We start from the raw sequence: 114026 nt of genomic DNA on the forward strand, positions 1-114026 counted from the left end.
CGGCGCGGCTGCGGCTGCCGGTGGTGACGCTCGTGGACACGCCCGGCGCGGACCCGGGGGTGAGCGCCGAACAGCAGGGCCAGGCGGCGGCGATCGCGGAGAACATCCTCGCGCTCACCGTGCTGCCCACGCCGGTGGTGGCGGTGGTCACCGGGGAGGGTGGCAGCGGCGGCGCGCTCGCGCTGGCGGTCGCCGACCGGGTGCTCATGCTGGAACACGCCGTCTATTCGGTGATCAGCCCGGAGGGCTGCGCGGCGATCCTCTGGCCGGACAGCTCGGCCGCCCCGCAGGCAGCCCGCGCGTTGCGGCTCACCGGTGCCGACCTGTGCCGCCTCGGCGTCGTCGACGAGCTGGTGCCGGAGCCGCGTCCGGCCGCCCACGCCGACCCGGGCGGCGCGGCCGAACTGCTGCGCCGCGCGGTGGCGGCGAACCTCGCCCCGCTGCTCACCGTCCCGCCGGCCGCGCTGGTCCGCCGCCGCCGGCAGCGCTTCCGCCGCTTCGGCGCGGCCCGCGCGGCCGGACCGTCCCCGGCTGCCTCACCGGCCGGTGGCCGGGCGGAGGTGGCGTGATGGCCGACGCCGAGGCCGAGCAGGTGCTCGACGGGCTGCGCCGGCAGGCCCGCAAGCTCGTCGCCGACCTGGCCGGGCCGGTACGCCGGGTGCGGCTGCGCAGCGGCGAGTCGGTGCTGGAGGTCGAGTGGCACGACCCGGCGGCACCCGCGCAACGTGCCGCCGAGCCGGCCGAGGCGCTTCCCGCGCGGGCCGCCGAGCCCGCCGCGCGGGCGGCGCCGGTGGCCGACCTGCCGACGGTGCGCTCACCGGTGGTCGGCACGTTCTACCGGGCCCCCGAACCCGGCGCGATGCCGTTCGTCGCGGTCGGCGACCTGGTCCGCCCGGGCCAGGTGGTCGGCATCGTCGAGGCCATGAAGCTGATGAACGAGGTGACCGCCGGCCAGGCCGGACGGGTGGTCGAGGTGCTGGTCGACGACGGCAAGCCCGTCGAGTACGACCAGCCGCTGATCGCCCTGGAACCGGTCACCGGACGGGACTCCTGATGTTCGACAAGGTGCTGATCGCCAACCGGGGCGAGATCGCGCTGCGGGTGCTGCGCGCCTGCCGGGAACTCGGCGTGCGCACGGTGGTGGTGCACTCCAGCGCCGACGCCGACTCGCTGCCGGTACGGCTGGCCGACGAGGCGGTACGGATCGGCCCCGCGGCCAGCCGCCGCAGCTACCTCAACGCCGCCGCGATCGTGGAGGCCGCCCGGCAGACCGGCGCGCAGGCGGTGCACCCCGGCTACGGCTTCCTGTCCGAGGACGCCGACTTCGCCGAGATCTGCGCCGAGAACGGGCTGGTCTTCGTCGGCCCGCCGCCGCAGGTGATGGCCGCACTGGCGGACAAGTCGACCGCCCGCGCGCTGATGAGCAGGGCCGGGCTGCCGCTGCCGCCGGGCAGCGTACGGACCCTGCCCACCGTCGCCGAAGCACAGGAGGTGGCCGCCGAGGTGGGCTACCCGGTGATCGTGAAGGCCGCGGCGGGCGGTGGCGGGCGCGGCATGACCGTGGTGCGTTCGGCCGCCGAGCTGCCCCGCGCGTACGCCCGCACCCGCGCCGCCGCGCAGGTCGCGTTCGGCGACGACCGGGTGTACGTCGAGCGGTACCTCGCCGACGCGCGCCACGTCGAGGTGCAGGTGCTCTGCGACAGCCACGGCAACGGCGTGCACCTGGGCACCCGGGACTGCTCGGTGCAGCGCCGGCACCAGAAGCTGATCGAGGAGGCGCCCGCGCCCGCGCTGCGGCAGGCCACCCTGGACACCGTCGCCGAGGTGGCGCTGCGCGGCGCGCTGTCGGTCGGCTTCACCGGCGCCGGAACCGTGGAGTTCCTGGTCGACGAGGCCGAGCGCTGTCACTTCCTGGAGATCAACTGCCGGATCCAGGTGGAACACCCGGTCACCGAGATGATCTCCGGCATCGACCTCGTGCAGGAACAGCTGCACGTGGCGTTCGGCACCCCGCTGCGGCTACGCCAGTCCGACGTACGCCTGGACGGCGTGGCGATCGAGTGCCGGGTCAACGTGGAGGACCCGGACCGCGACTTCGCGCCCGCACCGGGCCGGCTGGACCGGTTCCGGCCGCCGGGCGGCCCGTTCACCCGGGTCGACACCCACGGCCACGTCGGCTACCTGGTCAGCCCGCACTACGACTCGCTGCTGGCGAAGGTGGCCGTGTGGGCGCCGGACCGGGACGCCGCGCTGGACCGGCTCGACCGGGCGCTGGCCGAGTTCGACGTGGCCGGCCCCGGTGTGCGTACCACCATCCCGTTCGCCCGCCGGGTGCTGCGCGATCCCGCCTTCCGCGCCGCCCGGCACACCACCGCCCTGGTGGAACGCCTGCTCGCCCCGCCCGCCGACGACACCCCGCCGACCAGTGACACCCTGCCGACCGGCGACGCCCCACCGGCCGAGGCGGCGCGGGCCGTCGTGCCCGATCCGCGCGCCGCTGCCGAGCCGGACAGCCGTACCCCCGTCAGCGCCGTGCCCGCCGCCGGCCCGACCACCTGGAGGAACCGATGACCGTCGCCCCCGACCGCCCGCTCGCCCGCGAGATCACCGACATCCTGGTCACGCACTGCGGCCTGGACCCGGACGCCGCCGCCGGCGCACCCGCCGCGAGCCTGGAGGAACTGGGCATGGACTCGCTGGCGCTGCTCGAGCTGTCCGCGGTGGTGGCCGACAGGTGGCGGGTGAAGATCCCCGAACAGGCCGGGCAGCTCAGCATCGCCGGCGTCGCCGACCTGGTGGCCCGCAAGGCGGACCCGCCCGGGCACACCGAGAACGCCGTGGAGATCGCCGCGCCGCTGCCGCTGGTCTGGGAGATCACCAACGACGTGGCCCGGTGGCCGGAGCTGTTCACCGAGTACGCGGTGGCGGAGATCCTGCACCGCGACGGCGACACGGTGCGTTTCCGGCTCACCATGCATCCCGACGAGAACGGCGTGTCGTGGAGCTGGGTCAGCGAACGCACCGCCGACCCGGCCACCCGGGAGGTGCACGCCCGGCGCGTCGAGACCGGCCCGTTCGAGTACATGCGCATCCACTGGCGCTACGACGAGACGCCCGGCGGCACCCGGATGACGTGGACGCAGGACTTCGCGATGAAACCCGACGCGCCGGTCGACAACGCCGGCATGACCAACCGGATCAACACCAACAGCACGATCCAGCTCGCCGTGATCAAGGAGAAGATCGAGCGGGCACACGCGGGAGGCGCGCGATGACCGACACCACCACCGCCCGGGTCTCCGTCCACGACGTACCCGCAGACCGCCGCCGCGGCGGGGAACTGCGGGTGCTGCTCGGCCCGAAGACTGTGGGCAGCACCTCCGGATTCATGGGCGTCGCCACGCTCGCGCCGGGGGAGCGGATCGCCGAGCACTACCACCCGTACAGCGAGGAGTTCCTCTACGTCGCCCGCGGCGCGATCACCGTCGACCTGGACGACGTGCCGGTCCCGGTCGCCGCCGGGGAGGCGCTCTACGTACCCAAGGACGTGCGGCACCGGCTGCGCAACACCGGCGACGAGCCCGCCGAGGTGGTGTTCCACCTCGGACCGCTCGCCCCGCGCCCGGAACTCGGCCACGTCGACACCGAGAGCGCCGCACCGCCGCCACGGGAGCCGTCGTGACCGGCCGGCGCACCGTGGTCACCGGGATCGGCGTCGTCGCACCCGGCGGCGCCACCCGGGACCGCTTCTGGAAGACGATCACCGAGGGACGCACCGCGACCCGGCGGATCAGCTTCTTCGACCCGTCGCCGTTCCGCTCGCAGATCGCCGCCGAGTGCGACTTCGACCCGGACGCCGCCGGGATCACGCTCGCCGAACGGCAGCGCGCCGACCGGTACGTGCAGTTCGCGCTCGCCTGCTCCGCCGAGGCGCTCGCGGACAGCGGCCTCACCCTCACCGACGCGCAACGGGAACGCGCCGGGGTGGTGCTCGGCACCGCCGTCGGCGGAACCATGGCGCTGGAGCAGGAGTACGTGCGGGTCAGCGACTCCGGCCGGCAGTGGCTGGTCGACCACGCGCTCGGCGGGCCGTACCTCTACCAGGCGCTGGTGCCCAGCAGCCTGGCCGCCGACGTGGCCTGCCGGCACGGCCTGCACGGCCCGGCGCAGGTGATCTCCACCGGTTGCACCTCCGGCATCGACGCCATCGGGTACGCCCACCAGCTCGTCGCCGACGGCGAGGCCGACGTGGTGTTCGCGGGTGCCGCCGACTCACCGATCTCCCCGGTCACCGTCGCCTCGTTCGACGCGATCGGCGCGACCAGCCCGGACAACGACGACCCGGAGCACGCCTCCCGGCCGTTCGACGCCGACCGGCACGGGTTCGTCCTCGCCGAGGGGGCGGCGGTCCTGGTGCTGGAGGAGGCCGAGCACGCCCGCCGCCGGGGCGCGCACGTCTACTGCGAGGTCGCCGGGTACGCCAGCCGCAGCAACGGTTTCCACATGACCGGGCTGCGCCCGGACGGCGCGGAGATGGCGGTGGCGATCAGCGACGCCCTGCGGCAGGCCCGGCTCGCCCCGACGGCCGTGTCGTACGTCAGCGCGCACGGCTCCGGCACCCGGCAGAACGACAGGCACGAGACGGCAGCGTTCAAGCGGGCGCTGGGGGAGACGGCGTACCGGGTGCCGATCAGCTCGATCAAGTCGATGGTCGGCCACTCGCTGGGCGCCATCGGCTCGATCGAGATGGCCGCCTGCGCCCTGGCCATCGAGTACGGCGTGGTCCCGCCGACGGCGAACTGGACCACGCGCGACCCGGAGTGCGATCTGGACTACGTACCGAACGAGGCCCGGGAGGTGCCGGTGGACGTGGCGTTGTCGGTGGGCAGCGGTTTCGGCGGATTCCAGTCGGCGATGGTGTTCCGCCGGCTGGCGGCGGTGCCGACATGACCGCGCGTGCGGTGGTGACCGGCATCGGCGTGGTCGCGCCCAGCGGCATCGGCGCCGAGGCGCACTGGGCCACGGTGCTCGCCGGAACCCGGCGCACCGGGCCGATCACGCTGTTCGACCCGGCGCGCTACCCGACCCGGGTGGCCGGCGAGGTGACCGATTTCGACCCGGCCGGGTTCAGCGACACCCGGCAGCGGGTGCAGACCGACAGGTGGACGCACCTCGGCTTCGCCGCCACCAGACTGGCGCTCGCCGACGCCGGGCTGCCCGAGGTGTCGCCCGACCCGTACCGGTGGGCGGTCACGCTCGCCAGCTCGTCGGGCGGCAACCTGTTCGGGCAGCGGGAACTGCAACGGCTCTGGGGCGGGCCGAGCCGCACCGTCGGGGCGTACCAGTCGATCGCCTGGTTCTACGCGGCGAGCGTCGGGCAGTTGTCGATCCGCCACCAGTTCAAGGGACCGTCCGGGGTGACCGTGTCCGAGTCGGCCGGCGGGCTGGACAGCCTGGCGCACGCGGTGCGCACCATCCGCCGGGGCACGCCCGTGGTGATCGCCGGGGCGACCGAGTGCCCGCTGAGCCCGTACGCGCTCGCCTGCCAGCTCCGCTCCGGGCTGCTCAGCGACGTGTCCGACCCGGAGAAGGCGTACCGGCCGTTCGACGTCGCGGCCGCCGGATACGTGCCGGCCGAGGGCGGCGCGGTCTTCGTGGTGGAGGAACTGGGCCACGCGCTGTCCCGGGGCGCCCGCGTCTACGGGGAGATCACCGGCTGGGCGGCCACCCACGACGCCGCGCCCACCGACCCGGCCGGCGGCCCGGACCCGGCCCACTACGCCCGCGCGCTGCGACTGGCGCTGGAACGCGCCGGGGTACGCCCGCACGACGTGGACGTGATCTGGCCGGACGCGCTCGGCGTGCCCGCGTACGACCGGGCCGAGGCGGCGGCGCTGCGTGCCGTGTTCGGCGACCGGACCCCGCCGGTGACCACGCAGAAGCCGCTGACCGGGCGGGCGCACCAGGGCGGATCCGCGCTGGACGCGGCGACCGCGCTGCTGGCGTTCCGCCGCGGGATGCTGCCCGCCTCGGCCGGCCCGGACGAGCCCGCGCCCGGCTGCGAGCTGACGTTCCTGCGGCAGCCCCGCCCGCCGCGCAGCCGGATCGCGCTGGTCGGCGCGCGCGGCTTCGACGGGTTCAACAGCGCGCTGGTGCTGCGCGGCGCCGCGCCCCCGCCGGGCGAGCGCTGACCGTCACGACGGCCGGGCCAGGTACGCGGTCTTCGCGTCGCCGGAGAACCCGCAGGCCAGGTAGAAGGCGTGGGTCGCGGGCGAGCGCGATCCGGTCATCAGCATCGCCTTGTAGCAGCCCGCGTCCCAGGCGGCCCGGAGCGTGCCGGCCATGATCCGCCTGCCCAGGCCGGTGCCGCGCCGCGACTCGTCCACCACCACGTTCTCGACGACCGCGTAGGGCGACGCCGACCGGCTCAGGTTGGGGATCACGTTGAGGTACGTGGTGGCGACGACCGCGCCGTCCACCTCGAGCACGAACAGGTGCAACCCCTCGGTGGCCAGGATCCGCGCGAAGGCCCGCTCGTCGGAGCCGTCGCTCAGGTGCGGGTCGTCCGGGTTCAGCTGCCGGTAGAGGCGCATCACCTGCGCGAAGTCGTCGGGCCGGGCCGCACGGAACATATCGGGAGCGTAGCCGCACCCGCCGTCCGCGCGAGGGCGCACGCGCACAGCATCCGGCGGCCGGCGGACTACCTTGCCGGCGTGGCCCCGATCCTGCCCGTCCGATCGAGCCTGAGCAATCCACCCAGCCGCCGTTTTGGATCTAGCCATTTGCATCTGGCGATGCGGAAGGGCCCGTCGTAGGGTTCCGCCATACCCCGAACGACGTACCCGCTGGGCGGATCCGCCCAGTTCCTCAGTGGAACGGTGGCTGGTCGTGACTGCACATCCCGTGGCGGAAGATCCTGCCTCGACAACGGTGGACTGGGTGGACGACATCCTGTTCACCGGCCGCGACACCGACGTCTGCCTGCGCCTGCCGGAACCGGTGGACAAGGGCACGCTGCGTCGGCTCGTCGGCGAGGCGCAGGACCGGCTCGCCGAGGCCGGACTCCGTGCCGGAGGCGCGGCCGCGCTGCGCCTGCCGCCCTCGCCGGCGTACGTGGCGCACCTGCTCGCCACCTGGCGTACCGGCGCCCAGGCGGTGCTGCTCGACCACCGGCTCACCGACCACGAGGTCGACCAGGCGCTGCGCCGGCTCAGCCCGCAGGTCGTGGTCGCCCCGACCCGGACCGGTGGCGGCGCGCTGCGGATCTTCGTCGACGTCACCGCCGGGGTCAGCGCGTACTCCGACCGCCCGGCGGGCAGCCCGCACGCGGTGATCCAGCTCAGCTCCGGCTCCACCGGTCCGTCCAAGGTGATCGGCCGCACCGCCGCCGACCTGGTCGCCGAGGTGCACCGCTACACCCGCATCGACGGTGTCGCGCTGCCCGGCGAACGGATCATTCTGCTGCCCAGCATGGTGCACGTGCTCGGCCTGGTCGGCGGCCTGCTCTACGGGCTGCACGCCGGCGTCGAGCTGTGCCCGCCGGAGCGGCTCAGCGGCGACGCGATCCTCGCCGCCGTCGCCGCCCAGGACACCCCGGCCACGGTGCTCGGCGTGCCGTTCCACATCGGCCTGCTCGCCTCCACCACACCGTCCGGGCCGCTGCCCCAGCTCAAGCGCATGACCACCGGCGGCGAGCTGGTGCCCGCCGCCGTGGCGAACGCGTTCACCGACCGCTACGGCGTGCCGCTGGGCAACATGTACGGGATGACCGAGGTCGGCGTCATCGGCACCGACCTGTACGGGCGGCACCGCCCCGCCATCGCGCCCGCCCCCGGCATCGAGGTACGCGAGCGCGACGGCGAGCTGTGGGTCAGCTGCCCGGCCAACCCGTACGTCGGACCGGCCGACCCGACCCGGTGGGCCGACGGCTGGCTGCACACCCGCGACGCCGGCGTGGTCGACCCGGACACCGGCCTGGTCACCATCAAGGGCCGGCTGGACTCGCAGGTGTCGGTGGGCGGCCTGAAGGTCGACCTGACCGAGGTGGAGGCCACAGTCGCCGGGCTGCCCGGCGTCATCGCGGCGGTGGTGGTCTGGGACGACGGCATCACCGCGTACGTCCAGTCCGACGGCTCGCTGACCGAGGAGACGCTCGACAAGCTGATCGCCGAACGGCTGGCCGGCTTCAAGCGGCCCCGCACGCTGCGCCTGCTCGACCAGATGCCCCGCACCACCACCGGAAAGCTGGTCCGGTCCGTCGCGGCACTGCGGGACGCGGCGTCGTGACCGGCCCCCTGTACGAGCAGCACGCCCGCCGGACGCCCGCCGGACGTCCGGTCCATCCCGAATCCCGACCCCGACCGGCGGAGCAGCGCGCCACCCGCGCGCCCGACCCGGCCGGTTCACACGCACGCGGCGTCCCGACCGGGCACCGTCAGCCGGTACACGGAGAAGAGGTCTGAACCCATGCGAGACCAGGTCCGCACTTTCGTCGTCGAACAGCTCGCCGACATGAACTACGACGTGGACGAGCTCGACGACGACACCACCCTCGGCCCCTCCGGCGTCGACCTGGAGTCGCTGGCCCTGGCCGACCTCGCGGTCCGCGTCGAGGACCGCTACGGCGTGAAGTTCGCCGACGACGAGTCGGAGAAGCTGGCGTTGATGACGGTCGGCGAGTTCACCACGATGGTCGCCGACCGGGTGGCCGCGAACAGCGACAAGTCCTGATGTCCGGTCAGCCCGACCTGGGGCGAGCTGACCTGGTGAGCATGCTCGCCGAACTGACCGCGAAGCCCGCCGACCAGGTGCCGGACCGGCTCGGCTCGATGGAGCTGGCCTGGCTGGTGCACATGGTCGAGCAGCGCTACGACCGCCGGCTGGACCTGAGCGACGACGAACTCGCCGGCATCCGCACCGTCGACGACGCGCTCGCGGTGTTCCGCGGGTCGCTGACCGCTCCCGCAGATGGCTGAGCGGGAGACCGTACGGATCACCGGCACGCACGCGCTCAGCGCCCTCGGCAGGGGCGCCGACGCGCTGCTGGCCGGGGTGCTCACCGGCACCCCGGCGTTCGGGCCGGTGCGCCGTTTCGACACCACCGGCCGCCGCGTGACGGTGGCGGCCACACTGCCGGACGTCGGCACGCTCGCCGCCGAACTGGCCGACGCGATCGACACCGCCGCCCGGGCCGCCGGGCTGGACCGGGCCGGCCGTGCCGACTCGGCGCTGTTCCTGGCCACCCACGGCGGGCCGCACTCGCTGCCCGTACCGGAGGGGCCGGACGAGCCGACGGTGCCGGCGCTGGCCGGTCACCTGGCCGCGCGGTGCGGCCTGGGCGGGTGCACCCGGATCTACACCACCGCCTGCGTGTCGGCGAGCAGCGCGGTCGCCGACGCGGCGGCGCTGATCCGCCGGGGGGACCTGGAGCGGGTCGTGGTGGCGGCCGGGTACCTGGTCGAACCGGACCAGTACGCGCTGTTCGACGCCGGGCGGGCGCTCGCCGCCGACGGCGCGGTACGCCCGTTCAGCGCCGGCCGCAAGGGCCTGCTGCTGGGCGACGGGGTGGCCGCCGTGGTGCTGGAGTCGGCGGGCGCCGCCGCCCGGCGGGGCGCCGAGTCGCTGGCGAGCGTGACCGGGTGGGGCCGGGCGGGGGACGCGTACCACCCGTGTCAGCCGCACCCGGACGGGCTCGGGCTGGCCCGGGCGGTCGAGGCGGCGCTGCGCCGCGGCGGGCTGCCTCCGGACGCGGTCGGCTACGTCAACGCCAACGCCACCGGCACCCCGTTCAGCGACGCCTCCGAGGCGGCGGCGCTGACCCGGGTGTTCGGCGAGGACGCCAGGCGGCTGCCGGTCAGCTCCACCAAGTCGGTGCACGGGCACGCGCTGGAGGCGTCCGGGTTGCTGGAACTGCTGGTCACCGTGCTGGCGTTGCGGCACGGCAAGCTGCCGGTCACCGCCGGCTGGCTCGGTCCCGACCCGCAGTGCCCGCTGGACGTCATCCGCGACGCCCCGCGCCCCGCGCGTACCGGGCACGCCCTGACCCTCAACGCCGCCTTCGGCGGCGCCAACACGGCCCTCCTGGTGAGCACCGCATGACCGCCTCCGTGCCCAGCCCCCCGCGATCTTGCACTTCCGGCCCCGGCGAAACGGGCACAACGCCCGCCGAGGGGGCACCAACCGCAAGATCGCGCAACGACGGGGTGGTGGTGCTCGCGGAGGCGCGGTGGCCCGAGGCGGGGGATGAGGGCACTGCGCCGGCGGGGGTGCCGGGGTTCGTGCACTCGCCGTTCCATCCGCTGGTGGCGGCGGTGGCGCAGCGGTGCCTCGCGCGGCGGTACGGCGACGGACCGCTGCCGCCCGGCAACCGGACGGCTGTGGTGCTGGTCAGCGCGGGCGGGGACACCGCCGGTGCGGCGCACGTCCGCGCCACGGTGGCCGCGGGCGGGCGGATCGGGCCGCTGTTCTTCTTCCAGTCGGTGCCGAACAGCGTGGCCGGGCACGTCGCGGCGCGCTGGGGACTGGACGGGCCGGTGGTGTGCCTGAGCCCGACCGGCGACGCGCGGGCCGACGGGGAGGCCGAGGCGGACCTGCTGCTGTACGACGGCGACGCCGCACAGGCGTTGCTGATCCTGATCGAACTGGCACCGGACGGTACGCCGGGCGAGGCGACCGCGGTGCTGCTGGGGGAGGGAACACGTCAATGAGGACGAAGGGACTGCGCGGCGCGCTCGCGGCCGACGCGGAACTGGGCGCGGGCAACGTGCTCGCCCGGGTGCTGGCGCACGGCGCCGACCCGGACGGGCCGGGGCTCACGTTCGACACCGAGATCGACGGCCACCCGGCCGAGACTCCGCTGACCCTGGGCCGGCTCGACCGGATGGTCACCGCCCGGGCGGCCTGGCTGCACGAACGCGGGGTGAAACCCCGCGACCCGGTCGCCGTCTGGGCCGGTACGGCCGCCGACATGGTGCTGTCGTTCCTGGCGCTGACCCGCCTGGGTGCCGTCCCGGCGCTGATGAACGGCAGGCTGCGCCCCGAGATCGCCGCCGAGTACATCCGCCGGCTGCGTGCCGCCGGGGTGCTCGCCGACGCCGCACACGCGCAGGCGCTGGCCGGGCACGACCTGGGCGCCCCGATGATCGGCGAACCCGCGCAGGCGGGCACCGGCGATCCGGACGCCGCGCCCGCCCACTACCGGCACCACCCGGAGGACCCGATCGTCATCACCCACACCTCCGGCACCACAGGCGTGCCGAAGGCGGTGCTGCACTCGCACGCCAGCCTGTTCGCCGCCACCCGCCACCTGCTGTCCATGCCGCAGGCGCAGGGGACCACGCGCATCCTCAACGCGCTGCCCGCCCCGCACACCGCCACGGTGCTCATGGTCAACCAGGCGCTCGGCAACCGGGCCGAGATGTTCCTGCTCTCCGAGCAGGGCGGCGAGCGGGTACTCGACGCGATCCAGCGGTGGCGCCCGGACGGCGTGTTCGGCTTCTCGGTCACCTGGGCCGAGCTGGCCCGCTTCGACCTGTCCGGTTACGACCTGGACTCGGTGCGGCTGTGGTTCAACACCGGCGACTGCTCGCACGAGCCGCACGTACGGCGGCTGGTCGCGGTCGGCTCCCGGGACGTGGTGACCCGTCAGGGCGTCACCCGGGTACCCGGGTCGGTGTTCATCGACGGGCTCGGCTCCAGCGAGATGGGCCACTCGATGTTCCACATCACCCACACCACCGACACCGACAGGTACGGCCGCTGCGTCGGCCGCCCGTACCGGTTCACCAAGGTGGCGGTGCTCGACGCCGACGGCAACGAGCTGCCGGCCGGGCAGGTGGGCTGGCTCGGCATCGACTCGCCGTCGCTGTTCCGCGGCTACTGGAACGACTCGGTCACCACGTACCGGTTCCGGCTGCGCGGCTGGTACCTCACCGGCGACCTGGTGTACGCCGACGAGGACGGCCGCTACTACCACCTGGACCGGGCGGTCGACTCGGTCGAGGCCGGCGACGGGAAGCGGTTCTTCACCGCGCTGTCCGAGGAACGCATCCTCGCCGCCAGCCCCGACGTCACCGACTGCACAGTGGTGATCGTCAAGGCGGACGACGGCACCGTCACCACCGACGTGCTGCTGGAACTGGCCGCCGGCGCCGACCCGCACGCGGACCGCACCGAGCGCATCCGTACCGCGCTCGGCCCGGACGTGGCCGCCACGCTGCGCCGGATCGTGCCGGTACGCGCCGACGACATCCCGGTCACCGTCACCGGCAAGGTCCGCAAGGTGGCGCTGCGCGAGCGCTACCTGACCGAGGCGCCGTCGTGACCGCCGTCATCACCGGCATGGGCCTGTTCACCCCGGCCGGGCGCGGCGCGGCGGACACGTTCGACGCGCTCGTCTCCGGCCGCTCCGGGCTGCGCCGCCCGCCCGCGGGACACCCGGCGGCGGACAGCCTGGAGGTGGCCGGGCTGCTGCCGGACATCGACCCGCGCAGCGTCGCCTCCGGACCGGAGACGAAGGTGCTCGACCGGGTGGTGCTGCTCGCCCTGATCACCGCCGCCGAGGCGCTCGCCGACGCCGGCATCGAGGTGGGGCGCGACGTCGACCCGGAGCGGATCGCGGTGATCGTCGGCGGTGTCGGCGGAATGTCCACGCTGGAGGGCCAGGTGCTCGCCCGGGCCGCCCGGGGCCGGGCGGCGGTCAGCCCGTACCTGCTCACCGGCATCCTGCCGAACATGCCGTCGGCGCGGATCGCCATCGCGCACGGCATCCGCGGCTACAGCTCGTCGGTCGGCACCGCCTGCGCCTCCGGCGCCCAGGCCGTCGCCGACGGGGTACGCCTCATCCGCTCCGGCGAGGCCGACGTGGTGGTGTGCGGGGCGAGCGAGGCGCCGCTGTTCGGCACGTTCGCCGACACGTTCGGCAACGCCCGGGCGCTGGCCCGGGGCTGGGACGAACCGACCGAGGCGAGCCGTCCGTTCGACAAGCGGCGCAACGGCTTCGTGCTGTCCGAGGGCGCGGCGCTGCTGGTGCTGGAGCGCGCCGGCCACGCCGACGGACGGGGTGTGCGCGGCTACGCCGAGGTCGCCGGTTTCGGGGCGAACACCGACGCGTACCACCCGACCGCGCCACGGCCGGACGGCGCGGGCGCGGCGGCGTGCATGCGCCGGGCGCTCGCGGCAGGCGGGGTCGAGCCCGCCGACGTCGGGTACGTCAACGCGCACGGCACCGGCACCAAGCTCGGTGACGTCGCCGAGACGGTGGCGCTCGCCGAGGTGTTCGGCACCGGTGGCGTGCCGGTCAGCTCCACCAAGGCGCTCACCGGGCACCTGCTCGGCGCATCGGGGGTGCTGGAGGCCGCCGCCACCGCGCTGGCGCTCGACAGTGGCCTGCTGCCACCCACCTACCACCTGGACGACCCGGACCCGGAGTGCGAGGCGGACCACGTCCGCGCCGTGCCCCGGCCCACCCGGGCCGGCCACGCGCTGACGAACTCGTTCGGGTTCGGCGGCCAGAACGTCAGCCTGCTCCTGCGCCGGCTCTCCGGGCCGGCCCGCCGGGCCGCCACCCCGGCCGCGGGCTGACCGGACTCCAGTCCCGGGCGTCCGTCCGGGTCGCGATCACGGGGGGAACAGGGGAAGCCCATGACCATCAACGGGATAGATCATCTCGAACTGTACGTGGGGGACGCCCGGCAGGCGGCCTTCTACTTCGACAACGCCGTCGGTTTCCGGCTGTGTGGGCAGGGCGGTCCGGAGACCGGGCTGGACGGTCAGCGGTCGCTGCTGCTGGCCCAGGCCGGCATCCGGCTGCTGCTGACCACCGGACTGTCCGCCGAGCACCCGGCCGCCACGTACGTGCACCGGCACGGCGACGGCATCGCCGTGGTGGCGCTCGCCGTCGACGACGCCGCCGGGGCGTACGCGGAACTGGTCGACCGGGGCGCGACGGCGCTGAGCCCGCCGCGCACCTTCACCGGCGCGGACGCCGAGGTGGTGGTCGCCGAGGTCGGCGGCTTCGGCGACGTGGTGCACCGCCTGGTCGAGCGGCGCGGCGACCCGGGTGTGTTCCTGCCCGGGGCGATCGAGCCGGTGACCGCGCCGGACGGGGAGGACACGCTGCTGGCCGAGGTCGACCACCTGGCGATCTGCGTGCCGCCGGGGCAGCTCGACGAGATCGTCGCGCACTACGAGAAGGTGTTCGGCTTCGCCGACATCTTCACCGAGCACATCGAGGTCGCCGGCCAGGCGATGAACTCCAAGGTGGTGCAGAGCCCGTCCGGGACTGTCACGTTCGTGCTGCTGGAGCCGGACACCAGCGCCCGGCCGGGGCAGATCGAGGACTTCCTGCGCTGGCACGCCGGTGCCGGGGTGCAGCACCTGGGCCTGCGTACCGACGACATCGTCACCGCCGTCGGCGCGCTCGCCGGGCGGGGGGTGCGCTTCGCCAGCACCCCGGGCGCCTACTACGACGGGCTGGAGCAGCGGGTCGGCCGCCTCGACGCGCCGGTGGACCGGCTGCGCGACCTGAGCATCCTGGTCGACTCCGACCACGACGGCCAGCTGCTGCAGATCTTCACCGAGTCGATGCACGTGCGTCGCACCCTCTTCCTCGAACTCATCGAGCGGCGCGGGGCGCGCACCTTCGGCAGCGGCAACATCAAGGCGCTCTACGAGGCCAAGGAACGCGAGCTGGCCGCGGCGGAAGGGGTGACGGCATGAGGGAACGCACCGAGCGAAGCGAGGGCCGTGAGGCCATGCCCGGCCGGCACGGCATGACCACCATCGATCCCGGGCTGACCGCCGAGGAGGAGGCGCTGCTCCCCTCCGACGAGGACGTCCGGCACTACGCCGAGCACGGCTGGTACCTGTCGAAGAAGCTGCTCACCGACGACGAGGTGGACGAGCTGGTCGCCGCCACCGACAGCTACTACGCCGGGGAACGCGACCGGCGCCTGCCGGTACGGCCGCCGAAGCTGGCCTACTGGGAACCGTCGAAGGGTGACGTGCAGCGGCACAACGACTACGTCCACCACGAGCACGACGGCATCGCCCGCATCCTGCGCAAGCCGCTGATCGGCGCGGTCGCCGCCCGGCTGGCCCGGGCCGCCGAGATCCGCATCTTCCAGTCCACGCTGATCTGGAAGCCGCCGATCGCCGGTGAGCCGTCGAACATCGTGCCCTGGCACTTCGACAAGCACTACTGGGCGTCCTCGTCGTCGGAGAACATGCTCACCGCGTTCATCCCGTTCCACGACTGCGGCGAGGAGATGGGCACCATCACCATGGTCGACGGTTCCCACCGCTGGCGGGAGATCGGCGCCGACGACACGGTGGTGCGGCACTTCGCCGACCGGGACCGCGACCAGCTCGAGGCGATGCTCGCCGAGAACGCGGCGTACAACGGGGCGACGATCCGCAAGATCCCCATGGTGATCCCCAAGGGACACATGAGTTTCCACCACTGCCGCACCTACCACGGCAGCGGTGCGAACGTCAGCGGGCGGCCCCGCCGGGCCGTCTCGCTGCACCTGCAGGACGGCGACAACGCCTGGCGGGAGTACCCGCTCTCCGACGGCACGCTCGCCGCGTACAACCACGACGTGCTGGTCCGCCGCACCCACGAGGGCCGGCCGGACTACGCGGACCCCGATTACTGCCCGGTCATCTGGCGCGACCGCGCCCAGCAGGGAGGCTGACAATGTCACGGTACGACTGGGGTAAGACGCACCCGGGCATCGAGCGGCTGGAGCGGGCGGTGACCGAGCGCCGCGACGTGGTGGTCAAGCACCCCCTCTACGCCAACCTCGACACCCACGACGCGCTCGTCACGTTCATGGAGCACCACGTCTTCGCCGTCTGGGACTTCATGTCCCTGCTGAAGTCGCTGCAGCGGCAGCTCACCTGCGTCACGGTGCCGTGGATCCCGACCGGGCCGACCGGCAGCCGCCGCCTGATCAACGACATCGTCATGGTCGAGGAGAGCGACGAGCTGGGCGACGGCTACATCAGCCACTTCGAGCTGTACGTGCAGGGCATGACCGAGGCCGGCGCCGACACCACTGCCGTGAACAAGCTCGTCGACCTGCTGCGCGACGGCACCCCGGTCACCGAGGCGCTCGGCGCCGCCGGCGTTCCCGCCGCGTCCGCCGCGTTCGCCGGCACCACCTGGCGGATCATCGAGACCACCCCGGTGCACTGCCAGGCCGCGGCGTTCGCGTTCGGCCGCGAGGACCTCATCCCGGAGATGTTCACCCAGGTCGTCGCCGTCAACGAACGCAGCAACCGGCTCAACAAGTTCGTCGACTACCTGGAGCGGCACATCGAGGTCGACGGCGAGCAGCACACCCCGATGGCCATGCAGATGCTGGCCGACCTGTGCGGCGACGACGACACCAAGTGGCAGGAGTGCGCCGACACGGTGAACGCCGCGCTGACCGCCCGCGCCCGCCTCTGGGACGACATCCTCGCCGCCGTCAAGGAGGGCCGTCCGGCGTGACCGGCCCCGACCCGCTCCGGCTCTACCGGACGGTCCGGCTGATCCGCCGTTTCGAGGAACGCGCGATCGAGCTGGTCCGCGCCGGGGAGATCGTCGGCGGCATCCACCCGTACCTCGGTCAGGAGGGGATCGCCGCCGGTGTCTGCGCGGCGCTGGGCGCCGCGGACCTGGTCACCGGCACCCACCGCGGGCACGGGCACGTGCTCGCGAAGGGCGCCGACCCGGCCCGGATGCTGGCCGAGCTGTGCGGCCGGGTCACCGGGCTCAACCGGGGCCGGGGCGGGTCGATGCACGCCGCCGACTTCGGCGTCGGCGTCCTCGGCGCCAACGCCATCGTCGGAGCCGCCGGCGCGATCCTCACCGGAGCGGTGTGGGAGCGCCGGCGGCGCGGCGCCGACATCGTCGGCGCCACCTTCTTCGGCGACGGCGCGGTGAACGAGGGCATGCTCCTGGAGGCGTTCAACCTGGCCGCGCTCTGGCGGGTACCGGTGCTGTTCGTCTGCGAGAACAACGGCTACGCCACCACCATGCCCGTCGAGGGCGCGGTCGCCGGCACCATCGCCGGGCGGGCCGCCGCCTTCGGCATGCCGGCCGTCGTCGTCGACGGGCAGGACCCCGAGGCGGTACGCGAGGTCACCGCCGCCGCCGTCGCGCGGATGCGCGCCGGCGGCGGACCCGAGCTGGTCGAGGCCCGCACCTACCGCTTCGACGCCCACCACACCTTCGAACATCAGGTACGCCTCGACTACCGGCCGCCGGAGGAGGTGGCCGAGGGCCGGTCCCGCGATCCCGTCGACATCGCCGGCGCGCGGCTCGACCCGGCGGTACGGGCCGAGGTGGACGCCGCCGTCGAGGCGGAACTGGACGCCGCCGTCGCCTACGCGCTCGCCGGGCCGCACCCCGACCCGGCGACCGCCCTCGACCACCTGTACGCCAGCGGGCTCACCGCCCGGACCGGAGGTGGCTGAATGCCCCGGCTCTCCTACCGCAGGGCGCTCACCCGTGCCCTCGCCGACGAGATGGCCCGCGACGAGTCGGTCGTGGTGCTCGGCGAGGACATCCGGGTGGCCGCCGCGAACGTCACCACCGGACTGCTGAAGAAGTTCGGCCCGGAACGGGTCCGCGACACGCCCCTGTCCGAGCAGGCGTTCACCAGCTTCGCCACCGGCGCGGCGTTGGCCGGGGCCCGCCCGGTGGTGGAGTTCCAGATCCCGTCGCTGCTGTTCCTGGTCTTCGAGCAGATCGTCAACCACGCGCACAAGTTCCCGCTGATGACCGGCGGCCAGTGCGCGGTGCCGGTCACGTACGTGGTGCCCGGTTCCGGCTCCCGTACCGGCTGGGCCGGGCAGCACTCCGACCACCCGTACGCGTTGTTCGCCCACGTCGGGGTGACAACTGTCGTACCGGCCACCCCGGCCGACGCGTACGGGCTGCTGGTCTCCGCGATCCGCTGCGACGACCCGGTGGTGGTCTTCGCCCCGGCCGGCGCCCTCGACCTGCGCGCCGACGTCACCGACCCGGCGCCGGTGCCGCTGGGCCGCGGGATCGTCCGCCGCGGCGGCACCGACGTGACGGTGGTGGCGGTCGGGCACCTGGTGCACGACGCGCTCGCCGTCGCCGAGGAACTCGCCGGCCAGGCGTCGGTGGAGGTGTTCGACCCCCGCACGCTCTACCCGTTCGACTGGGACGGGCTCGTCGAGTCGGTGAGCCGCACCGGGCGGCTGGTCGTCGTCGACGACGGCAACCGCTCCTGCGGCATCGCCGGGGAGATCATCGCCACGGTGGTCGAGCGGGTCCGGCTGGCCGCCCCACCCCGGCGCGTGACCCGGCCCGACGGCGCGGTGCTGCCCTTCGCGCCCGCCCTGGACCGCGCCGTGCAACCCGGCCGCGACCAGCTCACCGCCGCCATCCAACTGACCCTCAAGGACGGATGAACGATGGACCCGAACTACACGTGGCCGCCGCTCGGCCAGGCGTGGACCGACCTGCCCGAGTCCACCCGTACCGCGATGGTGACCACCGGCGCCGCGGCGTGGGAGAAGATCTTCCACGGCCGGGCCACGTACAACAAGCAGTGGCGGCTGGCCCGCCCGCCCGTGTTCACCGCCGACGCGTTCCGCGAGCTGAACGAGGTCTGCGACCGTATCGCCCAGCTCATCCTCGAGGCGTGCCGGCGTCGCGCCCGTACCGCCGGTGAGCTGCGCCTGCTGCTCGACGTGCCGGACGGCGAGACCCGGCTGCTCGACCCGGACGAGGAACTGCACGAAGGGTTGCTCGCCGCGTACCGGCCGGACGTGCTGTTCTCCGGCGGCGTGCCGTGCATCGTGGAGTACAACATCGACAGCAGCCTCGGCGGCGGCTTCGACGCCGACACCGTCATCCAGCGGTACGCCGAGCTGTACGGCGCGCACGGCCTGCTCGACGGCGCGAGGCCCGCGCCGTCCCTGCTGGAGCAGCGGTTCGTAGCCATCCGGGACACGCTCGGCCTGCCCGACGGCGCCCGGGTGGCGCTGCTGATGGACTTCGAGGCCGACTATCCGGGGCTGGACGACCCGGAGACGTTCATCCGGATCCTGTCCCCGCTGATCGACCAGGCCCGCCCGTTCGGCATCGACCTGGTCATCGCCCCGGTCGCCACCGCCGCCCTCGACGAGCAGAACCGGCTGGTCGTCGGCGGGGCCCCGGTGGACGCCCTGTTCCGGCTGTTCGTGCCCAACCGCGTCACGCCCAGCCCCGGCCTGGACGCGGTGGCCGGCGCGCTCGCCGCCGGCACGCTCCCGATGTTCGTCAGCAGCGCCGCCTGGCTGCTCAGCAACAAGCTGAACTACGCCTGGCTCTGGGCCGACCTGGACCTGCTGGCGGAGGACGACAGGACGCTGATCCGCCGGTACGTGCCGCACACCGTCGCGCTCACCGCCGACCAGCTCGACCGGGCGCTCGCCGAACAGGCCGACCTGGTCGCCAAGCCGGCCGGCGGCTCGGCCGGGCACGGGGTGCTGATCGGCCGGGAGATGACAGCTGTGGCGTGGGCGGACGGGGTACGCGCGGCCATCGCCGAGGGCGGCAACATCCTGCAGCGCTACCACGAGGCGGATCGGGTGGCGATGGACTTCGTGCAGATCGAGACCGGTGAGACGGTCACCGCCGACGTCCCGTACAGCCTCGCCCCGTACCTGTTCGACCGCACCGAATCGGGCGCGTTGGCGCGGGTCGGCTACCCGGGTTGCGACGAGGTCCTCAACCTGGCGAGAGGCGTCCTCCTGACCGGCATCCTCCTAACCGACTGACCCCGGTCCCTCCCCGTCCCCCCGTCTCCCCGTTCCCGTTCCCCCCTCCTCCCTCCCAGCGTTGATCAAGGAGTTTGTGTCCTCGCGGGGGCGTGTGACCGACCCAAACTCCTTGGTCAACAACGTGGATCCGGCCCGGCGATTGGCCTCGGCCCCTGACTCCGTTGATCATGAAGTTGGCGGGGACAAAATGGACGCAGAGCGCCGTCAACTTCATGATCAACGGGGGCGGGGGCGGGGGCGCCGGGCGCGGTCAGGGGTGGGGGAGGTGGGTGGAGAGGACCTTCAGGGTTTCGGCGGTGGCTATCGCGTCGCTGCGGGCGCTCCCGTGCCGGCCGTCGCTGCTGTACAGCGACGGGTCGGCCACCAGCGGATGGTCGGTCAGGTGGACGTGCAGCGTGCCCAGCCGTTCGGCCACGCCCCGGGTGTGCCGGGACAGCCGGCGCATCCGCTCGCCGAGCGCCGCGCGCAACGTCTCCGGCACCGCCGGGCTGTGCGACACGTCGAACATGCCCACGGTGATCACGTCCGCCCCGGCCTCCCGCAGCGCGGTGATCATGGCGGTCAGCTCGGCGTCGACCGCTTCGGCGTCGTAGGCGGACCGGAACGCGTCGTTGCCGCCGCACACCACGAGGGCCAGGTCCGGTTCGAAGGCCAGCGCGTCGGCGAGCTGGGTGGCCCGGACCTCGTGCGCGCGCAGTCCGCGCCGGCCCAGGTTCCGGTAGGCCAGTTCCGGGCGTATCGCGCGCAGCTCGGCGGCGATCCGGTCGGCCCACTGGAGATCGGGGTAGCCGTCGGCCGGCTCGCACAGCCCTTCCGCGACGCTGTCACCCAGCACCACGAACCGGCGCCACGGGTGCCCGCGCAGCAGGTCGGCGGCCTCTCCCGGCCGCAGGCACCACGGGTCGGTCGCCTCGGTCAACGTCGATGGCATGACCGGCAGGCTAGCCGAGCGCCCGGCGCGGCAAAAGAGGGCTCAGGGCAGCAGGGCCAACAGTTCCGCGGGCCGGGTCAGGCTGAGGTCGGCCGGCTCGTCGGGGTCGTACTGGTGACCCCACGCGGCTGCCACCGCGACCGCGCCACTGCGCCGCGCGGCGCGTACGTCCAGTGGCGAGTCACCCACGTACGCGGCACGGCCGGGCGGCACGCCGAGCCGCCGGCAGGCCGCGTCCACACCGTCGGGCGCCGGCTTGGGGCGCTCGACCTGGTCTCCACCGAGGACGACCTCGAAGTGACCGAGCAGTCCCGCCCGGTTGAGCAGGATCTCGGCGGCCCGGTGGCTCGCGCCGGTGAACACGCCCACCGGCACCCGGGCAGCGATCCGGGCGAGCGCGTCCGCGACGCCGGGGTAGACGCGTACCCGCCCGGCGAGCGCATGCAGCTCGGTGTGGTAGCGGTCCAGGTCAGCGCCGGAGGCGGGCCGGCGCAGCAGGTGGGTCAGCAGGTCGATCGGGGAGCCGATCGAGTAGCCGGCGATCACCTCGGCGTCGGTGTACGACGGCCCGCCGCCGGCGCGAACCGCCGCCCGGTACGCCGCCGGCACCACCGCGTGCGACTCGACGAGCGTGCCGTCCATGTCGAACACGATCGCGTCCACCGGGCCGGTCACGCGCCCTCAGCCCGGTGTGCGGCGGCGAGCCGCTTCGGGGCGCGGGCGTGCCACGCCTCGGTGACCAGCTCGGTCAGCTCGTCCACGTCGATCCGGTCGAGCCGGACCAGCACGGCCGGGTATCCGTCGAGGTGCGGCGTGGTGAAGTAGACCGCCGGGTCGTCGGCGAGCAGCGCCTCCTTGGCGCCCAGGTCGGGCACCCGGACGCCGAGGATCGGGCCGTCGGGTGCGGCGTCGCCGAGCGCATCGAGGTCGCTGCGGCGCAGCGGCCGTTCCCAGACGAACATCTTGTCGCGCACCCGCCAGGCGGGCAGGTCGTCGTACGAGCCGCGCTCGGTGGTCTCCGGCAGCGCAAGCGCGATGCGCCGCACGTCGTCCCAGGTCGCCATGGCCCGACCCTACCGCCGACCCCCGACACGGTGGCCCGGACCGGGTGGGCTCAGACCGGCGTGGGCGTGGCCGGTTCCGCCGCCGCCCGCCGGGACGCGCGGGTCAGCAGCAGCGGCCCCACGGTCAGCACCAGGCAGACCACCGACATCACCAGCAGTGCCGGGGTCAGGTCGAGCAGTGCCACCGACCACCCGCCGAGCAGCGCGCCGACGGGCAGGCCGAGGAACGCCACCGAGCCGGAGATGCCCAGCACCCGGGTCTGCAGCTCGCCCGGCACCCGCTGGTAGAGCGTGGCGCCGAGCAGCGGGTTCACCGCCGCGATGCCGATGCCGGACAGGAACGTCACCACGAGCACCACGACCAGGTCGTCGCTGAGCGCCAGCGCGAGCAGCCGGGGCGCGCCGCTGAGCGTCAGCCCCAGCGCGAACGTCGTGCCGGCGGGCAGCCGGGTGCCGAACATCGTGAACAGCACGTTGCCCAGCAGCGCGCCGCCCGAGAACACGCCGAGCAGCAGACCGAACCCGGCCGGGTCGCCGAGCACCTGGTTGACCCACAGCGGGATCCAGACCGCGACGCTGGCGTTGGCGAACATGTTCGACACCGACACCACGATCAGCATGATCATCAGCGTCCGGTCGGTGCGCAGGTACGCGAACCCGCCGCGCAGCGCCCGCAGATAGGGCTCCCGGGGCGCGGGCTGCGCCGGCGCCGGCGGCCGGACCAGCACGCCGATCAGCAGCGCGCAGACCGCGAACGTGGCCGCGTCGATCCAGATGGCCCGGGTCAGCCCCACCCAGTCGATGAGCAGCCCGCCGAGCACCGCGCCGAACAGCGTCATGCCCCGGGCCAGGCCGTCGTAGGCGCTGGTGAGCCGGATCAGCGGCACCCCGGCCCGCTCGGCCGCCGGTTTGAACAGCACGTGCTTGACCCGGTCGCCGATGCCGCGCAACCCGCCGGCGATCGCCACCAGCACCAGCAGCGTGCCGAAGCCGAGCCAGGGCGCCAGCGCCACCACGGCCATCGCGGCCGCGCTCGCCGCGTCCACGAACACCGAGGTACGGCGTACCCCGAACCGGTCCGCCCAGGGGGTCGCGAGCGCGCTGGAGAGCATGTACGGAAGCGTCTCCGCCGCCGCGACCAGGCCCATCTTGGTGGGGCTGCCGGTGGTCTCCAGCACCAGCCAGGGGATGGCGACCACCGAGATCCGGGTGCCGAGGTTGGACAGCAGGTCGGCGCCGACCAGGGTGTACAACTCCCGGCGCGGGTTCACGCCGGACTGCCGATCGGGTCGGCGCCGGCCGGGTGGGCGGCGGCGTACCGGGCGCGCAACGCGCGCTTGTCCACCTTCGCGGACCGGTTCAGCGGCAGCGCGTCGACGAACTCGACAGCGCCGGGCGCCCACGTCTCGCTCAGTTCCCGGACCACGAGCGCGATCAGCTCCTCGCCGGTCACGGACGCGTCCGGCGCGGGCACCACGTACGCGTGCGGCAGCTCCCCGGCCACCGGGTCCGGTACGCCGATGACGGCGGCGGCGCGTACCTCGGGGTGGCCGGCGAGCACGTCCTCGATCGGGCGGGAGTAGATCGGCCAGCTGCGCTGCCGGGTGAGGATGCGGTCCTGTAACCGGTCGACCAGGTAGAGGTAGCCGTCGGCGTCCAGGTGCCCGATGTCGCGGGTGCGGACCCACCCGTCGACGAGCGTGTCGGCGGTCAGCTCCGGCTGGCCGTGGTAGCCGGCGAAGCTCAGCTTGGTGCGCACCCACACCTCGCCGTCGGCACCGGCGGGCAGCACCCGGCCGTCGGCGTCGCGGATCTCGACAGTCACGTCGCCGTACGGGCGGCCGCAGGAGCGCAGTCGCTCCGGGTGCTCCGGATCCTCGGTGAGTCCGGGCAGCGCGCAGATGACGACCGCCTCGCTGAGCCCGTACACGATGCGCAGGCACGGGCCGAAGCGGGCGATGGCCTGGCGCAGCCGGGCCGGCGCGGCGGGCCCGGCGCCCACGTTGAACATGAACATCGCGGAGAAGTCGGCGCCCGGCAGGTCGGGGTGGTCGAGCACCTCGTAGAGCATCGGCGGGGTGACGAACGTGGAGGTGAGCCGCTCGGCGTCCACGGTGGCGATGAACACGGCCGGGTCCCACTGCTCGCGCAGGAACAGCACGCCGCCGGTGAACAGGTTGAACAACGTGGTGATTTGGCCGCTCGCGAGCCACATCGGGGAGTGCGACAGGTGCCGCAGCAGCGGGAAACCGGCGCCCCGGAAGTCGGCGGCCAGGGCCAGCACCTGCCGGTAGAAGCTCTCCCGGTGGTGCACCAGCTTCGGCGTGCCGGTGGTGCCGCTGGTCTGCAGGAACGACTCCGGCGCGGGCACCGCGGCGGGCAGCTGGACCGCCGGCCCGGCGGCCTCGGCGGTCAGGTCCGGCCCGGCGCCGCCGGGGCCGAGGCAGAGCACCGGTACGCCGGACAGGCCCGCCGCCACCTCCACCGCCTGGGCGTCGCGCGGGTCGTGGACGAACGCCTCCGGCGCGGACAGCGCGACGAACTCGTCGACCTCCCGCCGCGAGGTGACCGGCGCGACCCACATGCTCCGGCAGCCGAGCAGGTGCAGGGCCAGTTGCAGCAGCGGACCCTCGACCGTGTTGCCGAGCATCACCAGCACCGCCGCGCCGGGGCGTACCCCGTGGTGGTGCAACGCGGCGGCGAGGCCGCGCACCTGCGCGGCGACCTGGGGGTAGGTGAGGCGGCGCCCGCCGCCGACGAGCGCCTCCCGGTCGCCGAACCCGGCGAACAGCTCCAGCGCCTCGTGCACGTAGTTCGGCCGGTCGGTCATCGGGCAGCCCCCATCATGGTCCGCGAGCGGCGTCCGGCCAGGTCAGGGCCGGGACGAGACGGCAGGTGCCAGGGTCGGCGACCGCACCGCCGCCAGTCCCGAGCCTAGGCAGCCGCGGTCCACGGCGGACAGAGCCGATCGTCGCTGCGTCACGCCCCCCGGGCATTTGATCATGTCGATCAGGTTGATTGACGCTCGTCACAGCCGGAAGCTAGTTTCCGGTCCATCGCCCGGGCCGGTGCCGCCGACCGCGTCACGCCCGGGGCTGCCGACCATGGAGGATCGATGCCGACCCCGAAGAGATGGCACGTCATAGCTTCCGCCGTAACGCTGCTGATCGCCGCAACCCCCGCGGTCACCGCCAGCGCCGGCCCGACCGACACCGACCGCGCCGGGCACGCGCGCGCCGAGTGGGCCGGAACCTGGGCCGCGGCGGTGACCCGCGGGAACACCGTGGGCCTGACCGAGACCGGCCTGAACAACCAGAGCATCCGGATGACCGTGCAGACCACTGTCGGCGGGCCGCGCCTGCGGGTGCGGCTGACCAACCTCTACGGCCAGCAGGCCATCCAGGTCGGCCGCGCCACCATCGCCCGGCCGAACACCGCCACCCCCGACGACCTGTCGGACATCGTCCCGGCCAGCGTCCGCCAGCTGACGTTCTCCGGCGCCGGCTCGGCCACCATCAACAAGGGCGCCGAGCTGCTCAGCGACCCGGTGGCCTTCCCGGTGACCGAGCAGGAGGACCTGGTGGTCACCCTGTACTTCCCGGTGCTCACCGGTCCGGTCACGTTCCACGGCCAGTCCCGGGTCACCAACTTCATCGGCGCCACCGACCTCACCTCGGCGGCCGACGGCGCCGGCTTCACCATCCGGCCCAACTGCTGCTGGATGTTCCTGTCCGGCATCGACGTGGAGCGCAAGGTCACGCCCGGCTCCGTGGTGGTGCTGGGTGACTCCATCAGCGACGGCAACGGCAGCACCGTCAACGCCGACCGCCGCTGGCCGGACTACCTGGCCAAGCGGCTGATCGACGCCCGGCCGGACCCGCGTACGCCGGGTGTGCTCAACCTCAGCCTGGCCGGCAACCGGCTCAACCACGAGGGCACCGAGCCCGGCGCGGGCGACTTCCCCGGCTACTACGAGCTCGGCCCGAACGCGCTCGCCCGGCTCAACGAGGACGTGTTCCCGCAGACCGGGGTGCGTACCGTCATCACCCACCTGGGCATCAACGACATCTGGATGAACGGGGACAGCCCCGAGGCGATCATCGCCACGCTGCGCCAGCTCAACCGGCAGGTCCAGGCGCGTGGCCTGACCAGCATCGCGGGCACGCTCATGCCGTACGAGGGCAACGGCGGGCCGGGCGTGTGGACGCCGGAGAAGGACGCCACCCGCCAGGCCGTCAACACCTGGTTGCGCGGGCCGGGCCGGGCCGAGTTCGACGGCATCGTCGACTTCGACGCGGTGATGCGGGATCCCGCCCAGCCGAGCCGGCTGCTGCCGGCGTACGACTCGGGTGACCACATCCACCCGAACGACACGGGCGCTGCGGTGATGGCGAACGCCGTACCACTGAAGCTGCTCGGACTGTGACACCGGGCGGGGGCGGCGGTCGACACGACGCCGCCCCCGCCGCCGTTTTCCTGGGGAGGAAAAGACAGTGGACGTCAGCGAGATCCTGACCGGCCTCTACAGCGAACAGGGCCGGCAGAACCCCTATCCCTTCTACGCGGCCCTGCACGAGCACGGGCCGATAAACGCCGTTCCGGCCCGGGCCGAGCACAGCACCGTCAGCGCGGTGGCCGGCGGGTACGACGTGGTGGACCAGATCCTGCGCGATCCCAGCTGGTACAAGGGTTTCCCGCCCGGCTGGGAGGAGCAGGAGATCCTGCGTACGTTCCTGACCTCGATGATGTTCGTGAACCCGCCGGACCACACCCGGATGCGCGCGGTGTTCGCCAAGACGTTCACGCCGCGCCGGCTGGGCGCGTTGGAACCGGTCATCGAGCGGATCGTCGCCGAACGCCTGGACCACCTGGCCGAGGCGGGCGCGGACGGCCACGAGGTGGACTTCGTGGCCGACTTCGCCTACCCGGTCCCGGCGCTGGTGATGGCCGAGTTCATCGGCTTGCCGGCGGCCGACCTGTCCTGGTACCGGCAGCGGGTCGACTGGATCGACGAGTACATGGACGTGTCCGGCAAGACGCCGGAGCGGTTGGCCCGGGCCAACCAGGCCGCCGAGGAACTGCGCGTCTACTACCGGGACCTGATCGCCCACCGGCGCCGCGCGCCCGGCCACGACCTGATCAGCGGCCTGGTCGAGGTGCTCGACGCGGGCGGCGTCGACCTCACCGAGGAGGAGTTGATCAGCAACCTGATCGTGCTGTTCAACGCCAGCTTCGTCACCACCGTCTACATGTTCAGCAACGGCCTGCCGCTGCTGCTGGACCACCCGGACGTGACCGCCGCGCTGCCGGGCGACGACGAACTGGCCCGCGGCTGCGTGGAGGAGGTGCTGCGGATGGAGAGCCCGGTGCACTTCCTGGCCCGCTCCGCGCCCGCCGGCGTCGACCTCGGCGGCGTACCGATCGGCCGCGACGACAACGTGCTGCTGCTGATCGCCGCCGCCAACCGCGACCCGGCCCGGTTCCCCGACCCGGACCGCTTCGACCCGCACCGCGACGGCCCGCCGTCGCTCGCCTTCGGTGTCGGGCTGCACTTCTGCCTCGGCTCGGCGGTGTCCCGGCTGGAGGGCCGGCTGGCGCTGCCGCGCCTGTTCGCGCGCTTCCCCCGGCTCGCCATAACCCAGCCCTACACGTACAGCGGGAGCCTGTTCCTGCGCGGAATCGACAAACTCTTCGTCACCACAGGGGAGGCCGGATGACACTCGATCCGCAGGTGGTCGCGTGGCGGGCCGCACGGGCCGCCGCCGGCACCGCGCCGCTCTACACTCAGACCCTCGCGCAGGCCCGCGCCGCCGACCTCGCCGCGATCCGCGCCGGCTCCGGCGCGGTCGAGCCGGTCGCCGAGGTACGCGACACGACGGTGCCCGGCCCGGCCGGGCCGCTGCCGGTGCGGATCCACCGGCCGGACGGCGACGGCCCGCTGCCCACGCTCGTCTACTTCTTCGGGGGCGGCTGGACGCTCGGCAGTGTCGACACCGCCGACGGGATCTGCCGGCGGCTGGTCAACCTCACCGGCGCGCAGACCGTGACGGTCGGCTACCGGCTCGCCCCGGAGCACCCGTTCCCGGCCGCGGTGGAGGACTGCCACGCCGCGCTGCGGCACCTCGCCGCGCACGCCGCCGAGTTCCGCGTCGACCCGGACCGGCTCGCGGTGGGCGGCGACAGCGCGGGCGGGAACCTGGCCGCCGCGGTGACGCTGCTGGCGCGCGCCGACGGCGGTCCCCGGCTCGCCGCCCAGTTGCTGGTCTACCCGAACACCGACCAGCGGCCCGGGCACCGCCCGGCCGACGACGAGGATCCGCTGCTGTTCAACAGGCACTCGGTCGGCTGGTACCGGAGCCACTACCTCGCCGACCCGGGCGACGCGGCGCACCCGCTGGCGTCACCGCTGCTCGCCGAGGACCTGAGCGGCCTGCCCCCGGCGCTGGTGATCACCGCCGGGCACGATCCGCTGCGCGACGAGGGACTGCGGTACGCCGAGCGGCTGCGCGAGGCCGGTGTGCCCACCGAGACGGACGACCACCCGGGGATGGTGCACGGGTTCTTCGCCATGCCCGGCGTGTTCGACGCCGGACGGGAGGCCCAGGAGCGCGCCGCCGCCTTCCTGCGCCGCGCGTTCGGGCTCGACCCGGCGCACGCGCGGGCGGCGACGGGTGCCGACCATGGCTGACCCGGCCGACGGGTTCGTGCCGCCGGCCAGCCTGGCCGACTTCGCCGCGCCGGCCCGGGCCGTGCTTCCCGCCGACGTTTGGGACTTCGTCGACGGCGGGAGCGGGACCGAGACCGCCCTGGCCGCGAACCGGGCCGCGCTGGACCGGGTGGCGGTGCTGCCCCGGATGCTGGCCGGTGTGGACGACCCGTCCACCGAGGCGACGCTGCCCGGCGGCCGGGCCGCGATGCCGGTGGCTGTCGCGCCGATGGCGTACCAGCGGCTGCTGCACCCCGGCGGCGAGCCGGCGCTCGCGGCGGCGGCCCGTGCGGCGGGCGTGCCGTACGTGGCCAGCACGCTGGCGAGCACCCCGATCGAGGAGATCGCGGCGACCGGCGCGACGGTGTGGTTCCAGCTCTACTGGCTGCGCGACCGGGCGCTGGTGGCCGACCTGCTCGACCGGGCGTCGGCGGCCGGCTGCGCTGCGGTGATGGTGACCGTGGACGTGCCGGTGCTCGGGCGGCGCCTGCGCGACGCGCGCAACGGGTTCGCGCTGCCGCCGCACGTCACCGCCGCGAACCTGCCCGGCGGCCGGGACGACCTGGCGCATCAGGGCACCCCCGGCGTCTCGGCGGTGGCGGTGCACACGGGCGCGGTCTTCGCCCCGGCGCTGAGCTGGGCGGACCTGGACTGGCTGCGCGCGCGTACCCCGGTGCCGTTGCTGGTCAAGGGCATCCTGGACCCGCGCGACGCGGTCCGCGCGGCGGACGCCGGCGTCGACGCCGTGGTGGTCTCCAACCACGGCGGACGGCAACTCGACGCCGCCCCGGCCAGCGCGGCCGTGCTGCCGGAGGTGGTCGAGGCGGTCGACCAGCGGTGCGCGGTGCTGCTGGACAGCGGCATCCGCAGCGGTGTCGACGTGCTGCGCGCGCTGGCGCTCGGCGCGGACGGCGTGCTGCTGGGCCGGCCGCTGCTCTGGGCCCTGGCCGCCGGTGGCCGGGCCGGCGCCGAGGCGGCACTGGCGCTGCTCGCGGCGGAACTGCGCGACGCGCTCATCCTCAGCGGCTGCTCCGACCCGGCCTCGGCCCGGCGGCTGCGTACCCGGATCGGAGGCTGACGTGGAACCGGTCGACCTGGCCGTCACGGCGCTGCACGGCAGCGTCGGCGACCCGGCGCTGAACTCGATGAACTTCCTCAACGAGGTGGCGCAGCACTACCCGGACGCGGTGTCGCTGGCGGCCGGACGGCCGTACGAGGAGTTCTTCGACTCGGCGGTGCTGCACACGCACCTGGACCGCTTCCGCCGCTACCTCGCCGAGGACATCGGGCTGGACCGGGCCGGCGTGGACCGGACGCTGCTGCAGTACGGCCGCACCAAGGGCGTCGTGCACCACCTGATCGCCCGGCACCTCGCCGTGGACGAGGGGCTCACCGTCGACCCGGAGTCGGTGGTGGTGACCGTCGGCTGCCAGGAGGCCATGTTCCTGGTGCTGCGCGCGTTGCGGGCCGGCCCGGCCGACGTGCTGTTCGCGGTCGCGCCCACGTACGTCGGCCTCACCGGCGCGGCCCGCCTGGTCGACCTGCCGGTGCGCCCGGTGGCCGGTGGTCCCGGCGGCGTCGACCTGGCCGACCTGCGCGCCGGGGTGCGCCGGGCCCGCGCGGAGGGGCTGCGCCCCCGGGGCTGCTACGTGATGCCGGACTTCGCCAACCCGTCGGGCGTCAGCATGGACACCGCGCAGCGGCGGCGGCTGCTGGACCTGGCCGCCGAGGAGGACCTGCTGCTGATCGAGGACAACCCGTACGGCCTGTTCCCGGCCGACGGCACCGACCGGCGGCCCACCCTGAAGGCGCTGGACACCGCGCGCCGGGTGGTCTACCTCGGCTCGTTCGCCAAGACCGTGCTACCCGGCGCCCGGGTCGGCTACGTGGTGGCCGACCAGCGGGTGGGGGAGGCGGACGGCGCCGTGGTCCCGCTCGCCGACCACCTCGCGAAGATCAAGAGCATGGTCACCGTGAACACGTCGCCGATCAGCCAGGCGGTGATCGGCGGCGCGTTGCTGGCACACGACTGCTCGCTGGTGGCCGCGAACGTGCGGGAGCGGGCCGCGTACGCCCGTAACCTGCGCCACCTGGTCGACGGCCTGGCCCGGCGCTTCCCGGCCGGCGGGCCGGTCTCCTGGACCGTCCCGGCGGGCGGGTTCTTCGTGGTGGTGAGCGTGCCGTTCGCGGTGGACGACGCGCTGCTGCACCGTTCGGCGCGCGAGTACGGCGTGCTCTGGACCCCGATGGCGCACTTCTACGACGCGGGCACACCGGTGAACGCGCTGCGGCTGTCGGTGAGCGCCGTCACACCCGAGTCGATCGATGTCGGCCTGGACCGGCTGGCCGCGCTGGTCACGGACACCATGACGGCCGAGGTGACGCCACAGTGTCAGGGTTCCGCCACAGTGCGTGTTTCCTGACTCCGTTCGTCTGTTGATAATGGACGAATGGTTGCCTGGGAGTACGCGTTGCTCGTTCGTCGGTATCAGGGTCAGGGTCGCAATTTCCACGTCTCGTTCGTGTGGTACGGCCCGGACGGGTCACGCACCGACGTGACCGCGTACGGCGACACCGCGATCGCGCACCTCAACCGGGTCGGCCGGGAGGGCTGGGAACTGGTGTCCGCCGCCGAGGACGTGAACAACGTGCAGGGCAGCACCGAGGTCCACCGCTACCACCTGAAGCGCCCGCTGAACTGACCCCGTGAACCGCCGGCGCCCCGGGAGACCGTTCTCCCGGGGCGCCGCTTCGTGTTCCGTCGGGCGCTCAGCCCAGGTCGACCGCCGGGTAGAGCGGGAACGGCGTGAGCAGGTCGGCGGCCTGCTTGCCGACGGACTCGGCGACCGCCGGGTCCAGCACGTACTTCGCCTTCGACGGCGCGCCGTCCGGGCCGGTGCCGGGCGTGGTCTGGCTGAGCACGGTGTGGATCAGCTCGGCGGTGGCGTCCATCTCGGCGGCGCCGAGGCCCCGGGTGGTCAGCGCCGGGGTGCCGATGCGGATGCCGGAGGTGTACCAGGCGCCGTTCGGGTCCTGCGGCACCGAGTTGCGGTTGGTGACGATGCCCGAGTCCAGCAGCGCCTGCTCGGCCTGCCGGCCGGTCAGGCCGTACCCGGACACGTCGATGAGCACCAGGTGGTTGTCGGTGCCGCCGGTGACCAGCGTCGCGCCCCGGCGCAGCAGCCCGTCGGCCAGCGCCTGCGCGTTGTCGACGATTCGCTGGGCGTAGTCGGCGAAGTCGGGGCGGCGCGCCTCGGCCAGCGCGACCGCCTTGGCGGCCATCACGTGCGGCAGCGGCCCGCCGAGGACCATCGGGCAGCCCCGGTCGACCTGGTCGGCCAGCTCCGGCCCGCAGAGCACCATGCCGCCGCGCGGGCCGCGCAGCGACTTGTGCGTGGTGGTGGTGACGATGTGGGCGTGCGGCACCGGGTCGAAGTCGCCGGTGAAGACCTTGCCGGCGACCAGCCCGGCGAAGTGGGCCATGTCGACCATGAAGGTGGCGCCGACCGAGTCGGCGATCTCCCGCATGATCCGGAAGTTGACCTTCCGGGGGTACGCGGAGTAGCCGGCGACCAGGATCAGCGGCTTGAACTCGCGGGCCGCCTCGGCCACCCGGTCGTAGTCGATCAGGCCGGTGGCCGGGTCGGTGCCGTAGCTGCGCTGGTCGAACATCTTGCCGGAGATGTTCGGCCGGAAGCCGTGGGTGAGGTGGCCGCCCGCGTCCAGCGACATGCCGAGCATCCGCTGGTTGCCCAGCTCGCGGCGCAGCGCGAACCAGTCGGCCTCGGTGAGGTCGTTGACCTGCCGGGCCTGCGCCTTCTTCAGCGCGGGCGACTCGACCCGGTCGGCCAGGATCGCCCAGAACGCGACCAGGTTGGCGTCGATGCCCGAGTGCGGCTGCACGTACGCGTGGGACGCGCCGAACAGTTCCCGGGCGTGCTCGGCGGCGAGCGCCTCGACGGTGTCGACGTTCTGGCAGCCGGCGTAGAACCGGCGTCCGACGGTGCCCTCGGCGTACTTGTCGCTGAACCAGTTGCCCATCGCCAGCAGCGTCGCCGGGGAGGCGTAGTTCTCGCTGGCGATGAGCTTGAGCGACTCGCGCTGGTCGGCCAGTTCCGCGGCGATGGCGTCGGCGACCCGCGGCTCGACGCCGCGGACGACCTCCAGCGCGCTGCGGAAGGCGGTGGACTCGGCGTTGCGCGACATGCGACCTCCAGGTGACGTGCGGAAGGCCCAGGCGCTCGGCATGCGTCCTCATGACGAGGCCGCTCCCCGATGGTGCTCCATCTCCACGCGCCAGTCACGGCCTGTGCCGATCCTACCGGCCCGGCCCGGACCTGCGGGGTTGGGCCGCCCGTCCCGGGGCACACCGTGGGGAGGGCCGGCCCCGACCCGGCCCGGGGGAGAGGAGGCACGACCATGACCACACCGAGCACCGGACGGCCGCTCGCCGTGGTGACCGGCGCGTCCAGCGGCATCGGGTACGAGCTGGCGGTCCAGTTCGTCGAGCACGGGTACGACGTGGTGGTCGCCGCCGAGGACGCGGCGATCGAGCGGGCGGCCGGCGACCTGCGGCGCGACGGCGGCCCGGAGGTGTACCCGGTCCGGGTGGACCTGGCCACGCCCGAGGGCGTACGGCGGCTGGCCGGGGAGGTGACCGGCCTGGGGCGCCCGGTCGACGCGCTGGCGCTCAACGCCGGGCGCGGCGCGGGCGGGGACTTCGTCGGTGGCACCGACCTGGACGACGAGCTGACCGTGATCGACCTGAACGTCCGCTCGACCGTGCACCTGGCCAAGCTGCTGCTGCCGGACATGATCCGCCGGGGCGCCGGGCGGGTGCTGTTCACCTCGTCGATCGCCGCCACCATGCCCGGGGCGTACCAGGCGGTCTACAACGCCTCGAAGTCGTTCGTGCAGTCCTTCGCCGAGGGGGTGCGCAACGAGCTGAAGGACAGCGGTGTCACCGTCACCTCGCTGATGCCGGGCCCGACCGACACCGAGTTCTTCGACCGGGCCGACATGGAGGACACCCGAGTCGGCAAGGGGCCCAAGGACGACCCCCGCACGGTGGCCGAGGACGCGTTCGAGGCGCTGATGAAGGGGGAGCACAAGGTCGCCGCCGGCTCGCTGGTCAACAAGATCCAGGTGGCCGCCGGGAAGATCATCCCGGATCGGCTGAAGGCCGAGCAGCACCGCAAGATGGCCGAGCCCGGCTCGGGCGACTGAACCCCGAACGCGAGCGGGACCGCCCCGAGGGAAGGGGTGGTCCCGCTCGCGTTCCGGGGCCGGTGTCAGGCCACCACGGCGTCCATCGACTTCTTCAGCGCCTTCGGGGCGGTCGGCGTCTTCGGCGCCTTCGGCCGCAGGTCGAGCATCCGCTGGCCGATCTCCTGGAGCTGGTTACGGCCGAGCGCCTCGCGGACCTTCGGGAACCACTCCTGCTCCTCCTCCTCGATGTGGTGCGACACGTTCTCGATCAGCACCGTCGTCTTGGCGTTGAAGCGTTCGTCGTCGGCGTCCATGGTGAACAGCTCGAAGCAGAGCACGTCCGCGACGTGGTGCTCCTCGTACGACTCCAGGACGTCGTCCTCGACGTCGGGCACCAGCTTGCGGACCTCCGGGTACATCACCTCGTTCTCCAGGTAGGTGTGCACCGTGAGAGCTTCGAGGATCTGCCCGACGATCTTCCCGCGCTTGCTCGCCGGTCCCTCCTCGGCCTCCTGGAAGGCCTTGAACAGGCGGCGGATCTCTTTGTGGTCCTCCTTGAGCAGGACGATCGCGTCGGTGGACACCGTTACCTCCTAAGTCGGCTGACGAATGGCCCCCTACCCGGCGCCCGACCAGGACAAACAGACCGGGCCCGGCAATCGCTGCCGGGCCCGGTCCACGCGGGTCGGGTTACTTGACCGCGTTGTACGCGTCCACGATGCCGGCGCCGTAGAACCCGTTGCGCTTCCCGCCGGAGCAGGTCGCGTCGTACGCGTTCGGGCCCGCCGGGATCAGCGGCACCGGGTTGTAGACGCCCGACGGGCAGGACTTCGCCACCGCGGTGCGCTCGAGGAACGAGGAGAGCTGACCCGGCGTCATGCCCGGGTGCGCGGACAGCGCCAGCGCCGCGACGCCGGTGGCGTGCGGGCCGGACATCGAGGTGCCCTGCTTGTAGCCCCACCCGTTGGTGCGGGTGGCGGTGTTGAAGGTGGTGGACAGGATGCCGTCGGTCGACGTCGAGCGGGCGCCCTGGGTACGGAACCGGGTGTCGCCACCCGGCGCGGTCACGTCGATGACGCCCTGGCCGTACGAGGAGTAGTAGCTCTTGTCACCGGTCGGGCCGACGGCGGCGACGGTCACCACGCCCGGCGCCTCGGCCGGCAGGTCGAGGCAGGCGTTGGTGAGGTTCTCCCGCTCCTCCGGCGTGCCGTTGTTCGGGCTGCCGGTGTCGGTGATCTTGTGGGCCAGGTCGTAGTTCGAGTTGCCGGCCGACGCGACGTGCAGCACGCCCTGGGACTGCGAGTAGCGCAGGGCCCGCTGCACGGCCTGCCACACCGGGCGCTGACGCGCGTCGTTGCGGCAGTTCAGCTCCCACGGGTCGATGTAGTAGCTGTTGTTGGTGAGCTGCATGCCGTGCTCGGCGGCCCACATGAACCCGCAGACGGCGGCCTCCGGGAAGATGTAGCCGTCGTCGTTGACGACCTTGACGGCGGCGACCTTCACGCCCGGCGCCACACCGGTGACGCCGACGCCGTTCACCGCGGCGGCGATGGTGCCTGCCACGTGGGTGCCGTGGTCGCTGGTGGTCGGGTTCCAGGAGGCCTCGGTGGTGTCCGGCGCGCCGCCCACACAGGAGGCGCTCTTGTCCTTGGCGATCTGGGTCGCCAGGTCCGGGTGGCTGCTGGAGATGCCGCTGTCCAGCACACCCACCACTACCGACGGGCTGCCGCCGGTCACCGCGTGCGCCTGCGGGACGCGGATCATGTCCATGTCCCACTGCTGGCCGTAGAGCGGCTCGGCGGTCGGGTCGCCGGCGGCCGCGGCGACGGCGGCGGCCGGGACCTCGACCGTCTCGCCCTCGTCCAGGGCGGTGCCCAGGCCGCCGGTGGAGGCGACCGACTCGACACCGGCGCCCGCCACCCGGGTGGCGAAGTCCGGGGCGGTCGAGCGCACGACCAGTACGCCGATCTTGTCGTACGCGGCCACCACGGTGCCGTCGGCGGCGGCCACCCGGGCGGCGGCCTTGGCGGTGCTGTTGCCCTGCGGGGCGAGCACGATGTAAGAGGTTTCCGGTCCGACGGCCGCGGCCGGCGCCGTGCCGCCGACGAGGGCGAGCCCGGCGCCGAGCGTCACTGCCGACGCCGCGGCGAGTGTCTTGCGACGGAGGTTGTTCACACAGACTCCCAGGGGTTCGTGCGGGTGGACCGCACCCCTGGTGCGGGCTGCGGTCCGGGCGGAGGCACGGCGAAGTACCGGCCTCGCCCGGACCAGCGCCACCGCCCTGCTGGGTGTTACACGTGCCGCCGGGCGGGAGAGTGGACCGTCAGACAGTGGCGATCGTGTAGGGGATCTCGTCGAGCAGTTCCCGGGCGAGGAAACCGATCCGCCCGTACCGGGGGACCAGCCGCTGCCCGCTCACCGCGTGCGCGAACGCCGCCCAGCAGGCCGCCTGCGCCGGGTCGGCGCCCCGGGAGAGCAGGCCCGCGAGCAGCCCGGCCCGTACGTCGCCGCTGCCCGAGGTGCCCAGCCCGGCGTCCCCGCTCTCCTCGCGCCAGGCCCGGCCGTCCGGTGTCGCGATGTGCCCGTACAGCGACACGACGGCGTCGTACCGGCCGGCCAGTTCGACCGCCTCGGCGTCCAGGTCGTCGCCCGGGTCGCGGCCCAGCAGGTGCCGGGCCTCGGTCAGGTTGGGGGTGAGCACCACCTTGCGGCCGGACCCGGCCAGCAGGTCCGGGGCGTGGCTGAGCGCGCCGAGCGCGTACGCGTCGAGCACCAGCGCGGTCTGGCGGCCGGCCGCGTCCAGGACCAGGCGCAGCAGCTCCCCGGTGGCCTCGATGTCGGTCAGGCCGGGCCCGACCGCCACCACGTCCGCGTCGGCGACCAGGCCGCGGAGCAGGTCTCCCGGGTCGCCGCGGACCGCGCCGTCGGCGGTCTCCGGCAGCCCGACCACGAGTGCCTCGGGCACCTGGATGCTCAGCGACGGCGCTGTCGACTCGGCGGCGGCGAGCTGGAGCACGCCGGCCCCGGCCCGCAGCGCGGCCACCCCGGCGAGCAGCACCGCGCCGGGGGTGAACCGGGAACCGCCGACCACCAGCACCGTGCCGCGCGCCTCCTTGCCGCCGGTGGGCACCGGCAGCGCCCAGTCCCGCAGCAGCGCGGGGGTGATCACGTCAGACCGGCTCGGCATTGACCTCGTCCTCCCTGGTGGGTGTCGCCCCCTGCCGGTGCAGGTGGGTGACGTCGTTGAACACCTCCGGCGTGAGCCGTCCCGCGTCGTCGGCGTGCCAGCCGGTGACCGAGCAGTTGGCGATCACGTGTTCGCGGGTCAGCGCCATCAGCTCCGCCTCGGTGAGCCCCTCCACCAGGTAGCGCAGCAGGAAGACCAGCGCGTCGTGGCCGAACAGCAGCACCCGGCCCCCGTCGTGGTCGCGGCGCAGGTCGCCGAGCAGCGCCCGCAGCCGCAGCGCCACGTCGGTCCAGGACTCGCCGCCGGGCGGGCGGTAGTAGAACTTGCCGAGCCGGGTACGCCGGTCGGCCTCGTCCGGGTAGCGCCGCCGTACGCCGTGGCCGGTGAGCCCGTCGAGGATGCCCAGTTCCCGGTCGCGCAGCCGCTCGTCGACGCTCATCGGGATCCCGGTTCCGTCCAGCGCCAGCTCGGCCGTCCGGACCGCCCGCAGGTACGGAGACACCACAGCCACCTCCGGGCGGCGCGAGCCGGGCAGCTCGGCCAGCCAGCGGCCGGTCGCCCGCGCCTGCTCCTCGCCGGTCGGCGACAGCGGCACGTCGGCGTCCCGGTGGGTGAGGTCGATCAGCTCGGCGCCGGACGTCTCGGCCGCCGTGGCCGCGACGTTCGCCGTGCTCTCGCCGTGCCGGACGATCCAGAGCGATGCCAACTCCGCCATGCGGCTCCCGGTACCCGGGCTCGACCGGGGATAACCGTGCGACCTGCGGATGTGGGCTGCTGATCACCTGAGCGGTTCCGCCTGTCGGTGCCGCCGGTTATGGTCCCCGCACACTGCGGGCGATCAAGGAGACGGTGTGCGCAGATTCGAGTTCGTGGGCGGCGGTTCGGCCAAGTTCTGGGAGGTCGGGCAGAGCGACACGACGGTGACGGTCCGCTATGGATCGATCGGCTCGCAGGGCCGCACCCAGGTCAAGGAACTGGGTTCGCTGGCCGAGGCCGCCGCGCACGCCGACCGGCTGGTCGCGGAGAAACTGCGCAAGGGGTACGCCGAGACGACAGTCGCGCCCTCGGCCGGGCACACCGGAGCGCCCGCCGTCGAGCCGACTGCACCGGGTCACGACCCGGAAGCGGCCGGTGCCGATCCGGCCGGCACCGGTTCGGCCGGTAGCGACCCGGCCGGGGCGCTGTCGCCTGCCGGCGAGCTGCCGGACGAGGACGCCTTCGAGGTCCCGGGCGGCTGGCGACGGATGCTGATCCCGCGCCGGGACGGCACACCCGGCCCGGCCTTGCCGTCCGCCGCGAAAAGCCGCGCCGCCGGGCGGAAACTGCTGGACTCGCTGGCCGACCATCTCGCCTCCACCGCACGGCTCTCCGTCGATCCGGAGCTGGGCCCGGCGCTGCGTGGCTACCTCGACGGCCGGCCTGGTCCGCTGGGCGGGGCGGCGCTGGTGGCGGCGGTGGGCACGGCGCTGGACTACCGGGTGCGCGACCAGCAGGGGCATGCCCTCGCCGACCTGCTGGTCGCCGACCTCGGCCCGGCCGGTGCGGCGGTCGCCGCGACCGAGCAGATCACCGTGGCGGCCGCCGGACACTCGTCCTCGTTTCCGTTGCGCCGCACCGAGGCGACGAACGCACACGGCTACAGTCACTGGCGACTGCGCCGGTCGGTGATGCGCCGGGTCCGCGCGCACCTTGCGGCAGCCGGTGACGGCGACTACGCCGCGGCCCACGCCGCCCTGGCCCCGTACCGGTCCGGGCCGCTTCCGGTGCGGGCGGCCACCTCGTTCCTGCTGCCGACCGAGCGGGAGTGGGTGGCCCGGGACGTGGCCGACGTGGCGCGCGAGGGGGGTCCGCTGCTCGCGGAGCTGCTGCTCTGCGCGGTCGACGACGTGGACGCCGTCCACGCCCTTGAGGGGCAGCAGACGGTCTACCGGCTGATGTACGACCTGGCGCCGATCGTCACCGCCACCGCGGCGGTCGGGTCACCGATCGCGCCGGTGCTGATCGGCTGGTTCGACCACGAGCACGCCGGCGCGGACGCCCGGCAGCGGCTGGTGTCACTGCTGGCGGCCCTGCCCGGTGACGAGCCGATGGCGGCGCTGCTCGACCGGCTGGACCGCAGGTACGTCCCGCCCGCGGTGACGGAGATGCTGCGCCGTTTCCCGGTGCGCGGCGTGCGCCTGCTGTCCGCCCCCGCCGAGGGGCGCAGCCCGGCCGCGCGGGAGGCCGCCACCCTGCTGCGCGCGCACGTGCTGGCCAACCCGGCCGCTGTCGAGGCCGCGCTGCCGGCGCTGGACCCGCCGCAGCGGGAACGGATCGAGCGGATCCACGCCGACACCTCCGCGCTGCCGGTCGCCGGGCCGGACCAGCTGCCGCCGGTGCTGGTGAGCCCGCCGTGGTCGGTCCGGCGCCCGCGAATCGATCCGCCGGTGGTCGGCGAGATGGAGCGGCCCGCCGGGTCCGCCATGGACTGGCTGCCGGGCGAGCGGGAACGGTGGGCGGCGGTCGTGCCCCGCTGGTCCGGCTACTGGAACGGGAACGACCTGAGCATGCTGGCCGCGAAGATCGCCGCCGGGCGGGCCGACTCGCGTGAACAGATCTACTTCTTCGTCCGGGCGACCGGGGAACTGGCCCGGCCGCTGCTGCCGGCCTGGCGGCCCGACGAGTCCTGGGGCGCCGACGAGTGGATGTCCCGCCTCGTCGGCCGGTACGAGTTGGACGCGCTGCCCACCGCGCTGCACCTGGCTCGCACCGCGCCGAAGAGCGTCGGCGAGGTGCTGCTGCCGTACGCCGACGGGGAGGTCGCCGACCTGATGGCCGACTGGCTCGACCGGCTCAAGACGGCCCGCCCGGTCGCCCGGGCCTGGCTGCGGCGGCACCCGGAGTACGCCGTGCGGGCGCTGCTGCCCGCCGCCCTGGGCGCGCCCGGCCCGCGCCGCCGGGCCGCCGAGCGGGCGCTGCGCCTGGTCGCCGCGGAGCACCGCGAGGTGCTCCTCGGCGTGGCCCGGGAGCACGGCGAGGAGGCGCTCGCCGCGGCCACCGCCATGCTCGACGCCGACCCGCTGGCCCAGCTTCCGGCCCGGATGCCGAGCCTGCCGGTGTGGCTGGACCCGGCGGTGCTGCCGCACGTGCTGCTGCGGGACCGTTCGGCCGCGCTGCCCGCCGACGCGATCCGTCACGTCTGCACCATGCTCGCCATCTCCCCGCCCGGCGAGCCGTACCCAGGGGTGGAGATCGTCCGCGCGGCGTGCGACACCGACTCGCTGGCGGAGTTCGCCTGGGCGCTGTTCGAGAGCTGGCAGAGTGCCGGTGCGCCGTCGAAGGACGGCTGGGCGTTCACCGGGCTGGGCCTGCTCGGCGACGACTCGACCGCGCGGCGGCTCGCGCCGCTGGTGCGGGCCTGGCCGGGCGAGAGCCAGCACGCGCGGGCGGTGACCGGCCTGGAGGTGCTGGCGCAGATCGGCACCGACGTGGCGCTGATGCACCTCTACGGCATCTCGCAGAAGGTGAAGTTCCGGGGTCTGCGGGAGCAGGCTGCGCGCAAGGTGGGCGAGGTCGCCGACGTGCTGGGCCTGACGCCCGAGCAGCTCGGTGACCGGCTGGTCCCCGACCTCGGGCTGGACGCCGACGGCAGTCTGGTCCTCGACTACGGGCCGCGCCGGTTCACCGTCGGCTTCGACGAGCAGCTCAAGCCGTACGTGGTGGACGGCGCCGGTGCACGCCGCAAGGACCTGCCCAAGCCCGGTGCCCGCGACGACGCCACGCTGGCGCCCGCCGCGCACAAGCGTTTCGCCGGCCTGAAGAAGGACGTGCGTACGCTCGCCGCCGACCAGATCCGCCGCTTCGAGACGGCCATGGTGACCGGGCGGCGCTGGCCGGCCGCCGACTTCCGCCACTACTTCCTGTCCCACCCGCTGCTGTGGCACGTCGTCCGACGGCTGGTCTGGGCCACAGTGGACGGCTCCGGCCAGGTGGGCACCGCGTTCCGGGTGGCCGAGGACCGCACGCTCGCCGACGTCGACGACGAGACGTACGCGCTGCCGGACGACGCCACCGTCACCATCGCGCACCCGCTGCACCTCGGCGCGGCGGTGCCGGCCTGGGCGGAGGTCTTCGCCGACTACGAGATCCTCCAGCCGTTCCCGCAGCTCGGCCGCGAGGTGCACCGGCTGGACGAGGCCGAGCGCACGGAGAAACTGCTGCACCGGCACATGGGCGTCACGGTCCCGGCCGGGCGGCTGCTCAGCCTGGAACGGCGGGGCTGGCGGCGTGGCACACCGCAGGACGCCGGCATCCAGAGCTGGCTGGAGCGCGAGGTCCCCGGCGGCCGGGCCGTGGTGATCGACCTCGACCCCGGCATCGCGGTCGGAATCGTCGACATGTTCCCCGACCAGAAGATCGAGGCGGTCTGGGTCAACGACGTGCCGTACGGCGACTGGTTCCAGCGCGGCGGCAAGGTCCGCCTGCGCGACCTGGACGACGTCACCGTCTCCGAGGTGCTGCGCGACCTGGCGGAGGTGACCCGGTGACCGCGCTCGACCCGGCCGTCGAGCGGGCCCAGCGTCCCCCGGCCGAGGTGCGGTACGCCGACGAGCTGGCCGCGCTGGCCGCGAACGACAACGATCCGCGCCCGCCGGGCTGGCGGCTGAGCCTGCGCGCCGCGCGCCGGTTCATCCTCGGTGACCCGGCGGCCGGGATCCGGCGCAAGTTCGTCGGCGACCCGTCGCTGATCGACCGGGCACTGGTGGCGCTGGCGACCAGCCGCGGCCTGATGCTCGTGGGCGAGCCCGGCACCGCCAAGTCGTTGCTGTCCGAACTGCTCGCCGCCGCGGTCAGCGGCGACTCCACGCTCACCATCCAGGGCGGCGCGGCCACCACCGAGGACCAGATCCGCTACTCGTGGAACTACGCGCTGCTGGTCGCCGACGGCCCGTCGCCGCGCGCGCTGGTGCCGGCGCCGCTGCTGCGCGGCATGGCCGAGGGGCGGGTGGTCCGCTTCGAGGAGATCACCCGCTGCCCGCTGGAGGTGCAGGACTGCCTGCTGTCCCCGCTGTCGGACCGGGTCCTCGCCATTCCGGAGCTGCCGGGCGCCGACGCCACGGTGTTCGCCCGCGAGGGCTTCAACGTGATCGCCACCGCGAACACCCGGGACCGGGGCGTCAACGAGATGAGCGCCGCGCTGAAGCGGCGGTTCAACTTCGAGACCGTCTTCCCGATTCCCGACCTCGGCACCGAGCTGGAGCTGGTCGAGGCCGAGGCGGGCGAGCTGCTGCGGCGCTCCGGCGTGACCGCGCCACCCCGGCGGGACCTGCTGGAGGTGCTGGTCACCACGTTCCGGGAGCTGCGGACCGGGATCACCGAACGCGGCGACGCGATGGAGCGGCTGTCGGCGGTGATGAGCACCGCCGAGGCGGTCTCGGTGGCGCACGCGGTCGGGCTGCGCGGCTGGTTCCTGCGCGGTGAGCCCGGCGACGCCGCCGACCTGGTCGCCTGCCTGGCCGGCACCGCCGCGAAGGACGACGCGGAGGACCTGGCCCGGCTGCGTCGCTACCTGGAGCAGCAGGTGTCGCGACGCTCCGGCGCGCAGTGGCGGGCGGTGCACGACGCCCGGCACCTGCTGCCCGGGTGAGCGCCGTCGAGGCGCCCGGTGGCGTCACGTTCCTCGGCGTCCGGCACCACAGTCCGGCCTGCGCCCGGCTGGTCGCCGCCACGGTGGCCCGGCTGCGCCCGGCGTACGTGCTGGTGGAGGGGCCGGCCGACCTCAACGGGCGGATGGACGAGCTGCTGCTCGACCACCAGCTGCCGATCGCCGTGTTCACCGCGCACCGCGACGCCAGCCGGCGGCACGCCTCCTGGAGTCCGTTCTGCGCGTACTCACCGGAGTGGGTGGCGCTGACCGCCGGGCGGGAGGTGGGCGCGCAGCTGCGCTTCATCGACCTGCCCGCGTGGCATCCCGCGCTGTCCGACCGCGCCAACCGGTACGCCGACGCCGACGAGCGGTACGCCGAGGCGGTCCGCCGGCTGTGCGCCACCCTCGCCGTGGACAACGTGGACGCGCTCTGGGACCACCTGTTCGAGATCGGTCCGGACGACGGGCTGGCCGAGCGCCTCGACACGTACTTCGACCTGCTGCGCGGCGAGTCGGCGGCGGGGGATGACGACACCGCCCGGGAGGCGTACATGGCCCGCTGGGTACGCGCCGCCCGGCGCCGGGCCGCCGGCCGGCCGGTGCTGGTGGTGACCGGCGGTTTCCACCGTCCCGCCCTGGTCCGGCTCACCGCCGGCGACGACGCAGCGGACGACGACTGGCCGGAGGTCCCCGCCCCCGCACCGGACGCGGTGGCGGGCAGCTACCTCGTGCCGTACTCGTTCCGGCGCCTCGACGCCTTCGTCGGCTACCAGTCCGGCATGCCCTCCCCGGCGTACTACCAGCGGGTCTGGGAGGACGGCCCGCGCCGGGCCGCGGAGGCGCTCACCGAGGCGGTGGCGGCCCGGCTGCGCGCCCGGCGGCAGCCGGTCTCCACCGCCGACCTGATCGCCGCCCGGAGCATGGCCGGCGGCTTGGCCCGGCTGCGCGGCCACGCCCACCCGGGCCGGGTCGACGTGCTCGACGCTCTGGTGTCCGCGCTGGTCACCGACGCGCTCGACCAGCCGCTGCCGTGGGCGACCCGGGGCACCCTGGCACCCGGCGCCCACCCGGTGGTGGTGGAGATGGTCGCAGCGCTCAGCGGTGACCGGGTCGGTCGGCTGCACCCGGACACGCCGCTGCCGCCGCTCGTGCACGACGTCGACGCCGAGCTGGCACGGCACCGGATCGATCCGCACGAGACGGTCGAGCTGGACCTGACCGACGCCGCCGACCTGGCCCGCAGCCGCCTGCTGCACCGGCTGCGGCTGCTCGACGTGCCCGGCCACACCCGCGACAGCGGCCCGCGCGTGGGCGCGGACGCGCTGCTCACCGAACGCTGGTCGCCCGCGCCGTCGGCGGACCGGCTCGCCCGGGTGATCGAGGCCGGTGGGTACGGGCCGACCGTCACCGACGCCGTCACCGCCCGGATCGAGGAACGGGTGACGCTGCTCGGCGCGGACGTCGACGCGCTCGCCACGACGCTGTTCGACACCGCGCTGGCCGGGCTGCCCGAGCACTCCACCCGCACGCTCACCGCGATCGCCCGCGCCACCGGCGGGGTCACCGACCTGCGGGCGCTGGGCCGGGCGCTCGCAGTGGCGCTGGCGCTGTGGCGGCACGACCGGCTGCTCGGCAGCGCCGGGACGGCCCCGCTGGGCGCGCTGATCACCGCCGCCGTACGCCGGGCGCTCTGGCTCGTCGAGGGCGTGCGCGCCGCTGCCGCCCCGGCCGACCCGGGACGGCTCACCGTGCTCGTCGCGGTCCGGGACGCGGTCCGCCACGCCGGCCCGGCGCTCGGGCTCGACCGGGACGGCGTGCTGGCAGTGGCCGGGCGGGTGGCGGCCGACGCGGCGGCCCCGCCGGACCTGCGCGGCGCGGCGCTGGGCCTGACCTGGTCGCTGGGGGACGTGCCGGACGTCGCCCGCGCGGTCCGGGCGGTGGCCGCGCCGGACATGCTCGGCGACTGGCTGGGCGGGCTGTTCGCACTGGCCCGGGAGGAGGTGGTGGCGGGCGACGCGGCACTGCTGACCGTGGTGGACGAGCTGCTCGCCTCGATGGGCGCGCACGACTTCCTGGTGGCGCTGCCGGCGTTGCGGCAGGCGTTCGGCTGGTTCCCGCCCCGGGAACGGGCCGAGGTGGCCCGGCACGTGCAGACGCTGCGCGGCGGCGACGCGCCCCCCGGTGACCTGCTGCGGCTGGACGCCGACCCGCTGCTGGTGGCCGCCGCCCGCGCGGTGGAGGAGCGGGTCGACGCGGTGCTGACCCGGGAAGGGCTGTGGGAGGGTGACGGAACGTGAGCGACCCGATGCGGGAACGCTGGCGGCTGGTGCTCGGCGACGCGGCGCAGGACAGCCTGGGCGGTCTGTCGGCCGACGCGGCCGGCCGGGACGCGGCGCTGGACTGGCTCTACGGCCGCGACGCCGAACTGGGTCGCCGCGACGTGCGGCGCGGCGGGTCCGGCCCGTCGGTGCTGACCACAGTGGACTGGCTCGACGGGATCACCCGGCTGTTCCCGAAGGAGACGGTGCAACGGCTGGAGCGCGACGCGGTCGAGCGGTACGGCATCCACGACGTCGTCACCGACCCGGCGGTGCTGGCCCGGGTCGAGCCGAACCCGGCGCTGCTGCGCGCGGTGCTGCGCACCAAGCACCTGATGAACCCGGACGTGCTGCGGCTGGCCCGCAAGCTGGTCGAGGCGGTGGTGCGGCAACTTGTCGAACGGCTGGCCGCGGAGGTGCGGCAGTCGTTCTCCGGGCCCCGGGCGCGCCGCCCCAGCCGCTTCCGGCAGGCCCGTAACTTCGACGTCCGGCGTACCATCCGGGCGAACCTGGCGCACTGGCGGCCGGACGAGCGCCGCCTGCACGTACGGCAGCCGCACTTCTTCTCCCGCACCCGCCGCCACCTCGACCGCTGGCAGGTGATCCTGCTGGTGGACCAGTCCGGTTCGATGCTCGGCTCGGTGATCCACGCCGCGGTGACCGCCGCCTGCCTGTGGGGGCTGCCGGGCGTCCGCACCCACCTGGTCGCCTTCGACACCGACGTGGTCGACCTGACCTCCGACGTGGACGACCCGGTGGAGCTGCTGATGAAGGTGCAGCTCGGCGGCGGCACCGACATCGCCCGCGCGGTCGCGTACGGCGCGCAGCTGGTGGAGAACCCGCGCCGGACCATAGTCGCGCTGGTGTCCGACTTCTACGAGGGCGGCGACGCCGGGCGGCTGGTCCGGTCGGTGCGGCAGCTCGTGGAGCAGGGCACACACGTGCTGGCCCTCGCGGCGCTGGACGAGGAGGCCGACCCGGCGTACGACAGGGCCACCGCCCAGCGGCTCGCGGACGTGGGCGCGGCGGTAGGCGCGATGACGCCCGGCGAGCTGGCCGCGTTCGTGGCCGAGCACGTGGGCCGGTAGGGGGACCGCCATGACCCGAGACGACCTGATCGCGCTCACCCCGGACGTGCTCGCCGCGCTGAGCAACAGGGGCCTGGTGAAGCGCGCCACCAGGGAGGTCGACGCCGGTGAGCGCCCCGCGCTCACCGTGGACGCCGACGGCGCGGTGCGCGCCGCGTACCCGGACGGGGTGACGGCGACGCTGCCCGCGGGCGCCGGCCTGGCAGCCGGGAGCTGCACCTGCCCGGCGCCCGGCGTGTGCCGGCACCTGCTCGCCGTCGTGCTGACCTACCAGCGCACGCACGGCGAGGCCCCGGGCCGCGAGGCCGCGCCCGACCGGAACGCCGGGCCGGGCCACGACGCCCCGCCCGGCCGGGAGGATGCCGGAGGCGAGCCGTGGCGCTGGTCGCCGGGCGATGTCACCGACGACGAACTGGCCGCCGCGATCGGCGCGCCCGCGCTCGCCGCCGCGCAGCGGCGCCGTCGGCGCGGCTACACCGCCGTGGTCCACCGGCCCGACGCCGCCGACCCGGTCCCGCGCGTGGAGCTGCCCACCGGCACGGTCCGCTTCCTGGTGCCGCGCCAGGTCGGGTACGCGCGCGGCGACGCGGCCGACGACGGCGGCGAGGCGATCGCCCTCGCGGTGTGGGCGTGCCGGGCGGCGGACCGGGAGCAGCCGGACCGCCCCGAGGCGCAGGTACGCGTCGGCGGCGCGGCCACCGTGACGGACCATCCGGCGCTGGACGCGGCGGTGGCGCTGGCCGCCGACGTGCTGCTGACCGGGGCCGCGCACCTGGGCTCCGGCGTGGACGCCCGGCTGGCGGCGGCCCGGCGCGACCTCGACGCAGCCGGTATGCGCTGGCCGCTGCTGGCGGTGGAGGACCTGACCGGGCAACTGGAGGCGTACGCGACGCGCGGCGCCCGCTACCGGCCGGAGGCCCTCGCCGACCTGCTCGCCGAACTGCCCGCCCGGCGGCGCGCGGTCGTCAACGCCGGCGCCACCCCACCGGAGCGGGTGCTCGGCACCCACGAGCCGGCCGAGACCCCGCTGCGGCGGGTGCGCCTGACCGGCCTCGGCGCCCGCGTCCGTGAGAGCGGCGGCGAGGTGGGTGTGGACGTGGTGCTCGCCCACCCGGCGGCCGTCTCCGTGCTGGTGCTGCGCCGCGCCTACCCCGTCACCGACGACGGCACGCCCACCGGCCACGAGCTGGCCGGGCGGCGGGTCACCGGCACCACGCTCGGCGCGCTGGCCACCGGCAACGTGGTCTCCGAGTCGGCGGTGCGCAGCGCCGCGCATCAGCTCCGGTTCGCCGCCGGGCGGCTGGCCCGCACCACAGTCACCCCCGGCGCGGGAGAGTGGTCCGGCCTGCCACCGGGCCTGCTCGCCCGCGACCCGGACGCGCTCGCCGCCGAGCTGGCCGGTCGGCCACCCCGGCCGCTGCGCCCCCGCACCGCCGCCGAGTCGGTGCGGGTCCTGGCGCTCGGCGAGGTGCGCGCCATCGGGTACGCGGCCGGCGAGCAGCGCCTGCACGCCACGGTGACCGGGGCCGACGGCGGCACGGCGACGATCACCGCCACCCACCACGCCGCCGCCCCGGGCGCACTCGACGCGCTCGCGGCGGTGCTGGACGGCACGCACGGGCCGCCGCGCTACGTCAGCGGGACGGTCCGCCGAGGCGCCGACGGGCTGGTCGTCGAGCCGCTGGCGGTGGTCGCCGACGCGGTGGTCGTACCCGATCTGGCACCCGGGGTGGGCGACGGCCGGCCGGCCGGCACGGTAGGCGCCCGGCCCGACCCGGTCGCCGCCGCCCTCGGTACGGCGTCGGCGCTGCTCGCCCAGGCCGCGCACACCGGACTGCGGCACCTGCCGGCGGGCTTCCCGGACCGGCTGGGTGCGACGGCCGCCGCGCTCGGCGGAGCCGGCCTGGAGCGCTGCGGCGCGACGCTGGCCGGGCTGGCGGCAGCGCTCGGCGCCGACCCCGGCGAACCGGCGGTACGGGCCTGGGTGGACGCCTGGATCCGGTTGTCCGTCACGGCGGAGTCCCGGTGAGCCGGTCCCCACCGCGGGAAAGGATCGCTACGGTGTGACGGTGGCGACCACGGCGGCGCAGGAGATCCAGGTGGGGGAGCGGCTGGTCCGCGTCTCCAGCCCCGACAAGCCCTACTTCCCGGAGCGCGGGCTGACCAAGCTGGACGTGATCAGCTACTTCCTGTCCGTCGGCGACGGCATCCTGCGCGCGCTGCGGGACCGGCCGACCATGCTGGAACGCTGGCCGCGCGGCGTGTTCGAGGGCGCCAAGGTGGCCACCCGGCAGACCAACAAGGGCGACGCGTTCTACCAGAAGCGGCTCCCTGCCGGCGCGCCCGACTGGGTCCGCACCGCCCACATCACGTTCCCGAGTGGGCGTACCGCCGACGAGGTGGCCCCGAGCGAACTGGCCGTGGTGATCTGGGCGGCCAACCTGGGCACGCTGCGGTTCCACCCGTGGCCGGTGTCGAAGGACGACGTGGAGCACCCCGACCAGCTGCGCATCGACCTCGACCCGATGCCGGGGGTCGACTTCGCGCAGGTGGTGCCGGTGGCGCACGAGGTACGCGCGTTCCTGGCCGAGCTGGGCCTGGAGGGCTTCCCGAAGACCACCGGCGGGCGCGGCATCCACGTGTACGTCTCGATCGAGCCGCGCTGGAGCTTCGGCGAGTGCCGGCGGGCGGTGCTCGCGCTCGGCCTGGAGATGCAGCGCCGCCTGCCCGACCTGGTCACCACCACCTGGTGGCGCGACCAGCGGGACCGGCCGGTCTTCGTCGACTACAACCAGATGGCCCGCGACCACACGATGACCTCGGCGTACTCGATCCGGCCGACGCCCGCCGCGCTGGTCTCCGCGCCGCTGGAATGGTCCGAACTGGACGACGCGCGCCCGGAGGACTTCGACGTGCTGAGCATGCCCGAGCGGTTCGCCGGGCGCGGCGACCCGCACGCCGGGCTGGACGCGCGGCGGTACTCGCTGGAACCCCTGCTGGAGCGGGCCGACGCCGAAGGGCTGGAGCCGCCGCCGGAACGCTGACCGGTCAGTCCCAGGGGCTCTGCGTGCCGTCGAACTCCTCGAACACCAGCCAGGTACGTGTCGACAGCACCCCGGCGATGCTCTGCACCCGGTCCAGCACCACGTCCCGCAGCGTCGCGTTGTCCGGCGCCCGGACCAGCGCGAGGACGTCGTGCTCGCCGCTGAGCAGCGCCGCGTGCTCGATGTAGCGCACCCGGGCCAGCTCGGCGGAGACCTCCCGCCAGGTGTTCTGCTCGATGGTCAGCGCGATGTACGCCGACGTGCCCAGCCCGGCCGGCTCCGGCGCCACCCGCGCGGTGAACCCGGTCAGCACCCCGTCGCGCAGCAGCCGCTCCACCCGGGCGTACGCGTTGGTGCGGGACACGTGCACCCGTTCGGCGAGCGTACGGATCGACGTGCGGGCGTCGCGGACCAGTTCGCGCAGGATCCGCCGGTCCACCTCGTCCAGCGGCCCGGCCGAACGTCCCGTTCCGCCCGCCGCGCCCGGTGTGGTGCCGGTCTCCTGGCTCACCTCAGCCGCCCTTCCGTGCCATTCGTCCCGCGTTCATCCCGCATGTTGAGTCAATCATCCACGACCGGGAGCATAGGGCCACCACACGTCCAGGAGGTCCCCGCCGTGACGACCACACCCCAGGCGGTCCGCAGGGCATCCCCGCGCACCCGCCGGAAGACCACCCCGGCCGCACCCGACCCGTCCGCCGGCTTCATGCCGCAGGCCGAACCGGTCCGGCTGCTCGAACCCGACGGGACCCCGCTGCCGGCCCGCGACGACTACCCGGAGCCGCCGGTCGAGACGCTGCGCGAGATGTACCGGCGCATGGTCGTCGGCCGCCGCTTCGACGTGCAGGCCACCGCGCTCACCAAGCAGGGCCGCCTCGCCGTCTACCCGTCCGCGCGCGGCCAGGAGGCGTGCCAGATCGGCGGCGTCCTCGCACTGCGCGACACCGACTGGGTGTTCCCCACCTACCGCGAGTCGATGGCGCTGACCGCACGCGGCCTCGACCCGGTCGAGGTGCTCACGCTGCTGCGCGGCGACTGGCACTGCGGGTACGACCCGGCCGTCACCCGCACCGCGCCGCAGTGCACCCCGCTCGCCACCCAGTGCGTGCACGCCGCCGGGCTGGCCTACGGCGAGTCGTACCAGGGGCGCGACACCGTGGCGCTGGCGTTCATCGGCGACGGCGCCACCAGCGAGGGCGACTTCCACGAGGGCATCAACTTCGCCGCCGTGTTCAAGGCGCCCGTCGTCTACCTGGTGCAGAACAACAAGTACGCGATCAGCGTGCCGCTGTCCCGGCAGACCGCCGCGCCGAGCCTTGCGTACAAGGGCGTCGGCTACGGCGTACCCAGCGAGCAGGTCGACGGCAACGACCCGGTGGCCGTCCTCGCGGTGCTGGAGCGCGCCGTCGCGCACGCCCGCGCCGGCAAGGGCCCCTACCTGGTCGAGGCCCACACCTACCGGATGGAGCCGCACACCAACGCCGACGACCAGACCCGCTACCGCGACGCCGACGAGGTCGAGGCGTGGCGCGACCGCGACCCGATCGCCCGGCTCGAGGCGTACCTGCGGGCCAAGGGTGTGCTCGACGACGCCGCCGTCGCGGCGATCGCCGACGAGGCCGAGGAGTACGCCGCCGCGCTGCGCCGCCGGATGGACGCCCACCCGACCGTGGACCCGCTGAGCCTGTTCGACCACGTGTACGCCGAGCCGACGCCGCAACTCGTCGAGCAGCGCGAGATGGTCCGGGCCGAGCTGGCCGCCGACGCGGAGGGGGACGCCTGATGGCCACCATGACCATGGCGAAGGCACTCAACGCCGCGCTCGCCGACGCGATGCTCGACGACGAGCGGGTCGTCGTCTTCGGTGAGGACGTCGGCCAGCTCGGCGGCGTTTTCCGGATCACCGACGGGTTGCAGGCCCGCTTCGGCGACAAGCGCTGCTTCGACACCCCGCTCGCGGAGGCCGGCATCGTCGGGTTCGCCGTCGGCCTGGCCATGTCCGGGCTGCGGCCGGTGGTCGAGATGCAGTTCGACGCGTTCGCGTACCCGGCGTTCGAACAGATCGCCTCGCACGTGGCGAAGCTGCGCAACCGCACCCGTGGCGCGCTGAGCGTGCCGATCGTCATCCGCGTGCCGTACGCCGGTGGCATCGGCGGCGTCGAGCACCACTGCGACTCGTCCGAGGCGTACTACGCGCACACCCCCGGCCTGAAGGTGGTCACCCCCGCGACCGTGGACGACGCGTACTCGCTGCTGCGCGCCGCCATCGACGACCCCGACCCGGTGGTGTTCCTGGAGCCCAAGAAGCTCTACTTCACCAGCGCCGAGGCGGACCTTCCGGCCCGTACCGCGCCGATCGGCAGCGCCGTGGTGCGCCGCCCCGGCACCGACGCCACCCTGATCGCGTACGGCCCGGCGGTGCCGGTCGCGCTGGCCGCCGCCGAGGCCGCCCGCGAGGAGGGCTGGGACCTCGAGGTCGTCGACGTACGCAGCATCGTGCCGTTCGACGACGCCACAGTCACCGCCTCGGTCCGCCGTACCGGCCGGTGCGTGGTGATCCAGGAGGCGCAGGGCTTCGCCGGTGTCGGCGCAGAGATCGCCGCCCGGGTGCAGGAACGCTGCTTCCACGCGCTGCACGCCCCGGTGCTGCGGGTCTCCGGGCTGGACATCCCGTACCCGGCGCCGATGCTGGAGCACACCCACCTGCCCTCGGTCGACCGGGTGCTGGACACCGTGGCCCGCCTGCAGTGGGACGACCAGCCCGACATGCGGTGGGTGGCGGCATGAGCGAACGCACCGAGCGGAGCGAGGGCCGTGAGTCCATGCCCGGCCGGCACGGCATGAGCGCGGTTCTTGGGACCCGCGACTTCCTTCTCCCCGACCTCGGGGAAGGGCTCAGCGAGGCGGAGATCGTCGAGTGGCGGGTCGCCGTCGGCGACGTGGTCACCGTGGACCAGAGCGTGGTCGAGGTGGAGACCGCCAAGGCCGTCGTCGACGTGCCCTGCCCGTACGCCGGACGGGTCGTGGCCCTGCACGGCGCGGCCGGTGAGGTCCGCCCGGTGGGTCAGCCGCTGATCACCATCGCCCCGCTCGACGACGCACCCGACCCGCACGCCACCTACCGCGAGGAGGAGCGGGCCGGGTCCGGCAACGTCCTGATCGGCTACGGCACCGGCCATGGCGGCACGGGCCGGCGGAGGCGCCGGCCGCGGCTGGCGCTCGCGCCCGAGCCCGGCCCGCCCGCCTCGGCGGACGCCGCGTCCGATGCGGCGGTCGTGACCGGCTCCGCGTCCAGTCCGGTGGCCGTGACCGGCTCTTCGGTCTCGGCGGGTCCGGCTCCGGCTGGCTCGTCGGTTCCGGCGGGTGCTCCCGCCCTGGCGGGACCGCCGGTCCCGGGCGGCGTGGCCGCGTCGGCGGGCCGGGCGGCCGTTGCGGAACAGGCCGGCGGATCGGCGGCGGCGCCGCTGGTCATCTCGCCGATCGTGCGGCGGCTGGCGAAGGAGCACGGCATCGACCTGGCGTCGCTGCGCGGCACCGGGCCGGGCGGCGTGATCCGCCGGGCCGACCTGGACGCCGCCGTGGCCGCTCCCACCACCGCCGCCTCGGCGGCCCGGCTGGCAGCGGTGCCGGACGCCCCGGCCGCCCACGTCGGGCTCGCCCCGACCGGCGACGGTGACACGGTCATCCCGCTCACCGGCATCCGCAAGGTGATCGCAGACAAGCTCTCCCGCAGCCGCCGGGAGATCCCCGAGGTGACCATCTGGGTCGACGTGGACGCCACCGGCCTGCTGGAGACGCGCGCCGCGATCAACGCCGCCACGCCGGAGGCACCGGTGAGCATTCTGGCCCTGCTGGCTCGGATCTGCCTCAGCGGCCTGCGGAAGTTCCCGCAGCTCAACGCGCACGTCGACACCGAGGGGCAGCGGATCATGCAGTCTGCGGGCGTGCACCTGGGCATCGCCGCGCAGACCGACAGGGGCCTGGTCGTCCCGGTGCTGCGCGACGCGCAGCGGCTCACCACCCGGGAACTGGCCGCCGCGCTCGCCGAGACCACGGCGGCGGCCCGGGCCGGCACGCTGCCGCCGGCACGGCTGACCGGCGGGACGTTCACCCTCAACAACTACGGCGTGTTCGGCGTGGACGGCTCCACACCGATCATCAACCACCCGGAGGCGGCGCTGCTCGGCGTCGGCCGGATCGTCGACAAGCCGTGGGTGGTGGACGGGCAGCTCGCCGTCCGCAAGGTGACCCAGATCAGCCTCACCTTCGACCACCGCGTGTGTGACGGTGGCGTGGCGGGCGGCTTCCTGCGCCACGTGGCCGACTGCGTCGAGCAACCCGCCCTCCTGGTCGCCAACGTCTGACCGGTACGACTCCCGGCACCCGGCCCCGGCCCTCCCACCACGGAGGACCGGGGCCGCTTCCGTCCTCCTCCGCCCGCCCGCGATCTTGCACTTGCGGCCCGTGATGTGCCCGATTTGCAACCTTCTCCAGGGCCGCAAGTGCAAGATCGCGGCAGCGGCGCGGCTCGCGTGGGGGTGATGGCGTCCAGCGCTGCCCGCCTTGCGAGACCGTTGTTCCGGCGGGTGGGATCGCGCGAGATCTTGGTAGGAAAGCGCCCCCATGAGGGCCGTTTCGTACCAAGATCTCGCACTGCCCCCTCGCCTTCATCCGTCGATCATGAGGTTGGCGGGGGCAAAACGGACGCCGCGCGCCGTCAGCTTCATGATCGACGGACGAGGGGTGCGCCAGGAGGAGAGTGGGGGCGGGGAATCGGGCGGAGGGCGCGTGGGGCGCAAGCGGGGACGGGAATTACCTGTCCGGCACGATTCTCCGCAGCTGTTTCCGAGCAATTCCGCCGAAGGTGCCACGGCGCGATCCCAGGCCTACAGAATGTGGGCGAGAGGGTTCGGAAATGGGGGGCGAAATATGTTTGCGAGGCGCCGACTGACGCTTTTCGCGATGACCGTCGCAGCCGCGCCGCTGGCGGTCGGCGCGTGTACCGCCGGCCCGAAGTCGGTGGCGAAGCGGGCCGAGGCGGCGCCGCCGTCGGTCACCGTGTCGCCGGCCGACCGCACCCGGGACGTGCCGATCAGTGCGGAGGTGGGAACGAAGGTCAGCAACGGCAAGGTCACCGCCGTCAAGCTGACCGACGACAAGGGGAACGCGGTGCCGGCCCAGCCGCGTGAGGACGGCTCCGGCTGGGTGCCGGACCGGCCGCTCGTCAATTCCCGGACGTACACGGCGGAGGTGACCGCGACCGGCGATTCCGGTAAGACCGCCACGCAGAAGACGACGTTCACGACGATAGCCAAATCCACCAAACCGGCAGTCACCAGCGAATTGTATTTCCGGCCGAATCAGACGTACGGGACGGCGATGCCGGTCGTGCTCGGATTCGACCCGCCGATTCCTAAGGAGGCGCGTGCGGACGTCCAGCGCCGGCTGTTCGTGAAGACCGATCCGCCGCAGCCGGGCACGTGGTCCTGGGTGGCCGACGGCAAGCAGGCCGAGTACCGGGCGCCGGACCGCTGGAAGCCGGGCACGAAGATCAGCGTGCGCAGCGCGTTGCAGGGTCTGCCGATCGGCAAGGACGCGGTCGGCGACTCCGACCGGGTGGCGAGCGCCAAGGTCGGCCGGCAGGTGACGCTGGACATCGACAACGAGACCAAGCAGATGACCGTCTACCAGGACGGCAAGGTGCTCAAGAAGATCCCGGTCAGCCTCGGCAAGCCGAGCACGCCGACGTCGAGCGGCGCCATGGTGATCATGGAGAAGCACGAGCACACCACGTTCGACACCCGCGGTGAGCCCAACGGTGGCTACGTGGTCGACGTGGACGACGCCCAGCGGCTGACCTGGGGCGGCGAGTTCATCCACTCGGCGCCGTGGTCGGAAGGCGACCAGGGGAGCACGAACGTCTCGCACGGCTGCACCAACGTCTCGGCGACCGCCGCGGACTGGCTGATGGGCTTCACGCAGGTCGGCGACCTGGTGACGGTCAAGGGCACCGAGGTGAAGCTCGACCAGGGCAACGGCTTCACCGCCTGGAACGTCGGCTGGGACGAGTTCGCCAAGGGCAGCGCGCTGCCCGTACCGGCGGGGCTGAAGCCCACGCAGAGCCCCACGCCGCACCCGGGCGCGGTGGCCGGCGGGTCGTCACCGGCCCCGGCCCCCTCGCGGAGCAACAGCGGCGGCTGAACCTGGGGAGGAACGGCCACGGGGCCGGCCCGCGTCCGCGCGGGCCGGCCCCGCGCCGTGCTCAGTCGAGGTCGACGCGGGCCACCCCGGTCGCGGTCAGGCTGCCCAGCCAGAGGTGGCGGCCGTGCTGCCGCACGCCGGTGACCATCGGGTACGCCCCGCTCGGGCCGTGCAGCGTGCGCAGCACCCGGCCGGTGCCGTCGACCAGCGCGACCAGCCCGTAGCGGCGTGGCTGCGGCTGCACCGCGCCGGGTAGCAGGGCCACGATCTGCCGGACCCGGGGATGCGGCAGCAACCGTTCCATCGCCCGCAGCCGAGGGCTGGGCAGCGCGACCCAGTACGTGCCGTCGCCGACCGCCGAGACGTTGTCCGGGTACGCGGGCAGGTCGGTGAGCACCGTGGCCCGCCCGCCGGGCAGGTCCACCCGGAGCAGCCGGTGGGTGGCGGTCTCGGCGAGCATCAGCGCCGACTCGTCCGGGGTGAGTGCGAGCCCGTTGGGGAAGTAGAGCCCGTCCGCGACCACGTCGGTGCGCCCGGTGCGCCTGTCGTAGGCGAGGACGCGTCCGTTGGGCCGGTGCTCCAGCAGGTCGCGTTTCCAGTGCGACAGCGGGAACCGGTCGGAGGAGTCGGTGAAGTAGACGGTGCCGTCGCGGGCGACCGCCGCGTTGTCGGCCAGGTGCACCGGCGGCGCGGTGCCGGTCAGCTCGTGCACCCGGCCGGCCGGGTCGACCCGAAGCAGCCCCCGGTACGCGTCGCAGACCAGCAGTCCGCCGTCGACCGGATCGCGCTCGATGCCCAGCGGTCGTCCGCCGGTTTCGGCCAGCAGGGTGGGCGGCGTGCCGGGCGGGGAGTCGGCCGGCCACCACCAGAGGCGGCCGTCCTCGTCACCGCTGACCACCCGGCCGTCCCCGTCGACCACCACGTCCTCCGGGCCGTGCCCGCCGGCCGGCAGCGGCAGCAGGTCGGCCCGGTCGAGCCGGGTGTCAGCGGGCGCCCAGGGGCCGGTGAGCGGCGGCGGTACGGTCGCCGGCTCGCGGACCGGCCGGATCAGCAGTGGGGCACGCGGGCGGGGGACGGCCATCGGCTCATTGTGGCCCGGCGGCGTCGCGAAGGGCAGTGCCCGACGGCGTTTCGTGCGCGTGGCGGGGGGCTGCGGGATGACCCTGAGACGGCTCGGGGTCGGGTCCCGGACAGTACCCGGAACCCCCGCCGCGAGGCCCGGAAATGTCGGTGGGCCCGGGTAGGTTTGGCCGCATGGTACACAGCGTTGAGCGCTTCCACGTGGCGATGGACGTGCGCGATCACGTGGTCGAGCTGCGCCCGGTCGGCGAGATCGACATCGCCTCCGTGACGGCGTTCCGGGCCGCGCTCTGGGCGGCGCCGGCCCGGCCGGTGCTGCGGGTCGACCTGTCGGGTGTGCGGCTGCTCTCCGCCGCCGGCGTCCGCGCGCTCGTCGCCACCCACCTGCGGGTCCGGGCCCGCGGTGGTGAGCTGGTGCTCACCGATCCCGACCCGGTCGTGGCCCGCGTGCTGCGGGTGACCGGCCTGCACCGGGTGCTCCCGGTGCGCTGCTCGGATCGCGAGCACGAGCTGGTGGCCTGCGCGGCCTGAGCACCGAACCGGCCGGGCGGCCGCGACCGAGGCGCCGCGACCGAGCGGGACATGCGCCGGGCCGCCGGCGTGAGTGCCGACGGCCCGACGTGAACGGCCCTGCGCTCAGCGCACGCCGAGCAGGTCCACCACGAACACGAGCGTCTCGTTGGGCTTGATGACGCCGCCCGCGCCCCGGGCGCCGTAGCCCAGGTGCGGCGGGATGGTGAGCTTGCGCCGGCCGCCGACCTTCATGCCCACGACGCCCTGGTCCCAGCCGGCGATGACCTGGCCGCCGCCGAGCGGGAACTCGAACGTCTCACCCCGGTTCCACGAGGCGTCGAACTCGCGGCCGTTCGAGTGGGCCACGCCCACGTAGTGCACGCTCACCAGTTGGCCCGGGCGGGCCTCCGGGCCGTCGCCGACGGTGATGTCCTCGACCACCAGATCGGCGGGCGGCGCGCCCTCGATCGGGCCGACCTCGGGCTTGTCCATGAACGGTCTCCTCGGGTGCTGACGGTGTGGTCACCGTCGATCCTGCCGGATCGCGACCGGCCGATACGCGCCGGTCCCCGCACACCGGCGTGGCGGGGACACGAAAGAGGCGGGCGTCGCCTGTCGGCGACGCCCGCCTCCGGGCGAGCTGGTCACTTCAGCCAGGGGAGACGCTGGACCAGGGGGAGCTTCGCCCAGACTCGGCCGAGGCCGAGGGTGTTGCCGGCGCCCACCAGGGCCAGACCGGCCAGCAGACCCGCGTAGATGAGGTGGTCGTCCATGAAGGGGTTGTTCGCCGGGGGCAGCACGGCCGTCCACATCAGGACCAGGAGCAGCCCGCCGGCGACGGCGGCGATCCGGATGCCGATGCCGAGCATGAGCGCGACACCGATGCCGAGCAGGCCGAGCATGAACAGCCAGTCCGCCCAGGCCGCGCCGGCCAGGTTCTGGTAGAAGCCCGCGAACGGTCCCTCGACGGCGTTGCCGAGGAAGCCCTTGGTCGGGCTGCCGCCGTTGATCCAGGCGTTCTTCGCCGGGGTCTCGTGGCCGAGGCCGAACATCTTGTCGAGGAAGGCCCAGAGGAACACCCAGCCCAGGGCGAGCCGCAGACCGGCCCAGACGTACCGGGTGGCCTTCTGGCGGGTGGTCTCGGTGTGCGCCGCCGGAGCGGTGGTGACGGCGGGGGTCCGCTTGACGGCGGGGGTCCGCTCGATTGTCGCGGTCATTGTCTCCACGTCCCTTCCTTGCCTCGCACCGCGCTTCCCGGTGGCACATTCATTCCACCGCCGCGCCGTCTCCCGGAGCAGGGCCGAGCGGTGCCCTCCTGACCGGGTCCTTGGTCCCGTCCGGACCCGGTCCGGTCGGCCCCTCGCGGCCGGTCCGCCGCCCCTGACCAGGGCGTACGCCGGCGGCCTACCGTCGCAGGTGAAGACCCGGCACGAGGAGGTCGTGATGAGGACGTGGCAGGTGGCAGACGTGATGACCAGGGACGTCGCCACGGTGACGGCGGAGACGCCGTACCGCGAGATCGTCGACGTGCTGGTGCGGCAGCGGATCAGCGGCGTGCCGGTGGTGGACTCGTTCCGCCGGGTGCTCGGGGTGATCTCCGAGGCGGACCTGCTGCACAAGGTGGAGCGGACCGGCCACCCGGACGAGCGGCGGGTCTTCGAGGGACGGCGTCGCCGTACCGCGCGGGAGAAGGCGGGCGCGCTCGTCGCGCGGGACCTGATGACCGCCCCGGCGGTCACCACCCACGAGCGGGCCACGCTCGCGGCGACCGCCCGGATGATGGACCACGAGGCGGTCAAGCGGCTGCCCGTGCTGGACGACCTGGGCCGCCTGGCCGGCATCGTCACCCGCGGTGACCTGCTGCGCGTGCACCTGCGTACCGACGCGGAGATCCGCGAGGAGGTCGTGCGCGAGGTGCTTCGCCGGGTGCTGTCCGTGCGCGACGGTCTGGTCACGGTCCAGGTCCGCGGCGGCGAGGTCACCATGGACGGGCGGCTGGACCGGCGCAGCGCCGTCGACCTCGCCGGCCGCCTCGCCGCCCAGGTGGCGGGCGTGGTCGCGGTGCACAACGCCATCGGGTACGACGTGGACGACACCACGCTGATGGAGCTGGACCCGGTGCACGCCACCCCGGTCGCCTGAGCGCCGCCACCCGGGCCTCACCTCTCAGGTGGGGCCCGCGGTGGCGAGCTGGGCGGCGAGCAGCGCCGGCGCCTCGGCCAGCGAGGGGCCGTACCAGGTGAGGTGCCGGCCGGAGACCAGCGCCGCGGGTACGCCGGGGAACGCCTCCGGCCCGTCGTCGGCGGTGAACCGGTACGGCTCGTCGGGCAGCACCACCAGCTCCGGCGCGCGGGCGCGCAGCTCGTCCAGGCCGGGCCGGGGATAGCGTTCCGGGTCGCCGGCCCAGCCGTTGCGTACGCCGAGCCGGGCCAGCACGTCCCCGGCGAACGTGTCCCGGCCCAGCACCACCCACGGGCGCCGCCACACCGGCACCACGGCGGTGGGCACGCGTTCGGGCGCCGGCAGCGCGGCCCAGGCGTGGCGGGCGTCCCGCAGCCACCGCGGCTCGGCCGGCACGCCGAGCGCGACGACCAGCTCACCGAGCTGGTCGAGGGCCTCCGGGACGGTACGCGGGAAGGTGACCCGGACCGGCACCCCGGCCGCGCGCAGCGCCTCGGCGTCGGCCAGCCGGTTCTCCTCCTCGTTGAGCAGCACCAGATCCGGCTCCAGCGCGAGCACCCGGTCCAGGTCCGGGTACTTCGTCCCACCGACCCGGGTGACGTCCAGCCCGGCCGGATGGGTGCACCAGTCGGTCGCACCGACCAGCACCTCCGGGCGGGTGGCCGCGACCGCCTCGGTCAGCGACGGCACCAGCGACACCACCCGCACCGCGTCTCCCTCCCCGGACCGGACCGTCAGCGGGCCGGGGCGGCCACGGCGTCGGCGTTCTCCGGCGGCAGGCCCGCGACCGGCAAGCCCTTGCGTACCGCCCAGTCGACAGCGGCACGCAGGTCCGCGGTGGGCAGCGGCCGCCGGGTCGTCACCCCGACCGCCGCGTGCACGATGTACGCCATGAACGGGTACGACCGGGCCAGCGCGCCGATCGCGTCGTGCAGCCGGCGTACCACCTCCAGCGCGGCCGGTTCGTCGAGTCCCGGCAGGACGAGCTGGAACTCGTTCTCGGTGACGCGCACCGCGCGGTCGACCGGCCGCAGCGCCGCCGTGATCGCGGTGAGCACGGCGTGCCCCTCCCGGGCGACGCCGCGGCGGCCGAAGCGTTCCGGCGAGCCGGGCGGTGCGTCCACCCGGATTCCGACCAGCGCCACGGGCAGCGTGCCGGAGGCGGTCACGCCGTCCGCGCCGGACCACCGGGCCAGGCCGGGCTCGTCCAGCATCGTCTCGGCCGGCTGCGCCGGCAGGTGGGTCCGGTCGCCGCGGCGGGCCAGCATCCGCAGCGCCGCCTCGGCGCGCGGTTCACCCGGCCCGGCCGGGATGTCCCGCACCCGGGCGATCGCCTCGTCCAGCGCGGTGCGTGCCGCGGCGGGCAGCCGCTCGGCGAGCTGCTCGCGCAGCCGGATCGTCTCGTGCAGCGCCTCGTCGCGCCGGAAACCCCAGCGTCCCTCGAACAGCCGGCCGGCTTCGAGCGTCGGGGCGGGCGCCACCTCGGCCCGGTCGTGTGCGACGAGAGTGGCGCCGAACCGCGGGCTCAGCGCCACCACCGTCCACTCCCGGGCCAGCGCCTCCGTCTCGTCCAGCGTCACCCCGTAGATCCCCTCGGGCAGGTCCGGCGGCGGCCCGCCGACCATCGCCACCACCGTCACGGCGGCGCGGCCGGCGATGCGCCGGTAGACCTCGCGCTCCCGGGCGAAGTACGGCAGGCGCTGGAACAGCGCGAGCACGACGAGTGGGCCGTCCTCGGCCTCGGCGAGCGCGGCGCGTTCGATGGCGTGGGAGACGGCGACGAGACTGCGTTTGGTGAACTGTTCCGGGGTCCGTCCGCTGGGCACGGGCAGAGCCTAGAGGGACAGGCGCGGTTGCGCACCGGTCGGCCGGGGGGTGCGTGCCGCACCGCCTACACTCGGGCGTCGACCGGACGAGGGGGGATCGGGGCGAGATGACGAGCACAGGCAGCGCGACCGCGTCCTGGCTGCGGCCGATCCCGCCCGGCGCCGCGCCGTGTCTGACCCGCGCGGGCCACCTCGGTCACGCCGGCCGGCGGCTCGGCGACCTGGTGCAGGGCCGCCCGCCGGGTGTCACGGGCAGTCAGTGGAGCACCGCCGGACGGGCGTCGCTCGACCTGGTGGTCTGCGCCGCCGACACCGGGCTGCCGCGCTTCGCGGTGCGGTTCACCGCGCCCGCCGGCGACGGATCGCCCGCCCGGCGGGCCGAACGGCTGACCGACGCCGTCTGCGCCGCCGTGGGCCTGCCGCTGCTGCGTGTCGAGTCGCCGACGCTGGGCGGCGCGGAACAGGTCCGCCGGTTCGTCGAGTACGTGCTGGACGCGCGGGCGTACGCCGACGGCACCGACCCGGACGCCGGTGACGCGGTCGGCTTCCGGGACATCATCGGCCGGCTGCCGGACGGCCGTCGCGGGCCGGTGAACGACCTCGGCGCGCTGGCCCGGGTCGAGGCGGTCGAGGCGTACGTGGCGGGCCGGATCGTCGACCCGATCGTGCGCGGGTTGCACGTGCGCTGGACCGGCGGCCCGGCGGAGGGCTGGGCCTGGGCCGAGGTGCGGCCCGGCCGCTGCCTGCTGGAGCGGGTACGGCTGACCTCGCGCGGCTTCTCCTGCGGCGTCGACCCGGGGCGGCTCGCCGAGGATCTGGCCGTGGCGGCGCTGGGGGAGCGGCTGCGTGACCTCGACGCCGCCGCACCGTCCGAGGTGGACCGGGACGAGCTTCTCCGGCGGGTACGCGCGCTCGCCGCGCAGCGGGATTCCTTCGACGGCGGGTTCGCCTTCGAGCACCTCTGCGCCGACTGAGCCGTCCTCGTCCGAGGACGGCGACTTTTCGATTTTTTTCCGATCTCCGGTTGAACCTTCGCCGACGGCGCTCCGTACCTCATCGGGAATGGACGCAGATCTTCCCCGCCGCGCCCGGACGGCGCGGAGACGGTGCGGAAAGGGCACCGTCGGCCATTGACGCGCGACTGAGCGTCGCAGTGATCTCACACCCCGAATTCGTCGGTCCGCCGGGATCACCAGTCAACTACCGGATCGAGAAGGAGAGCAATTCGATGCGCAGGTCCACACGGGCGCGCCGGTCATCCGGTAACGCGCGGAGCAAGCGGTTGCTGGCAGTGGTCGGCACGCTCGCGGTCTTCGGCGGCATCGTCGCCGTCACCCAGATCTCGTCCGCCCAGGACCGGCGGACGACCACCCGCGCCGCGTCGGCGTCCTGCGTGCCCGCGAGCTCGGGGGCGACCGCCCCGGACGGTCAGGGCAGCACCACCCGTACCTGGCAGAACGGCCGGTGGGTCCGCAACCACTGGGGCGACGGCCAGATGTCGCCGGCCGAGTGCCAGCAGACGAACGCGGGCGGCGCCGGCGCCGGCACCCCGACCGTGGCCTGCCCGGACGTCCGCAGCCGGCTGCCGCAGGTGCCCGACCGGGCCCGCGCCGAGGTGGACCGCACCCTGGCATTGCTGCAGTCCCAGATCGCGGATGCGAACCGGCGGCTCGCGGCGGAGGGCCGCAACGGCGGTGACTTCATCAACAACGCGATCCTGCGTCCGCTCGCGGACAAGCGGACCGCGGCGCTCAACCGGATCGCCACCGCCATCGGCCGGGTCGCCCAGCGCCCGCAGGGCCTGGACCAGCTCGCCCAGTGCGCGCTGACCGACGCCCCCGGCACCGGTGGCGGCCAGAACGGCGGGAACAACAACGGGGGTCAGAACGGCGGCAACAACAACGGCGGCCAGAACGGCGGAAACACCGGCGGCAACAACGGTGGCGGGAACAACAACGGCGGTGGCCAGAACAACGGCGGCGGCAACGGCCTGAACGTGCTCGCCAAGGACTGCTCCGGCAGCCAGCTCCAGGCGCACGACGGTTTCCAGAACGGCAACCGGTGCGTGAGCACCGCGTTCGGTGAGGTCGGCGCCGCGGCGAACAACCCGTCGCTGCTGATCACGCAGTTCCCGAACCAGGTGCGGCGCAATCAACCGTTCACGCTGCGGGTCACCACCAAGAACCTGGTGCGGGACCGCTTCCTCGCCGCCGGCCAGGGTGGCTACTACCTGGAGAGCTCGCTGCTCAACGGCGAGGGCCTGGTGCGCGGTCACTTCCACACCGCCTGCCGGATGCTCGGCAGCACCCGGCAGCCTCCGAACCCGCAGGACGTGCCGGCCTTCTTCGTCGCCACCGAGGACGGCCGGGGCGGCAACCAGCCGGACGACGTGCTGATCCAGATCCCGGGCCTGGCCCAGTCGGGCGTGGCGCAGTGCGCGGTCTGGGCCGGTGACGGCTCGCACCGCATCCCGATGATGGAGCGGGCGAACCAGACCCCCGCCATCGACGTGGTGCGCATCCGGGTCAACTGACACTGACGAACGGCCGCGGCCGTCCGGGGGACTCCTCCGGGCGGCCGCGGCCGTTTGCGCGGACCGAAACGGCGGGACGTGGTCCCGGAGGAAATTTCATGCCGGCGGTATCCGGTCGGATGAAAGTACCGACCGTAGAAAGCCGATCGGGGCCGCGCCGATTTCTCAGCGTGACCCCGGGACGCCCGACGGTGAACCGGCGGTGATCAGCGGTTCTTGTACGCCTCGACCACCGACACCGGGATGCGCCCGCGCTCGGAAATCTCGAACCCGTTCTTGGCGGCCCATTCCCGGATGGCGCGGTTCTGCTCGCGGTCCATTCCCGAGGTGCTCGGCCGGGTGGTGCGGCGGGCGCCGCGAGGAGCTTCGGTCGTTCCCCGACCGATTCGCCTGCCAGCGCTGATGTACGGATCCAGGGCCTTGCGCAGGACGCCCGCGTTCTCGTCGGAGACGTCGATCGTGTACGCCGCGCCGTCCAGGCTGAACTCGACGGTCCGATCGGCCTTTCCGCCGTCGAGGTCGTCGGTCAGAACGGTGATTACTTTCCTTGCCATCGCCATTACTCCCTGTGTCGGGCGGGGTGTGGCTAAGAGTTTGACCTACCGCACGGTAATTCCGCAACAATAGCCGACTCTTCCCATTCGGCGGGTCGCGGTAAAGGATGCCGCCATTGGGCACGGAGCGCGGGAGCGCGACGTTGAGGAGTGGCGTGGGTCACAACCCGGAACAAGGGACACGTTTTGTTACTTGAGCCAGACACGCTCAACCAACATGATGGCAGGTGTTCGATGGCAACTCTTCCGGTACTTCCTCTGACCGACGCCGTCCTGCTGCCCGGGATGGTCATCCCGGTGACCCTCGACCCGACCACCCAGGCCGCCGTCGACGCGGCCCGCGCCACCGGCGACAAGGAACTCCTGGCCGTACCCCGCATCGACGGCGAGTACGGCTCCGTCGGCGTCGTCGCGACGATCGAGAAGGTGGGCCGGCTGCCCAGCGGCGAACCGGCGGCGGTCGTCCGCGGTCTCGCCCGTGCCCGCATCGGCTCCGGCGTGCCCGGTCCCGGCGCCGCGCTCTGGGTCGAGGCGACCACACTCGACGAACCCGCCCCGGCCGGGCGCGCCCGGGAACTCGCCCGCGAGTACCGCGCGCTCATGACCTCGGTCCTGCAGCAGCGCGGCGCCTGGCAGGTGATCGACGCGATGGAGCGGATGACCGACCTGTCCGAGCTGGCCGACTCGGCCGGTTACGCGCCCTGGCTCAGCCTGACGCAGAAGACCGAACTGCTCGCCGCGCCGGACGTCACCGCCCGGCTGGACCTGCTCGTCGGCTGGGTCAAGGAACACCTGGCCGAGCAGGAGGTCACCGAGCAGATCAACAGCGACGTCCGCGAGGGGCTGGAGAAGTCCCAGCGCGAGTTCCTGCTGCGCCAGCAGCTCGCCGCGATCCGCAAGGAACTCGGCGAGGACGAGCCGGACGGCTCCGCCGACTACCGCTCCCGGGTGGAGTCCGCCGACCTGCCGGAGAAGGTACGCGAGGCGGCGCTGCGCGAGGTCGGCAAGCTCGAGCGGGCCAGTGACGCCTCACCCGAGGCGGGCTGGATCCGTACCTGGCTGGACACCGTCCTGGAAATGCCGTGGAACACGCGTACCCAGGACAACACCGACCTGGCCGCGGCCCGTGCCGTGCTCGACGCCGACCACGCCGGCCTGGCCGACGTGAAGGACCGCATCCTGGAGTACCTCGCGGTGCGCAACCGGCGCGCGGAGCGCAACCTCGGCGTGGTCGGCGGACGCGGCTCCGGCGCCGTGCTGGGCCTCGCCGGCCCGCCCGGTGTCGGCAAGACCAGCCTCGGCGAGTCGGTCGCCCGGGCGCTGGGCCGCACCTTCGTCCGCGTCTCCCTCGGCGGTGTCCGGGACGAGGCGGAGATCCGCGGCCACCGGCGCACCTACGTCGGCGCGCTGCCCGGCCGGATCGTGCGGGCGCTGCGCGAGGCCGGCTCGATGAACCCGGTCGTGCTGCTCGACGAGGTCGACAAGCTGGCCGCCGGTTACGCCGGCGACCCGGCCGCCGCCCTGCTGGAGGTGCTCGACCCGGCGCAGAACCACACGTTCCGCGACCACTACCTCGAGGTCGACCTCGACCTGTCCGACGTGCTGTTCCTCGCCACCGCGAACGTCGTGGAGGCGATCCCCGGCCCGCTGCTGGACCGGATGGAGCTGGTCGCGCTGGACGGCTACACCGAGGACGAGAAGGTCGCCATCGCCCGCGACCACCTGCTGCCCCGGCAGCGGGAACGGGCCGGGCTGACCGCCGAGGAGGTCACCGTCGCCGACGAGGCGCTGGCCCTGATCGCGGGCGAGTACACCCGCGAGGCGGGCGTCCGGCAGCTCGAACGGGCCCTCGCCAAGATCCTGCGCAAGGTGACAGTCGCGCTGGCCGGCGACCCCGCGCCGGTGCACGTGGACGCCGGCAACCTGGCCCGGTACCTGGGCCGGCCGAAGTTCACCCCGGAGTCGGCCGAACGCACCGCCGTGCCCGGCGTGGCGACCGGCCTGGCCGTCACCGGCGCCGGTGGGGACGTGCTGTTCATCGAGGCCACCACCATGGAGGGTGAGCCGGGGCTGACGCTCACCGGCCAGCTCGGCGACGTGATGAAGGAGTCCGCGCACATCGCGTGGTCGTACCTGCGGTCGAACGGACGGCGCTACGGGCTGGACCCGAACGCGCTGGCCGGGCGGCGGATCCACCTGCACGTTCCGGCGGGCGCGGTACCGAAGGACGGCCCGAGCGCCGGCATCACCATGGTGACCGCGCTGGCGTCCCTGGTGACCGGACGACCGGTACGACCCGAGTTCGGGATGACCGGCGAGGTGACGCTCTCCGGCCGGGTGCTGCCGATCGGCGGGGTGAAGCAGAAGCTGCTCGCCGCGCACCGGGCCGGTCTCACCGAGGTGATCATCCCGAAGCGCAACGAGCCGGACCTGGACGACCTGCCGGCGCAGGTGCGGGAGGCGTTGACCGTGCACACGCTGTCCGACGTGGCGGACGTGCTCGCGCTGGCGCTTCGCCCGGCCGAGATCGGCACCCAGGCGCTGGACGGCCCGGCGCTCGCCGCGGCCTGACGACAGTCGCCCCGGCCACCGTACCCACGGTGGCCGGGGCGCCGTCGTACCCGGCTGCCGGTCGCGCCGGGCTCAGCGGCGGTCGCGCCGCTCGTAGCCGCGGTCGCGGCGCTCGCCCGGGCCGTCGCCGTCCCGGTCCCGGCGCACCGTCGCCTTGCGCCCCTTGATGGTGGTGCCGCGCAGCGCGGCGATCACCTCGTCGGCCACCCCCTGCGGCACCTCGACCAGCGAGAACCGGTCGGCGATCTCGATCGAGCCGATGTCCCGGCCGCTGACCCGGGTCTCCCCGGTGATCGCGCCGACCAGGTCCTGCGGACGCACCCCGGCCCGGCGGCCCAGCCCGATGAAGACCTGCGTCGCCCCGCCGGTACGCGGACGGCCCGGGCCCCGGCGGTCGCCCCGCCCGCCGGTCTCCGGCCGGCCCTCGCGCGGGCCCCGGACCGGGACCTGCGGGATCTCCTCCTCGTCGTCCGAGCCCGGCGACGTCGCCTCGTGCGCCAGCTTCACCGCCGCCAGCGCCACCTCGACCAGGTCGAACTCGTCGGTGAGCGACTCCACGATCGCCCGGTACGGGTCGAGGTCGTCCTCCAGCAGGCTCTCCCGCAGCGCGCCCTGGGTCAGCTCCAGCCGCCGGGTCCGCATGTCCGCAACCGTGGGGATCTTGTCGATGGCGATCCGCTGGCCGGTGACCCGCTCGATGGTCTTGAGCATCCGGTGCTCACGCGGCTCGGCGAGCGTGATCGCCACGCCCTCCCGCCCGGCCCGGCCGACCCGCCCGATTCGGTGCACGTACGACTCGGGGGCCGACGGCACGTCGTAGTTGACCACGTGGGTGAGCTGCTCGACGTCCAGCCCTCGGGCGGCCACGTCGGTGGCGACCAGCAGGTCCGCCGTGCCGGCGCGCAGCCGGCCCATCACCCGGTCCCGCTGCTCCTGGCTCATCCCGCCGTGCAGCGCCTCGGCCCGGTAGCCCCGGCCGTTCATCGTCTCGGTGAGCCGGTCCACCTCCTCGCGGCTGCGGCAGAACACGATCGCCGCGGTGGGCGACTCCACGTCCAGCACCCGGCCCAGCGCGGCCGGCTTGTGCCCCCGGGCCACGATGTACGCGCTCTGCCGCACCCGGGGCGCCTCGCCGGCGACCGGCCGCTCCCGCTCGATCCGGATGCGCACCGGGTCGGTCAGGTGCTGCCGGGCCAGCCCGTCGATGCGGGCCGGCATGGTGGCCGAGAACAGCACCGTCTGCCGGCCGGCCGGGGCGTGCTCCAGGATCGCCTCGATGTCCTCGGCGAAGCCCATGTCGAGCATCTCGTCCGCCTCGTCCAGCACGACGGTGGTCAGCGCGCCGAGCCGCAGCGTGCCCCGGGCGATGTGGTCCAGCGCCCGGCCCGGCGTCGCCACCACCACGTCCACCCCGTGGTCGAGCGCGCGCAGCTGCCGGCCGATCGGCTGCCCGCCGTAGATCGGCAGCACCCGGGCGCCCAGGTCCTTGCCGTAGCGGTGGAACGCCTCGGAGACCTGCACGGCCAGCTCCCGGGTGGGCACCAGGACCAGCGACACCGGGTCGCCCTCGGCCCGGCCGACCGGCATCCGCTGCAGCAGCGGCAGCGCGAACGCGGCGGTCTTGCCCGTACCGGTGGCCGCCTGGCCCAGCAGATCCTGCCCGGCCAGCAACGGGGGGATGGCCTCCCGCTGGATCGGCGTCGGTTCCTCGTACCCGAGCGCGGACAGCGCGCCCAGCAGCTCGGTGCGGAGCCCGAGATCGGCGAAGGCGAAGGCGTCCTCGGCGTCGTCGGGCACGGCGGGGTCGGTCGGGGTCGGTGCGGCGGTCATGCGACAAGTTTTTCATCACCGCCGAGCGGCGGTCGCGGCGACCGGGGCAAACGTTCGCCGCGCCACCCGTGTGCCGTCCCCTCCGGGTGATCCGGCGCGGCCCCGTGCCCCCGCCGGATCACCGGGACAGGACGGCGGATCACCGGGACAGGACGGCGGATCACCGGGACAGGACGGCCAGGAGCGTGGTGAGGCCCACACCGACGTCGAACACCGCGCACCACAGCGCGTACCCGCGCGGCACCACCGTGCCGGTGCGGTGGTACCAGGCGTCCCAGGCGGCGTGGACGAGCCAGCCCACCCCGACGATCACCCCGGCGAGGTCGGCGGACGCGATCATCGCCACGACCGCCAGGCCGCCCCACACGGCCGCCCCGGCGAGCTGCGCCGCCAGCGCGCGCCGGTCACCCCACTGCCGCCGCCAGGTGCCGATCAGCAGGTAACCGGCCGGCAGGACCAGCAGCGTCCACGGCGCGAAGACCGTGGGCGCGAACCACATGTCCACGGTCAGCAGCAGCGCCAGCCCGGCGGGCCACCCGCGCGCCACTGCGGCCGCGACCGGGTGCCGGCGCGGCCGGGCGACGGCGGTGTGCCGGTGCCGCAGGGCCACCAGCAGCATCGCCGGCACCATCAGCAGGTGGCCGCCGAGCAGCAGCGTCCCGTCTCCGACCCACCCGGCCCACCAGGGCGGGAGCAGCAGCAGGAACGGCACGTACATGGCCGCCGACATCTCCGCGGTGGCGGCCCGGCCGTCCCCCCGGTACCACATCCAGGCGGCCATGCCCGCCGCCATGTTCGTCGCCATCACCAGCGCGGCCACGTCCGGCCGCGCCAGCACCGCCGCGCCGCCCAGCAGGTTCCCGCCCACCCGCCACAGCGGCCCGAGCAGCACCATCCCGGCCACCATCGCCACCACCATCCCGGCCAGGTGCCGGGTCCGCGCCCACCCGGCCCACCGCCGGGGTACGACCACAGTCATCTCCGTCATGCCCCGACCCTGCCGCCGCCCGGCGCACCGCAGAAGGCGCATCTGCCATCGGGAAACCGTGCGGATCGCACGGTCCGGCCGTGACGTTTCCCAGGGGTGGGCGAGCCGGTCCACGCCCTAGGATCAGCGGGCATGAGCGTCGATCCGGCGGACCACCGGCTGCGCCGGGCCCGGCGGGTCACGCTGCTGTCGCTGGCCACGAACGTGTGGACCACGGTGCTGCTGCCCGCCGTCGGCCTGGCCCGCGAACCCGACCCGGTACGCGTCGCGCTCGGCGCCGCCGGGCTGCTCGCGTTCACCGTCGCCCAGATCGGGGTGCTGCACGCCGCCGTCACGCCGTGGCTGCCCGTACCGGACCGCCGTCGCCGGCACGCCGCGCTCACCGTGGCGGCGCTGCTCAGCCTGCCGCTGCTCGGCCCGGTCGCGGCCGGCTCCTGGCCCACCTGGGCCTGGCTCGGGGCGTCCCTGGTGGGCATGACGCCGCTGCTGTTCCGGCCCGTCGTCGCGGCGGTGGCGGCGGCCGGCGTCCTCGCGGTGTCCGCCGTCGTCACCGGGGTGACGGGTGGGCCGGTGCCCACGGCACTGCTGGTCACCGGCACGGTGGGCGCCGGCATCGCCGCGCTCACCTGGGTGCAGGTCTGGTTCTGGGACCTGCTCGTCGAGGCCCGGCAGGGGCAGGCCGCCCAGGCGCGGCTGGCCGCCGCCGAGGAACGGCTGCGCTTCGCCCGGGACGTCCACGATCTGCTCGGCCACGACCTCACGGTGATCGCGCTCAAGGCCGAGCTGGCCGAGCGGCTGGCGCCGCGCGACGCCGCGAGGGCCGCCCGGGAGGCGGCGGAGGCCCGGCGGCTGGCCGGGTCGGCGCTGACCCGGGTACGGGCGGCGGTGCACGGCTACCGCGCCGTCGACCTGGCTGAGCAGGCCGCCGCGGTGGGGGAGGTGCTGCGCTCCAGCGGCGTCCGCACGACGGTGGTCCCGCCCGCCGGTGAGGTGCCCGAGGCGGTCGCCGCCGACCTGGCCGCGGTGCTGCGCGAGGCCGGAACCAACGTGCTGCGGCACAGCCGGGCCGGCTGGTGCCGGATCGAGATCACCCGGGAGGACGGCGTGGTGACAGTGACCGTCAGCAACGACGGCGTCGGTGCCGGCACCGGACCGGACCAGCTCAGCGGCGGCCTGCGCGGCCTCGCCGACCGGCTCGCCCCGGCCGGCGGACGGGTCCGGGCCGAGGCCGCCGACGGCGTGTTCAGCCTGGTGGCGACGGTACCGGTGACGCCGTGATCCGGGTGCTGCTGGCCGACGACGAGGAGCTGATCCGGCTCGCGCTGGCCGCGCTGCTCGACCTGGAACCGGACATCGAGGTGGTCGCGCACGCCCGCGACGGACGCGCCGCCCTGGACGCGGCGCTGGCCCACCGCCCCGATGTCGCCGTGCTCGACCTGGAGATGCCGCCGCCCGGTGGCGTCGAGGTCGCCGCCGAGCTGACCCGGGCGCTGCCCGGCTGCGCGCCGGTGATCCTCACCGGACACGGCCGGCCCGCCCAGCTCCGGCCGGCGCTCACCGCCGGCGTACGCGGGTTCCTCGCCAAGGGCGCTCCGGGCGGTGCGCTGGCCGACGTGATCCGCCGGGTGCACTCCGGCGCGCGTTACGTCGATCCGGCGCTCGCGGCCGACGCGCTCACCCTGCCGGAGTGCCCGCTCACGCCGCGTGAGCTGGAGACGCTGCGGCTGGCCGAGCTGGGCACCCCGGTAGCGGTAATCGCCCGGCGTACCCACCTCGCCGCCGGCACGGTCCGCAACCACCTGAGCGCCTGCGTGCAGAAGCTCGGCGCCGCCGACCGGGCCGAGGCGGTACGGCGGGCGCGGGAGGCCGGCTGGCTCTGACGTACGGGGCGTCGCGGGCGGTCGCCGGCGACTAGCCTGATCACGTGCGGACGGTCGAACTGCTCTGCTCTCCCGAACTGGAAGCGGCGGTTCGCGCTGCCTGGGACCGGCTCGCCGCCGCCGGGCTGCCCAGCCTGGCCCGCAACACGCACCCGACGAACCGGCCGCACCTCACGCTCGCCTCGGTGGAGGAGTTCCCGCCCGGCGCCGAGCAGCGCCTTGCCGACCTCTGCGACGCGGCGCTGCCGCTGCCGGTGCGGCTGGGCCGCGTGACGGTGCTCGACGGCAGCGCGCCGCTGGTGTGGCTGGTCCGGCCGACACCGCAGCTCGTCGCGCTGCACGGCGCGGTGTGGGACGTGCTCGCCGAGGCGCCCGGCGGGCACTCGTGGCACCAGCCCGGCCGGTGGGTGCCGCACCTGAGCCTCGCGCTGCGGTTCGGCGCGGCGGACCGGCGCCGCGCCCGGGCGGTCGCCGGGGCGCACCCGCCGTCCGGGGCGTTCGTGGCGGCGCGCAGCTACGACGGCGACACCCGCACGGTCAGCGAGCTGACCACCGCCTGCCCGCGTTCCGGCCGCTGAGCCGCCAGGCCCTTGCCCTTCGCCGGAAACAGCCCTACTTTGCATCGATGACCATCAGCGAGGGGTCTCACCCGGGCCCGCCGCTCGCCGGCCTCGGCGATCTGCGGCCCGAGGATCTCGGTGGCATCACCTACCTGCGGGGACTGTCGAGGCGAGGCTTCCTCACCGGGGCCGCGTTGGCGGCGTCCGGGGTGTCTGCCGCCTTCGCGCTGCTGCCCGCCTCCGCCCGGGCCGCCGGCACCTATCAGCGGCCGTGCGGAAACGTGCGCATCTCGAGTTCGTGGCAGGACCACCGGAGCCGGACGCCGCCCTCGGCCGAGCCGGGCACCGACTACGCGGTCGGCACCGGAACCCCGGTCGTGGCCGCCGCGAACGGCACGATCCGTCTCGTGAAGACCGACACCTCCACTGCGACCGGGCGCGTCGTGGGGATGGCCCACGACGACGGCAACTACACCCGGCACCTGCACCTGTCGAGGATCATCGTCACCGCCGGTCAACGTGTGTCGCGCGGCCAGACGATCGCGTACTCCGGCGCCTCGGCGAACGGCAGCGACGCCGGTGTCGGGCCGCACGTGCACACGAGCCTCTGGCTGAACACCGGCAGCCCGACGGACTTCCGCGCGACGGCGGATTTCGAGAACCATGTCGGGGACGTCGCCAACCCGAACCCGCCCGACCAGGAGGCAGACGACGTGTTCATCGCGAACGTGAAGGGCAACTGGTACCTCGTGGTGCCGCAGGGGACCGGTAGGCCGCGGGCGGTGGTCCTCGGCGGCGACAGCAATGCCGCCGCGTCCGGCATCCCCGTCCTGAACTTCAGCTGGGACCCGTCGATCAACGCGCTGAGGGCCGCTGTCGACGGCATCGGCTGAGGCGGCCAGGCGCGCCACGACCGCCCCTGCCTGCGACGAGGCAGGGGCAGTCGTGGCCGGCACCGGCGGGCGTCAGCGGTGGAAGCGCAGGTAGTCGAACTCGGCGGTCACCGCGGGCGTCGCGCCGCCGTGCGCCACCAGCCCGATCCGGGGCGTCGTGTCGGCGGGGAACGTCCACACCGCGCCCCACGTCCAGCGCTTGCCGTCGCGGCTGGACCCGGCCCGGAACTCGTGCTCCCCGTTCACCGGGTCGACCCGGTGCGCCAGCCGCAGCCAGGTGGTGGTGCCGGGGGTGCCGACGATGCTGCCGCCGTACACGGGTTGCCCGGCGAAGGGCAGCTCGTAGCCGTACTCGACCTGCCGGGTGTTCCAGATCGCCACCTGGGTCAGCCGGGCGAAGCGGTCGTCGTCGACGTACGCGACCAGGCCCGCCTGCTGGTAGTTGCGGACGCTGTCCTCGCCCAGGTCGAGCGTCACCTTGGTCTCGGCGACGTAGTTCCCGGCGGGCGCGTCCCGCAGCAGCACCCCGGCGGTGTTGCCGGTGCCGGACAGGTCGGCGTCCTGCACCGGCCAGCGCAGCGCGCCGCCGAACACGGTGGCCGCCGGGTCCTGGCGGACCCACTGCCAGGCCGGGCCGAGCCCGCCGGTGAACTCGTCGGAGTAGCCGCGCAGCACCGGGCCGACGCGCGGGTCGCCGACGGTGTGCCGGGCGGGATGGTACAGCCGGGCGACGCTGACGTTGTCGAACTCGGCCGGGCCGCCGTCCGCGCGCACGGACAGCTCACCGGGTGCCGGGCGGGGAAGCCGGACCGTCACCCGGGCCACCGGGTCGCCGAGGCGGGACGGGCTGAGCGTGGCGACGAGTTGCCGCCCGCGTACCTCGATCGCGAGATTGTGCCGGTCGCGCAGGTCGAGGCCGGCGGGCAGCGCGGTGGACGCGGCGCCCGCCGTGAGCCGGCCGCGCCCGACGCGGACGTCCACGCCGTGCAGCCGCAGCCCGGCGGTGGTCGCGCCGGTCAGCCGCAGGTCGGCCTCCGCGCGCAGGTCACCGCCGATGCGGGTACGCGAGGTGAGCGTGCCGCTGCCGGTCAGCACCCCGCCGGTAGCCTGCCACCGGCCGCGCTCGGTCCGCCAGCCGCGCAGGTCGGCGGTGGCAAAGCGGGCGTCGACCGGGCCGGTGGTGACCGGCGCGGGCCGGATGCTGTCGGAGGGACCGGCGCCCGCGTTCGCTGTGGGCCACCCGTCGATCCAGTCGAGGCGGTCCAGGAGCATCGGCCGCTCGTTGACGCCGAACGGCTCGTCCAGGTACGGGTCGGCGCGGTCGATCGCGTGGTAGGCGATCCAGTCCTGCCCGGACAGGTCGGTGAGGACCGCGTTGTGCCCGGTGCCGATCCAGCGGTTGCCGTTCTGGGTGAGCACCGGTGTGCCGCCGGCCCGGGACACGTCGAGGCGCTGCCCGTCGCGGTCGGTGAACGGGCCGCGCGGGTCTCGGGACCGGCCGACCTGGACGGAATAGCCGGTGGCCGGGCCGGCGCAGCAGTTCGCGGTGGACGCGAACAGGTAGTACCAGCCGTCGCGGCGCAGCACGTACGCGCCCTCGAACTTGTTGTCGATCGCGACCGGCGTCGGCGTGCCGACCGCGCGCAGCCCGTCCGGGGACAGTTCGGTGACCGAGATGCCGCCGTAGTAGCTGCCGTAGTAGAGCCAGTGGCGACCGTCCGCGCCGGTGAGCTGGCTCGGGTCGATCGTCCACAGGTAACCGCCGCCCGCCCCCGGACGCGGCGCGACCACCGGTGTGTCGGCGAACGTCCACGGGCCGGCCGGGCTCGGCGCGGTGGCCACGCCGACGGCGGTGTCGAACGTGTCGTCGGAGACGGTGGTGTCGGTGACCGTCATGTACATGACCCAGCGCCCGTCGACACGCCGCACGTCCGGCGCCCAGAACGCCGAGCCGGGCGCGGCGTAGGCGGGCCGCTGGTCCGGGGCGAACGCGTCGGCGACGTAGGTCCAGTCGACCAGGTCGGCGGAGCGGGCGATCGGCACCCGGTGGACCTGGCCTTCGCCCTCGCGTAGCGGGTCGGAGGTGCCGAAGGCGTACCAGAGTCCGTCGTCGCCGCGCACCACGACCGGGTCGGCGAAGGTGTCGGCGAACCCGGCGGAGACCGGGTTGCGGTAGCGGTCGGGCCCGGCGGCGGACGCGGGGGCCGCGCCGGCGAGCAGAAGCGTGAGTACGGCGGCGAGCGCGCCACCGCGGCGGAGGTGTCCCATCGGGCCTGCCCTCGGGATAGACGGAGGTGCGGTGCCACCGTTCTACAACGTTGGAGAGACCGCTGTAAAGAACCCCGGCACCGTTCGGCGCGGCCCGAACCGTGCCCGTGTCAGCATGGGCCGATGACCACTGGCGCCGACGGGCGCGGACTCGCCGGGTTCGCCGCGCTGCTCGCCGACCCCACCCGGGCCGGTTTCTGCCTCGCCCTGCTCGACGGCCGCGCCTGGACCGCCGGGGAACTGGCCCGCGCCGCCGGGGTGGCCGCGTCCACCGCCAGCGACCACCTCACCCGGCTGGTCGCCGGCGGCCTGCTCGTCGAGGAGCGGCAGGGCCGCCACCGGTACGTCCGCCTCGCCGACCCGGGCGTCGCCCAGCTCGTCGAGGACCTGGCCGCGCGGGCGCCCGCCCCGGACACCCCGCCCCGCACGTTGCGCGCCGCGTCGGCCGGGGCCGCCCTCGCGTACGCCCGCACCTGCTACGACCACCTGGCCGGGCGGCTCGGCGTGCTGCTGCACGACGCCCTGCTCGACCGTGGCGTGCTCGACCGCACCGGCGGCCTGGCGCTGACCGGGGACGGCATGAGCTGGCTGGACCGCCTCGGCGTACCCGTCGAACCGCTGCGCGCCACCCGGCGACCGCTCGTCCGCGACTGCCTGGACTGGACCGAACGGCGTCCACACCTGGCCGGCGCGGTCGGGGCGGCGCTGTGCGGGCGCTTCCTCGACCTCGGCTGGACCGTGCGCGGGACCGGCCGGGCGGTACGCCTCACCCCGGCCGGGCGGGACGCGCTGGCCGACGCGCTCGCGCTCGACCCGGCGCTGCTGGCCCCGCCCGCCGGCCGAGACAGCGGCCCGGCCCGCGCCTGACCCGGTTCGCGCCCGCGCGGATCGTTCGGCCGGCACCGAACCGTTCCCGCCCTACGGTCGGGCGATGCGACTACCGACGATCACCGCTGCTCCGGGCACACCGCCCTGCGGGCCGCCGACCCTCGGCGACGACGGCTGGGTGGTCACCCGGCACGCCGACGTCCTCGCCGCCCTGACCGACAGCCGCTGCGTGGTGCCGTCCGTCCCGGACGGGCCGGTGGGCACGCTCGCCTGGCTGCGGGCCTCGGTGAGCCGGTTCAGCCCGCCGGACCGGCATGCCGCGCGGCGAGCCGTCGGCGTGGCAGCACTCGACGCACTCGACCCGGAGGAACTGCGCCGTCACGCCGTACGACTGACCGAGCGGATCCTCGACCTGCCGGGCGAGGAGGACGTGACGCCGGCTCGGCGCGTACCCCTGCTCGTGCTGGCCGAGCGGCTCGGCCTGGCCAACCCGGCGGCCGCCACGGAGGTGGTGGCGGTGGCCGCCGCCTACCACCCGGGCGCCGACGCGGCGGCCGAGCGGCGGGCGGACCGGGCGGTCGCCGCGCTGCTGGTGATGTCGCCACCGGCCGCGGCCGAGGTGACCGCGAACCGGCTCGGTCTGCTCGTGCAGGCCGCCGACGCCACCGCCGGGCTGATCGACGCCGCCGTCCGGCACGGACGCGCCGCGCCGGACGGGCTCGCCACCGCCACGCTGCTCGCCGAGGTGCTGCGGCTGGACCCACCGGTACGGGCCACCCGCCGGGTCGCCGCCGACGCGCTGAGCCTGGGCGGCCAGAGCGTGCGGGCGGGGGACCGGCTGCTGCTGCGGTTCGACGCGGCAAACCGTGATCCGGCCGTCTTCGACGAGCCCGACCGGTTCCGGGCCCAGCCGGCCGGCGGGGTGCTGACCTTCGGCGCCGGCCATCGGGGTTGTCCGGGGGAGCGGCACGCGCTCGCCCTGGCGACAGGCGTCGTCGACGTCCTGCGCCACGCCTCCGGCCGGCTGACCGAGGGGAGCCGGCGATGACCGACAGGTACCGCGCGTTCCGGGAGCTGCACCGGCCCGGCGACCCGCTGCTGCTGCCGAACGCCTGGGACCACGCCTCCGCCGCGGCGCTCGCCGAGCGGGGATTTCCGGCGATCGGCACGACCAGCCTGGGCGTGGCGGCGGCCGCGGGCCGGCCGGACGCGGTCCGCGCGACCCGCGCCGAGACGCTGGAGCTGGCGTACCGGCTCCGAGGGCTGCCGGTGCTGCTCACCGTCGACATCGAAGACGGCTTCCACGACGACCCGGCGGAGGTGGCGCGCTTCGTCGGCGAGCTGGCCGCGCTCGGCGTGGTCGGCGTCAACCTGGAGGACGGCCGCCCGGACGGGCGCCTGGCCCCGGCCGAGCACGTCGCCGCCACGATCGCGGCCGTCCGCGCCACCGTGCCGCGGATGGTCGTCAACGCCCGCACCGACGCCTGGTGGCTGGGCGTGCCGGCGCCGCTGGCCGAGGCGCGGCGGCGGGCGGCGGCGTTCCGGGCCGCCGGTGCCGACTGCCTGTTCGTGCCGGGCGCGCCCGACGACCTGGTCGGCGTGCTCGCCGCCGAGGCGGGGTTGCCGCTGAACGTGCTGTACCGGCCGGGCGGCCCCGACCCGGCCGCCCTCGGCCGGCTCGGGGTGGCCCGGGTCAGCACCGGCTCGCTGCTGTTCCGGGCCGCGCTCGGTGCGGCCCTGCACCTGGCCGACGCGATCGGCGCCGGGCGCGACGCGGGCCTGCCGGCACCACCCGGGTACGACGAGGTGCAGGCGCTGGCCCTGCGGCACGCCACCTGATCGGGCACATCGGGGGAGATGGGAAGAATCCCGCCTTCTTCGGTCTTTACGGTGTGTGCAAGTCCGATCACGCCGTGTCCTGCCCGAGAGGGGACGGAGACCATGCGAGTGCCCAGCCGCAGCCCCGGTCGCCAGCCCGGTCCCGCCGTCACGTCCACCGCCCCGGCCCGGCGGGTGCCCGGCGGCCGGCGCGTCGGCGCCGAGCCGGAGCTGTCCGCGTACCGGGCGGCGGTGGCGGAACTCCTGGTCGAGGTGGGGGCGCTCGCCGACGCGCCGTCCACCACCGCCCGCCAGGTGCTGCTCGACCAGCGGCTGCGGGAACCGGCCATCGCCGCCGTCCTCGACGCCACCCCGCAGGGGCTGATCGGCGCCCGGGAGACGCTGCTGCTGGAGATGGCCCGCTACCAGCCCAACACGCGCAGCTCGGCGCAGGACCTCACCGCGCTGGTCCGGATCTACCTGCTGTCCCGCGTCGACGTGCTCTGGTGGCGGGACAGCCCGACGTTCCTCACCGACGACCAGGTCCGCCTCAGCACCGAACTGGTCGACCTGGAATGGCTGCGCCGCCGTGGCCTGCTGGAGTTCCGCTACCAGGAACAGCCCGCCACCGTGGTGGGACGCGGGCTGCGGGCGGTCCGGCGGCGGCTGCGCCCGGACGCCACCCCGCGCACCGCCGGGCTGCTGTTCCGGCGGGCCCGCCGCGAGATGATCGCGTTCCTCAACGACCTGGCCCGCGAGTTCACGGCCGTCGCCCCGGACGGCACGCCGCCGCTCTGGGTGACCAGCCTGGCCCGCAGCGCCGAGCACCAGTACCGGCTGCGCCGCCTCGGGTACGCCGCGATGGTGCCCAGCGGGCACTGCCTCGGCTGGGCCGCCGACATCGAACTGGAGTGGTACGACCGCTTCGGCGCCCGCCCGGTGCTCGCCGGGCTGCTGCTGGCCCGCCAGGACGCCGGCGAGGTGAACGTGGTCGACGAGGGACAGGCCTGGCACGTGTGCCTCGCCCCGGCGGTGCGCCGCCGGTACCGGCGGGCGTACGAGGCCGAGATGGGGGTGTGACCCGTTGTGCGGCATCGCGCTGAGCATCGGCCCCGAGGCGGACCCGGCGACGTTCCGGCGGATGCTCGCCGCGCTCGCGCCACGTGGTGAGGTCACCGAGACCCGGCAGGAACACGGCCTGCTCGCAGGCGTACGGCGGCTGAAGATCGTGGACCGGGAACGATCCGTGCAGCCGTGGATGTCGCCGGACGAGCGGCACCTGCTCTGCTTCAACGGCGAGATCTTCAACCACCACGAGCTGCGCGCCGAGCTGACCCGGCTCGGGCACCGGTTCCGCACCACGGGCGACACCGAGGTGGTGCTCACCGCGTTCCTCCAGTGGGGTGGGAACGGGGTCCGCCGGCTGCGCGGTGAGTACGCGTTCGTGGTCGTCGAGCGGGACTCCGGCCGGGCCTACCTGGCCCGCGACCCGCTCGGCGTCAAGCCGCTCTACTGGTCCCGCCAGCCCGGCTGCCTGCACCTCGCCTCCGAGGTCAAGGCGCTCGTCGGGCACGGCGCGCCGATCGGCGAGGTGGCGCCCGGGCACCACGGCTGGGTCGAGCCCGGCGCCCCGGTCCGGCTGGGCCCGCACGTCGACCTGCTGACCCTCGGCGACGGCCTGCCGGTGATCGACGACCCGGACGAGGCGGCGCTGCTGGTCCGCGTCGCGCTCACCGACGCGATGCGCGCCCGGCTGGACACCGACCTCACCGTCGGCGTGGTGCTCTCCGGCGGCCTGGACAGCTCGCTGGCCCTGCTGCACGCCCGGGAACTGCACCCGGACTGCGTGGCGGTCACCATCGGGGTGCCGGAGAGCCCGGACGTCGCGTACGCCCGGCGCCTCGCCGCCGACCTCGGCGTACCGCACGAGGTGATCGAGCTGCGCCCGCGCGACATCCGGCTGGCCGACGTCCGCGAGGCGATCCGGGTCTCCGAGCTGACCGAGTACGGCGACATCATCAACGCCGTCGTCTCGGTGCCGATCTTCCGGCGGCTGCGCGAGCTGGGCGTGCGGGTGGTGCTCACCGGCGACGGCTCCGACGAGCTGTTCGGCGGGTACCCGATGTACCACCGTGTCGGGCCGGAGCGGTCCCGCCGGCTGTTCCTGCACAAGATCCGCAACCTGTGCCGGACCGAGCTGCAGCGGGTGGACCGGGCCAGCATGGCGCACGGCGTGGAGGCTCGGGTGCCGTTCCTCGACCTCAGCGTCGTCGAGCTGGCCATGCGGCTGCCGCTGGACCTCAAGCTGCGCGACGGGCAGGAGAAGTGGATCGTCCGGCGGGCCTTCGCGGACCTGCTGCCCGCCTACGTCCGGCAGCGGCCGAAGAACCCGATGTCGTACTCGTCCGGGCTGCACGAGCGGGCCCGCCTCTACAAGCCGCTGTTCGCCCGGCTGCACCGGTCCTTCGGCTACGACCTGCTGGAACCGGTCCGCCGGGACTTCGACAGCGTGCTCACCCGGTGCGGCAACGACCTCGACCGGGCCATCGCCGAGGGCATCGCCCGGCCCGACTACACGGTGCTGGAACACGCCCGGGACCTGGTCGGCGCGGCCCGGTGGAACGCCGCCCCGATGGTCCGCCGGCTGGTCAACCCGCGCCGCACCCGCGGCGACGAGGCGCCCCTGCCCGGGTGAGCCCGCGCGGCCCCGGTGGCGGGCCGCCGCGCGGCGACCGGTGGGTCAGCGTCGCAGGTCCACGTCGGCGGCCACCCCGGAGACCGGGTCCATGCAGTGCACGGTCGGGCCCGGACGCAACCGGGCGTCCGAGGCGTACCGCCGGGTCAGCTCCCGCCCGGCGGCGGCGTCGCCGCGGTCGGCGGCCACCAGCAGCGCGGCGACCTCGTCGACGAGGGTGAGGTCGGCGCCGGTCAGGTCCTCGGTCATCGCCCCGAACCCGTCCCAGAGCAGCACCTCGTCCTTGTGCCGGTGGGCCAGCTCGAGCAGCACGTAGTCGTGGATGAGCCAGTCGCCCCGGATCGGCAGCGACGGGTCGACGCCGTAGGTGTCCGGGTCGATCCGGCCCGCCCGGTACGCCAGCCACACCCGGGCCGCCGACTCGAAGTGCCCCGCCTCCGGGTCGATGTCGTAGCCGTCGAACGGCCGGTCGGCGGCCGGGTCGAGCTCCGGGTCGGACCAGACCCAGCGCTCTCCGTTCCACCACTCCGCCAGCACGTGGTCGTGGTGCCAGTCCGGGGCGAAGTAGCTCACGAACCCGACCCGGCTGCGCGCCGGGATCCCGTGCCCGCGCAGCGCCGCGACGGTGAACAGTGTGTGGTCCCGGCAGCAGCCGGCGACCCGCTCGGCGGCCGGGCGCTCGGCGGTCAGCGGCAGCGGGAACCGGGACTGGTCGGTGTCGAGGATGCGGTCCAGCCAGCGCAGGTTCACCTCGGCCCGGCGGACGTCCGGCAGCTCCACACCACCGGCGCGGTAGTGGACGATCACGTTGCGGGCGGTCGCCGCGACGGTGGGCAGGTCGGCCGGAACGGCGCCGAGCAGCGCCGCGTGGTGGCGGGGATCGCTGTACGGGGAGTGGGTCCGGTAGTCGTCGACGTCCATCCGGTCATTGTCGGCGCCGGACGCGGCCGGCGGGTGCCCGCTCCGCGCGCAATCTCGCGGTGCCCGAACGCCAGGTCCGATCGCCGCCAGCGCCGCGGTGCGGACCGCGCCAGGCTGGAACCGTGACGACCACCCGTACCGCGTACCGGATCCGCCCGCTGCCCGCCGGGACGCTCGCCGAGCTGCGACGCACCGGCCGCGACGCCGGCGGGCAGCCACCCGAGCGCCGCCGCGCCACCGGCGGCGAGCCGCTGCGCTGCTGCCTGCGCGACGCCCGGCCGGACGAGGCGCTGCTGCTGTTCGGGTACGCCCCGCCGCTGCCGCCCGGTCCGTACCGCGAGGTGGGGCCGGTGTTCGCGCACGCCGCCGCCTGCGCCGGGCCGGACGACGTGACGGCGTACCCGTCGCCGTGGCGCGGACGGGAGCAGGTGCTGCGCGCGTACGACAGCAAGGGCCGCATCGTGGGCGGACGGCGACACGACGGCGGCGACCCGGAGGCGGTGATCGCGGAGCTGTTCGCCGACCCGGCGGTGGAGCTGCTGCACAGCCGCAACGTGGTGTACGGCTGCTGGATGTTCGCCGTCGTGCGGAGCTGACCGGGTCCCGGATGGACATCGGCGGACGCCTCTTCTAGCGTCGCTGTCATGCGGAGGACCCTCATCGCCGGCGGGCTCGCGCTTCTCCTGCTCGGCACGGCCTGCGGGGAGAACCGCCGATCCGACCCGCCGGCCGCGGCCGGCTCGCCGACCGCCTCGCGGCAGGACCCGGGGCAGGTCGAACGGACGCTGGCCAGCCTCCGCAAGATCGACGACCTGCCGATGTACGAGATGACGTACGACGGCGACTACGACCCGACCGCCGGGCTGGCCGGGTCGACGCCGCCGAGCCCGTTCGGCTGCTCGCTGTTCGCCGCGCTCGGCGACCGGGACCGGCCGGTGTTCGCCCGCAACTTCGACTGGGAGCCGAACCCCGCGCTGGTGCTGCGCACCGACCCGCCGGACGGGTACGCCTCGATCTCCCTGGTCGACATCTCCTACCTGGGCGTGGCCGCCGACCCGACGGGGGACCGGCGGCTGCTGGACGCGCCGCTGCTGCCGTTCGACGGCATGAACGAGCGGGGTCTCGCGGTCGGGCTGGCCGCCGACGACGGCGCGCGCGCCGAGCCGGTGCCCGGCCTGCCGACTGTGGGTTCGGTGCGCATCCTGCGCCTGGTGCTCGACTCGGCCGCCACCGTGGACGAGGCGGTCGCCGTGTTCAAGCGCTACAACCTCGACTTCGACGGCGGGCCGCCGCTGCACTACCTGCTGGCCGACGCGACCGGCGCGTCAGCGGTGGTGGAGTTCGTCGACGGCAAGCTGACAGTGGACCGGCGCAGCGGCCCGTGGCAGGCGCTCACGAACGTGCCGGCGGCGGGCGTGCCGGACCGGGAACTGCGCCAGGACCGCCGGTACGGGGTGCTGGCGAAGGAACTGGACCGCACCGGTGGGGTGGTCGACACGGCGGGGGCGCTGCGGCTGCTGAACGCGGTACGCCAGTCGCACACCCGCTGGTCGGTGACGTACGGGCTGCGCAGCGGCGAGGTGCGGGTGGTCACGGCCGGCGGCGGCACCCGCGACTACCGGCTGCCGATGCGCTGACCCGGCGTCGATCGGCGACAGGGCCGAGTTCGTCCACTGACGCGCCGGGCCCGGCGTCCCCGCGAGGGGAGCGCCGGGCCCGGGACGGGTCAGCGGGTCACCAGCTCAGGTAGCCCGCCTGGGTCTGCACGTTCAGCTCGGGGACCAGCAGGAACTGCGCCAGCCAGGTGCGCGGGTCACGCAGCTCCAGCACGTCCAGTCCCTTCTGGATGTCGCTGGAGTAGATGTGGCCGTTGTACCAGTAGGCCGACCAGGACCCGCCGGTACGCAGCTGCGAGGCGTCCAGCGGCCCGCGCTCCCAGTAGGCGATCTCCTTGGGCTTGCGCGAGTCGGTGAAGTCCCACACCGAGATGCCGCCCTGGTACCAGGCCTGGACCATGATGTCGCGGCCGGGCACCGGGATCAGCGAGCCGTTGTGGGCCACGCAGTTCTCCGTGTCCGCGTTGGCCCGGGGGATCTTGTAGTAGCTGCGGAACTCCAGCTTGCGGGCGTCGCCGCGGCCGGTGATGTCGTAGATGGCGTCGGCGCCGCGGTTCGGGCCGACCGCCTCGTTGCAGGTGGCCGCGCCGCCGCCGCCCAGCTCGTCGGTGAAGACGACCTTGGTGCCGGCGTTGTTGAACGTGGCCGAGTGCCAGAACGCGAAGTTCTCCGCGTCGGTGACCCGCTCGATCACCCGGGGGGCCTCGCGGTTCTTGATGTCCAGCAGGATGCCGTCACCCATGCAGGCGCCCGCCGCCAGGTCCTTCGACGGGTACGCGGTGATGTCGTGGCAGCCGGTGGTGGCCGACGACTGGCCCGGTACGCCCGGGTAGCCGCCGTCCGGGAAGAGGTTCGGCGTGGCGACCACGGAGGCCGTGGTGGGGTTCTTCACCGGCACCTTGACGATGGAGATGGAGTCGTGGGGCGGCTGGCAGTCCGGGAACTCGGCACGCGGGCTGTACGAGGAGACGTACAGGTAGACGTTCCGCTTGTCCTTGCCGGGCACCAGGGTGTGGGTGTGCGAACCGCACGCCGTCTCCACCGACTTGATGTAGCGCGGGTTGCGCTTGTCCCGGATGTCGAAGATCTTGATGCCCTCCCAGGACTCCTTCACCGACGCCGGCTGCGCGGTGCTGGCGCAGGAGTCGTCGTTGCGGGAGGAGTCGGTCGACAGGAACAGCAGGTTCCCGTGGACGGAGATGTCGTTCTGCGAGCCGGGGCAGAGCACCTGGGACACGATCGTCGGGCGGTCGGGGCGGGAGACGTCGTAGACCACGAACCCGTCGTAGTTGCCGACGAACGCGTACCGCCCCTGGAAGGCGATGTCGGTGCCGAAGGCGGCCGAGGTGTCGAACGGCGCCTGCTTCGGCAGGTTCGCCACCTGACGCAGGTTGGGGCTGCTGGAGATCTCGTCGACACCGGGGACAGCGCTGTCCACGGTGGCGGGCGCGGTCTGGGCGCGCGGGATCTCCTGGGCGCTGCTCGGCGGCGCGGCGACCACGCCGGCGAGCAGCAGGCCGGCGGCGGCGAGGCTGATGATGCGGGTGCGGGACGTGCGGATGCTGATCACCGGCAACACCCTTCGAAAGGGGATGATGATTCGCCAAACCTTACCTATTGGAGACCGTCATCAATGTGACCTGGGTCACACTTGGGAACTTTCGTCTATGGATAGGATCGCTGTCACCTTGACCGGAGGAGGCGTCGTATGACCAGCCGGCAGGCACGCGTGTGGGTCGGCGTCACAGCGCTCGCGACGCTCCTGGTGATCGGCGGGCTGGCGCTCGCCGGGCGCGACGACACCCGGCCCGAGGCGGCGGGCGACGTCGCGACCGGCGCGCCGAGCCCGAGCGCCACCACCTCGGCGCCGCCGCTGCTGGTCCCCGGCCGCCCGGGGGAGCCGGCCGCGACCGGTGCGCCCGATCAGGTGCGGGGAGCGTCGGCGCCCCGGTTCAACAGCCTCGACGTCTGGTACGTCCGGATGATGATCCCGCACCACGAGCAGGCCCTGGAGATGGCGACGCTCGCCCCCGACCGGGCCGCCGACCCCCGCATCCGCGCCGTGGCCGAGCGGATCCGCGCCGCCCAGGGGCCGGAGGTCGGCCTGCTGCGCGCCTGGCTCAGCACCCGCGACCTGCCCGCCGACGTGCCGGGGCACGACCACGGCAGCATGCGCGGGATGCAGTCCGCCGAGGCGATGCGGCAGCTCGCGGACGCGAAGGGCGCGGCGTTCGACCGGATGTTCGTGCGGATGATGACAGACCACCACCAGGGCGCGATCGTGATGTCCACCGACCTGCTGAAGGTCGGCGCCGACCAGGCCATGCAGGAGTTCGCCACCGGGGTGGCAGTGGAACAGTCCACCGAGATCACCCGCATGCGCGCCCTCCTGCCCTCCTGACCCCGCACCCCGCCACCCGCCCCCCTCGGGCGATCATGAGGTTGGCGGGGACAAATCGGACGGCGACGCCCGTCAACCTCATGATCACCGCGCGCTGCTCGGCCTGGCGTGGTGGCCCGTATCGGCGGCGACTTCACGCTGGTGCTGCCGTGGGCGCGGATCGGGCTGATCGTCGCGGTGGCGGTGGTGGCGGCGCTGCTCGCCTCGGTCCTGCCGGCCCGCCGCGCGCTGTCCCGGCCGGTGGTGGCGTCGCTGGGCGCGGACTGAGCACGCCCGGACACAGCCGAGCCGGCTCCGCCGTGGGCGGGGCCGGCTCGTGCGTGCCGTGGATCAGGGCTGGGTGGCCGGCTGCCCGCCGGTGTCACCGCCGCCGGTGCCGGTGCCGGGGTCGGCGGTGGTCGGGTCCGGTGCCGGCGCCGTGGTGGGCGCCGTCGTCGTCGGTGCGCTGGACGGCGTGCTGCTCGGCTCGTCCGTCGGGGCCGGCGCGTCCGACGCGCTCGGCTGGGCCGACGGGGTCGGTGAGGTGCTCGGCGTCACCGAGGGCGTCGCCGACGGCCGCTCGCCCGGACCGACCGGACGGTAGGTGTACTCGTCGCTTGCCGACGGCTCCTCGACGACCGGCTCCGCAGCCGGGTCGCTCGGCGCCACCGCGGGCGCCGTCGAGTCGATCTTCGTGGCCGGTTCGGCCGTGTCGTTCGCGGCGGCCACCAGCGCGCCCAGCGCACCCATCGCCACCAGCACCGCGCCCAGCGCCCCGACCAGCGTGCCGCGCCGGCCCCGCCGCCGCGACGTCGCCACCGCGGCGCCCGGCCGCACCGCCGGCTGGTCGTCCCGGGACCGCGCCGAACCCGCCGCGCCGCGCAGCGCCGCCGTCGCGGTTGGGGAGTCGGCCCGTGCGGCCCGCGCCGCGTCGGCCATCGCCGCGGCGCTCGGGTAGCGGTCGGCCGGGTCCTTGGCCAGCGCGCGCGACACCAGCTCCCGCACCGACGCCGGGATCTCCGCCGGCAGCTCCGGCGGCTCGTCGTCGAGATGGCGTACGGCCACCTGGAGCGGGTTGTCGCCGGTGAACGGCGGGCTGCCGGTGAGGCAGCAGTACGCGACGGCGCCGAGCGCGTACACGTCGGTGGCGCCCGAGACGGGCCGGCCGGCGGCCTGCTCCGGCGCCATGTAGAGGGCGGTGCCGGGCACCGCGTTCGTGCTGGTGATGCTCGTGACGTTGGTCGACCGGGCCACCCCGAAGTCGACCAGGACCACGGTGCCGTCGTCCTGCACGAGGAGGTTGCTCGGCTTCACGTCGCGGTGCACGATGCCGCGGCCGTGCGCCGCGTGCAGCGCCTGCGCCACCTGGGCCACGATCGACATGGTCTCGGCGACCTCGAGCTGCCCGGCGGTCTCGATCCGCCGCGACAGCGGCTCACCGGCGACGAACTCCATCACCAGGTAGTCGGCCCGGCCGCCGCTGGGCAGGTCGTCCTCACCGCAGTCGAAGACCTGGACCACGCCGGGGTGGCGCAGGGAGGCCATGATCCGGGCCTCGGAACGGAACCGGGCGATGAAGTCGGGGTCGGACACCAGGGCGGGAAGCAGCACCTTCACCGCGACCGGGCGACCGAGGACAAGGTCTGTGGCACGCCAGACGTCGCCCATGCCGCCGGTGGCGACACGGTCATCAAGGCGGTACCGACCGCTGAGTACGACGTCTGAGGACAGCACCCCCATACCGTACCCACAGCAGGCGCGAAGTATTTCCCGCGATATCGGCGGCCGGCTCGGCCGGGCCGTTCGGCCGGGTGTCCGGCAGCCGGGACGCCGATCGGCTGATCGTGATCGACCCGGTACGATCGGCCAGAAACCGACGCGCTCCCGCGCTCGCGGCCCGCCGCGCCGACGGGGACCCGATCCGGGGCAGCGTCGCGCGGTCCGTGGGCGTTACCCCGACACGCCGGTGACTCAGCTAGACATTTCTCTCTGTTTTTCCGCCCCTCGGTGACTTGCCGCCCGCACCCGGCCCGTCCGGCGTCGGCCCGACTCCCGGCCGCACCCGGACGCCGGTACGGTATGTCCCGCCGACGCCCGTGCCGCGCGGCGACGTCCAAGGCGCACCGCACCCTCGTGCGCGTGCCTGATCAGCTCACCGGGGGGCCGAGTGCGGATGGCGGTGTGGCCACTGGCACCCGTTGACGCCCGGCGCCGGGCGGTCATCCGGGTGGGGCGGCGCGCGTGACGGCCGAACTCAACGAGGCGGTCATCGCGGCGCAGGCGGGGGACGAGGAGGCGTTCCGGTTCCTCTACCGCAGCCTGCAACCCGCGCTGCTGCGCTACCTGACCGCCCTCGTCGGCGCCGACGCCGAGGACGTGGCCTCGGAGGCGTGGCTGCAGATCTCCCGCGACCTGCCGTCGTTCACCGGCGGCGAGTTCCGTGCCTGGGCGGTCACCATCGCCCGCAACCGGGCCATGGACCACCTGCGCCGGCAGCGTCGGCGTCCCTCAGTGCCGGTGCCCGTGCAGGCCCTCAACGATCTGGCCGCCGACGTCGACACCGCCGACCGGGCCGGTGAGGCCATCGCCACCGAGAGCGCACTGGCGCTGATCCGGACGCTGCCGCCGGCCGAGGCCGAGGCGGTGATGCTGCGGGCCGTCATCGGCCTGGACGCGGAGACCGCCGGGCGGGTGCTGGGCCGGCGGGCCGGCGCGGTGCGCACCGCCGCGCACCGGGGCCTGCGCCGGCTCGCCGCGATGCTCGAGCGTTCGGCGGCGCAGGCCGCGCCGGACGACACCCGGGACGCCGTGGCGCCCCGTCCCCGTACCGACCGCCAGGTGCCGCACGCGCCCGAGGCCGAGCCGGCGGAGGGCTGACGTGAGGGGAGACGACGGCATGCACGCTCGCCGGTTCGGCGGGCCCGCCGACCGGGCGGAATCCGACCGCCTGCTCGACGCCGCGCGCGCCGGTACGCCGCCGGGGGCCGACGCTGATCCGCTGACCCGGCTGCTCTCCGCCGCCGCCGGGCCGGCCGCCCCGGGCGAGGTCGCCGGGGAGGAACGGGCGCTCGCCGCGTTCCGGGCGGCCCACGCGGCGCGGGGAACGCAGCCGGTGCCCGCGGCGGTGGCCGCACCGCGCTCGCGGCGGCGCCTGCGCGTCGCCGCCGCGTTGTCCGGGCTCGCCGCCACCGCTGTCGCCGGGGTGGCGTTCGCGGCGGTGCACCTGGACCGCGAGCCGGAGCCGCTGGGCCCGCCCGGGACGACGGCCGGGCCCAGCGGCACCGGCCCGACCGGCACGGGCCCGGCCGTCACCGGGCCGTCGCGGGCGGCGCCGAGCACCCCGGCCGGTGACGCGTCCGGTGCGGCGTCGCCACCGGCTCCGTCGCCGACGCCGGTGCCGTCCGGAACGCCGAGCGCCGCGGACCGGAAACCCGCGCCCTCGCCCGGCGGGCCGCAGATGGCCGGCCACTGCCGTGCCTACCTGGCCAAGTCGGAGCGGCAGCGGGAGAAGGCGCTCACCAAGCCGGGCTACGCCGACCTGGTGGCTGCCGCCGGCGGCCCCGAGCAGGTGGAGAGCTATTGCCGGAACCTCCTGGGCGCGCCGGCGGACGACCCGGCCGAGACGCCGGAGCCCGCGCACCCGGGTCCGGCAGCGGACGACTGAGCCGCCGCGGCGCAATCAGATTCCGGACAAAAATTCATCTCTCCGGGCAAGCGGATCTCGTCTGCTAGACAGAGGATGGTGGGACGGCGTCCCGTGCCGTCCCGGCCGGGCGTCGCGACGACGTTGTCGCCCATCGCCGAGGAGGAGCCGTCCCATGGTGATGTCGCCGGACCTGGACCGGGCAGTCGTCCTGGGGGACGAGGAGGCGGCCCGGGGCCACCTCGCCCGGATCTGCTTCAAGACCGGGCCACCCGCACTCGTCGGCGTCGAACTGGAATGGACCGTGCACGACGCCGCGGACCCGGCCCGGCCGGTCGACCGCGAGCGACTACGCGAGGCGCTGGGGCGGCACAGCCCGGTGACCCTCGACCCCACCAGCCCGGCCGACGAGCTCCGGCACGGCGGCGCCGTGACCGTGGAGCCCGGCGGGCAGGTGGAGATCTCCGCGATGCCGCGATCGACTGTCGGCGCGCTCATCCTGGCCACCGAGGCCGACGTCGCCGAGCTGCGGGCCCGGCTGGACGCCGCCGGCCTGGTGCTCGGCCGCAGCGGGATGGACCCCTGGCGTCTGCCCCGGCCCGTCGTGGAGACTCCCCGCTACCGGGCCATGCGCTGCGCCTTCGACCGGCGTGGCCCGGCCGGACGGGCGATGATGTACAGCACCGCCGGTCTTCAGGTCTGCCTGGACGCGGGCGAGCCGGAGCACCTGACCCAGCGCTGGGCGGCCGCGCACGCCGTCGGCCCGCCGCTGCTCGCCGCCTTCGCCACCGCCGACCGGCACGCCGGCCGCCGGACCGGCTGGGCCTCCGCCCGGATGGCCACCTGGCTCGCCATCGACCCGGCCCGTACCGGTCCGGTCTGGTCGCCCGAGCGGGCCGACGAGGATCCGGTGACGGCCTGGACCGGGTACGCCCTGGCCGCGCCGCTGCTGTGCGTCCGCGGCGACGGCCCGGACTGGACCGCGCCGCCCGGTGTCACGTTCGCCGACTGGCTGGCCGGGGCACTGCCCCGCCCGCCCACCACCGACGACCTGGAGTACCACCTCAGCACGCTGTTCCCGCCGGTACGCCCACGCGGCTACCTGGAGCTGCGCTACCTGGACACCCAGCCCGGCCCGGAGTGGACGGTGCCGCTGGCGGTGCTGGCGGCGCTGTTCGCCGACCCGGCCACCACCCGGGACGCGCTGGCGGCGGCCGCCCCGGTCGCCGACGGATGGCGCGCGGCGGCCCGGTGCGGGCTGGCCGAGCGTCCGCTGGCGACCGCCGCGGCGGCGCTGTTCGACCTGGCCCTGACCGCCCTGCCCCGGCTCGACCTGCCGGCCGGCATCCACGACGAGACCCACCGAGCGATCCGGCGGCACCGCGCCGCCGCGGAGAGGGGACACCGGTGACCACCACCGAGCGACTACGCGACCGGATCGCCGCGGAGCTGGAACGGACCCGGGCCCGTACCGTGCTGCTGACCGACGCGGTGGACGACGACGACCTGGTCCGGCAGCACTCCACGCTGATGTCGCCGCTGGTCTGGGACCTGGCGCACGTCGGCAACCAGGAGGAGCTGTGGCTGGTCCGCGACGTCGGCGGCCGTGACCCGGTGCGCCACGACATCGACGACCTCTACGACGCGTTCAAGCAGCCCCGCAAGGACCGCCCGGCGCTGCCGCTGCTGCCGCCGGCGGAGGCCCGCGCCTACGTGCGCACGGTGCGGGACAAGGTGTTCGACCTGCTCGACGGCATCCGCTTCACCGATCGTCCGCTCGTCGCCGACGGGTTCGCGTTCGGCATGATCGTGCAGCACGAGCAGCAGCACGACGAGACCATGCTCGCCACCCACCAGCTGCGCGCCGGGGCCCCGGTGCTGGACGCGCCGCCCCCGCCGGAGCCCCGGGCCCGGGCCGGCGGGGAGGTACGCGTGCCCGCCGGGCCGTTCACCATGGGCACCTCCACCGACCCGTGGGCGCTGGACAACGAGCGCCCGGCCCACACCGTCGACCTGCCCGCGTACGTCATCGACGCCGCGCCGGTGACGAACGGGCAGTACCGGGCCTTCCTTGCCGACGGCGGGTACGACGAGCCGCGCTGGTGGAGCGAGGCCGGCTGGCGGCACCGGATCGAGGCGGACCTGAGCGCGCCGATGCACTGGCGGCGCGACGGGGACGGCTGGGCGTACCGCCGGTTCGGCCGCTGGTCGGCGGTCCGCGACGACGAGCCGGTGGTGCACGTCTGCTGGTACGAGGCGCAGGCGTACGCGGCGTGGGCCGGCAAGCGGCTGCCCACCGAGGCGGAGTGGGAGAAGGCGGCCCGCTGGGATCCGGCGACCGGCCGGTCCCGCCGTTACCCGTGGGGCGACGAGGACCCGACCGGCGAGCACGCCAACCTGGGGCAGCGGCACCTGTGGCCGGCGCCGGTGGGCGCGTACCCGGCCGGCGCCTCGCCGCTGGGCGTCCACCAGCTCGTCGGCGACGTGTGGGAGTGGACCTCCTCGCCGTTCCGGGGGCACCCGGGCTTCACCGCGTTCCCGTACCGGGAGTACTCGGAGGTCTTCTTCGGCGACGACTACCGGGTGCTGCGGGGCGGCTCGTTCGGCACCGACCGGTCGGCCTGCCGGGGCACGTTCCGCAACTGGGACTACCCGATCCGGCGGCAGATCTTCAGCGGCTTCCGCTGCGCCCGTGACGCCGGACCGGAGGAGTGAGCCGGCTCGATGTGCCGTCACCTCGCGTACCTCGGTCCACCCGTGCTGCTGTCCAGCCTGCTCTCGGACCCGCCGTACGGGCTGCTGCGCCAGTCGTGGGCGCCGCGTGACATGCGCGGCGGCGGCACGATAAACGCCGACGGCTTCGGCGTCGCCTGGTATCCCGGCGACGGCGATCCGGTCCGCTACCGGCGGGCCCAGCCGATGTGGAGCGACACCACGCTGCCGGAGTTGGCCGCCGTCACGCGGGTGCGGGCGGTGCTGGCCGCGGTCCGCTCCGCCACCGTCGGCATGCCGCTGCACGAGACGGCGGCGGCGCCCTTCGCCGAGGGGCGATGGCTGTTCAGCCACAACGGCGTGGTCCGGGGCTGGCCGGACAGCCTCGTCCCGCTCGCCGCCGGCCTGCCCGTGCGTGACCTGATCACGCTCGACGTGCCGACCGACTCGGCGCTGCTGTGGGCGCTGGTCCGGCACCGGCTGCGCGAGGGCGCGCCGCCGGCGCAGGCGGTGGCGGACACCGTCGCGGCGGTCGCCGCCGCCGCTCCCGGCTCGCGGCTGAACCTGCTGCTCACCGACGGTACGACGGTGGTGGCGAGCACGGCCGGGCACGCGCTGTCGGTGCGCCGCGGCCCGGACTCGGTGCTGCTGGCCTCCGAACCGTTCGACGACGACCCGGCCTGGCGGGCCGTGCCGGACGGCCGGCTCGTGGTGGCGACCACGGGCGGGCTCGAGGTGCGGGAGACGACCGCCGCCTGACGATGCGTACCCACCGCAAGAGAGGACACTCGATGAGCGCGGAGCCGCTGGAGATCCACCTGGAGCAGCAGGACCTCGACCGTGGGTTGCGGGAGGACGTACGGGCCGGGCTGGCCGCGACGCCGAAGTGGCTGCCGCCGAAGTGGTTCTACGACGCCCGGGGCAGCGAGCTGTTCGAGGAGATCACCCGTCTGCCGGAGTACTACCCGACCCGGGCCGAGCGGGCCGTGCTCGCCGCGCACGCCGACGACGTGGCCACCATGACCGGCGCGAAGACGCTGATCGAGCTGGGTTCGGGCTCGTCGGAGAAGACCCGGCTGCTGCTCGACGCGTTCACCCGCCACGGCGACCTGGGCACGTTCGTGCCGCTGGACGTCTCGGTGAGCGCGTTGCGGTCGTCCACCGAGCAGATCGCCGCCGCGTACCCGGGGCTGCGGGTGCGGGGGATCGTCGGTGACTTCACCCGCCACCTGGACCGGTTGCCCACCGGCGGCCGGCGCCTGGTGGCGTTCCTCGGCGGCACGATCGGCAACCTGCTGCCGGCGGAGCGGGCCGAGTTCCTCACCGCGATGCGCGCGGCGCTGGAGACCGGCGACTGGCTGCTGGTCGGTACCGACCTGGTCAAGGATCCGGGCGTGATCGTGCCCGCCTACGACGACGCGGCGGGCGTGACCGCCGAGTTCAACCGCAACGTGCTCCGGGTGATCAACCGCGAGCTGGGTGCGGACTTCGACGTCGACGCGTTCCGGCACGTGGCGGTCTGGGATCCCGAGCGGGAGTGGATCGAGATGCGGTTGCGCGCCGAGCACCCGGCCCGGGTGCGGGTTCTGGACGCCGACGTGGTGTTCGCCGCCGGCGAGGAGCTGCGCACCGAGGTGTCGGCCAAGTTCCGGCCGGAGGGGATCGCCGCCGAGCTGACCGCCGCCGGGTTCGACAGGCGGGCGTTCTGGACCGACCCGGACGGGCTGTTCGGGGTGAGCCTGGCCCGGGCCGACTGAGGCCCGTCGTGGCCCCGGCCACACCCGGGGACCGGGCCGGCCGGTGATCGGCTAGGCTGGCGGCGCGAAGGGGAGTAGCCCCCAATGTCGTGGTCGACACACTGGTGCGTTCCGCATCCGGCCACGCGGCCCCGGTCTCCGGGGCGGGCGAGACCTTCGACTCAGGCTGTCGCAGCCGGGTCGAGGGCGCCCCCGTTCCTCCTCCCGGCTTGATCGGGAAGGTTCACATGGAGGGTTTCCTCGTCGCGCTGGTGGTCAGTTTCGGCGTCATCTTCGTCGCCGAGCTGGGCGACAAGTCCCAGCTCATGGCACTGACGTTCGCCACGCGGTTCAAGCCGGTGCCGGTGCTCATCGGCATCACGATCGCCACCGCGATCGTCCACCTGGCCTCGGTGGCCATCGGGTACGGCCTGAACGCCGCCCTGCCCACCGACTGGATCTCGCTCATCGCCGGTGTGGCGTTCCTCGGCTTCGGCGCCTGGACGCTGCGCGGCGACAGGCTGACCGAGGAGGAGAAGCGCAAGGCCGAGCGCGGCGGCCGGTCCGCCGTCATCGCCGTCGGTGTGGCGTTCTTCCTGGCCGAGCTGGGGGACAAGACCATGCTCGCCACCATCACGCTGGCCACCAAGTACGGCTGGTTCGGCACCTGGCTCGGCTCGACGCTCGGCATGGTCGCCGCGGACGCGCTGGCGATCCTGGTGGGCCGGATGCTCGGCCGGCACCTGCCGGAGCGGACCATCCGCTACGGCGCCGCCGTGCTGTTCGCCATCTGCGGCCTCTGGCTGATCTTCGAGGCGGTCGCCGAGCTGACCTGAGCCGAGGGCCGGGGTGCGGCGGGTGCGACCGGGCTGGTCGCACCCGCCGTGCCGGCTCAGGCCGGGCCCTCCTGGTAGACGTCGGGGATGCCGTCACCGTCGGCGTCGCGGCTCTCCCGTTCGCTGATCCGCCGGTAGGCCCGGTTGCGGCGGACCAGCACCACCGAGGCGAGCAGGGCGGAGATCAACGAGCCGAGCAGCACGGCCACCTTGACGCCGTCCTCCTCCGGGCTGCCGGCGCCGAACGCCAGCTCGCCGATGAGCAGCGACACGGTGAAGCCGATGCCGGCCAGCAGCGCCAGCCCGAGCAGGTCGGCCCAGGTGATCTCCTCGTCCAGCTCGGCCCGGGTGAACCGGGCGAGCAGGTACGTCGACCCGAACACGCCGATCACCTTGCCGAGCACCAGCCCAGCGGCCACCGCGATCACCACCGGATTGGTCAGCACGCCGCCCACATCCACGCCGACCAGCGTCACCCCGGCGGCGAAGAAGGCGAACACCGGCACGGCCAGGCCGGCGGAGACGGGCCGCCAGCGGTGCTCGAGGCGCTCGGCCAGGCCGGGCGCGCCGTCGCGCCCGCGCAGCACCGGCACGGTGAAGCCGAGCAGTACGCCCGCCACGGTGGCGTGCACACCGGAGGCGTGCACCAGCGTCCAGGCGGCCACCGCCAGCGGGATCAGCGCCCACCACCAGGTTCGCCGGCGCTGCACGAGCAGCCCGAACACGGCGATCGGCAGCAGCGCGCCGAGCAGCGGCAGCGGCTGGAACCCGTCGGTGTAGAACACCGCGATGATGGTGATCGCGAACAGGTCGTCGACCACGGCGAGGGTGAGCAGGAACGCGCGCAGCCCCTGCGGCAGGTGGGAGCTGATCACGGCGAGCACGGCGAGCGCGAAGGCGATGTCGGTGGCGGTGGGGATGGCCCATCCGCGCAGGCCGGCGCCGCCGGCGCTGAGCGTCACCGTCAGGTAGATCAACGCGGGCGCGATCATGCCGCCGAGCGCGGCGATCACGGGCAGCGCGGCCCGCCGGGGGTCGCGCAGGTCACCGGCGACGAACTCGCGCTTGAGTTCCAGCCCGACCACGAAGAAGAAGATCGCCAGCAGCCCGTCGGCGGCCCAGGTGCGCAGGTCGAGGTCGAGGTGCAGGCCCGCGCCGCCGGGCCAGGGCACCCAGTGGCTCAGTTCGGCGTACGCGGCGCGCCACGGCGAGTTGGCCCAGATCAGGGCGAGCACCGCGCCGAGCAGCAGCAGGCCGCCACCGACGGTCTCGGTGCGCAGCACGTCGGCCAGGAAGCGGGCCTCCGGCCAGGAGCGGCGGGACAGCAGGCGGGACCGGTGCGGGGTGTGCTGGGGCATGCGGGGTCCGTTCAGGAGCTGGGGTCGGCGGAACCATCGCCGACCAGGCTTCCCGGCACACCTGTGACAACCTTATCGGCCGCCGCGCCCGGCAGCGAACCCAGCCGGCCGACGGGACGCCCTGTCACCTGGGCGGGGCGTCCCGTCGGCCGGTGGGTCAGCGCTGTCCGGGCAGAGCCGGCTGGGACACCCCGGCCGGGTCGCAGAACGCGGCCATCCGCTTGATCAGCTCGTCCGGGTCGGCGTACGGGTCGAGACCGCGGACCTCGTCCGGGTCCAGCTCCGGCACCGGGACATGGGAGATCAGCGGGTGCAGCGGCCGGGTGTCCACCTCGTCGGCGCCGAACAGGTGCTCGTGCAGCTTCTCGCCGGGGCGCAGACCGGTGAAGACGATCTCCACCGGGCGGTCCGCCTCGGCGGCGAGCCGGCGTGCCACGTCGGCGATCCGGACCGGCTCGCCCATGTCGAGCACCAGCGCCTCGCCGCCCCGGCCGATCGTCGCGGCCTGGAGCACCAGGTGCACCGCCTCCTGGACGGTCATGAAGTAGCGGGTCACGTCGGGGTGGGTGACGGTGATCGGCACCCCGGCGCGGATCTGCGCCTGGAACGCGGTGAGCACCGAGCCGCGGCTGCTGAGCACGTTGCCGAACCGGACGCTGAGGTAACGGCCGGCGAGCCGCTGCGCGTGGTACGCGGTGAGCCGCTCGGTGATCCGCTTGGAGTAGCCGAGAACGCTCGCCGGGTTGGCCGCCTTGTCGGTGGAGATGTTGACGAACTCGGCGACGTCGCGGCACGCCTCCAGCACGTTGAGCGTACCCAGGATGTTGGTCTTGAGCGCCTCTCCGGGGTGGCGCTGGAGCAGCGGGAGGTGCTTGAGCGCCGCGGCGTGGAACACCACGTCGGGCTGCCGGTCGGCGATCACCCGGGCGATGCCCTCGGCGTCGCGGATGTCGGCCAGGATCAGCTCCGGCCCGTCCAGCAGCGCGCGCCCGTGCAGGGACATCTGCAGCGCGTGCAGCGCGGACTCGTCCCGGTCGAGCATCATCAGCTCGTCCGGCTCGCAGCGGGCGATCTGCCGGCACAGTTCCGAGCCGATCGATCCACCGGCGCCGGTGACCAGCACCCGTCGCCCGGCCAGCCCGCCGCGCTCCACGCTCAGCTCGGCGACCCGGTGCGCGCGGCCCAGCAGGTCGGTGAGCTGGAGGTCGCGGACGTCGGTGGCGGCCACCGGGCGGTCGAGCACCTCGCGCACCGGCGGCAGGACCTTGAACGCCGCCCCGGCCTCCAGCACGCGGGTGCGGACGTCGCGCAGCAGCTGCGGGTCGGAGCCGCTCATCGAGAAGATGACGGTGCTGGCCCGGGTGGCCCGGACGGCGGCGCCGATCTGCTCCCGGCCGCCGAGCACGCGCAGCCCTTCCAGCCGCAGGCCCCGGCTGTCCGGGGCGTCGTCGAGCAGACCCACCGGGTGGTAGCTGCTCTCCGGGTCCTGGAGCAGCACCCGGACGAGCCGTTCGCTCGCCGCGTCCACGCCGTAGACCAGGCACCGCTCGGCGTGGCCGGCGGCCGGCGGCCGGCGGTCGGCATGGGCGCGCCAGAGGCCGCGGGCGGTCGCCATCACCACGAGGGCCACCGCGCCGCCGACCAGCGGGGTGCTGGCCGGGACCGGGTGCTGCGTCCAGGGCAGGACGACGACGAAGCCGAGGGCCGCGACGAGCGCGACGGTGACGGCCAGCCCCTGCGCGTCACCGGCGCTGCCGATCGGGTACCGGCCGTAGAGCCGGGAGCGCGCAAGCGTGAGCGTGGCGTAGAGCGCGGCGCAGGCCAGCGCCAGGCCGAGCGTCGCGGCGCTGGCGGAGGCGGTGAGGTCGAACTCGTACCGCGTCCAGGCCGCGCCGAGAAATCCTCCGCACCACGCGGCCGTGTCCAGCGTTAACAGGGAGGGGGTCGCGGCTCGGTAGGTGATCCGGCCGGGGGTTGGTACGGCTGCGATGGCTTCACGATCCATGGGCTGCCCTCTGCGTCCTATCCGTATTGAAAGGATTAGACCGTCTGTGCCTGTTCGGTCGTTTACTGTCGTCCAGTCACGTAACGTCGTGAATAGGCGATTCGATCCTGGCACGGCGACTGGTGTTTTTAGGGGGCTTTCGTGCAGTTTCATCGGCAGACCGGCGTGTCGCGAGGGGGAGCGTGATGGACGTTCTCGGCTACCTGCGCCTGGTCCGACGCCACTGGTGGATCGTGCTGGTGACGGTGATGCTCGGCCTGGGCACCGCCGCGCTGGTGACGGTCCGGACGGCGCCTCGGTACGAGGCGTCGGTGACGTTCTTCGTCACCACGCCCAGCCAGGGGGTCACCGACGCCTACCAGGGCAGCCTCTTCCTCCAGCAGCGGGTGAAGTCCTACGGTGACCTGCTCACCAGCGACCGGCTGGCGCAGAGCGTGGTCGCCGACGCGCCGCTCGGCCTCACCGCCGACCAGGTGCGCAGCCGGATCCGCACCACCGCCACGACCGGCACGGTCCTGCTCAAGGCGACGATCACCGACACCGACCAGACCCGGGCGCTGAAGACCACCGAGACGCTCGCGGCGAAGTTCACCGAGCTGGTCCGCAAGGTCGAGACGCCGCCGGACGGCAAGGCCCCGCCGATCAAGATCGAGGTGGTCAGCGGCCCCCGTGTCACCTCCAACCCGGTCTCGCCGCAGCCCACCCGCAACCTGGTCCTGGGCGGTCTGCTCGGCCTGCTGCTCGGCGCCGGCCTCGCGGTGCTGCGCGGGGTGGCCGACGTCCGGATGCGCGACGGCGCCGGGCTGCAACGGGTGACCGGCAGCCCGCTGCTCGGCGAGATCCCGTACGAGACCGGCGCGCGTTCGGCGCCGCTGATCGTCGGCGACGCGGCCACCTCGGCCCGCGCGGAGGCGGTCCGCAAGCTGCGTACCAACCTGCGCTTCGTGGACGTGCACGAACCGGCCCGGGTCATCGCGGTCACCAGCGCGTTGCAGGGCGAGGGCAAGACCACGATGGCCTGCAACACCGCCATCGCGCTGGCCGAGGCGGGCTGGCGGGTGCTGCTGATCGACGCCGACCTGCGCCGCCCCAAGGTCGCCGACTACCTCGGGCTCGACGGCGGCGTCGGCCTCACCGACGTGCTCGTCGGCGACGTCCAGGTCGGCGACGTGGTGCAGCGCTGGGGCGAGAAGTCCCTACTGGTGCTGCCCAGCGGCGCCACCCCGCCCAACCCGAGCGAGCTGCTCGGCTCCAAGTCCATGGCGGACCTGCTGGTCGCACTGCGGGACTCGGCGGACATCGTGGTCATCGACACCGCGCCGCTGCTGGCGGTCACCGACGGCGTGGTCGTGGCCGTGCAGGCCGACGGCGCGCTCCTGGTCACCCAGCAGGGGCGTACCTCCCGCAGCCAGGTCGCGGCGGCGGCACACGCGCTCAGCTCGGTCTCGGTGCGCCTGCTCGGCTGCGTGCTCAACATGGCCAAGGTGGCCAAGGCGGACGCCTACCAGTACGAGGCGTACAAGGTGGTCGTGCCGCCCGCGGCGCCCTCCGTGCCGGCCGACCGGGCCGGTGCCCGGCGGGGCGCGAAGAAGGCCGTGGGCGACCGGACGCAGGAACTCACCCGGCTTTCGCGATGAGCGCGAGCACGGGCCGGATCGACCGCTCGATCTCCTCGGCGCAGCGCCGGAAGTCGGCCGGCGAACCCCCGATCGGGTCGCGCAGGTCGTCCGCGTCGGGGGCGGCGGGTTGCAGCCGCCCCCGAGCGCGGACGGCGGCCGACATCGCCGCCCGCAACGGTGTGCCCGCGTCCGCCTCCGCCTCGGCGGGGCGGGCCTCCGCGGCCAGCCGGGCGAACTGCCGCAGCGTGAACGTCCGGGTCAGCGCGGCCGGGGCGAGCGCCGTGCAGGCCGAGCGTTGCCGGCGGGTCGCGGTCAGCACCAGCGCCGCACCGGACAGGTGCTCCGGGCGCAGCCGGCGGGTGCGGAAGGCCGCCGGGTCCGCGCCGGTGGCCGCGGTCACCTCGACCGCGTACGGGTGCATGACCGCACCGTCGATCGCGTCGGTGCCCGCGCTGGCCACCGCCAGCGGCAGGCCGGCCAGCATCCGGCGGGCGATGAACTCCGCCATCGGTGACCGGCACATGTTCGCGTGGCAGACGAAGAGCACCTCGTCGACCATCTGCACCCCTCTCGTCGGCACGGTCGCGACGAGAGGTGCCGCGACGGCTTTTCTCCGGCGGTCGCGGCCGGACGCAGAGGGGATGCGGAAATGGTACGCGGTGCGGCGCCCGGCCGTCCGGAAAGCCGCGTCGGGAGCGCGGCCATGAGGGTCGGCATCCTGACCTACCACTTCCCGCCGGAGCCGGCGTTCGTGCCGGGAAGCCTGGCCGAGGAACTGGTGGCCCGGGGCCACGAGGTACGGGTCCTCACCGGATTCCCGGACTACCCGGGCGGGCACGTGTACCCCGGCTGGCGGCAGCGCTGGCGGCACCAGACGCACAGTGAACGGCTGACCGTGCGCCGGGTGCCCCGGTACGCCGCGGGCGACGGTTCGGCCCGGGCCCGCGTCGCGAGTTGGCTCTCCTTCGCCGGCAGCGCCGCGCTCGCCGGCCGGGGGCTGCTGCGTGACGTCGACGTGCTCTACGTCCACGGCCACCCGGCGGTCACGTTCGCGGCGACCGGGATGCTGCGGCTGCTCGGCCGTACGCCGACCGTCCTGCACGTGCAGGACGTGTGGACGGAGCGGCCCGCGGCGCGGGACGGCGGGCGGCCGGGGCGGCTGGAGGCCGCGACGCGCCGCCTCTACCGGGAGGCGGCAGTGGTGGCTGTCGGTTCGCCGTCGATGGCGGATCTGGTCCGCGCCGGTGGGGCCGCCCCGGACCGGGTCCGCACGGTGCCGAACTGGACCGACGAACGCATCTTCCGTCCCACCCAGGCCGGTCCGGCGGTGCGGCGGCTGGTCCGCCGGGACGACCGCTGCGTGGTGATGCACGCCGGGACGATCGGCGCGCGTCAGGATCTGGAGACGGCGGTCCGGGCGGCGGCGGCGCTCGGCGACCGGATGGACCTGGTCCTCGTGGGCTCGGGCCCGGCGGAGCAGCGGGTGCGAGGGCTCGCCGCCGATCTCGGCGCGGACAACGTCAGGTTCCTGGAACGACGGTCCGCGGTGGACATGCCGCAGCTCTACGCCGCCGCCGACTACCAGCTCGTCGCGCAGCGCGACCTGCCGGAGCTGCGGGGCCGGGTGCCCGGCAAGCTCCAGGCCGCGCTGTCCTGCGCCGCGCCGGTGGTCGCCTCGGCCGCCGGGGAGACGGCCGAGGTGGTGGAGCGCGCCCGCGCCGGGCTGTCCTGCCCGCCGGAGGACTGGGCGGCGCTGGCCGACCGCTTCTGGCTGGCCGCGGCCATCCCGCCGGCCGCCCGGATCGACATGGGCAGGCGCGGCCGTGACGCCTACCTGCGGGACATGTCGATGCGGGCCGGTGTGGACCGGATCGATGTCCTGCTGCGCGAGGTGGCCGCGCAGGCGTCGAACGGAACAAAGCTCGCGCACAGCCGTTAAATCGTCAGAGTGTCCGATAACCGCTCGAACGGACAGTTTCCCGTGCTAAAAAGCACTCGATCGCGAATTGTGTCCGATTCGACCGACACCGTAGGGGGAGATCCGTGACCGGACCTGGTGCCACGCCCGGCCGGCGGCGCCGTTCGCGACGGCGCCGCCGCGCCCGGGTCCGCCGGATCCTGCTGACCGGGCTGGTCGTCGTGTCGGTGCTGCTCAGCACCGGCGGCTGGGTCGCGTTCCGCGGCTGGCAGGCCCGCGCCCACCTGGTGAACGCCGCCGGGCTGGCCCGGGAGCTCAGCGCCCAGGTGCTCGACGGCGACGTGGCCCGGGCCCAGCGCACGCTGGCCGCGTTGCAGGAGCAGGCCGCCGCCGCGCGCGGCGCCACCGGCGATCCGGTGTGGTGGGCCGGCCAGCAGACGCCGTACGCGGGAGACAACCTGACCGCGGTCCGGCAGATCTCGGTGGCGGTGGACGATCTGGCCCGGCTCGCGTTCCCCACGCTGCTGCGGGTCGACCTCGCCTCGCTGGTGCCGAAGCAGGGAAAGCTGGATCTGGCTCGCCTGCGCGCCGTCTCGGGCGAGGTCGCCGCCGCCGACCAGGCGGTGCGCGCGACCGCCGAGCGGTTGCGGCAGGTGCCCACAGACGATCTCGTGACGCAGGTCCGCGACGCGGTCACCGCGCTGCGCGCCGAACTGGACCAGCTCGGCGACCTGACCTCGGCCGCCGAGCGCGGCGCCCGGCTGCTGCCGCCACTGCTCGGCGCGGACGGTCCGCGCAGCTATCTGCTGGTCTCCCAGAACCCGGCCGAGCTGCGCGCCACCGGCGGCATGTTCGGCGCGTACGCCGTGCTGCGCGCCGAGGCCGGACGGATCCGCCTGGTGAAGCAGGGCACCTCGGCCGACCTGCGGTTCTTCGACCCGCCACTCACTGTCGACGCGGAGGCGAAGCGGCTCTGGGGGGATCTACCGGGCATCTATCCGGCGGACGTGAACCTCAACCCGGACTTCCCGGCCGCCGCCGCGCTCTACCGGGACATGGTGCGCCGCCGGACCGGCACCACAGTGGACGGCGTGCTGGCGGTGGACCCGGTGGTCCTGTCGTACCTGCTCGGTGTGGTGGGTCCGGTCGACGTGCCGGAGGGGCCGTCGCTGGCCGCCGCCACCGCCGTACGGACGCTCCTCAGTGACTCCTACCGGGATCTGGACACGAAGGACCAGGACAAGTTCTTCACCAAGGCGGCCTCGGGCGTGTTCGACACCCTGTTCACCAAGACGGTCGACCCGCGTGCGCTTTTGACCGTTTTTAGCCGTTCAATCAATGAACGTCGGATATTGTTCTGGAGTGTCCGATCTGAGGAGCAACGCGCACTGGCCGGCAGCCGGCTGGCCGGTCAACTCCCGGAGAAGGACGCCGTGCCGACAGTCGGCGTCTTCCTCAACGACGGCAGCGGCGCGAAGCTCGGTTACTACCTCAGGTTCTCGGCCACCGTGACGGTCGGCGAATGCCACCCGGACGGGCGTCGCGAGCTGCGGCTGCGGGTCACGGTGCACTCCACCGCCCCGAAGTCGGGCCTGAGCAAGTCGGTGACCGGGCTGGCCCTGTCCGGCGACAAGTACACCGCACGCACCTTCGTCTCCGTGCACACGCCCACCGGCGGCGCCGTCCTCACCGGGCGGCTCGACGGCCGGGACGCCGCGATGGGCAGCGGCACCGACGGCCGCCGCCAGGTGGCGGTGGCGAAGGTCGAGACCGGCCCCGGGCAGACCCGGACGCTCGACGTCACGGTGCTCACCGGCAAGACCGGTGCCGGGACGGCCGAACTGGTGCACACACCCACCGTCACCCCATGGACCACCCAAGTAGTCAACGCACCAAGCTGTGAACAGTAGGAGGGAAACCATCATGCGGCTATCCCGCATCATCATGGCGCTCACGGTGGGCCTGGCCGTAGCGGCCGTGCCGACCGCGGCCGGGGCGGCGCAGCCGCAGCCCCCGGTCTACCCGCCCAACAGCGCGTCGCTGACCGTCTCACCGACCACCATCCGGCTCGGCGAGACGTTCACCCTGCGGGGTTCGGGCTTCGCGCCGAACGAGTCGGTCCGCATCGACGTGGCGATCTCGGGTCTGCCCCAGGCCGCGCCGGCGGAGGGGACCGCGCGGCGCAGCGACGGCAGCACGGTGGCGATGGCGCCGGTCGCCTACACGCCCAACCGGGCCCAGCCGCAGCCCGCGCCGACCACGTTCACCGTGACGGCCGACGCCAACGGGAACTTCACCGTTCCCTACCGGCCGACCCGGCCGGGCCGGTACACGTTCACCGCCACCGGTCTCACGTCGGGCCTGGTCGCCAGCGCGACCGGCACCGTCCTGCCGCCGCGGCCGACCCGGCCGCCGCACAAGGGTGGACTGCCGGTCACCGGTGACAGCATCGGCACGCCGCTGAAGCTCGGTGGGGGCCTCGCCGCCGCCGGTGCGGTGCTGCTGCTGGCCTCCATGGCCTGGCGCCGCCGTCGCCTCGGCTGATCCGAGGCGCGCCGGGGACGACCCGGCTCGATCGTGAGTGCCCGCCGGACTCGGTCCGGCGGGCACTCACGTGTACGGGCGCCGGGACACAATGAGCCGATGGACGCGACACCGTGGACCGACCGGGCCGGCCTGCTCACGCTGCCCGGGGGCGCCACCGTACGCGGTCGCCGGGTCGCCGATCCCGGCTCGCCCGCCGACTTCGCCCTGCTGCTGGCGCCGGGCCCCGAGCCGGAGTGGCCGTCCCGGCGGGTCCGCTGGCCCGACTTCTGGATCCCGTCCGACCGCGCCGACGCCCTGGACGCGCTGCGGGAGGCGCGGCGGCGCGCGTACGCCGGGGAGCGGGTCGAGGTGGCCTGTCACGGCGGCGTCGGGCGCACCGGCACCGCGCTGGCCGCGCTCGCCGTGCTGGACGGGCTGCCGCCCGCGCGGGCGGTGGCCTGGGTCCGGTCCCACTACCACCGGCGCGCGGTGGAGACGCCGTGGCAGCGGTGGTGGCTGCGCGGCGTGCGCTGACACCCCGCCCGGTCACCGACCGGGACCGCCCGGTCGGCACGGTGTCACGACACGGGTGAGCTGTCCGGCCCGTGATCATCGGGCTCGGTAGGGTGCCTTCTCATGAGTGCCCGGGTCCTGGCCGCCGCCACCGCCGTCACCCTGCTCGCCACCGGTGTGCCCGCTCCGGCCACCGCCGCCCCGGTCACCACAGCCCCAGCCCCAGCCGCCGCCCCGGCCGCCGCACCCGTGCCCTGCCCGCGCCTGCCCGCCCCGAAGGTCAGCCGGCCGCCCCGCCCGACACCGCCGGCCACGACGCCGGAACAGGCGGCGGTGGGCGGCGAGGCGCTGGCCGGCACCGGCCTCGTCACGCCACCCGGCAGCCCGGCGCCCCCGGCGGTCACCGCCACCACCTGGCTCGTGGCGGACCTGGACACCGGCGCGGTCCTCGGCGCGTGCGGACCGCACGTCCCCGGGACCCCGGCCAGCACCCAGAAACTGCTGCTGGCCGCCACCATGCTGAGCCGGCTGAACCCCAGGCAGGTGGCGGTCGCCACCCGCGCCGACCTGGACATCGAACCGGGCAGCTCGGCCGTCGGCCTGCTCGTCGGCGGCCGCTACACGGTCGAGACGCTGTGGCTGGGCCTGCTGCTCCAGTCCGGCAACGACGCCGCGAACATGCTGGCCCGCCTCGGCGCCGGCAGCGCGCAGGCCGGCGTCGCCGAGATGAACGCGCAGGCCCGCCGCCTCGGCGCCGGGCAGACGCACGCGGTCACCCCGTCCGGCCTGGACGGTCCCGGCCAGTTCACCAGCGCGTACGACCTGGCGCTCATCGCGCGGGCCTGCTTCGCCGACGCCGCGTTCCGCCGGTACGCGCTCACCGAGCGCACGCAGATCCCGGCCCAGCCCGCGCTGAAGAAGGGCGGATTCCAGATCCAGAACGAGAACCAGCTCATCTACCGCTATCCCGGCGCGCTCGGCGGCAAGACCGGCTTCACCGAGCTGGCCCGGCACAGCTACGTGGGCGCCGCGCAGCGGGACGGACGCCGTCTCGTCGTGACGCTGCTCGGTGCCGAGGCCCGCCCGGTACGCGGGTGGCAGCAGGGCGCCCAACTGCTGGACTGGGGCTTCCGGCAGCCCCGGGACGCCTCGGTCGGCCGGCTGGTCGAGCCGGGCGAGCGGGACGCCCAGGCGGCGGAGCCCCGGCCGGCGGCGGCCGCCCAGCCGAGCCGTACCGCCTCCCCGCCGTGGCGGGGCCCGGCCGGGACCGCGCTGCAGCGCATCGGCGACGGGGACTGGCGGGTGATCGTGCCGACCGCCGGTCTGCTGGCGCTCACCGTCGGCGGGGTGGTGGCGGTGCTCGCCGCCCGGAAGGGCCGGTCCCGCCGAAGGGGGCGCCGCCGCGCCTGAGCGCCGGCGGCACCCTACCGCCCGGTCCGGGCGGCGGAACGCGAATCCCGGAGCCGGTGACCCGTTCGGGTCGGCGTGGCTAGCGTGCGGGTCATGAGGACCTGGGGATCCTTCGTGGCGCTGGCCGCCGCCCTGCTGGTGCCGGTGTCGGCGACGCCCGCTGTGGCGGGTGTCCGCGCGCCCGTACGCCGGCTGCCGGCCGCACCGCCCTGCCCGAACGTGCCGCCCCCGGCGACCCGGCCGCCGCAGCCGCCGCCCGCGCCCGACCCGGCCGCGCGGGCCGTCGGCGGCGCCGCGCTCGACACCGCGGGCCTGGTCGTCCCGCCCGCGTCGACGGTGCCACCGGCGGTGACCGCCACCTCGTGGGTGGTCGCCGACCTGGACAGCGGCGCGGTGCTCGGCGGCTGCGGCCCGCACGAGTACGGCGTGCCCGCGAGCGTCCAGAAACTGCTGCTCGCCGCCACCATGCTGCCCCGGCTGGACCCGAACCGGGAGGTCACCGTGACCGCCGGGGACCTGGCGGTGGAACCGGGCAGCTCGGCGGTGGGGCTGGTCGAGGGCGGGCGCTACCGGATCGAGACGATCTGGCTGGGACTGCTGCTGCGCTCCGGCAACGAGGCGGCCAACGCGCTCGCCCGCCTCGGCGGCGGCCCGGACGGACTGGCCGGCGGGGTACGGGCGATGAACGAGGAGGCGCACCGGCTCGGCGCCCGGCAGACGCACGCGGTGACCCCGTCCGGGCTGGACGGGCCGGGGCAGTTCACCAGCGCGTACGACCTGGCGCTCATCGCGCGGGCATGCTTCGCCGACCCGGCGTTCCGCCGGTACGCCGCGACCCGGTCCGCGCAGATCCCGGCCCAGCCGGCGCGGCGGGCGAAGGGCTTCGCCATCGCCAACGACAACATGCTGCTGGACCGGTACCCGGGCGCGATCGGCGGCAAGACCGGCTTCACCGACCTGGCCCGGCACACGTACGTCGGGGCGGCCGAGCGCGGCGGGCGGCGGCTCGTGGTCACGCTGCTGGGCGCCGAGGTGACCACGCAGCGCGGCTGGCAGCAGGGCGCGGCGCTGCTGGACTGGGGGTTCGCGCAGCCCCGCGACGCCTCGGTCGGCCGGCTGGTCGAGCCGGGGGAGCTGGACCGGTCCGCGCCACCGGCGGGCGGGGCGGCCTCGGCCCTGGCCGGGCACGCCGGTCTGCGCGGCGGCGCGGCGGCACCCGGACCGCGGCCCGGCACGGGGGTGACGGTGGCGGTGGGCGCGGTGCTGACGGCCGGGGGAGCGCTGCTGCTGGCGCGGCGTCGCCGTCACGCCGCCGCCATGTCGACCGGGTCGGCCCTGCGGGAGCCGGAAATTCCGGAACAGGACTGAAAAGAGCGGTCCGGGTCAGGGGCAGGCGGGCCCGGCGGTGCTGTCCCGAACCACGAGTTCGGTGGCCAGTTCGACCCGGGGTGAGTCGATCTCCTCGCCCTGGGCCAGCCGCAGGACGGTACGCGCGGCGAGCCGGCCCATCTCCACGAGCGGCTGGCGCACCGTGGTCAGCGGCGGGGAGGCCCACCGCGCCTCGGGCAGGTCGTCGAAGCCCACCACGCTCACGTCGTCGCAGACCCGCAGCCCGCGGCGGCGGACCGCCTCGTACACCCCGAAGGCCATCTGGTCGCTGGCGGCGAAGATGGCTGTCGGCGGGTCGTCCAGGTCGAGCAGCGCGCCACCGGCGGTGAATCCGGAGGCGTGGTAGAAGTCGCCGGGCTGCACCAGCCGGTCGTCGGCGGCGACCCCGGCGGCGGCCAGGGCGGCCCGGTAGCCGTCCAGCCGGGCGCGGCTGCACAGCAGGTGCGGCGGGCCGGCCACGAAACCGATCCGCCGGTGGCCGAGCTTGAGCAGGTGCTCGGTGGCGGCCAGGCCGCCGGTCCAGTTGGTGGCGCCGATCGCCGGCACGTCCGTGGCGGCCACACCGGCGGCCGGGTCGACCACCACCACCGGCACGTTGAGGCGCCGCAGCTGGGCCTGCACGGCCGGGCTCAGGTGCGAGGTCACCACGATCACGCCGTCGGACGCGCGGGCGCGCAGGTTGTGCAGCCACTGCCGGGTGGAGCTGGACTCGCGGTGGATCGCCGAGACGACGGTGCCCACACCGGCGGCGTGGCTGACGTCCTCGACCCCGCGGATGATCTCCACGGCCCACGGGCTGTCCAGGTCGTTGAAGACCAGGTCGACCAGGTCCGCGCGGCGCACCGTACGGCTGCCCCGGCGCCGGTAGCCGTGGTGGCGCAGGAGTTCCTCGACGCGCTCCCGGGTGTCCGGCGCGACGTCGGAACGCCCGTTGAGCACGCGCGACACGGTCGGGACCGAGACGCCGGCCTCCCGTGCGATCGCGGTGATGGTCACCCTGCGCTCGTCGTCCGCGCTCACCCGTGTTTCCCTTCGCCGGCTGCCGGAACCGACCGGTAGACCGTCCCGCCCCACGCACATCTTGCCGTACGGCGAGGGCTTGACGACAGGCCGGACCGGCCCTAGCGTTCGCCGGAGTTGCGGAAACGTTCCGGAAATGCACCCGTCATCTCCCGACGGCTCGCCGTCCACCCCCGACGAACGACGAGGAAAACCGAGGCGTGTTCACCGACCTGACCGAGGCCGAACTCCGTACCCACCGCAGCGACCTGCACGAACCGCCGGACTTCGACGCCTTCTGGGCTGACACTCTCGCACAGGCGCGCTCCTGCGGCGACCCCGTGTCCGCGACCCCGCTGCCCACGCCGCTGACCGGTGTCGACGTCTTCGACGTCACCTTCCCGGGCTTCGCCGGCCAGCCGATCCGCGCCTGGCTGCGGGTGCCGCGCGGCGCGACGGAGCCGCTGCCCACGATCGTGCAGTACGTCGGATACGGCGGCGGGCGCGGCCACGCGCTGGAGAACCTGCTCTGGTCCGCCGCCGGGTTCGCGCACCTCCAGATGGACACGCGCGGTCAGGGCTCGGGGTGGAGCCGGGGCGACACGCCCGACATCGCCGCCGCCGGACCGCAGGCGCCGGGCATGGCCACCCGCGGCATCGAGGACCCGAACCGGTACTACTACCGGCGCTTCCTCACCGACGCGGTCCGCGCCGTGGACGCCGCGTGCGAGCTGCCGGGCGTCGACCCGGACCGGATCGCCGTACTCGGGCACAGCCAGGGCGGCGCCGCCGCGCTCGCCGCCGCCGCCCTGGCGCCGAAGGTGCGGGCGGCGGTGGCGCTGGTGCCGTTCCTCTGCGACATCCCGCGCGCGATCACGATCACCGACACCACGCCGTTCCGGGAGATCCGCGACTACCTCGCCGTGCACCGCGACCGCGAGGAGCAGGTGCTGCGCACGCTCGGCTACGTCGACGGCGTCGCGTTCGCCCGCCGCGCCACGGTGCCGGCCCGCTTCTCCGTGGCGCTGATGGACGACATCGTGCCGCCGTCGACGGTCTACGCCGCCTACCACGACTACCGGGGCGACAAGGACCTGACGGTGTGGCGGTTCAACGGCCACGAGGCGGGCGGCATCGACGACGACGCCGCCGCCGTCGACTTCCTCCGTACCGTCCTGGGCGGCTGAGGACCGGTTCCGCCGATGCCGGCCCGCGAGGGCTGGTAGACACGGCGGATGGGCACCGGCATGCGCGCGACGGCGGTCCTGGCCGTCGCGGCCGCGCTGCTCGCCGCCGCCTGCCAGCGGCCCGCGCCGTCGCCGTCACCGTCCGCGCCGCCCTCACCCACGCCGACCGGCCCCCGGGCCCCGGCGGACATCGTGGACCTCGCCGCCGTCGACCCCACCGTCCGCACCGACATCCGGTACGCGGGCCCGCACAACTTCGTCGGCCGCCCGATCGACGGGTACGCCGAGCCGCGCTGCCTGCTCACCCGGCCGGCCGCGCAGGCGCTGCACCGGGTGCAGACCGCCGCGCTCGCCGGTGGGCACAGCCTCAAGGTGTACGACTGCTACCGCCCGCAGCGCGCGGCGGACGACTTCGTCGCCTGGGCGAAGGTCCCCGGCGAGCAGCGGATGAAGGGGGAGTTCTACCCGGAGGTGCCGAAGGACCGCCTGTTCGCCGACGGCTACATCGGCGCGCCGACCGCGCACAGCCGGGGCAGCACCGTCGACCTGACCCTGGTGCCGGTCTCCGCCGCCGCGCAGCCCGCGTACACGCCCGGTGAGCCGCTCGTGCCGTGCACCGCACCGGCCGGCCGCCGATTCGCCGACGACTCGATCGACATGGGCACCGGATTCGACTGCTTCGACCCGCGCGCCCACACCGCCGACGCGCGGATCACCGACACCGCTCGGAACAACAGGGACCTGCTGCGACGGCTGATGTCCGCGCAGGGCTTCGAGAACTATCCGCTGGAGTGGTGGCACTACCGGTACGTCGACGAACCGTACCCGGACACCTGGTTCGACTTCCCGGTGGCCGGTTCGTCACTGCGGTGACGCGGTCGTCCCACCAAGATCGATCGCGGCTAGGCTGGGCGCTCATGGAGACCGAACGGATCGGGCCGCCGCTGCTCGCCGACGAGCGGGAGTCGCTGCGCGCCTTCCTCGACTTCCACCGGGCCACGCTGGCCCTCAAGTGCGAGGGGCTGACCGACGAGCAGTTGCGCCGGGCGGCGTCGCCGCCGTCCACGCTGTCCCTGCTCGGCCTGGTCCGGCACATGGCCGAGGTGGAGCGCACCTGGTTCCGCCGGGTCATCGACGCGCAGGACGTACCGCTGGTGTGGTCGGACAGCGGCGACTTCCAGCGGGCGTACGACGCCGCCGACGCCGACGCGGCGGAGGCGTTCGAGGCGTGGCAGCGGGAGATCGAGCACGCCCGGCGCATCGAGCGGGAGGCCGAGTCCCTCGACGTGACAGGTCACCAGGCCCGCTGGGGCGAGGACGTCTCGCTGCGCCTGGTCATGCTGCACATGCTGCACGAGTACGCCCGCCACAACGGGCACGCCGACCTGATCCGCGAGGCGATCGACGGCACCGTCGGCGTCTGAGCCTGCCCGCCCGGCGCCGCCGCCGGTCAGCGCGTGCGCAGCGGCAGCCAGGCCAGCACGTCCTGAATCCGCGCGTCCCAGTACGCCCAGTCGTGGTCGCCCGGACCGAAGTCGACGGTGACCGGCACGTCGCGTTTCCGGGCCACGTCGAGGAACCGCAGGTTGTCCTCGTACAGGAAGTCCTCGGTACCGCACGCGACGTAGAGCGCCGGGAGGTCGTCGCCGGCGCGCTCCAGCAGCCCCACCGTGTCGTCGTCGGCGGGCACCGGGCCGTCACCCCAGACCGTGTGCCACACCGCCGGGTCGACCGGGTGGGTCGGATGGTGACGGCGGCGGGTCACGTCCAGCGCGCCGGACAGGCTCGCCGCCGCCGCGAACCGCTCCGGCCGGCGCAGCGCCCACTTCACCGCGCCGTAGCCACCCATCGACAGACCCGCGACGAACGTGTCCTCCCGCCGGTCGGACAGCCGGAAGAACGACCGGCACACCTCGGGCAGTTCTTCACTGAGGAACGTCCAGTACCGGTTGCCGTGCGCCTCGTCGCAGTAGAAGCTCCGCTGCACCTGCGGCATCACCACGGCCAGCCCCAGCGGCGCCACGTACCGCTCGATCGAGGTGCGCCGCGTCCACACAGTGTCGTCGTCGGTCAGGCCGTGCAACAGGTAGAGCACCGGCGGGTCGCCGTCGGCGGCGGCGCCCGGCACACCGATCCCGGCGGCGCCCCGGTCCGGCAGCAGTACCGTCATCGACGTGCCCATGCCGAGCGCCTCGGAGAAGAAGTCACAGCGGATCAGCGCCATGAGGCGGCAGCGTACCTCGCAGGGGTTCGATGAGGGCGTTCCTATTGCCCCGGGACGGTCGTACGGGAAAGGATGGCCGTGCGTGCCGGTAACACACCCGTAACCTGCGCGCTGCTGGTCTCTGTCACAAGGAAGTGGGAGTCAGGCATGAGCGACGTGTCCGCCGCACTGGGTGTGCGCCTCTACCCGGATCTGGTCGAGCCCGGCGGTCTCGCCCCCGCACTCGTGGCGACCGCCGCCGCACACCAGCTCGACGTCGGCGAGGTGACCGCGCCCGAGCAGGGGCGCAGCCGGTTCACCTGCGCCGAGATGACCTCTCCCCGGGGCGTGGTCTGCGTCAGCCTCGGCTCCCAGGCCCGCTACTTCATGATCGACCTGCGGGTGGACGGCGACGTCCAGGCCCGCGGCGACGCCACCGACCTGCTCCAGGTCGCGCAGGTGGCCGCCGCGTGGCGGACCGGCATCACGATCGCCGAGCTGACCGCGCGCTACCCCTTCATGGAGGAGATGCGCCGCCACCCGGTGGCACACGCCGGCTAGCCGCCGGGCACTCGTCACGTCGCGCCCTTCGCCGCCCACGCGCGAAGCAATATCGCGTTGCCGCCCGTGCGCGGCGGCCGTACCGTGAACGGGCAACGTCGATCTGATCCACCAGGGGAGCCTGCCGTGTCGCAGCAGAACCGCACCCGCGCCGAGCGGCAAGCGCCGCGCGCCGGTGTCCTGCTGCCCGAACCGGGCACGGGCCGGCGACGGCAGTGGCAACCTGGGTGGTGGCGCGTCTAGCGCCGGCGCGACGATCCGCGCGAACCGCCTGCCCCGACACCGGAGCCGGGCGGTTCTCCGTGTCCGGGGCACCTGTTTCAGACGGACATGAGCGAGGAGACGACGATGGGTTTCACCCCGCTGGCCGGTACCCGGGCGCCGGTCCGGGTCTGGACCGACCCGTACGCGATCGAGGCGCAGGCGGCCCGGCAGCTGCGCAACATCGGCGCGCTGCCGTGGGTGCAGGGCGTCGCGGTGATGCCGGACGTGCACTTCGGCAAGGGTGCCACCGTCGGCTCGGTGATCGCGATGCGGCAGGCCGTGTCGCCGGCCGCGGTCGGCGTGGACATCGGCTGTGGCATGTCCGCGGTGCGGACCTCGCTGACCGCCGCCGACCTGCCCGACGACCTCGCGCCGCTGCGTTCGGCGATCGAGGCGGCGATCCCGGTCGGCTTCGCGATGCGTGACGACGCTGTCGACCCGCGCCGGGTGCGGGGTCTGGAGCAGGCGGGCTGGGACGACTTCTGGCGGCGGTTCGGCACGCTGGACCGGAAGGTGGCCCAGCTCGAGACGCGGGCGCAGCGGCAGCTCGGCACGCTCGGCGGCGGCAACCACTTCATCGAGGTCTGCCTGGAGCAGGGCGGCCCGGACGACGGCCGGGTCTGGCTGATGCTGCACTCCGGTTCCCGCAACATCGGCAAGGAACTCGCCGAGCGGCACATGGCGGTGGCGCGCGGCCTGCCGCACAACGTCGACCTGCCGGACCGGGACCTCGCGGTGTTCCTCGCCGGCACGCCCGAGATGGACGCGTATCGGCGGGACCTGTGGTGGGCGCAGGAGTACGCCCGCCGTAACCGGGCGGTCATGCTCGCGCTGCTGAGCCAGGTGGTCCGGGACGCGTTCCCGCACGTCGGCTACGACGAGCCGATCTCCTGCCACCACAACTACGTGGCGGAGGAGAGCTACGACGGGGTGGACGTGCTGGTGACCCGCAAGGGCGCGATCCGGGCAGGGAAGGGGGACCTGGGCATCATTCCCGGGTCGATGGGCACGGGGTCGTACATCGTGCGCGGCAAGGGCAACCTCGACGCGTACTGCTCGGCGTCGCACGGGGCCGGGCGGCGGATGTCGCGGGGGCAGGCGAAGCGCACGTACAGCACGGCGGATCTGGCCGCGCAGACCGCCGGGGTGGAGTGCCGCAAGGACGCCGGTGTGGTCGACGAGATCCCCGGCGCGTACAAGGACATCACCGAGGTGATGGCCCAGCAGGACGACCTGGTCGAGGTGGTCGCCCACCTCAAGCAGGTCGTCTGCGTGAAGGGTTGAGCGGCAGGGCCGGCGTCGAGGGGGCGCCGGCCCTACCGGGTACGCCGGACGACGCGGACGCCGATGGCGACCGCGCCGATGACGAGCAGCGCGGACAGGAGCTGGAGGCCGGGGGAGTCGTCGGCCTCGCCGTACACGAAGCCGGCGACGCCGAGCACGACGGCGAGCAGGGCGACGGCGGCGGCCAGGTATCTCATCGGTCCTCCTCGTCGGGGACCCATTCGAGCAGGTCGCCGGGCTGGCAGTCGAGCACCCGGCACATCGCCTCCAGGGTGCTGAACCGGACGGCTTTGGCGCGGCCGTTCTTGAGCACGGCGATGTTGGCCGGGGTGAGCCCGACGCGCTCGGCGAACTCGCCGACGCTCATCTTGCGCTTGGCCAGCTCCACGTCGATGCGCACGACGATCGGCATCAGATCACCGCTTCCATGTCGGTGCGCAGCGTGGTGGCCTGCCGCAGCAGCGCGCGCAGCACGACCATCAGCAGCCCCAGCACGCTGACGCCGGTGACCAGCAGGAACAGCAGCAGCGGCAGCCCGGGGTCGTCGGCGTTGAAGCCGACGTAGAGAAACACGCCGACGAGCACCACCCAGGCGGCGGCGACCGCCCAGACGATTCCGTCGACCCAGCGCAGGGACGCCTCGGTGAAGATGCGGTCGCGCTTGACCAGGGTGAGCAGCTGCCAGGTGCAGACGATCACCACCTGCACGCAGAGCACCCAGAAGACCGTGACCGCGGTGGCGGGCCAGCGCAGGTACGCCATGTCCGGGT

At 74.4% G+C, this 114026-nt stretch carries 106 protein-coding genes and 1 riboswitch (2 of these 107 running past the window's edge); of the genes, 74 read left to right on the forward strand and 32 right to left on the reverse strand.

Features of this window, described 5'->3' with window-relative positions; genetic code table 11:
- The 7 genes in view from O7607_RS25315 to O7607_RS25345 are tightly spaced (each overlapping or abutting the next) and all read left to right on the forward strand, a layout consistent with a single transcriptional unit that may run on beyond the window.
- Positions 1–569, forward strand: the final stretch of a protein-coding gene (locus tag O7607_RS25315) for an acetyl-CoA carboxylase carboxyltransferase subunit alpha (protein ID WP_269705707.1). It extends 1153 nt beyond the left edge of the window; the window shows 569 of its 1722 coding nt (coding positions 1154–1722); its start codon lies off the left edge, out of view; it ends in the stop codon at positions 567–569.
- Positions 569–1054, forward strand: coding sequence for an acetyl-CoA carboxylase biotin carboxyl carrier protein (gene accB / locus O7607_RS25320; protein WP_269705708.1), 486 nt, complete (start codon positions 569–571; stop codon positions 1052–1054). The genes O7607_RS25315 and accB overlap by 1 nt, the downstream gene beginning before the upstream one ends.
- Positions 1054–2571, forward strand: a complete 1518-nt coding sequence (locus tag O7607_RS25325; RefSeq protein WP_269705709.1) for an acetyl-CoA carboxylase biotin carboxylase subunit — start codon at positions 1054–1056, stop codon at positions 2569–2571. The genes accB and O7607_RS25325 overlap by 1 nt, the downstream gene beginning before the upstream one ends.
- Complete coding sequence (locus O7607_RS25330; RefSeq protein ID WP_269705710.1) at positions 2568–3275, forward strand: SRPBCC family protein; 708 nt, start codon at positions 2568–2570, stop codon at positions 3273–3275. Before O7607_RS25325 ends, O7607_RS25330 begins: the two co-directional genes overlap by 4 nt.
- The gene (locus O7607_RS25335; RefSeq protein WP_018784080.1) at positions 3272–3682 is read left to right on the forward strand and encodes a cupin domain-containing protein; all 411 of its coding nucleotides are present in this window, start codon (positions 3272–3274) and stop codon (positions 3680–3682) included. Before O7607_RS25330 ends, O7607_RS25335 begins: the two co-directional genes overlap by 4 nt.
- The gene (locus O7607_RS25340) at positions 3679–4950 is read left to right on the forward strand and encodes a beta-ketoacyl-[acyl-carrier-protein] synthase family protein (protein WP_269705711.1); all 1272 of its coding nucleotides are present in this window, start codon (positions 3679–3681) and stop codon (positions 4948–4950) included. The genes O7607_RS25335 and O7607_RS25340 overlap by 4 nt, the downstream gene beginning before the upstream one ends.
- Entirely contained in the window at positions 4947–6191 is a 1245-nt protein-coding gene (locus O7607_RS25345; RefSeq protein WP_269705712.1) for a beta-ketoacyl synthase N-terminal-like domain-containing protein, read from the forward strand. Before O7607_RS25340 ends, O7607_RS25345 begins: the two co-directional genes overlap by 4 nt.
- A 3-nt stretch (positions 6192–6194) precedes the next feature.
- On the opposite strand, the gene O7607_RS25350 is transcribed toward O7607_RS25345, so the two are convergent.
- Positions 6195–6632 (reverse strand): GNAT family N-acetyltransferase, encoded by a 438-nt coding sequence (locus tag O7607_RS25350; protein ID WP_269705713.1) that lies wholly within the window; start codon positions 6630–6632, stop codon positions 6195–6197.
- A 307-nt stretch (positions 6633–6939) separates the two neighbouring features.
- On the opposite strand from O7607_RS25350, the gene O7607_RS25355 reads away from it, so the two are divergent.
- The 13 genes from O7607_RS25355 (at position 6940) to O7607_RS25415 (ending at position 19782) form a co-directional block, all read left to right on the forward strand.
- Positions 6940–8286: a class I adenylate-forming enzyme family protein gene (locus O7607_RS25355; RefSeq protein WP_269705714.1), complete on the forward strand. Its 1347-nt coding sequence runs from the start codon at positions 6940–6942 to the stop codon at positions 8284–8286.
- A gap of 180 nt (positions 8287–8466) precedes the next feature.
- Positions 8467–8730: an acyl carrier protein gene (locus tag O7607_RS25360; protein ID WP_043323623.1), complete on the forward strand. Its 264-nt coding sequence runs from the start codon at positions 8467–8469 to the stop codon at positions 8728–8730.
- Positions 8730–8975, forward strand: coding sequence for a hypothetical protein (locus O7607_RS25365; RefSeq protein ID WP_013286638.1), 246 nt, complete (start codon positions 8730–8732; stop codon positions 8973–8975). The genes O7607_RS25360 and O7607_RS25365 overlap by 1 nt, the downstream gene beginning before the upstream one ends.
- The gene (locus O7607_RS25370; protein WP_269705716.1) at positions 8968–10098 is read left to right on the forward strand and encodes a beta-ketoacyl-[acyl-carrier-protein] synthase family protein; all 1131 of its coding nucleotides are present in this window, start codon (positions 8968–8970) and stop codon (positions 10096–10098) included. Before O7607_RS25365 ends, O7607_RS25370 begins: the two co-directional genes overlap by 8 nt.
- Before the next feature lie 107 nt (positions 10099–10205).
- Positions 10206–10706 (forward strand): beta-ketoacyl synthase chain length factor, encoded by a 501-nt coding sequence (locus O7607_RS25375; RefSeq protein WP_269705717.1) that lies wholly within the window; start codon positions 10206–10208, stop codon positions 10704–10706.
- Entirely contained in the window at positions 10703–12322 is a 1620-nt protein-coding gene (locus tag O7607_RS25380; protein WP_269705718.1) for a class I adenylate-forming enzyme family protein, read from the forward strand. Before O7607_RS25375 ends, O7607_RS25380 begins: the two co-directional genes overlap by 4 nt.
- Positions 12319–13581, forward strand: a complete 1263-nt coding sequence (locus tag O7607_RS25385; RefSeq protein WP_269705719.1) for a beta-ketoacyl-[acyl-carrier-protein] synthase family protein — start codon at positions 12319–12321, stop codon at positions 13579–13581. The genes O7607_RS25380 and O7607_RS25385 overlap by 4 nt, the downstream gene beginning before the upstream one ends.
- A gap of 60 nt (positions 13582–13641) precedes the next feature.
- Entirely contained in the window at positions 13642–14718 is a 1077-nt protein-coding gene (gene hppD, locus O7607_RS25390; RefSeq protein WP_269705720.1) for a 4-hydroxyphenylpyruvate dioxygenase, read from the forward strand.
- A gap of 53 nt (positions 14719–14771) precedes the next feature.
- Positions 14772–15695: a phytanoyl-CoA dioxygenase family protein gene (locus O7607_RS25395; protein ID WP_269707076.1), complete on the forward strand. Its 924-nt coding sequence runs from the start codon at positions 14772–14774 to the stop codon at positions 15693–15695.
- Between the two features lie 2 nt (positions 15696–15697).
- Entirely contained in the window at positions 15698–16495 is a 798-nt protein-coding gene (locus O7607_RS25400; RefSeq protein WP_043323637.1) for a DUF3050 domain-containing protein, read from the forward strand.
- On the forward strand, positions 16492–17463 hold the full coding sequence (locus tag O7607_RS25405; protein WP_269705721.1) for a thiamine pyrophosphate-dependent dehydrogenase E1 component subunit alpha: 972 nt from the start codon (positions 16492–16494) through the stop codon (positions 17461–17463). Before O7607_RS25400 ends, O7607_RS25405 begins: the two co-directional genes overlap by 4 nt.
- Positions 17464–18429, forward strand: a complete 966-nt coding sequence (locus tag O7607_RS25410) for an alpha-ketoacid dehydrogenase subunit beta (protein WP_269705722.1) — start codon at positions 17464–17466, stop codon at positions 18427–18429. It begins immediately after the preceding gene.
- Positions 18430–18432: 3 nt separating this feature from the next.
- A complete protein-coding gene (locus O7607_RS25415; protein WP_269705723.1) occupies positions 18433–19782 on the forward strand; it encodes a hypothetical protein in 1350 nt (449 codons plus the stop codon).
- A 253-nt stretch (positions 19783–20035) separates the two neighbouring features.
- Here O7607_RS25415 and O7607_RS25420 read toward each other — a convergent pair whose 3' ends face one another.
- From O7607_RS25420 to O7607_RS25440, 5 genes are read right to left on the reverse strand one after another with little or no spacing between them, the layout of a single operon-like run.
- Entirely contained in the window at positions 20036–20716 is a 681-nt protein-coding gene (locus O7607_RS25420; protein WP_269705724.1) for an SGNH/GDSL hydrolase family protein, read from the reverse strand.
- A 42-nt stretch (positions 20717–20758) separates the two neighbouring features.
- Positions 20759–21391, reverse strand: coding sequence for an HAD family hydrolase (locus tag O7607_RS25425; RefSeq protein WP_269705725.1), 633 nt, complete (start codon positions 21389–21391; stop codon positions 20759–20761).
- Complete coding sequence (locus O7607_RS25430; protein WP_269705726.1) at positions 21388–21780, reverse strand: MmcQ/YjbR family DNA-binding protein; 393 nt, start codon at positions 21778–21780, stop codon at positions 21388–21390. The genes O7607_RS25425 and O7607_RS25430 overlap by 4 nt, the downstream gene beginning before the upstream one ends.
- Positions 21781–21830: 50 nt before the next feature.
- On the reverse strand, positions 21831–23051 hold the full coding sequence (locus tag O7607_RS25435) for an MFS transporter (protein WP_269705727.1): 1221 nt from the start codon (positions 23049–23051) through the stop codon (positions 21831–21833).
- Complete coding sequence (locus tag O7607_RS25440) at positions 23048–24610, reverse strand: class I adenylate-forming enzyme family protein (RefSeq protein WP_269705728.1); 1563 nt, start codon at positions 24608–24610, stop codon at positions 23048–23050. Before O7607_RS25440 ends, O7607_RS25435 begins: the two co-directional genes overlap by 4 nt.
- 285 nt (positions 24611–24895) lie before the next feature.
- Here O7607_RS25440 and O7607_RS25445 point away from each other — a divergent pair, with 285 nt between their 5' ends.
- The 6 genes from O7607_RS25445 (at position 24896) to O7607_RS25470 (ending at position 31188) form a co-directional block, all read left to right on the forward strand.
- Positions 24896–26206: an SGNH/GDSL hydrolase family protein gene (locus O7607_RS25445; RefSeq protein ID WP_433493350.1), complete on the forward strand. Its 1311-nt coding sequence runs from the start codon at positions 24896–24898 to the stop codon at positions 26204–26206.
- Between the two features lie 67 nt (positions 26207–26273).
- Positions 26274–27497, forward strand: coding sequence for a cytochrome P450 (locus tag O7607_RS25450; RefSeq protein ID WP_269705729.1), 1224 nt, complete (start codon positions 26274–26276; stop codon positions 27495–27497).
- A complete protein-coding gene (locus O7607_RS25455; protein ID WP_269705730.1) occupies positions 27494–28468 on the forward strand; it encodes an alpha/beta hydrolase in 975 nt (324 codons plus the stop codon). Before O7607_RS25450 ends, O7607_RS25455 begins: the two co-directional genes overlap by 4 nt.
- A complete protein-coding gene (locus tag O7607_RS25460) occupies positions 28461–29564 on the forward strand; it encodes an alpha-hydroxy acid oxidase (RefSeq protein WP_269705731.1) in 1104 nt (367 codons plus the stop codon). The genes O7607_RS25455 and O7607_RS25460 overlap by 8 nt, the downstream gene beginning before the upstream one ends.
- A 1-nt stretch (position 29565) precedes the next feature.
- Positions 29566–30909, forward strand: a complete 1344-nt coding sequence (locus O7607_RS25465; RefSeq protein WP_269705732.1) for an aminotransferase-like domain-containing protein — start codon at positions 29566–29568, stop codon at positions 30907–30909.
- A 27-nt stretch (positions 30910–30936) separates the two neighbouring features.
- Positions 30937–31188, forward strand: a complete 252-nt coding sequence (locus O7607_RS25470; RefSeq protein WP_269705733.1) for a hypothetical protein — start codon at positions 30937–30939, stop codon at positions 31186–31188.
- A 67-nt stretch (positions 31189–31255) separates the two neighbouring features.
- On the opposite strand, the gene O7607_RS25475 is transcribed toward O7607_RS25470, so the two are convergent.
- Entirely contained in the window at positions 31256–32692 is a 1437-nt protein-coding gene (locus tag O7607_RS25475; RefSeq protein ID WP_116506178.1) for a glycine hydroxymethyltransferase, read from the reverse strand.
- An 18-nt stretch (positions 32693–32710) separates the two neighbouring features.
- A riboswitch (ZMP/ZTP riboswitch) is annotated at positions 32711–32800 on the reverse strand.
- Positions 32801–32905: 105 nt separating this feature from the next.
- On the opposite strand from O7607_RS25475, the gene O7607_RS25480 reads away from it, so the two are divergent.
- Positions 32906–33712, forward strand: coding sequence for an SDR family NAD(P)-dependent oxidoreductase (locus O7607_RS25480; RefSeq protein ID WP_269705734.1), 807 nt, complete (start codon positions 32906–32908; stop codon positions 33710–33712).
- Positions 33713–33777: 65 nt separating this feature from the next.
- On the opposite strand, the gene O7607_RS25485 is transcribed toward O7607_RS25480, so the two are convergent.
- The 4 genes from O7607_RS25485 to O7607_RS25500 all read right to left on the reverse strand — a co-directional run bounded on the left by O7607_RS25485 (position 33778) and on the right by O7607_RS25500 (position 37596).
- The gene (locus tag O7607_RS25485; RefSeq protein ID WP_269705735.1) at positions 33778–34278 is read right to left on the reverse strand and encodes a hemerythrin domain-containing protein; all 501 of its coding nucleotides are present in this window, start codon (positions 34276–34278) and stop codon (positions 33778–33780) included.
- 106 nt (positions 34279–34384) lie between these two features.
- Entirely contained in the window at positions 34385–35869 is a 1485-nt protein-coding gene (locus O7607_RS25490; protein ID WP_269705736.1) for a S8 family peptidase, read from the reverse strand.
- 148 nt (positions 35870–36017) lie between these two features.
- On the reverse strand, positions 36018–36881 hold the full coding sequence (locus O7607_RS25495; protein WP_269705737.1) for an NAD(P)H-hydrate dehydratase: 864 nt from the start codon (positions 36879–36881) through the stop codon (positions 36018–36020).
- On the reverse strand, positions 36865–37596 hold the full coding sequence (locus O7607_RS25500) for a histidine phosphatase family protein (RefSeq protein ID WP_269705738.1): 732 nt from the start codon (positions 37594–37596) through the stop codon (positions 36865–36867). The genes O7607_RS25495 and O7607_RS25500 overlap by 17 nt, the downstream gene beginning before the upstream one ends.
- A 136-nt stretch (positions 37597–37732) precedes the next feature.
- On the opposite strand from O7607_RS25500, the gene O7607_RS25505 reads away from it, so the two are divergent.
- From O7607_RS25505 to O7607_RS25530, 6 genes are read left to right on the forward strand one after another with little or no spacing between them, the layout of a single operon-like run.
- Entirely contained in the window at positions 37733–41407 is a 3675-nt protein-coding gene (locus tag O7607_RS25505) for a DUF4132 domain-containing protein (protein ID WP_269705739.1), read from the forward strand.
- Positions 41404–42507, forward strand: a complete 1104-nt coding sequence (locus tag O7607_RS25510; protein ID WP_269705741.1) for an ATP-binding protein — start codon at positions 41404–41406, stop codon at positions 42505–42507. The genes O7607_RS25505 and O7607_RS25510 overlap by 4 nt, the downstream gene beginning before the upstream one ends.
- Positions 42504–44804, forward strand: coding sequence for a DUF5682 family protein (locus tag O7607_RS25515; protein WP_269705742.1), 2301 nt, complete (start codon positions 42504–42506; stop codon positions 44802–44804). The genes O7607_RS25510 and O7607_RS25515 overlap by 4 nt, the downstream gene beginning before the upstream one ends.
- Positions 44801–45913 carry a VWA domain-containing protein gene (locus tag O7607_RS25520; RefSeq protein WP_269705743.1) on the forward strand — a complete coding sequence of 371 codons (1113 nt, stop codon included), beginning with the start codon at positions 44801–44803 and terminating at the stop codon, positions 45911–45913. The genes O7607_RS25515 and O7607_RS25520 overlap by 4 nt, the downstream gene beginning before the upstream one ends.
- Before the next feature lie 10 nt (positions 45914–45923).
- Complete coding sequence (locus tag O7607_RS25525) at positions 45924–47942, forward strand: hypothetical protein (protein ID WP_269705744.1); 2019 nt, start codon at positions 45924–45926, stop codon at positions 47940–47942.
- A 34-nt stretch (positions 47943–47976) separates the two neighbouring features.
- Complete coding sequence (locus O7607_RS25530) at positions 47977–48957, forward strand: DNA polymerase domain-containing protein (protein ID WP_269705745.1); 981 nt, start codon at positions 47977–47979, stop codon at positions 48955–48957.
- 4 nt (positions 48958–48961) lie between these two features.
- Here the strand turns inward: O7607_RS25530 and O7607_RS25535 are convergent, their stop codons facing one another.
- Positions 48962–49468, reverse strand: coding sequence for an Lrp/AsnC family transcriptional regulator (locus tag O7607_RS25535; protein ID WP_030499924.1), 507 nt, complete (start codon positions 49466–49468; stop codon positions 48962–48964).
- Positions 49469–49540: 72 nt separating this feature from the next.
- Between O7607_RS25535 and pdhA the strand changes: the two genes are divergently transcribed.
- From pdhA to O7607_RS25555, 4 genes are all read left to right on the forward strand, one after another.
- Positions 49541–50740 (forward strand): pyruvate dehydrogenase (acetyl-transferring) E1 component subunit alpha, encoded by a 1200-nt coding sequence (gene pdhA / locus O7607_RS25540; protein ID WP_269707078.1) that lies wholly within the window; start codon positions 49541–49543, stop codon positions 50738–50740.
- Positions 50740–51744, forward strand: coding sequence for an alpha-ketoacid dehydrogenase subunit beta (locus O7607_RS25545; protein ID WP_269705746.1), 1005 nt, complete (start codon positions 50740–50742; stop codon positions 51742–51744). The genes pdhA and O7607_RS25545 overlap by 1 nt, the downstream gene beginning before the upstream one ends.
- A 53-nt stretch (positions 51745–51797) precedes the next feature.
- The gene (locus tag O7607_RS25550) at positions 51798–53321 is read left to right on the forward strand and encodes a dihydrolipoamide acetyltransferase family protein (protein WP_269707079.1); all 1524 of its coding nucleotides are present in this window, start codon (positions 51798–51800) and stop codon (positions 53319–53321) included.
- Between the two features lie 565 nt (positions 53322–53886).
- Complete coding sequence (locus O7607_RS25555) at positions 53887–55158, forward strand: L,D-transpeptidase (protein ID WP_269705747.1); 1272 nt, start codon at positions 53887–53889, stop codon at positions 55156–55158.
- Between the two features lie 61 nt (positions 55159–55219).
- On the opposite strand, the gene O7607_RS25560 is transcribed toward O7607_RS25555, so the two are convergent.
- Positions 55220–56239, reverse strand: coding sequence for an SMP-30/gluconolactonase/LRE family protein (locus tag O7607_RS25560; RefSeq protein WP_269705748.1), 1020 nt, complete (start codon positions 56237–56239; stop codon positions 55220–55222).
- 173 nt (positions 56240–56412) lie between these two features.
- On the opposite strand from O7607_RS25560, the gene O7607_RS25565 reads away from it, so the two are divergent.
- Complete coding sequence (locus tag O7607_RS25565; protein ID WP_269705749.1) at positions 56413–56769, forward strand: STAS domain-containing protein; 357 nt, start codon at positions 56413–56415, stop codon at positions 56767–56769.
- Positions 56770–56874: 105 nt separating this feature from the next.
- On the opposite strand, the gene O7607_RS25570 is transcribed toward O7607_RS25565, so the two are convergent.
- On the reverse strand, positions 56875–57243 hold the full coding sequence (locus O7607_RS25570) for an FKBP-type peptidyl-prolyl cis-trans isomerase (RefSeq protein ID WP_018784126.1): 369 nt from the start codon (positions 57241–57243) through the stop codon (positions 56875–56877).
- Between the two features lie 152 nt (positions 57244–57395).
- On the reverse strand, positions 57396–57977 hold the full coding sequence (locus O7607_RS25575) for a hypothetical protein (protein WP_433493337.1): 582 nt from the start codon (positions 57975–57977) through the stop codon (positions 57396–57398).
- A gap of 217 nt (positions 57978–58194) precedes the next feature.
- On the opposite strand from O7607_RS25575, the gene O7607_RS25580 reads away from it, so the two are divergent.
- The gene (locus O7607_RS25580; protein ID WP_269705751.1) at positions 58195–58893 is read left to right on the forward strand and encodes a CBS domain-containing protein; all 699 of its coding nucleotides are present in this window, start codon (positions 58195–58197) and stop codon (positions 58891–58893) included.
- Positions 58894–58917: 24 nt separating this feature from the next.
- On the opposite strand, the gene O7607_RS25585 is transcribed toward O7607_RS25580, so the two are convergent.
- Complete coding sequence (locus O7607_RS25585; RefSeq protein ID WP_269705752.1) at positions 58918–59640, reverse strand: helical backbone metal receptor; 723 nt, start codon at positions 59638–59640, stop codon at positions 58918–58920.
- A gap of 26 nt (positions 59641–59666) precedes the next feature.
- Positions 59667–60758 carry a DICT sensory domain-containing protein gene (locus tag O7607_RS25590; RefSeq protein ID WP_269705753.1) on the reverse strand — a complete coding sequence of 364 codons (1092 nt, stop codon included), beginning with the start codon at positions 60756–60758 and terminating at the stop codon, positions 59667–59669.
- A gap of 107 nt (positions 60759–60865) precedes the next feature.
- On the opposite strand from O7607_RS25590, the gene O7607_RS25595 reads away from it, so the two are divergent.
- Positions 60866–61732 (forward strand): DUF2726 domain-containing protein, encoded by an 867-nt coding sequence (locus O7607_RS25595; RefSeq protein ID WP_269705754.1) that lies wholly within the window; start codon positions 60866–60868, stop codon positions 61730–61732.
- A 254-nt stretch (positions 61733–61986) separates the two neighbouring features.
- The gene (locus tag O7607_RS25600) at positions 61987–63291 is read left to right on the forward strand and encodes a hypothetical protein (RefSeq protein ID WP_269705755.1); all 1305 of its coding nucleotides are present in this window, start codon (positions 61987–61989) and stop codon (positions 63289–63291) included.
- 206 nt (positions 63292–63497) lie between these two features.
- Here the strand turns inward: O7607_RS25600 and O7607_RS25605 are convergent, their stop codons facing one another.
- Positions 63498–63845: a histone-like nucleoid-structuring protein Lsr2 gene (locus O7607_RS25605; RefSeq protein WP_269707080.1), complete on the reverse strand. Its 348-nt coding sequence runs from the start codon at positions 63843–63845 to the stop codon at positions 63498–63500.
- Between the two features lie 234 nt (positions 63846–64079).
- On the opposite strand from O7607_RS25605, the gene lon reads away from it, so the two are divergent.
- Entirely contained in the window at positions 64080–66416 is a 2337-nt protein-coding gene (lon, locus tag O7607_RS25610; protein ID WP_269705756.1) for an endopeptidase La, read from the forward strand.
- A 72-nt stretch (positions 66417–66488) separates the two neighbouring features.
- Here the strand turns inward: lon and O7607_RS25615 are convergent, their stop codons facing one another.
- Together O7607_RS25615 and O7607_RS25620 are read right to left on the reverse strand one after the other, a co-directional pair.
- Complete coding sequence (locus tag O7607_RS25615; RefSeq protein ID WP_269705757.1) at positions 66489–68246, reverse strand: DEAD/DEAH box helicase; 1758 nt, start codon at positions 68244–68246, stop codon at positions 66489–66491.
- A 160-nt stretch (positions 68247–68406) separates the two neighbouring features.
- A complete protein-coding gene (locus tag O7607_RS25620; protein ID WP_269705758.1) occupies positions 68407–69234 on the reverse strand; it encodes a hypothetical protein in 828 nt (275 codons plus the stop codon).
- 132 nt (positions 69235–69366) lie between these two features.
- Between O7607_RS25620 and O7607_RS25625 the strand changes: the two genes are divergently transcribed.
- From O7607_RS25625 to O7607_RS25640, 4 genes are read left to right on the forward strand one after another with little or no spacing between them, the layout of a single operon-like run.
- Complete coding sequence (locus O7607_RS25625; protein ID WP_269705759.1) at positions 69367–70512, forward strand: sensor histidine kinase; 1146 nt, start codon at positions 69367–69369, stop codon at positions 70510–70512.
- The gene (locus O7607_RS25630; RefSeq protein WP_269705760.1) at positions 70509–71114 is read left to right on the forward strand and encodes a response regulator transcription factor; all 606 of its coding nucleotides are present in this window, start codon (positions 70509–70511) and stop codon (positions 71112–71114) included. The genes O7607_RS25625 and O7607_RS25630 overlap by 4 nt, the downstream gene beginning before the upstream one ends.
- A 44-nt stretch (positions 71115–71158) precedes the next feature.
- Complete coding sequence (locus O7607_RS25635; protein WP_269705762.1) at positions 71159–71692, forward strand: 2'-5' RNA ligase family protein; 534 nt, start codon at positions 71159–71161, stop codon at positions 71690–71692.
- A 47-nt stretch (positions 71693–71739) separates the two neighbouring features.
- Positions 71740–72567 (forward strand): M23 family metallopeptidase, encoded by an 828-nt coding sequence (locus O7607_RS25640; RefSeq protein WP_269705763.1) that lies wholly within the window; start codon positions 71740–71742, stop codon positions 72565–72567.
- 72 nt (positions 72568–72639) lie between these two features.
- On the opposite strand, the gene O7607_RS25645 is transcribed toward O7607_RS25640, so the two are convergent.
- Entirely contained in the window at positions 72640–74835 is a 2196-nt protein-coding gene (locus O7607_RS25645; RefSeq protein ID WP_269705764.1) for a family 43 glycosylhydrolase, read from the reverse strand.
- A gap of 123 nt (positions 74836–74958) precedes the next feature.
- Between O7607_RS25645 and O7607_RS25650 the strand changes: the two genes are divergently transcribed.
- The 5 genes from O7607_RS25650 (at position 74959) to O7607_RS25670 (ending at position 80176) form a co-directional block, all read left to right on the forward strand.
- The gene (locus tag O7607_RS25650) at positions 74959–75702 is read left to right on the forward strand and encodes an ArsR/SmtB family transcription factor (RefSeq protein WP_269705765.1); all 744 of its coding nucleotides are present in this window, start codon (positions 74959–74961) and stop codon (positions 75700–75702) included.
- Positions 75703–75766: 64 nt separating this feature from the next.
- Entirely contained in the window at positions 75767–76711 is a 945-nt protein-coding gene (locus tag O7607_RS25655) for a cytochrome P450 (RefSeq protein ID WP_269705766.1), read from the forward strand.
- Positions 76708–77502: an isocitrate lyase/PEP mutase family protein gene (locus O7607_RS25660; RefSeq protein ID WP_269705767.1), complete on the forward strand. Its 795-nt coding sequence runs from the start codon at positions 76708–76710 to the stop codon at positions 77500–77502. Before O7607_RS25655 ends, O7607_RS25660 begins: the two co-directional genes overlap by 4 nt.
- A gap of 102 nt (positions 77503–77604) precedes the next feature.
- Positions 77605–78561, forward strand: coding sequence for a hypothetical protein (locus O7607_RS25665; protein ID WP_269705768.1), 957 nt, complete (start codon positions 77605–77607; stop codon positions 78559–78561).
- Positions 78562–78565: 4 nt separating this feature from the next.
- On the forward strand, positions 78566–80176 hold the full coding sequence (locus O7607_RS25670; protein ID WP_269705769.1) for an asparagine synthetase B family protein: 1611 nt from the start codon (positions 78566–78568) through the stop codon (positions 80174–80176).
- A gap of 45 nt (positions 80177–80221) precedes the next feature.
- Here O7607_RS25670 and O7607_RS25675 read toward each other — a convergent pair whose 3' ends face one another.
- The gene (locus O7607_RS25675) at positions 80222–81097 is read right to left on the reverse strand and encodes a transglutaminase domain-containing protein (protein ID WP_269705770.1); all 876 of its coding nucleotides are present in this window, start codon (positions 81095–81097) and stop codon (positions 80222–80224) included.
- A gap of 122 nt (positions 81098–81219) precedes the next feature.
- Between O7607_RS25675 and O7607_RS25680 the strand changes: the two genes are divergently transcribed.
- Both O7607_RS25680 and O7607_RS25685 read left to right on the forward strand, forming a co-directional pair.
- Positions 81220–81693: a DUF1203 domain-containing protein gene (locus tag O7607_RS25680; RefSeq protein WP_269705771.1), complete on the forward strand. Its 474-nt coding sequence runs from the start codon at positions 81220–81222 to the stop codon at positions 81691–81693.
- 48 nt (positions 81694–81741) lie between these two features.
- The gene (locus O7607_RS25685) at positions 81742–82734 is read left to right on the forward strand and encodes a carcinine hydrolase/isopenicillin-N N-acyltransferase family protein (RefSeq protein ID WP_269705772.1); all 993 of its coding nucleotides are present in this window, start codon (positions 81742–81744) and stop codon (positions 82732–82734) included.
- 97 nt (positions 82735–82831) lie between these two features.
- On the opposite strand, the gene O7607_RS25690 is transcribed toward O7607_RS25685, so the two are convergent.
- Complete coding sequence (locus tag O7607_RS25690) at positions 82832–84274, reverse strand: LVIVD repeat-containing protein (protein WP_433496154.1); 1443 nt, start codon at positions 84272–84274, stop codon at positions 82832–82834.
- 147 nt (positions 84275–84421) lie between these two features.
- Here O7607_RS25690 and O7607_RS25695 point away from each other — a divergent pair, with 147 nt between their 5' ends.
- Both O7607_RS25695 and O7607_RS25700 read left to right on the forward strand, forming a co-directional pair.
- The gene (locus tag O7607_RS25695; RefSeq protein WP_269705774.1) at positions 84422–85114 is read left to right on the forward strand and encodes a DUF305 domain-containing protein; all 693 of its coding nucleotides are present in this window, start codon (positions 84422–84424) and stop codon (positions 85112–85114) included.
- 108 nt (positions 85115–85222) lie between these two features.
- Positions 85223–85381 (forward strand): hypothetical protein, encoded by a 159-nt coding sequence (locus O7607_RS25700; protein WP_269705775.1) that lies wholly within the window; start codon positions 85223–85225, stop codon positions 85379–85381.
- A 63-nt stretch (positions 85382–85444) separates the two neighbouring features.
- On the opposite strand, the gene O7607_RS25705 is transcribed toward O7607_RS25700, so the two are convergent.
- A complete protein-coding gene (locus O7607_RS25705) occupies positions 85445–86827 on the reverse strand; it encodes a serine/threonine-protein kinase (RefSeq protein WP_269705777.1) in 1383 nt (460 codons plus the stop codon).
- 507 nt (positions 86828–87334) lie between these two features.
- Between O7607_RS25705 and O7607_RS25710 the strand changes: the two genes are divergently transcribed.
- The 7 genes from O7607_RS25710 to O7607_RS25740 all read left to right on the forward strand — a co-directional run bounded on the left by O7607_RS25710 (position 87335) and on the right by O7607_RS25740 (position 94020).
- Positions 87335–87970 carry an RNA polymerase sigma factor gene (locus O7607_RS25710; RefSeq protein WP_269705778.1) on the forward strand — a complete coding sequence of 212 codons (636 nt, stop codon included), beginning with the start codon at positions 87335–87337 and terminating at the stop codon, positions 87968–87970.
- 1 nt (position 87971) lies between these two features.
- Complete coding sequence (locus O7607_RS25715; RefSeq protein WP_269705780.1) at positions 87972–88757, forward strand: hypothetical protein; 786 nt, start codon at positions 87972–87974, stop codon at positions 88755–88757.
- A gap of 154 nt (positions 88758–88911) precedes the next feature.
- The gene (egtA, locus tag O7607_RS25720; RefSeq protein ID WP_269705781.1) at positions 88912–90147 is read left to right on the forward strand and encodes an ergothioneine biosynthesis glutamate--cysteine ligase EgtA; all 1236 of its coding nucleotides are present in this window, start codon (positions 88912–88914) and stop codon (positions 90145–90147) included.
- On the forward strand, positions 90144–91451 hold the full coding sequence (egtB, locus tag O7607_RS25725) for an ergothioneine biosynthesis protein EgtB (protein ID WP_269705783.1): 1308 nt from the start codon (positions 90144–90146) through the stop codon (positions 91449–91451). The genes egtA and egtB overlap by 4 nt, the downstream gene beginning before the upstream one ends.
- Before the next feature lie 9 nt (positions 91452–91460).
- Positions 91461–92207, forward strand: a complete 747-nt coding sequence (gene egtC, locus O7607_RS25730) for an ergothioneine biosynthesis protein EgtC (protein WP_269705785.1) — start codon at positions 91461–91463, stop codon at positions 92205–92207.
- 32 nt (positions 92208–92239) lie between these two features.
- Positions 92240–93205, forward strand: coding sequence for an L-histidine N(alpha)-methyltransferase (egtD, locus tag O7607_RS25735; protein WP_269705787.1), 966 nt, complete (start codon positions 92240–92242; stop codon positions 93203–93205).
- A gap of 227 nt (positions 93206–93432) precedes the next feature.
- Positions 93433–94020 (forward strand): TMEM165/GDT1 family protein, encoded by a 588-nt coding sequence (locus O7607_RS25740; RefSeq protein WP_269705788.1) that lies wholly within the window; start codon positions 93433–93435, stop codon positions 94018–94020.
- A 56-nt stretch (positions 94021–94076) separates the two neighbouring features.
- Here the strand turns inward: O7607_RS25740 and nhaA are convergent, their stop codons facing one another.
- Both nhaA and O7607_RS25750 read right to left on the reverse strand, forming a co-directional pair.
- Positions 94077–95378 (reverse strand): Na+/H+ antiporter NhaA, encoded by a 1302-nt coding sequence (gene nhaA, locus O7607_RS25745; RefSeq protein WP_269705789.1) that lies wholly within the window; start codon positions 95376–95378, stop codon positions 94077–94079.
- A gap of 157 nt (positions 95379–95535) precedes the next feature.
- On the reverse strand, positions 95536–97383 hold the full coding sequence (locus O7607_RS25750; RefSeq protein ID WP_269705791.1) for a nucleoside-diphosphate sugar epimerase/dehydratase: 1848 nt from the start codon (positions 97381–97383) through the stop codon (positions 95536–95538).
- A 185-nt stretch (positions 97384–97568) separates the two neighbouring features.
- On the opposite strand from O7607_RS25750, the gene O7607_RS25755 reads away from it, so the two are divergent.
- On the forward strand, positions 97569–99020 hold the full coding sequence (locus O7607_RS25755; RefSeq protein ID WP_269705792.1) for a polysaccharide biosynthesis tyrosine autokinase: 1452 nt from the start codon (positions 97569–97571) through the stop codon (positions 99018–99020).
- Here the strand turns inward: O7607_RS25755 and O7607_RS25760 are convergent.
- Positions 99001–99582 (reverse strand): arsenate reductase/protein-tyrosine-phosphatase family protein, encoded by a 582-nt coding sequence (locus O7607_RS25760; RefSeq protein WP_269705793.1) that lies wholly within the window; start codon positions 99580–99582, stop codon positions 99001–99003. The two genes, O7607_RS25755 and O7607_RS25760, sit on opposite strands and share 20 nt — an antisense overlap.
- A 123-nt stretch (positions 99583–99705) precedes the next feature.
- On the opposite strand from O7607_RS25760, the gene O7607_RS25765 reads away from it, so the two are divergent.
- The 6 genes from O7607_RS25765 (at position 99706) to O7607_RS25790 (ending at position 106737) form a co-directional block, all read left to right on the forward strand.
- Entirely contained in the window at positions 99706–100941 is a 1236-nt protein-coding gene (locus O7607_RS25765; RefSeq protein WP_269705795.1) for a glycosyltransferase family 4 protein, read from the forward strand.
- Positions 100942–101045: 104 nt separating this feature from the next.
- The gene (locus O7607_RS25770) at positions 101046–102830 is read left to right on the forward strand and encodes a DUF4012 domain-containing protein (protein WP_269705796.1); all 1785 of its coding nucleotides are present in this window, start codon (positions 101046–101048) and stop codon (positions 102828–102830) included.
- A 13-nt stretch (positions 102831–102843) separates the two neighbouring features.
- Complete coding sequence (locus O7607_RS25775; RefSeq protein ID WP_269705798.1) at positions 102844–103464, forward strand: hypothetical protein; 621 nt, start codon at positions 102844–102846, stop codon at positions 103462–103464.
- Between the two features lie 99 nt (positions 103465–103563).
- Positions 103564–103980 (forward strand): protein-tyrosine phosphatase family protein, encoded by a 417-nt coding sequence (locus tag O7607_RS25780; RefSeq protein ID WP_269705799.1) that lies wholly within the window; start codon positions 103564–103566, stop codon positions 103978–103980.
- Positions 103981–104082: 102 nt separating this feature from the next.
- Positions 104083–105369 (forward strand): D-alanyl-D-alanine carboxypeptidase family protein, encoded by a 1287-nt coding sequence (locus tag O7607_RS25785; RefSeq protein WP_269705800.1) that lies wholly within the window; start codon positions 104083–104085, stop codon positions 105367–105369.
- 93 nt (positions 105370–105462) lie between these two features.
- Positions 105463–106737: a D-alanyl-D-alanine carboxypeptidase family protein gene (locus O7607_RS25790; RefSeq protein WP_269705802.1), complete on the forward strand. Its 1275-nt coding sequence runs from the start codon at positions 105463–105465 to the stop codon at positions 106735–106737.
- Between the two features lie 15 nt (positions 106738–106752).
- Here the strand turns inward: O7607_RS25790 and O7607_RS25795 are convergent, their stop codons facing one another.
- Entirely contained in the window at positions 106753–107778 is a 1026-nt protein-coding gene (locus O7607_RS25795; RefSeq protein ID WP_269705803.1) for a LacI family DNA-binding transcriptional regulator, read from the reverse strand.
- A gap of 200 nt (positions 107779–107978) precedes the next feature.
- Between O7607_RS25795 and O7607_RS25800 the strand changes: the two genes are divergently transcribed.
- The 3 genes from O7607_RS25800 to O7607_RS25810 are packed head-to-tail and all read left to right on the forward strand — an operon-like array spanning position 107979 to position 110368.
- Positions 107979–108944 (forward strand): acetylxylan esterase, encoded by a 966-nt coding sequence (locus O7607_RS25800; protein ID WP_269705804.1) that lies wholly within the window; start codon positions 107979–107981, stop codon positions 108942–108944.
- 60 nt (positions 108945–109004) lie between these two features.
- Complete coding sequence (locus O7607_RS25805; protein WP_269707081.1) at positions 109005–109817, forward strand: M15 family metallopeptidase; 813 nt, start codon at positions 109005–109007, stop codon at positions 109815–109817.
- 44 nt (positions 109818–109861) lie between these two features.
- Positions 109862–110368: a DinB family protein gene (locus tag O7607_RS25810; protein WP_269705805.1), complete on the forward strand. Its 507-nt coding sequence runs from the start codon at positions 109862–109864 to the stop codon at positions 110366–110368.
- 26 nt (positions 110369–110394) lie between these two features.
- Here the strand turns inward: O7607_RS25810 and O7607_RS25815 are convergent, their stop codons facing one another.
- Complete coding sequence (locus tag O7607_RS25815; RefSeq protein WP_269705806.1) at positions 110395–111168, reverse strand: alpha/beta hydrolase; 774 nt, start codon at positions 111166–111168, stop codon at positions 110395–110397.
- A gap of 147 nt (positions 111169–111315) precedes the next feature.
- Between O7607_RS25815 and O7607_RS25820 the strand changes: the two genes are divergently transcribed.
- Together O7607_RS25820 and O7607_RS25825 are read left to right on the forward strand one after the other, a co-directional pair.
- Positions 111316–111708 carry a hypothetical protein gene (locus tag O7607_RS25820; RefSeq protein ID WP_269705807.1) on the forward strand — a complete coding sequence of 131 codons (393 nt, stop codon included), beginning with the start codon at positions 111316–111318 and terminating at the stop codon, positions 111706–111708.
- A gap of 348 nt (positions 111709–112056) precedes the next feature.
- Positions 112057–113256: an RtcB family protein gene (locus tag O7607_RS25825; RefSeq protein ID WP_269705808.1), complete on the forward strand. Its 1200-nt coding sequence runs from the start codon at positions 112057–112059 to the stop codon at positions 113254–113256.
- 32 nt (positions 113257–113288) lie between these two features.
- On the opposite strand, the gene O7607_RS25830 is transcribed toward O7607_RS25825, so the two are convergent.
- The 3 genes in view from O7607_RS25830 to O7607_RS25840 are tightly spaced (each overlapping or abutting the next) and all read right to left on the reverse strand, a layout consistent with a single transcriptional unit that may run on beyond the window.
- Positions 113289–113453, reverse strand: coding sequence for a hypothetical protein (locus O7607_RS25830; RefSeq protein WP_269705809.1), 165 nt, complete (start codon positions 113451–113453; stop codon positions 113289–113291).
- A complete protein-coding gene (locus O7607_RS25835; RefSeq protein ID WP_269705810.1) occupies positions 113450–113668 on the reverse strand; it encodes a helix-turn-helix domain-containing protein in 219 nt (72 codons plus the stop codon). Before O7607_RS25835 ends, O7607_RS25830 begins: the two co-directional genes overlap by 4 nt.
- Positions 113668–114026, reverse strand: partial view of a DUF2975 domain-containing protein gene (locus O7607_RS25840; RefSeq protein WP_269705811.1) — the 3' portion only. It continues 121 nt past the right edge of the window; only the last 359 of its 480 coding nucleotides appear in the window; its start codon lies off the right edge, out of view — the gene reads right to left on this strand; its stop codon occupies positions 113668–113670. The genes O7607_RS25835 and O7607_RS25840 overlap by 1 nt, the downstream gene beginning before the upstream one ends.

The sequence above is a fragment of the Micromonospora sp. WMMA1949 genome (genome assembly GCF_027460145.1).
GTDB lineage: Bacteria > Actinomycetota > Actinomycetes > Mycobacteriales > Micromonosporaceae > Micromonospora.

Bases quoted from the DNA above. Each gene is read 5' to 3' on its own strand.
- O7607_RS25445 (WP_433493350.1), top strand. From the start codon at position 24,896: ATGCCGACCCCGAAGAGATGGCACGTCATAGCTTCCGCCGTAACGCTG.
- O7607_RS25640 (WP_269705763.1), top strand. From the start codon at position 71,740: ATGACCATCAGCGAGGGGTCTCACCCGGGCCCGCCGCTCGCCGGCCTC.
- O7607_RS25460 (WP_269705731.1), top strand. From the start codon at position 28,461: ATGGCTGACCCGGCCGACGGGTTCGTGCCGCCGGCCAGCCTGGCCGAC.
- O7607_RS25500 (WP_269705738.1), bottom strand. From the start codon at position 37,596: ATGGCGGAGTTGGCATCGCTCTGGATCGTCCGGCACGGCGAGAGCACG.
- O7607_RS25565 (WP_269705749.1), top strand. From the start codon at position 56,413: ATGGTACACAGCGTTGAGCGCTTCCACGTGGCGATGGACGTGCGCGAT.
- accB (WP_269705708.1), top strand. From the start codon at position 569: ATGGCCGACGCCGAGGCCGAGCAGGTGCTCGACGGGCTGCGCCGGCAG.
- O7607_RS25395 (WP_269707076.1), top strand. From the start codon at position 14,772: ATGACCACCATCGATCCCGGGCTGACCGCCGAGGAGGAGGCGCTGCTC.
- O7607_RS25420 (WP_269705724.1), bottom strand. From the start codon at position 20,716: ATGCCATCGACGTTGACCGAGGCGACCGACCCGTGGTGCCTGCGGCCG.
- O7607_RS25620 (WP_269705758.1), bottom strand. From the start codon at position 69,234: ATGACGGAGATGACTGTGGTCGTACCCCGGCGGTGGGCCGGGTGGGCG.
- O7607_RS25605 (WP_269707080.1), bottom strand. From the start codon at position 63,845: ATGGCAAGGAAAGTAATCACCGTTCTGACCGACGACCTCGACGGCGGA.
- O7607_RS25335 (WP_018784080.1), top strand. From the start codon at position 3,272: ATGACCGACACCACCACCGCCCGGGTCTCCGTCCACGACGTACCCGCA.
- O7607_RS25815 (WP_269705806.1), bottom strand. From the start codon at position 111,168: ATGGCGCTGATCCGCTGTGACTTCTTCTCCGAGGCGCTCGGCATGGGC.
- O7607_RS25470 (WP_269705733.1), top strand. From the start codon at position 30,937: ATGGTTGCCTGGGAGTACGCGTTGCTCGTTCGTCGGTATCAGGGTCAG.
- O7607_RS25820 (WP_269705807.1), top strand. From the start codon at position 111,316: ATGAGCGACGTGTCCGCCGCACTGGGTGTGCGCCTCTACCCGGATCTG.
- O7607_RS25325 (WP_269705709.1), top strand. From the start codon at position 1,054: ATGTTCGACAAGGTGCTGATCGCCAACCGGGGCGAGATCGCGCTGCGG.
- O7607_RS25410 (WP_269705722.1), top strand. From the start codon at position 17,464: ATGCCCCGGCTCTCCTACCGCAGGGCGCTCACCCGTGCCCTCGCCGAC.
- O7607_RS25810 (WP_269705805.1), top strand. From the start codon at position 109,862: ATGGAGACCGAACGGATCGGGCCGCCGCTGCTCGCCGACGAGCGGGAG.
- O7607_RS25440 (WP_269705728.1), bottom strand. From the start codon at position 24,610: ATGACCGACCGGCCGAACTACGTGCACGAGGCGCTGGAGCTGTTCGCC.
- nhaA (WP_269705789.1), bottom strand. From the start codon at position 95,378: ATGCCCCAGCACACCCCGCACCGGTCCCGCCTGCTGTCCCGCCGCTCC.
- O7607_RS25550 (WP_269707079.1), top strand. From the start codon at position 51,798: ATGAGCGCGGTTCTTGGGACCCGCGACTTCCTTCTCCCCGACCTCGGG.
- O7607_RS25560 (WP_269705748.1), bottom strand. From the start codon at position 56,239: ATGGCCGTCCCCCGCCCGCGTGCCCCACTGCTGATCCGGCCGGTCCGC.
- egtC (WP_269705785.1), top strand. From the start codon at position 91,461: ATGTGCCGTCACCTCGCGTACCTCGGTCCACCCGTGCTGCTGTCCAGC.
- O7607_RS25805 (WP_269707081.1), top strand. From the start codon at position 109,005: ATGCGCGCGACGGCGGTCCTGGCCGTCGCGGCCGCGCTGCTCGCCGCC.
- O7607_RS25455 (WP_269705730.1), top strand. From the start codon at position 27,494: ATGACACTCGATCCGCAGGTGGTCGCGTGGCGGGCCGCACGGGCCGCC.
- O7607_RS25660 (WP_269705767.1), top strand. From the start codon at position 76,708: ATGACCGACAGGTACCGCGCGTTCCGGGAGCTGCACCGGCCCGGCGAC.
- O7607_RS25380 (WP_269705718.1), top strand. From the start codon at position 10,703: ATGAGGACGAAGGGACTGCGCGGCGCGCTCGCGGCCGACGCGGAACTG.
- O7607_RS25555 (WP_269705747.1), top strand. From the start codon at position 53,887: ATGTTTGCGAGGCGCCGACTGACGCTTTTCGCGATGACCGTCGCAGCC.
- O7607_RS25755 (WP_269705792.1), top strand. From the start codon at position 97,569: ATGGACGTTCTCGGCTACCTGCGCCTGGTCCGACGCCACTGGTGGATC.
- O7607_RS25495 (WP_269705737.1), bottom strand. From the start codon at position 36,881: ATGCCGAGCCGGTCTGACGTGATCACCCCCGCGCTGCTGCGGGACTGG.
- O7607_RS25525 (WP_269705744.1), top strand. From the start codon at position 45,924: ATGACCCGAGACGACCTGATCGCGCTCACCCCGGACGTGCTCGCCGCG.
- O7607_RS25675 (WP_269705770.1), bottom strand. From the start codon at position 81,097: ATGGACGTCGACGACTACCGGACCCACTCCCCGTACAGCGATCCCCGC.
- O7607_RS25400 (WP_043323637.1), top strand. From the start codon at position 15,698: ATGTCACGGTACGACTGGGGTAAGACGCACCCGGGCATCGAGCGGCTG.
- O7607_RS25600 (WP_269705755.1), top strand. From the start codon at position 61,987: ATGCGCAGGTCCACACGGGCGCGCCGGTCATCCGGTAACGCGCGGAGC.
- egtD (WP_269705787.1), top strand. From the start codon at position 92,240: ATGAGCGCGGAGCCGCTGGAGATCCACCTGGAGCAGCAGGACCTCGAC.
- O7607_RS25645 (WP_269705764.1), bottom strand. From the start codon at position 74,835: ATGGGACACCTCCGCCGCGGTGGCGCGCTCGCCGCCGTACTCACGCTT.
- O7607_RS25650 (WP_269705765.1), top strand. From the start codon at position 74,959: ATGACCACTGGCGCCGACGGGCGCGGACTCGCCGGGTTCGCCGCGCTG.
- O7607_RS25625 (WP_269705759.1), top strand. From the start codon at position 69,367: ATGAGCGTCGATCCGGCGGACCACCGGCTGCGCCGGGCCCGGCGGGTC.
- O7607_RS25835 (WP_269705810.1), bottom strand. From the start codon at position 113,668: ATGCCGATCGTCGTGCGCATCGACGTGGAGCTGGCCAAGCGCAAGATG.
- O7607_RS25475 (WP_116506178.1), bottom strand. From the start codon at position 32,692: ATGTCGCGCAACGCCGAGTCCACCGCCTTCCGCAGCGCGCTGGAGGTC.
- egtA (WP_269705781.1), top strand. From the start codon at position 88,912: ATGGTGATGTCGCCGGACCTGGACCGGGCAGTCGTCCTGGGGGACGAG.
- O7607_RS25740 (WP_269705788.1), top strand. From the start codon at position 93,433: ATGGAGGGTTTCCTCGTCGCGCTGGTGGTCAGTTTCGGCGTCATCTTC.
- O7607_RS25545 (WP_269705746.1), top strand. From the start codon at position 50,740: ATGGCCACCATGACCATGGCGAAGGCACTCAACGCCGCGCTCGCCGAC.
- O7607_RS25775 (WP_269705798.1), top strand. From the start codon at position 102,844: ATGCGGCTATCCCGCATCATCATGGCGCTCACGGTGGGCCTGGCCGTA.
- O7607_RS25430 (WP_269705726.1), bottom strand. From the start codon at position 21,780: ATGGCGACCTGGGACGACGTGCGGCGCATCGCGCTTGCGCTGCCGGAG.
- lon (WP_269705756.1), top strand. From the start codon at position 64,080: ATGGCAACTCTTCCGGTACTTCCTCTGACCGACGCCGTCCTGCTGCCC.
- hppD (WP_269705720.1), top strand. From the start codon at position 13,642: ATGACCATCAACGGGATAGATCATCTCGAACTGTACGTGGGGGACGCC.
- O7607_RS25415 (WP_269705723.1), top strand. From the start codon at position 18,433: ATGGACCCGAACTACACGTGGCCGCCGCTCGGCCAGGCGTGGACCGAC.
- O7607_RS25330 (WP_269705710.1), top strand. From the start codon at position 2,568: ATGACCGTCGCCCCCGACCGCCCGCTCGCCCGCGAGATCACCGACATC.
- O7607_RS25665 (WP_269705768.1), top strand. From the start codon at position 77,605: ATGCGAGTGCCCAGCCGCAGCCCCGGTCGCCAGCCCGGTCCCGCCGTC.
- O7607_RS25360 (WP_043323623.1), top strand. From the start codon at position 8,467: ATGCGAGACCAGGTCCGCACTTTCGTCGTCGAACAGCTCGCCGACATG.
- O7607_RS25825 (WP_269705808.1), top strand. From the start codon at position 112,057: ATGGGTTTCACCCCGCTGGCCGGTACCCGGGCGCCGGTCCGGGTCTGG.
- O7607_RS25580 (WP_269705751.1), top strand. From the start codon at position 58,195: ATGAGGACGTGGCAGGTGGCAGACGTGATGACCAGGGACGTCGCCACG.
- O7607_RS25570 (WP_018784126.1), bottom strand. From the start codon at position 57,243: ATGGACAAGCCCGAGGTCGGCCCGATCGAGGGCGCGCCGCCCGCCGAT.
- O7607_RS25350 (WP_269705713.1), bottom strand. From the start codon at position 6,632: ATGTTCCGTGCGGCCCGGCCCGACGACTTCGCGCAGGTGATGCGCCTC.
- O7607_RS25655 (WP_269705766.1), top strand. From the start codon at position 75,767: ATGCGACTACCGACGATCACCGCTGCTCCGGGCACACCGCCCTGCGGG.
- O7607_RS25780 (WP_269705799.1), top strand. From the start codon at position 103,564: ATGGACGCGACACCGTGGACCGACCGGGCCGGCCTGCTCACGCTGCCC.
- O7607_RS25615 (WP_269705757.1), bottom strand. From the start codon at position 68,246: ATGACCGCCGCACCGACCCCGACCGACCCCGCCGTGCCCGACGACGCC.
- O7607_RS25830 (WP_269705809.1), bottom strand. From the start codon at position 113,453: ATGAGATACCTGGCCGCCGCCGTCGCCCTGCTCGCCGTCGTGCTCGGC.
- O7607_RS25345 (WP_269705712.1), top strand. From the start codon at position 4,947: ATGACCGCGCGTGCGGTGGTGACCGGCATCGGCGTGGTCGCGCCCAGC.
- O7607_RS25685 (WP_269705772.1), top strand. From the start codon at position 81,742: ATGCGGAGGACCCTCATCGCCGGCGGGCTCGCGCTTCTCCTGCTCGGC.
- O7607_RS25695 (WP_269705774.1), top strand. From the start codon at position 84,422: ATGACCAGCCGGCAGGCACGCGTGTGGGTCGGCGTCACAGCGCTCGCG.
- O7607_RS25370 (WP_269705716.1), top strand. From the start codon at position 8,968: ATGGCTGAGCGGGAGACCGTACGGATCACCGGCACGCACGCGCTCAGC.
- O7607_RS25785 (WP_269705800.1), top strand. From the start codon at position 104,083: ATGAGTGCCCGGGTCCTGGCCGCCGCCACCGCCGTCACCCTGCTCGCC.
- O7607_RS25365 (WP_013286638.1), top strand. From the start codon at position 8,730: ATGTCCGGTCAGCCCGACCTGGGGCGAGCTGACCTGGTGAGCATGCTC.
- O7607_RS25595 (WP_269705754.1), top strand. From the start codon at position 60,866: ATGACGAGCACAGGCAGCGCGACCGCGTCCTGGCTGCGGCCGATCCCG.
- O7607_RS25750 (WP_269705791.1), bottom strand. From the start codon at position 97,383: ATGGATCGTGAAGCCATCGCAGCCGTACCAACCCCCGGCCGGATCACC.
- O7607_RS25480 (WP_269705734.1), top strand. From the start codon at position 32,906: ATGACCACACCGAGCACCGGACGGCCGCTCGCCGTGGTGACCGGCGCG.
- O7607_RS25765 (WP_269705795.1), top strand. From the start codon at position 99,706: ATGAGGGTCGGCATCCTGACCTACCACTTCCCGCCGGAGCCGGCGTTC.
- O7607_RS25790 (WP_269705802.1), top strand. From the start codon at position 105,463: ATGAGGACCTGGGGATCCTTCGTGGCGCTGGCCGCCGCCCTGCTGGTG.